Here is a 112001-nt window from a genome sequence, read left to right as displayed (position 1 = left end):
TCGTTGCCGTCGACCAGCTGGCGCACCATTTCACGCCAATCGGGGGCCTTGGTCAGGCCCGGCTCTTCGGCAATGGTCGAGAGCTTGATGAATTCGGCGTATGACCCCGGGGCGTTGTAGCCCAGGGCGCGGATGCGCTCGGCGGTTTCGTCCAGGGCATTCCACTGCTCGGTGTACTGGTCCATGAACATCGCGTGCAGCGAATTGAACATCGGGCCGGTCACGTTCCAGTGGAAGTTGTGGGTCTTCAGGTACAGCGTGAAGCTGTCGGACAGGAACTGCGCGAGATCCTGCGAGATCGTCTTGCGATCCTTGTCGGCGATCCCGATATCAACGCCTGGTGCCACCGAGCCCGCGGCCGGCGACGCAGCAGGCGATGTCTTGCGCGTGGCACTGCGCTTGGCGGTTTTGGTTTTTTCCTTGGTCTTGGCCATCACTGTGTCCTTGGTTGGTAGCGCGCGACAATGTGCGCGATAGGGAGAGGAAATGAAGCGGCCTGGAACTGCGAATCGTGCATGAATGAAATGGAGTCTAGCCCCCAGGATGCAAGCCCGGCGTCAACGCGCGCGGGGCGAAAGGCCGTGGATGGCGCACTGACGCGCGACCGCGGCCGCCTGCTTGGTTTGTGGCGGCGATGGGAGCAGGCGCGCGGTGACGAAGCCCGTCGAAAGGCGTTCCAGGATGCGCTTGCACGTTCACTGGCGCAGCGCGAGGCGCGTGCCGCGAACCTGCCGCGCGCCGAAGTCGACCCGTCCCTGCCGATTGCCGGCGAGGCCGATCGCATCGTCGAGCTCCTGCGCACCCACCAGGTCGTGGTGGTGGCCGGCGAGACCGGCTCCGGCAAGACCACGCAGCTGCCGAAGCTGTGCCTGGCGGCCGGTCGTGGCGCGGCCGGAATGATCGGCTGCACGCAGCCGCGGCGCATCGCTGCGCGGGCGGTGGCGCGCCGGGTGGCCGAGGAGCTGCAGGTCCCGCTGGGCGGCGCAGTGGGCTACCAGGTCCGCTTCACCGAGAACGTCGGCGAGCAGACCGCGATCAAGTTCATGACCGACGGCATCCTGCTGGCCGAGATCCAGTCCGACCGCTGGCTGTCGCGTTACGACACCCTGATCATCGACGAGGCGCACGAACGCAGCCTCAACATCGACTTCCTGCTGGGCTACCTGAAGCAGTTGCTGGTGCGCCGCCCGGATCTCAAGCTCGTGGTGACCTCGGCGACCATCGACACGGCGCGCTTCGCCGCGCATTTCGGCGATGCACCGGTAGTCGACGTCGAGGGCCGCGGCTATCCGGTGGACTTGCGCTACCTGCCGCTGGACGCCGGCCTGTCTTCGCCGGCCGCGGCGGCGACCGCGAAGCCGCGCGGTGGTGAACGCGACGCCGACGCCGGTTCGCGTGACATGTCGGTCACCGACGGCATCGTCGCCGCCTGCGACGAGATCCTCCGCGGCGGCCAGGGCATGGGCGGCGACGTCCTGGTCTTCCTGCCCGGCGAGCGCGAGATCCGCGACGCGCACCGCGCCCTGGAAGGCCGCAAGTACCGCCACACCGAAGTGCTGCCGCTGTACGCACGGCTGTCGGTGCGCGACCAGGACCGGGTGTTCAACCCCGGTTCGCAGCGGCGCATCGTGCTGGCGACCAACGTCGCCGAGACCTCGCTGACCGTGCCGCGGATCCACTACGTGGTCGATCCGGGCCTGGCGCGCGTGAAGCGCTACAGCCCGCGGCAGAAGCTCGACCGCCTGCACATCGAACCCATCAGCCAGGCCAGCGCAAACCAGCGCGCCGGCCGCTGCGGGCGCATCGCGCCGGGCACCTGTTACCGCCTGTATGACGAGGCGGACTTCGCCGCGCGGCCGCGGTTCACCGACCCCGAGATCCATCGCGCGGCGCTGGCCGGCGTGATCCTGCGGATGCTGTCGCTGGGCCTGGGTGCGATCGAGGATTTCCCGTTCCTGGAGCCGCCCGATGCGCGTGCGATCGCCGACGGCTGGCAGCAGCTCGCCGAGCTCGGCGCGGTGGACGCTGCGCGCAGCCTGACCGCGCAGGGCAAGGTGATGGCCAGGCTGCCGGTGGACGTGAAGCTGGCGCGCATGCTGGTGGCCGCCAACGGGCACCGCTGCCTGCGCGAGATGCTGGTGATCGCCGCCTTCCTCGGCATCCAGGACCCGCGCGAACGCCCGTCCGACCAGCGCGCCGCGGCCGACGCCGCCCACGCCGCCTTCCAGGATCCGAAGTCGGAGTTCGTCGCCATCCTGCGCCTGTGGGAGGCCTATCGGGTGGCCCACGAGGACCTGACCCAGTCGCAGCTGCGCAAGTGGTGCGAGCGCAACTTCCTCGGCTTCCTGCGCATGCGCGAGTGGCGCGAGCTGCATCGCCAGCTGAAGCTGCAGTGCGCGGACCTCGGCTGGCGGGAAGAGGAGCGCGCCGGCGATGCGCTGTTCGCCACCGCTGCCGAAGGAGGAATCGCGCGCGGGAGCGACGCCGCCGCGGCCCCGGCCGGCCGTCGCCGGCGCCGCGGCAAGCACCCGGGGGCGGGGGCAGGTTCACCGCCGCCGCCCGCGGACGCGCCGACCCGGCGGGCACGGGACGCCGATCCCGCGCTGTCCGAAGAGGCCGCCGCGCGGGATCTGTATGTCCGCCTGCACCGTGCGCTGCTGGCCGGGCTGCCGACCCAGGTCGGGCATGCGCCGCCGACAACCGACAAGCGCCGGCAGGTCGCCTACGAAGGCCCGCGCGGGCGTCGTTTCCAGCTGTTTCCCGGCTCGACCCTGGCCTCGCGCCCGCCGCCGTGGATGCTCACCGCGACCCTGCTCGACACCGAGAAGGTGTGGGCGCTGACCAATGCCGCGATCGAGCCCGAATGGGTCGAGGCCGAATTGTCGCACCTGCTCTCGCGCCGCCACTTCGATCCGCGCTGGTCGCGCAAGCAGGGGCGCGTGATCGGCAGCGAACAGGTTGGCCTGTTCGGGCTGGTGCTGGCGGCGGCACGGGCGTTCCACTACGGCGGTCATTACCCGGAGGAGTCGCGCGAGCTGTTCCTGCGCGATGGCCTGGTCGCCGGCGAGATCAACCTGCGTGCCGACTTCGTCGCCCGCAACCGGCGCACGCTTGCACAGGCCGAGGAGGAAGAGGCCAAGCAGCGCCGCACCGGCCTGGTGGTCGACGATGACTGGATGCTGCGCTGGTACCGCGACCGGATGCCAGGTGACGTCATCAGCGCGCAGGCGCTCGACGCCTGGTTCGCGAAGCTGTCGAAAGAACAGCGGCGCGCCCTGCAGTGGACCCGCGACGACCTGCTGGTCGCCGACGGCAGCGATGCCGAGCGCTTCCCGGCGTACTTCGCGATCGGCGACGCGCGCCTGGCCGTGCACTACCGCTTCGAACCCGGAGCCGTTGACGACGGCATGACCGTGGTCGTGCCGCTGCACCTGCTCAACGCCCTGGATGCGCCGCGGCTGGGCTGGCTCGCGCCCGGCTTCGTGCAGGAAAAGGCCACGGCCCTGCTGCGCGGCCTGCCCAAGGCGCTGCGCCGCAACTTCGTGCCGGCGCCGGATTTCGCCCGTGCCTTCGCCGAGGCGCACGGAGCGGCCGATGCCGCCACCGACAGCATCACCGGCGCCCTGGCGCGGTTCCTCAAACGGCTGACGGGCGTCGAGATCGCCGCCACCGATTTCGATGCCGGGGCGCTGGAGCCTTACCTGCGCGCCAACCTGCGGCTGCTCGATGCCGACGGACGTCGCGTGCTCGCGGAATCCCGCGACCTGGACGAGCTGCGTGCGCGTTTCGGCGCGCATGCGGCGGACGCGTTTGCCGCGCATGCCTCGGAAGGGCTTGCGCGCGAGGCGCTGACCACGTTCCCCGCTACCGCCATCCCGCTTTCAGTCCCCGGCGCCGGTGGCGTGCCGGCCTATCCGGCGCTGCACGATGCCGGCGACAGCGCGTCGCTTGAAGTCCATGCCGATCGTGCCGAGGCCGAGCGCCAGCACCCGCGGGGCGTGCGCCGGCTGCTTGCGATCGCCATGGCCGACCCCGTCAAGCAGGCGCGCAAGCAGCTGCCGGCCCAGCCGAAGACCGGCCTGTTGTACGCCGCGATCGAATCCGTCGCGCCGCGTGCGTCGGGCGACGGCCGCCCGGCGGACACGCTGCGTGCGGACCTGGTCGACGGTGCGTTTGCCGCACTGGCCGCGGATGGCCTGGGCGACATCCGCGATCCCGCGGAGTTCGAAGCCCGCAGCACCGAACTCGGCAAGGCCCTGTTCCCGGAGGCCATGCGCCGCCTGCAGCAGGCCGAGAAGATCCTCGCCCTGGTGGCCGAAGTGCGGGCCGCGCTGGACGGAAAGCTCATGGGCTGGGCGCGCGCCAACCTCGACGACATGCAGGCGCAGCTGGCGGCGCTGGTGCCGCCGGGCTTCCTGCGCGACGTGCCTGCGGCAGCGCTCGCCGAATACCCGCGCTATCTCAAGGCGCTGGCAACGCGCGCCGGCCGCGCGCTGAACGATCCGGTGCGCGACCAGCAGCGCATGCTCGAGCTCAAGCCGTTCGCCGATGCGCTGGAACGCGCCCGCGCGGCGGGGGTGGCCGACGCGCCCGGCTGGCAGGCGCTGCGCTGGGACCTGGAAGAACTGCGCGTCCAGCTGTTCGCGCAGGAGCTGGGCGCCAAGGGCGGGGTTTCGCCGAAAAAGCTGGCCGCGCGCCTGGCCGCGCTTACTTGACCCGCTCGACCTTGGTACGCGTGTTGTAGCCGTCGACTGCCATGTACCAGGCGTTGCCGACCACGCTTGGCGTGATCCGCACCTTCGGGCTGTCGCGACGGGCGCCGGGCAGCGTGGCGGTGTCGACCTGGCGCCAGACCTGGCCATTGTCGAGGGTGTACTCGCGGCCGCGGCCGAAGCCGCGGAACTCGCCGTTGATCTGGCCGATCACGGGTTCGGTGGAGCCGAAGCTCCGGAAACCGCGGCTCTCGTCCTCGACCCGCTTCTTGGCCGTGGCCGCAGCCTTCTCCGTTTCACCCTCGATGGTGAGGTCGAGCCATGCGTTGAGCCGCGAGAGCTCCTCCGCGCTGAGCTTGTCGAGGCCGGCGGCCGCGAACTCCGCGGGCGTCATCTGCGTTTCGAGACCCTGCTGCGCCACCGCCGGAGCGGCGACGAAGAGCAGGGCGGCAAGGACGAGGCTGCGGAGCGGCATGGCGTCTGTTCCCAAGGGCGAGGTCGGGCTAGTGTAGTCCCTCGCCTTTCCGTGGACTCCAGTTTGCCGTGGCCGATATCGTGGACATCGATGCCCTGCTGGCACTGCCGGCACTGGGGATGCTGCCCGATTCGGTCTCGGCGCGGCTGCGCGCGGCGGCGGCCGGTGGCCCCGCGCCGTGTATCGACCCACCGGGCGTGCTCGAGGACACCTTGCAGGCGCTGGCCCTGCTCGACGCCGACGACGAGGTGATGGCCGCGGCCATCCTGCACGTAGTGCCCGACTGGGCTGCGCGCCATGAGGCATCGAGCGCCGGAGTGCGCTCGGCGATTCCCGCGCTGCTGGACGGCCAGGCCGCGGCCGGCCAGGTCTGGACCCTGCACGCCGAGCAGGGCGCCGGCCGCAGCCACGAGGGTCTGCGCCGGTTGCTGCTGGCGATCGTCCGCGACCTGCGCGTGGTGCCGATCCTGCTGGCGCGGCAGCTGGCGCGGATGCGCGCCGCCGCCGCGCTGCCCGACGAAGCGCGGACGGCGCTGGCGCGGCTGACGCGTGACATCCACGCCCCGCTGGCCAACCGCCTGGGCATCTGGCAGCTGAAGTGGGAGCTGGAGGACCTCGCCTTCCGCCACCTGGAGCCCGACACCTACCGCCGCATCGCCAAGCTGCTCGACGACACCCGCGCCGGGCGCGAACGCTACATCGCCGACGTCACGCGCATCCTTGGCGACGCCCTGGCCGCGGCCGGCATCCACGGCGACATCGCCGGCCGCCCGAAGCACATCTACAGCATCTGGAAAAAGATGCAGAAGAAGGACGTTCCGATCGGCGAGCTCTACGACCTGCGCGCGGTGCGCGTGCTGGTCGACGACGTCCAGGCCTGCTACGCCGCGCTGGGCGCGGTGCACTCACTGTGGTCGCCGGTGCCGGGCGAGTTCGACGATTACATCGCGCGCCCCAAGAACAACGACTACCGCTCGCTGCACACCGCCGTGGTCGGCCCCGGCGGCAAGACCCTGGAAGTGCAGATCCGCACCCGCGAGATGCACGAGCAGGCCGAACGCGGCGTGGCCGCGCACTGGCGCTACAAGGAGTCCGGAGGCTCGCAGCGCTCGGCCGCGGGCGAGGCCGCGGTCAACCGCAAGATCGAGTGGATGCGCAACCTGCTCGATGCCACCGCGGAAACCGGCGACGGCGCGCTCGCCGGGGCCTTCGACACCGAGCTGGTCGAGGACAGGATCTACGCGCTGACCCCCAAGGGCGAGGTCATCGACCTGCCGCGAGGGGCGACGCCGCTGGACTTCGCCTACCGCGTGCACACCGAGGTCGGTCACCGCTGCCGCGGCGCCAAGGTCGACGGCCGCATCGTGCCGCTCGATTACGTGCTGCACTCCGGCGACCGCGTCGAGATCCTCACCGGCAAGGTGTCCGAGCCGCGCCGCGACTGGCTGATGGCCACCAACGGCTTCCTGGCAAGCGCGCGATCGCGGGAGAAGGTGCGCTCCTGGTTCCATCGCCTGGACCGGGCGCGCAACCTGGCCGACGGCCGCGAGTTGCTGGAGCGCGAGCTCAAGCGCGTGGGCCTGGCGCAGGCCGACCTGGCGCCGGTGCTGAAGCGCTTCAACGTCGACAGCGTTGACGAACTCCACGTCCATATCGCGCTGGGCGACGTCGGCCCGCACCAGGTCGCGCGTGCGGTGGCCGAGCATGAGCGCAGCCGGAACGAAGACGCCGAGGCCGAGGGCAATGGCGTGATCGCGCTGCGCGCACCCAGGCGCGTGCGCCGCGGCGGCAGCCAGGACTTCACGGTGGTCGGCGTCGACAACCTGCTGGCGCAGGTCGCGCGCTGCTGCCACCCGCTGCCGGGCGAGGCGGTGGCCGGCTACCTCACGCGGGCACGCGGCGTGAGCGTGCACCGCGCGGACTGTGCGGCGTTCGCGCGGCTGGCGGCGAAGGAGCCGCAGCGCGTGCTGCCGGTGGAGTGGGGCGGGACGGGTGGCGGCCACGAGGCCGCGGTCACCCTGGATGCCGTGGACCGCAAGCACCTGCTCAAGGACGTCACCAACCTGATCGCGCAGGAAGACGCGCACGTGCTGTCCATCGATGGCGGCGCCTCGCGCGGGCAGGGCCGGGTCCAGCTGCGGCTGGCGCTGCGGGTGGCCGACTTCGGGCAGCTCTCGCGCCTGCTGGGCCGGCTGGAGGCGCTGCCGGGCGTGGAGCGCGCGCATCGCGCCTGAGCGCAACGCGTTCATGTCCGGCCGACTATGCTTCGCGCGTGAATCCGCACCGGCAGGCCGACCCGTTTCCAGAACCGCCCGATGCCGGCACCATCGCGCGTTGGCTGGCCGCGCTTCCGGAACGCCTGGGCGTGTGGCGCCACTGGCGCTGGTGGCTGATCGGTTCGATGCTCGCGGTGGTGGCGCTGGCGGTGCTGCGCGCACCGATCGGCGCCCTGCTGTGGCCGCAGACGCGCGCGCAGGCCCTGCACGATGAGGCCGAGCAGGCGCTGGCCAGGGGCCTGTTGACCGCCGATGACGGCCGCGGCGCGCGCGAGCTCTTCGAAGCCGCGCTGGCGATGGATCCCGATCGCGGCGCGGCGCGCCAGGGGCTGGCACGGGTGGCGATCGCGGCGCTCGCGCAGGCCCGGGCGGCGCTGGCCGAGGACCGTTTCGATGACGCCCACCGCGAGCTTGCCCTGGCGCGTGCGCTGTCGGTGCCGCGCGCCGAGGCGGACGCACTGGCCGAGGCCCTGCGCCTGCGCGAGGCCGAGCATGCCGGCGTCGACGGCCTGTTCGCGCACGCCACGCAGGTGCATGCACAAGGACGCCTGGACGCCGGCGGCGGCAGTGCGCTGCCCCTGTATGCGCGCGTGCTGGCGCTGCAGCCGGGGCACGCCGGTGCGCTGCGCGGGCGCGAGGACGCCCTGGCCGAGCTGCTCGCGCAGGCGCGTGAATCGCTGCGTGCGGGCGACGTCGACGAGGCGGTGCGCCTGCTGGCGACCGTACGCGAATACGATCCCGTCCACGTCGACCTGGCCGACACCCAGGCGCGCCTGATGGAGGAGACGGGGCGCGCGGACGGCCAGGTGTTGCCCGGCCCGCCTGGCGAAGGCGCCGTCGCCCTGGTCGCGGAGGCGCGCACGTTGGATTCCACCGCACCCGGCGTGTCGGACGCCGCCGCGCAGCTGCTGCCCGAACTGCGTGAATGCCATGCGCACGCCCTGCGCGGCAATGCGCTCCGCCGCGCCGGTGAATGCCTGGACGCGCGCGCAGCGCTTGGCGACGATCCCGGCGACCTGGCCGCGGCGCAGCGGCAGCTCGCCGAGCGCTGGCTGGCGGTCGGCGACGAGCGCCTCGGTGCCGGCGAGATCGCACTTGCGCGCAGCGCGCTGGCCGGCGCGCGCAAGGCCGATCCGGCGGTGCCGGGGCTGGCCGACTTCGAGCTGCGGGTGCGCGCCGCCGCAGCCGCGCTCAGGTTCGACTGAGCAGGCGCGTCAGCCGAAAAACACCCGGCGCACGACCTCGCGCGCTGCGTCCGCGGAAAAATGCCGCGCAACGTTGTCCACGCCGTTGGCGGCGAGGCGCTCCCACAGGTCCCGGTCGCAATACGCACGGACCACCGCATCCGCGAAGGCGCCGGCGTGGTCGGCCACCAGCACGTCGCGGCCGTCGGCCAGGTGCATGCCCTCGACCGCGCAGGTGGTCGCCACCACCGGCTGGCCGTGGGCCATGCTCAGGTTGACCTTGCCCTTGACCCCCGCGCCGTAGCGCAGCGGCGCCAGCGCCAGCCGGCAGCCGTCCATGTACGGCGTGATGTCGGGCACGTGGCCATGCACGGTGACCCCCGGCGCGTCGGCCAGCGCGGCGATCTCGGGCGGCACATCGCCACCGATGCAGTGGAAGCGGACGTCGGGTAGCCGCTCGCGCACCCGCGGCAGGGCCTCGGTCACGAACCAGCGCACGGCATCGACGTTGGGCGGATGCCGGAAGCCGCCCACGAACACCAGGTCGTGGCGCTGCTCGAAGGGCAGGCCGGGGCCGGCCACGCTGTGCAGGTTGGACAGCACTTCCACGCGCGCATCGGGTGCATCGACCGAGAGCACCTCGCGCTCGGCGGCGCTGACCACCAGCGTGGTGTCCGTCGCGGCGATCACCGCCAGCTCCTGGCGGCGGGTGCGCGCGGCAGCCTGGGCCAGGCGTGCGTCACCGGTGACCTCGGCGCTGCGCGCCTCGCGCAGGTAGTGCAGGTCGATGCTGTCGAACACCACGCGCGCGCCGGGGGCATGGCGGCGCAGCAGCGGCAGGAACTCGCTGGCGACGTAGTGGCGGCAGACCACCACCACGTCGAAGCGCGGACCGTGCTCGGCCAGCCACGCCGGCGCGCGGGCGGCATGTGGCGCACACCAGGCCTCGACGCCCAACTCGCGCAGGGCGTCGGTATAGGCGCCGTCGTAGCGGCGGTTGGCGGGCAGGAACACCACGTGCGCGCCTTCCGCGCGCAGCAGCCGCATCAGGTTGACCAGGCGCAGGGAGCCGGAGTCGCGATCCGGCTGCGGCGTCAGCGCGTCGATCACCAGCACCTGGCGCTGGCCGCGGTGAAGGGTTTCCGGGGTCGGCTCCCGGCGCGCGCCGAAGCCGGCCAGCGCCTCGCGCCGGTGGGCCAGGAACACCGCCTGGTTCCGCACCTGGCCGGCCTTGGCGCCGGCCGAGGTGTCGGTACCCGAGGTCGCGCCTTCGTCATGCACCACGCGCGCGGCCGGCTGGTACAGCACCCGGCGGCCGGCGGCCCGCACCGTGAAGGCGAGGTCGGTGTCTTCGTAGTACGCCGGCGCGTAGCGGGTATCGAAGCCGCCAAGGTCGAGGAACAGCTGCCGCGGGATGGCGATCGCGGCGCCGCTGGCGTAGTCCGCATCGCGGACGTAGGCGTAGCGTGGATCGGCCGGATCGCCGAAGCGGCCGTAATTCCAGGCGCTGCCGTCGGCGAAGACCACGCCGCCGGCTTCCTGCAGGCGGCCGTCCGGGTACAGCAGCTGGGCGCCCACGAGGCCGGTGCCCGGGTGCGTGTCGAAGGTCGCCAGCAGCGCGTCCAGCCAGCCCGGCTGCGGCACGGTGTCGTTGTTGAGCAGCACCAGGACGTCGCCGCGGGCGAGCGCGGCGCCGTCGTTGCAGGCCGCGATGAAGCCGCCGTTGCCGGCGCGGCGGTGATAGCGCAGGCCGTCGATCCGCGGCAGCAGGTCCGGGGTCTCGTCGCCGGAGCCGTCATCGACCACGATCACTTCGAACGCGGCCGCGGGCGGGTGCGCCGCGAGCGCGCGCAGGCAGGCCAGGGTGTGCGCGAACTGGCCGTAGACCGGGATCACGATGCTCGCCACCGGCGGGTCGCTGGTGGCCAGGGCGAAGGGCGCGAACGGGGTCGCGGCCGGCAGGTACAGGCGGTCGCGCAGCGCTTGCGGTGGCGGCAGCAGCTGCGCGCGCAGCCGTTCCCAGCTGGACCGCAGGCCGCGGGTGCGCAGGCTCAGCAGCCCGCGATGGGCGAGGCCGGCGGCACGGGCGAGCAGGAAGCGCGCGTCGGCGATCGTGTAGGGCATCCAGCGACAACTCCGGCTGAAGAAAGAACGTGGGCGGCCGCAGGCCGCAGCAGGCGCTGGGCTAGACTCGGCACGAATCCGTGCATTCTCGCACTCCGCACCGCGCCGCAGCCCGGCGTCCCGCACCCACGGCCGCCGAGTCCACATGGCACGCATCGATTACGACGAAGACGACCACGACGACGATGGCAGCCCGCGCCGCGACTGGCGCCGCACGCTGCTGACCTGGGCACTGGCCGCCGTCGGCCTGGGCCTGGGCTTCCTGGTGCCCTACATGCTGTACCTGAACAACCAGGTCGGCGAGCGTTTCGGCCAGCTGCAGTGGCAGGAGCCGACGCGGGTCTACGGGCGGCCGCTTGCGCTGGCCAAGGGGACGGCGATGAACGCGGACACCCTGAAGCTCGAACTTGATGCCGCCGGATATCGCGCGGGCGACGGCGCGCGCCCGGGTACTTACGTTGATGACGAGGGTCGCTGGACCATCGCCAGCCGCGGCTTCACCGACGTCGACCGCGCGGTGGCACCCAGCCGCGTTGAAGTGCGCCTGGCCAAGGGCGAGGTGGCCGCGATCCGCGACCTGGTCGGCGAGCGCGAGGCCGAGGCCGTGCGCCTGGATCCGGCCCGCATCGCCACTCTCTACGGAAAGCAGCAGGCCGAGCGCCGGCTGATCCGGGTCGAGGACGTGCCGCAGGAACTCACCGACGCGCTGCAGGCGGTGGAGGATCGCGACTTCGCCCACCACCACGGCATCGACATCCGCGGCATCGCACGCGCGGCCTGGGTCAACCTGAAGGCCGGCGAGGCGCGCCAGGGCGCGAGCACGCTGACCCAGCAGCTGGCGCGCAGCGGTCTGCTGGGCATCGGCCGCGAGCAGACCTGGAGCCGCAAGTTCAACGAGGTCCTGTACGCGCTGATCATCGAGGCGCGCTACGACAAGGGCCTGATCCTCGAGGCCTACCTCAACCAGGTCTACCTCGGGCAGCGCGGCAACCAGGCCATCCGCGGCGTGGCCGCTGGCGCCGAGTACTGGTTCGGGCGCCGGCTCGACGATCTGTCGACCGAGCATGTGGCGCTGATGGTCGGGATCATCCGCGGCCCCTCGCACTACGACCCGCGGCGGCAGCCCGAGCGCGCCAGGGTGCGTCGCGACTTCGTGCTCGGCGAGATGCTCGAGACCGGGCTCATCGACCAGGCCGAGCACGACCGCGCCGTGGCCGCGCCGCTGGGCGTGACCACCGCACCGGGCAGCATCGCCGCCAACCGCTTCCCGCCCTATGTCGACCTGGTGCGGCGCCACCTGGCCAGCGACTATTCGGCCGACGAGCTGCAGGGCGCGGGGCTGACGGTGATGACCAGCATGTCGCCCTCGGCCCAGGCCTATGCCGAAGGCGCGGTGGTCGGCACGTTGAAGGCGCTCGCCGACAAGGGGCGGCCGGCGCTGGAGGCCGGCGTGGTGGTGACCGACGTACACAGCGGCGAAGTGGTGGCGGTGGTCGGCAGCCGCGACGTCGACACACCCGGCTTCAACCGCGCCGTCGAGGCGCAGCGGCCGGTGGGCTCGCTGCTCAAACCCTTCGTCTACCTGCTGGCGCTGGCGCTGCCCGACCGCTGGTCGCTGGCGACCTGGGTCGACGACTCCCCGGTCACCGTCACCCTGCAGAACGGCAAGCGCTGGACGCCCGGCAATTCGGACGGCAAGAGCCACGGCAGCGTGCGCCTGATCGACGCCCTGGGGCGCTCGTACAACCAGGCCACGGTGCGCGTTGGCATGGCCGTGCGCCCCGAGCGCCTGGCGCACATCATCAAGCAGCTGGCCGGTATCGACGCGGTCGCGAACCCGGCGCTGATCCTGGGTTCGGTGGACCAGAGCCCGTACGCGATGGCTCAGCTGTACCAGTTCCTCGCCTCCGACGGCGAGATCCAGCCGCTGTACACCGTGCGCGGCGTGCTCGACCCGGACGGCCGCGTGCTCAAGCGCTACGACAAGGCGCCGCCGCAGCCCGATGACGGCGACCGCACCGCCGCGCGCCTGGTCACCCTGGCGCTGCAGCACGCGGTGTCATCCGGCACCGGCCGCCGGCTGGTCAACGACGGCCTGGGGCACCTGGACATCGCCGGCAAGACCGGCACCAGCAATGACGGCCGCGACAGCTGGTTCGCCGGCTGGACCGGCGACCACCTGGGCGTGGTCTGGGTCGGCAACGACCAGAACGAACAGACCGGCCTGTACGGCGCCACCGGCGCGATGCGGGTGTGGTCGGCCATGTTCAAGCAGCTCCCCACCGCAGCGCTGCGCGTCGGCGGGAAGGGTCTGGAGTGGAGCTGGGTCGTGTCCGGCAACAGCACCGACGCCGACTGCCCCGGCGCGCGCCGCTACGCGTTCGCCGAAGGCTTCGCGCCTCCCTGGCAGCCCTGCGTGCGCGAGCCGCCCCCGGAAGCGCCGTCCAGCGGCGGCTGGCGCGAATGGTTCGGCATCGGCCGCGGCGACGACCCCGCGACCGAACCGCAGCCCGCCGAACAGCCCCGATGACCGCGTCCGGCAGACGACCTGCCGGACCAGCCCGCCATGAAGACTCGACAGAAACGCATCCGATGATCCCCGACCGCAGTCTCCGCACACTTCGCCGCGCGCTGCGCACGCTTCCGCCGATCGCGCTGCTTGCGCTTGCCGCCTGCGCCTCCACGCCGCCGCCGCTGCCCGTGCAGTCGCTCACCGGGGCCACGCCGGAGCAGATGGTCGCCGGCATCCGTGCGGTCGCGGGGGACGGCGAGGGCGAGCTCAACGTGCAGCCGCTGCGCGACCCGGGGGTCGAGGACCTGCGGCTGGACGCGGAACGCCTGCAGCAGCAGGGCTACCACGCCGATGCGGCGGCCGCGCTGGACCAGGCGATCGCGTTGGTGGCCGACGACCCGGCGCTGCTCCAGGAGCGCGCGGAGGCGGCGCTGCTGATGTCCGATTTCACGCGTGCCGGCGAGCTGGCCGCGCAGGCGCAGGCCCTGGGGTCAGGGGTCGGGCCGCTGTGCCGCCGTCACTGGGCCACCCTGGAACAGGTGCGGCTGGTGCAGGGCGATGCCGAAGGCGCGGCCGCGGCCAAGGCCGCGATCGACGCCTGCCGGGTGGCGCCGCCCCAGCGCTGGTGAGCTTCAGCGCCAACCGGCAGCATCCCCGACGCCCGCGTCGGCTATCGGACGAACCCGCTGGCCGGTGTTTGCGGCGATCATGACGTCCTGATGAGCCTGCCCGACGACTCCAACGAAGCCACGCTTGCCGCCGTCGCCGGCGCTGCGGTCGACCCTGCCGCAGCCGTGGCGGCTGGATCGCCCGCTGGCGCGCGGAGCGAACCCGTGCTCGCCCGCGACAGCCGCGACGCGCTGTCCCCCGGCGGGCCGCTGGCCTCGGTGATTCCGGGCTTCCGCCCGCGCCAGGCGCAGCAGGACTTCTCGGCGGCGGTGGCCGCGGCCTTCGACGACCGCGCCGTGCTGCTGGCCGAGGCCGGCACCGGTACCGGCAAGACCTTCGCCTACCTGGTGCCGGCGCTGCTGTCGCGGCGCAAGACCATCATCTCCACCGGCACCCGCGCCCTGCAGGACCAGCTCTATCACCGCGACCTGCCGCGGGTGCGCGACGCGCTCGGGACCGGGCTGCGGACCTCGCTGCTGAAGGGCCGTGCCAACTACCTCTGCCGCCACCGGTTGGAGCGCGCGCGCGGCGAGAACCGCTTCCAGACGCCGACGCAGGCCGACCACTTCCAGCGCATCCTGGCCTGGAGCGGGCGCACGCGCATGGGTGACATGGCCGAACTCGAGTCGCTGCCCGACGACTCGCCGCTGCTGCCGCTTGTGACCTCCACCGCCGACAACTGCCTGGGCACCGAATGCCCGTTCTGGGGCGACTGCTTCGTGGTCCAGGCGCGGCAGCGCGCGCAGGAGGCCGACGTGGTGGTGGTCAACCACCACCTGTTGCTGGCCGACCTCGCGCTCAAGCAGGAGGGATTCGGCGAAATCCTGCCGGGCGCCGAAGCCTTCGTGGTCGACGAAGCCCACCAGCTCCCGGAGCTCGCCGCGCAGTTCTTCGGCGAGGGCCTGTCCGCGCGTCCCCTGGTTGAACTGGCGCGCGATGCGATCGCCGAGTCCCGCGACGTCGCCGGTGCGCTGGCGACGCTGCAGGAGCCAGCGCGGGCGCTGGAGCAGGCCACGCGCCTGCTGCGCGCCGCGATGGACGTGCTGCCTGCGCGCGGCACGCGGCCGCAGCTGCTGGCGGTGCCCGAGGTGGCGGATGCGCTGGACGCGCTCGATGCCGCGCTGCTGGCGCTGTCGGATGCGCTGGCGCCGCTGTGCGCCGCCGCGCCCGGCCTGGAGGCCTGCCAGCTGCGTGCGCGCGACCACCGTGGTCGGCTGGGGCGCTGGCGCGATATCGACGGGCCGGCGGAGGATGCCGACCTGGATCCCGGCACGGGCGAGGTCGTCGATCCGGTGTCGGGACGCAGGCTCGGGCTCGAGACGCCGCTGGCCGCGGCCATCGCGGATGCCGTCGCGGGGCCTGATCCGGATTCCACCAAAGCGGCCGTGCCGCGGCAGCCGGTGGTCCGCGACGACGACGTGCGCTGGTACGAGCTCTCGCCGCGCGGCTTCCGCCTGCAGCGCACGCCGCTGGATGTCTCCGGGCCGCTGCGCGCGCATCGCGAACAATCACGCGCCGCCTGGGTGTTCACCTCGGCGACGCTGACCGTGGAAGAACGCTTCGAGCACGTGTCACGGCGGCTGGGTCTTTACGAGCCGCGCACCCTGCTGGTGCCCAGCCCCTTCGACTGGGCCAGCCAGGCGCTGGCCTACCTGCCGCCGGGCCTGCCCGAGCCTTCGGCGCGCGACTACACCGCGGCGATCGTCGCCGCGGTCCGCCCGGTGCTGGAGGCGTCCGGCGGGCGCGCTTTCCTGCTGTTCGCTTCCCACCGCGCGCTGCGCGAAGCGGCCGAGGCGCTGCGCGGCGCGCCGTGGCCGCTGTTCGTGCAGGGTGAAGCGCCGCGGCACGTGCTGTTGCAGCGTTTCCGCGAGTCGGGCAACGGCGTGCTGCTCGGCTCGGCCAGCTTCCGCGAGGGGGTCGATGTCGCCGGTGGCGCGCTCAGCGTGGTGGTGATCGACAAACTGCCCTTCGCGTCGCCCGACGACCCGGTGTTCGAGGCGCGGCTGGAAGCGATCCGCCGCGCCGGTGGCAACCCCTTCCGCGACGAGCAGGTGCCACAGGCGGTGATCGCGCTCAAGCAGGGCGTGGGCCGCCTGATCCGCACCGAAACCGACCGCGGGGTGCTGGTGCTCTGTGACCCGCGGCTGCTGGGCAAAGGCTACGGGCGCCGCTTCCTGGATTCGCTGCCGCCGTTCCCGCGCACCCGCGACGTTGCCGACGCGGTGGCCTTCTTCGACGAAGACTGAGACCACCGCGGCCACGTGGGCCCGATGTCATTGTGGGAGCGGCCACGGCCGCGATCGCCGCTATAGCGGCTCCCACAACAGCCCTGGGCCCGGCAATTGCGGTAGCTCTTGTGGGAGCGGCCATGGCCGCGATCGCCGCTTTAGCTTGTCCCAGGCCGGTGGCGATTTGCCGACGCGGTAACCTGTTGCCCCCGTCGACTACCGCCCGCACATGCACCTGCTCGCCATCGAGACCTCCACCGAAGCCTGCTCCGTCGCCGTGATGGTCGACGGCGCGGTCAGCGAGCGCTTCGAGATCGCGCCGCGGCGGCATGCGGAGCTGGTGCTGCCCTGGGCCGAAGCCTTGCTGGCGGAAGCCGGGCTGCGGCGCGCGGACCTGGATGCCATTGCCGTCAGCCGCGGTCCGGGTGCGTTCACCGGCGTGCGCTTGGGCATCTCTATCGCCCAGGGCATCGCACTGGCGCTGGATCGCCCGCTGGTCCCGGTGTCGACGCTGGCGGTGCTGGGGCTGGGCGGGCTGCGGACGCGGCGGGAAGCCTGCCGGGATGCACTCGATCGCGCGGCAGTTGTCGATGCAGATACCGATGCCGATGTCCCCGACGTCGAAGCGTTGCCGGGTGGCTTCATCCTCGCCTCGATCGATGCGCGCATGGGCGAGGTCTATGCCGGTTCTTTCGTGCGCGACGGTGACGGCCTGCGCGCGCTGGATCGCGAGGTGGTGGCCGCGCCCGATGCCGTCGAGCTGCCGTCGGGTGGATCCTGGCTCGGCGTCGGCGTCGGCGTCGGCGTCGGCACCGGCTTCGCGGCGGCCGACGGCGCGCTGGCGCGCCGGCTTGGCGATCGCCTCGCGTCGATCGACGCAACGGCCCTTCCGCGCGCCGCCGACCTCGCACGCCTCGCCGCGCTGGCGCTTGCCGAAGGCGGCGGGATCGCGCCGGAGCTGGTCGAGCCGGCCTATCTCCGCGACAACGTCGCGCTCACCCTGGCCGAGCAGGTCGCCGCGCGCGAACGTCGCGGCTGACGCCTCAGTCGTCCACCAGCTCCCCGCCGGGCAGGAAGTTCCAGGTGCGGGTGACGTGCAGGACGTCGATCGCCTCGTCGGTCTGCGGCAGCGGCGGGTAGGGTTCGGCCAGGCGGGCGATGCGCAGCGCGGCGTCGTCAAGCAGGCGGACGCCGCTGGACTGGATCACCTCGGCGCGCTCCACCGATCCGTCGCGACGGATCGCCACGCTGATCACCAGCGTCCCGGACAGCTGCCGGCGCCGGGCTTCGTCGGGATAGTTGAGGTTGCCCACGCGCTCGACGCGGTCGACCCAGGCGCGCAGGTAGGTGGCGTAGACCCACTCCTGCGTGCTGGCGGAGACGAACTTGCGCTTGGGGCGCTTGGCGTAGCGCTCGGACTGGAGGTGGATCTCGGCGGCCAGGCGGGCCATCGCCAGGTCGTGGTCGATCTTCTCCGGGCCGCGCGGCAGCGGTAGTTCGTCACTGCGGGGCGTGGCCAGGGGCGCGGGCGCCGCGTCCTCGCCATGGCGGCTGGCAATGACGCGTGCCTCGGGCGGCGGCGCGAGGTCGGGCGACTGCGCGCGCACGGCACGCTGGGCGATGCCGGCCTCTTCGTTCGGCAACTGGCCTGCCTGTGGATCGCGCGGCCGCCGGCTGGCGTCGTCCTCGCCGCCACCCTGGTTGCTGGCCTGGGCCAGGAAATCCGCCTGGGCCTGGGTCAGCGGGCTGGTGGTGCGGGTCAGGATGACGTCGAGGGTCGGCATCACCGGCGCCGCATCCTCGAGCGCGAAGCCGATCCCGAGCACGAGCATCCCGTGCACCAGCAGTGACAGCACCAGCGTCGCGCCCAGGCGTTCGCGCTCGCCGACGCCGCCACCGCCGGGCGCCGCCATCGTGCTCACTGCGGCGCGCCGGCCCTGGCCGGCATCAGGCGTCGGCGCGCGGCTGGCCGCGCTCGATGGCGTCGAACAGCAGGCCGGCGATGTTGAGGCCGAACTCGGCGTCGAGCTCGCGGATGCAGGTGGGGCTGGTGACGTTGACCTCGGTCAGCCAGTCGCCGATCACGTCCAGGCCGACGAAGCGCATGCCGCGGCGGACCATCTCCGGACCCACCTGCGCTGCGATCCAGCGGTCGCGCTCGCTCAGCGGGCGGCCTTCGCCGCGGCCACCGGCGGCGAGGTTGCCGCGGAACTCGTCGCCCTGCGGGATGCGCGCCAGGCAATAGTCCACCGGTACGCCGTCGATCAGCAGGATGCGTTTGTCGCCCTCGGTGATTTCCGGCAGGTAGCGCTGGGCCATCGCCAGCTGGCGGCCGCCGTCGGTGAGGGTCTCGAGGATGACGTTGAGATTGGATTCGCCGGCGGCCGCGCGGAAGATCGAGCGCCCGCCCATGCCGTCCAGCGGCTTGAGCACGGCCTGGCCGTGTTCGCCGACGAAGGCCTTGAGCGCCGCGGCTTCGCGGCTGACCAGGGTCGGCGGGCAGCATTGCGGGAACAGCAGTGCGGCGAGCTTCTCGTTGAGGTCGCGCAGCCCGCGGGGATCGTTGACCACGTTGGCGCCGGCCAGGCGCGCGATGTCCAGGATCTGGGTGTCGTGGATGTAGTTGGCGTCGACCGGTGGGTCGGTGCGCACCAGCACCACGTCGCCGTCGCCGAAGCCGCGATGTGACGCGGCTCCCAGTTCGAACCAGTCCGAAGGATCGTCGCGCACCGTGAGCGGTGCCGCGAGCGCGCGCGCGTGCCCTCCATCCATCGACAGCCCGCCCGGAAGCACGTAATGCAGCCGATGGCCGCGCCGCTGGGCCTCGAGGAGCATGGCGAAGGTTGAATCCTTGGCGACCTGGATCGATCCGATCGGGTCCATCACGACAACGACATCTAAAGGCATGGTGGCCATCCGCGGCAGTTACTGACAAATGTTATCAGCTGCGCGGGCGCTGCCACGGGCATAAGCTCGATGCCCGTGGCAGTCCGTGGATTTCGCGCTTGACACTGCTGCGGTGTACTGGAAGATTGGTCGTTCGCAGTGGCGCCTGGCAATCGGCCGCCATGCACCGGGGAGACACGATGACGCAGGACCAAAACCGCGCCGGCAGCCTCGACGGCCTGCGCGTGATGGTGATCGATGACTCGAAGACCATCCGCCGCACCGCGGAGACGCTGCTGCGCCGGGAGGGCGCCGACGTCGTGACCGCGACCGACGGCTTCGAAGCGCTGGCCAAGATCGCCGACCAGCGGCCACAGATCATCTTCGTCGACATCATGATGCCGCGCCTGGATGGCTACCAGACCTGCGCGCTGATCAAGAACAACCAGCTGCTCAAGCACACGCCCGTGATCATGCTGTCATCGAAGGACGGCCTGTTCGACAAGGCGCGCGGCCGCATCGTCGGCTCCGAGCAGTACGTCACCAAACCTTTCACGCGCGAGGAACTCCTCGACGCGATCCGAACGCACGTCAACACCTGACCGGGGGGACAGGTACACCATGGCAAAGATCCTGCTGATAGAGGACTCGCCGACAGACACCGCGGTCCTGACCCAGCTTCTCGAGCGCAACGGGCACGAAGTGCTTGCCTGCGGCAATGCCGAAGACGGCATCGAGGTCGCGCGGCGCGAGCTGCCGGCGCTGGTGCTGATGGACGTGGTCCTGCCGGGCATGAACGGCTTCCAGGCCACCCGCGCGCTGTCGCGCGACGAGGCCACCGCCGCCATCCCGGTGCTGATCGTCAGCACCAAGGGCATGGAGACCGACAAGGCCTGGGGCATGCGCCAGGGGGCCAAGGGCTACATCGTCAAGCCGCCGGTCGAAAGCGAGCTGGTCGAGCGCATCAACGCGCTGCTGGGCGGCTGACATGGCGCGTCGCGACGCCCGCCCGCACCAGGCCGAGCCCTTCGAGGTCCTTGCGGGCTTCGAGCGGCGCAGCCTGGCGCACCTGGTCGGCCTGCCTGAACAGCTCGATGCGCCGGGCCTCTGGCGCGGCGTCGGCTACCGCGTCGGGCCGCGCCTGCTGGCCTCGGGCTTCGACGAAGTGCTTGAGATCCTGCCGCTGCCGCAGCTTACGCCGGTGCCGGGCGCGCAGCCCTGGATGCTCGGCGTGGCCAACATCCGCGGCAACCTTCTGCCGGTAGTCGACCTGCGCCTGTTCCTCGAGGGCGAGCGCACGGTGCTGCACGAGGGCCAGCGCGTGCTGGTGGTGCGCCAGCCCGGCGGCAACGTCGCGGTGACCATCGACGAACTGTTCGGCCAGCGCAGCTTCCTGGAAGAACAGCAGTCGAACCACGAGGTCCTTGCCGAGGGCCGCTATTCCGGCTTCATCGATCGCGCCTACAAGGTGGGCGGCCATGCGTGGGGAGTGTTCAGCCTGGACAGGCTGTCCCGCACGCCCGAATTCAGACAAGCAGCGGCGTGATGCCGCATCAGACAGGCCAGGGGTAATTCCATGAGCAACGTGATCGACAACGAGACCGGCAAGGGTCGCAGCATCGGTGCCAGGGTCTGGATCTGGCTCCTGGTGGCCGCGCTGCTGGTATTCGCAGGCAACACCATTTATGCCATGACCAAGGCCTCGCGCCTGGGCGGCGCCAGCACCGCGGCGTCCAGCCTGCAGGTGAACTCGCAGCGCCTGGCCAACCAGGGCCGGGAAGCGGTCGACGGCAGCAGCGCCTCGTACACCGCGTTCAAGGCCACCAAGGCCGCGATCGACGGCGATATCCAGCAGCTGATCGGCAACTTCGGCGAGACGCCCGACGTCGCCGGCGAAATCCGCGCCGTGGCCGCCACCTGGGAGCCCCTGGCCGCCAACGCCGGGCAGGTCATCGCGAGCGAGGCCGCCGTGGTCGCCTTCGCCGGCAATGCCGAACGCTTCACCCAGGCCGTGCCGCAGCTGCAGGCGCAGCTCGACGAAGTGGTGCGCGCGATGTCGGCCAGCGGCTCGCCGTCCTCGCAGATCTACATCGCGCTGCGCGAAGTGGTGCTGGCCTCGACCATGGCCCGCCGCGTGACCGAGATCCAGGCTGGTGGCCCGGGTGCATCGCTGGCCGGCGACGCCCTGGCCCGCGACGCAGGCGTGTTCGAGCAGGTGCTGGCCGGCCTGCGTTCGAGCGACGAGGCGATGAACGTGCAGGCGCTGTCGAACGCCGCGGCCCTGGCCGCGCTCGACCAGGCGGCGTCGCAGTGGGAAGAGATGAAGAAGGACCTGGACGCGATCCTGTCCAGCTCGCAGAACCTGTTCAGCGCGCAGAACGCGGCCGCCTCGCTCACCACCGGCTCCGACAAGCTGCTCGACGACAGCGAGACCCTGTTCCAGTCGCTGACCACCTTCGGCTCGCTCAACGACACCTCGATCCTCGGCAACATCTGGATCTCGATCGCCTTCCTCGGCCTGGCCGCGCTGGCCCTGGTCGGCCTGATGCGCGAGCTCAGCCGCGACCGCCGCGAGCGCTACGAAACCACGATGGAGCTCAACAACCGCAACCAGGAGGCGATCATGCGCCTGCTGGACGAAATGGGTTCGCTCGCGGAAGGCGACCTGACGGTGAAGGCCACGGTGACCGAGGACATGACCGGCGCCATCGCCGACTCGATCAACTTCGCCGTCGAGCAGCTGCGCAGCCTGGTGCAGACGATCACCGACACCTCGGTGCAGGTCGCGTCCAGCGCGCAGGAAACGCAGGCCACCGCCATGCACCTGGCCGAGGCCGCCGAACACCAGGCGCAGGAGATCAACTCCGCGTCCGACCGCATCAACGAGATCGCGCTCAGCATCAACCAGGTGTCGCGCAACTCCGCCGAATCGGCCGACGTGGCGCAGCGCTCGGTGCAGATCGCGACCAAGGGCGCGGGCGTGGTGCGCGAGACGATCGCCGGCATGGACTCGATCCGCGACCAGATCCAGGAGACCTCCAAGCGCATCAAGCGGCTGGGCGAAAGTTCGCAGGAGATCGGCTCGATCGTCGAACTGATCAACGACATTTCCGAGCAGACCAACATCCTGGCGCTGAACGCGGCGATCCAGGCGGCGTCCGCCGGTGAAGCGGGCCGCGGCTTCGCGGTCGTGGCCGACGAAGTGCAGCGACTGGCCGAACGCGCCTCGAACGCGACCAAGCGCATCGAGACCTTGGTCGAGACCATCCAGTCCGACACCAACGAAGCCGTCAGCTCGATGGAGCAGACGACCTCCGAGGTGGTCGCCGGTGCGCGCCTGGCCGAGGACGCGGGCACGGCGCTGGGCGAGATCGAAAGCGTCTCGACCAGCCTGGCGGCGCTCATCGAAGGCATCTCCGGCGCGTCGCAGCAGCAGTCCGCGGCGGCGTCGAACATCACCGAGACGATGAACACCATCCAGTCGATCACCGCGCAGACCTCGCAGGGCGCCAACCAGACCGCGGAGTCGATCGGCAACCTGGCCCAGCTCGCGGCCGACCTGCGCCGCTCGGTCGCCGACTTCAAGCTGCCGGCCTGAAGCACAGACCGATGACCGCACTGCGCGACGCGATCGACTACACCACGCTCGGCTGGGTCAAGCCGGAGCTCGACGAGACCCTGCGCCAGGCGCGGATCGAAATCGAGGACTTCGCGGCCGATCCCACCGACACCAGCCGCATGCGCTTCTGCGCCGGCTACCTGCACCAGGTGCAGGGCACGCTGCGCATGGTCGAGCTGTATGCGCCGGCGATGGTGGCCGAGGAAATGGAGCGCCTGGCGCAGGCGCTGCAGGACGGCGCCGTGGCCGACCGCGACGCCGCCTGCGCGATGCTGATGCGTGGCGTCGTGCTGCTGCCCGACTACCTCGAGCGCCTGCAGAGCGGCCACAAGGACATCCCGATCGTCCTGTTGCCGCTGCTCAACGACCTGCGCGCGGCGCGCGGCGAGACCGGCCTGTCGGAAAGCGTGCTGTTCGCCCCGGACCTGCAGCGCCCGCTGCCGGGCGACCTGGCGCCGGTGGCCGTCGCCAACGATCCGGTGCCCGTGCGCAACGCGCGCGCCCAGCCGCTGCTGGCCGAGCTGCGGGCGGCGATGGTGGCGTGGCCGGAGGGCGGCGGCGCTGTAGGCGGGACGCTGGCAACGACGCTTGACGCCCTGCTTGGCCATGTCCAGGCCGAGCCTGCGCGACGCATGCTCTGGGTGGCGGCTTCCGTCGCCAGGGCCACCGCCGACGGCGCGCTGGAGGCGACCCCGGCGCTGCGCCAGGCCTTCGCCAGCGTCGAGCGCGAGTCGCGCCGCCTGTTCGAAGACGACGGCTTCGGCATCCCGCGCGCGGAAGCCTCGCTCGAGCCGACCCGCCAGCTGCTGTACCACGCCGCCCACGCGAGCGCCGACCACGCCGACCTGCGCGCGCTGCACGACACCTTCGAGCTGCAGGCGCAGCTCCCGACCGACTCCGAGATCAGCCACGCCCAGGGCAGCATGACCGGCCGCAACCGGGCCCTGCTCGACACCGTGGCCGCGGCGGTCAAGGAAGACCTGCTCCGGGTCAAGGACGCGCTCGACCTCCACCTCCGCACCGGCGAGACCGACCTCGAGCGCCTGGCGCCTCAGGTCGAAGCCCTCGGTCGCGTCGGCGACACGCTGGGCATGCTTGGGCTGGGCATCGCCCGCGGCGTGGTCGAACAGCAGCGCGAGGCAATGGCCGAGATCGCCGCGGGCCGGCGTCCGGCCGACGAGGGCGCGCTGCTCGACGTCGCCGGCGCGCTGCTCTACGTCGACGCCACCCTCGACGACCAGGTCGCGCGCCTCGGCGCCGGCGACCAGGACGCGCCGGTGCAGGGCGACCTCGCTGCGGGCGAGGCGGACAAGGTGCTCGACGTGCTTGCGCGCGAGGCGATCGCCAACTTCGCCGACGCCCGCCAGGCGTTCGTCGCCTTCATCGAGACCGGCTGGGACCACGGCGAGCTGGCCGAAGTGCCGCGCCTGCTGCGCGAGGTCGCCGGCGCTCTGGAGATGCTGGAACTGCCGCAGCCGGCGGCCTACCTGGCCGGCGTGCGCCGCTACATCGAAGACGAACTGATCGACAGCCGGCGCGTGCCCAACGGCCGCCAGCTCGACACCTTCGCCGACGCGCTTGCCAGCCTCGAGTACTACCTCGAGGCCCTGCGCGAGAACCGTTTCAACCGCGAGGAAATCCTCGACGTCAGCCGCCACAGCCTGGAGGCGCTCGGCTACTGGCCGCTGCCCGCCGAACGGACGCCGGAGCAGGCACTGCCGGAGCAGGCCGTGAGCGAGGGGCCGTTGGTGAGCGAAGCCGACATCGAACGCACGGTGGCGGCGCTGATCGATCGCGCCCCGGCACCGGCTGCGGCTGATGCATCGGCAGCGCCGGACCGCACCACACAGCCTTCCGCCACCGCGCCTGCGGCCGCGGGCAGCGGCGGCTTCGAAGCCACAGGCGACGAGATCGACGACGAGATCCGCGAAGTCTTCCTCGAGGAGTTCGCCGAGGAGATCGACAACCTCGACCAGCTGTTGCCGATGTGGCGGGCGCAGCCCGACGACCTCGAGCGGCTGCGCCCGATCCGCCGCGTCTTCCACACGCTCAAGGGCAGTGGCCGACTGGTCGGCGCGCGCACGCTGGGCGAGTTCAGCTGGAAGATCGAGAACATGCTCAACCGCGTGCTCGACGGCACGCGCGCGGCCAGCCCCGCCGTGGTGGCCATGGTCGACCAGGCGTTCTACACCCTTCCCGAACTGCAGGCGGCGCTGCGCGGCGACGCTGCGGTCCGGTCCGACCTCGCACGCATGCAGGCTTCGGCCGAGCGCATCGCCGCGGGCGACGAGGGCATGCCGGACGAAGCGACCGGCGCGGAGCAGTACAGGATTGCCGCGCCCGCGGCGGACGCGGCTCCCGAGCCCGCCGTACCGGCCCCGGTGGCCGATGCCGATGCCAATGCCGGTGAAGCCGGTGTTGTGGATGCCGACACCGCAGAGAGTGCCGCTGATGTGGAAGTCGACGCGGTCGACGGCGAAGCGGCGGTCGCGGACGGGTTCGAGATGGTTCCGGCTTCCGTCGACGCCCTCCTGCTCGAAATCCTCGATGCGGAGGTCGCCGGCCACCTGGTCACTGTCGATGCATGGGTGGCACGGGCATCGACGGAAGGCACGCCGGCGTCGGAGGGACTGTTGCGCGCGCTGCATACGATGAATGGCGCATTCGCGATGACCGAAGTGCCCACGGTGGCCCAGGCGCTGACTCCTGGCGAGGCCTATGTGCGCCGCCTGCTCGCAAGCGCCGCACCGGCACCTGCAGAGGGCGTTGCCGCGATCGGCGAGCTCGCCAACGTCGCCCGAGCGGCAATCGTCGGCCTGCAGTCCGCGCGCCCGGAAGTGCCGGTGGTCGTGGCGCTGGCCGCACGCCTCGCGGCGCTGCGCGATGGTTTGCCCGCACCGGCACCCATGGATGCCGGTGTGCTCGACGCAGGCGCGGACGCCGATGGCGACGCGCACGACCTCGCGGCGCCGACGCTGGTGGATGTCGACCTCAGCGCATACGCCGGTTTCACCGACTCCGCTGCTGAAGATGCGCAGCAGGATCGGAGTGCCGGGGACGCTGCAGCGGAGCGTGTCGAAGCGGAGCGTGTCGAGGCGGAGCGTCTCGAAGCGGAGCGTGTCGAAGCGGAGCGTGTCGAAGCGGAGCGTGTCGAAGCGGAGCGTGTCGAAGCGGAGCGTGTCGAAGCGGAGCGCCTCGAAGCGGAGCGCCTCGAAGCGGAGCGCATCGAAGCGGAGCGTGTCGAAGCGGAGCGCCTCGAAGCGGAGCGCCTCGAAGCGGAGCGCATCGAAGCGGAGCGCATCGAAGCGGAGCGCATCGAAGCGGAGCGTGTCGAAGCGGAGCGCACAGACGTCGAGCGCGCCGAGTCGGAGCGTGTCGAAGCGGAACGCATCGAGGTGGCGCGTCTCGAAGCCGAACTCGCCGAAGCCGAGCGTGCCGAAGCCGAGCGCATCGAGCTGGCAGAGCTTGAAGCGCAGATCCTGGAACTGGAGCGCATCGACGCCGAACGCGCGGAGGCCGAGCGCCTCGACGCGGAACACGACGATGCCGAACGCCGGGAAGCCGAACGTACCGAGGCAGAGCGTCTCGAGGCCGAGCGTCGCGAAGCAGAGCGTCTCGAGGCCGAGCGCGTTGAAGCCGAACGCCTCGAAGCCGAACGAGTTGAAGCTGAGCGCCACGAAGCCGAGCGCCTTGAGGCGGAACGCTTCGAAGCGGAGCGCGCTGAAGCCGAACGCCTCGAAGCCGAACGAGTTGAAGCTGAGCGCCTCGAAGCCGAGCGCCTTGAGGCGGAACGCCTCGAAGCGGAGCGCGCTGAAGCCGAGCGGCTTGAAGCCGAGCGTGTCGAAACAGAGCGCCTTGAAACAGAGCGCCTTGAAGCCGAGCGCCTCGAAGCCGATCGCGTCGGCGCGGCCGCGAGCACGGCGATGCTTGCCGCGATCCCGGACGAAGAGGATCCGGACGTCGAGTTCGACTTCAGTGGCCTGGACTCCGAGCTGGTCGACATCTTTGTCGAAGAAGGCCGCGACCTCCTTGACCACTCCGACGGCCTGCTGGCACGGCTGCGCGAAACCGCCGACGATCGTGAATCACTGGTCGGCCTGCAGCGCGACCTGCATACGCTCAAGGGCGGCGCGCGGATGGCCGGTGTATTCGCCATCGGCGAACTTGGCCACTCGATGGAATCGCTGCTGGAAGCGGTGTCTGAGCAGCGCTTCGACCTTGCACGCGGCGACGTACCGCTGCTCGAGCGCGGTTTCGACCGATTGCATGCGATGGTCAGCCGCGTTGGCGAGCGGCTGGCGATCAGCCCTTCGCAGGGCCTGATCGAGGCCTTCGATGCGCGTGCCCGAGGCGAGGACCTGGTGGGTGCTGGCGCGGCGCTTGGCGGACGTGCCGCCCCGCCGGTCGTGGTGCTGCCGCCGCTCACCCCGCCGGTCGTGGACACGCTCCATGCCGACGACGAAGACATCACCGTCCGCGCTCCGCAGGAGCAGGTGCGCATCCGCGCCGACCTGCTCGATCGCCTGGTCAACTACGCGGGCGAGGTGGCGATCTATCGCGCCCGCCTTGAGCAGCAGCTGGGCGCCTTCCGCGGCGCGATGGGCGAGATGGAGCAGACGAACATGCGTCTGCGCGACCAGCTCCGCCGCCTCGACATCGAGACCGAAGCGCAGATCATCGCCCGCTACCAGCGCGAGCAGGATTCGGCGGATCCGACCTTCGACCCGCTGGAGCTCGATCGCTTCTCCACCCTGCAGCAGCTGTCACGTGCGCTGGGCGAGTCCGCGGCCGACCTGTCGAGCCTGCAGGGCACGCTCGACGACCTGACGCGCCAGTACGAAACCCTGCTGCTGCAGCAGTCGCGCGTCAGCTCCGACCTGCAGGAAGGCCTCATGCGCACGCGCATGGTGCCCTTCGATTCGCTGGTTCCGCGCCTGCGCCGCGTGGTCCGCCAGGCCGCGACCGAAACCGGGAAGCATGCCCAGCTCAAGCTGGATGGCGCCCAGGGCGAACTCGACCGCAACGTCCTCGAGCGCATGACCGCGCCGCTGGAACACATGCTGCGCAACGCCGTTGCACACGGCCTCGAGAAGCCGCGCAAGCGTCGTGACGACGGCAAGCCCGACGAGGGCTCGGTGCGCATTTCGGTGCGCCGCGAGGGCTCTGAAGTCGTACTGGTGGTCGCCGACGACGGCGCGGGCCTCGACCGCGCCGCGATCCGCCGCCGCGGCGTCGAGCGCGGGCTGATCCGCGACGACGTGGCCCTGGTCGACGGCGACCTGGATGCGCTGATCTTCGAACCCGGCTTCTCCACCGTCGACGAGGTCAGTCGCCTGTCCGGTCGCGGCGTCGGCATGGACGTGGTCGCGAGCGAGGTCCGCCAGCTCGGCGGCGCGCTCGACATCGCCAGCGTGCCCGGCAAGGGCACCACGTTCACCATGCGCCTGCCGCAGACGCTGGCGGTGACCCAGGCGGTGTTCGTGAAGATCGGCGACACCAGCTTCGCCGTGCCGATTGCCTCGGTCCGGGGCGTCGGCCGCATCTCGCGCGAGGAGTTCGAGCAGCCGGGGGCGAGTTATGCCTACGGCGGCGAGGATTACACGGTGCACGACCTCGGCGGCCTGGTCGGCCATGCCGCGGCGCGCGCCGAAGGCCACTTGCAGATGCCGCTGCTGCTGATCCGTTCCGGTGAACTGCGCGTGGCGGTGGCCACCGACCAGATCCTCGGCAACCGCGAGATCGTGGTGAAGCCGGTTGGCCCGCAGGTCGCGTCGGTGCCGGGCATCTTCGGCGCCACGATCATGGGCGACGGCAGCGTGGTGGTGATCCTCGACATCGCGCCGCTGGTGCGTCGCCAGCAGGTGGCGCAGCCGCGCGACGTGATGCCGGTCGCTGCGGCCGGGCACCGTCGCGTGCCCCTGGTCATGGTGGTCGACGACTCGATCACGATGCGCAAAGTCACTGGCCGCGTGCTTGAGCGCAACAACTACGAAGTCGCCACGGCGAGGGACGGCATCGATGCGCTCGAGCGGATGGTCGAGCGCGTGCCCGACCTGATGCTGCTCGATATCGAGATGCCGCGGATGGACGGCTACGAGCTTGCGACGGCGATGAAGGCCGACCCGAGGCTGCGCAACGTGCCGATCATCATGATCACCTCGCGGACCGGCGAGAAGCATCGCCAGCGCGCATTCGAGATTGGCGTCGAGCGCTACCTCGGCAAGCCGTACCAGGAGAACGAATTGCTGCGCAATGTCCATGACCTGCTGGAGCTGCAGCGCGATGGCTGAGCAGGGCACGACGCCCGTGCGGGTACTGCTGCTTGCGCGCCCCGGCGAAGCCCGGCAACGCCTGGAGGCCGCGATCCGCGAAGCCGGCGCGGAGCTGGTCGCGGTCGTGGACCCGGCCGATGGCGACCCCGCCGCGACCCTCGCCCTGGCGCCGGCGGCAGTACTCGTGGCCCTGGAGCCCGCGATCGAGGAGTCGCTCGAGCACTTCGACGCGCTGCTGTCGGATCCCGCCGTATTGGTGATGTTCGACGAGGCCGAAGTGGCCGCGCAGCGCGATGGCTGGGATTCCGCACGCTGGGTGCGGCATCTCGCCGCCAAGCTCAACGGGCACGAGGACGTCTTGCCTCCGGGTGCGGGATCCGACGACGCCGTGCATCCCGCGCCTGGCCGGCTTCCGGAGCGGAGCTTCGATCCAGCCAGCGTGGACATCGACGCCCTCGCCGATACCGCCCTGGACCTCGCCGCCGACGTGCCGCGTGCCGAGGGATTCGAATCGCCACGGCCGGAAGCCGATGCGGGCGAGTCGAACGTTGCCGGTCTGGTCTCCGCCGAAGACATGGACTGGTCCTCGTCCTCCGATGCCTACGAGGCATCCCTTGCGGACGATCCCGACCTGGCCGAACTGCTGGCCGGGGCGGCCGCCACCGCTGCGGATCCCGAGGCCAGCAGGGATGAAGCCGCCGCGTCCCCGGGCGTGGACTCTGGCGACGCCGTTGCGGTTGATCCGCTCACGCTTGGCGACGGCCTCTCGCTGGCCGACGACGACGCGCCGATCGCGACGCGCGAAGAGGGCGAGCCGGCGGTCGATCCGCTTTCGCTCGGTGATGGCCTGTCACTGGCCGACGACGATGCGCCGATCGCGACGCGCGACAGTGGCGGCGACGCCATCGACATCGACGCGCTTGCCTTGCGCCTCGATGGTCTGTCGCTCGCCGACCCGGACAGCTACGGGCACGGCGTGCTGCGCGGCGCGGTCATGGTCGAAGCGGGCCTCGGCGGCCCGGACGCCGTTCGCCAGCTGTTGGGTGGCCTGGGCGAAGGATTCCCGCGCGCGGTGCTGATCCGGCTGCAGCTCGACGGCGGGCGCTACGAGCGCCTGGTGCAGCAGATGCAGCGTGCCACTGCGCTCCCGGTCGCGCTTGCCGAAGCCGGCGGCCCGGCAGAGCCCGGCACCGTGTACTTCCTGGCGCCGGACATGGCCGTGGTCAGCGATCGCGCACAGCTGCTTTTCGCGATCGCCGACAATGGCGCGCTGGACCACTACGGTTCCCTCGCGGCTGGCGACAGCGTCCTCGTATTCCTCAGTGGTGCCAACGTGGACCGCGTCGATGCCGCGATGGCCCTCGCCGGCGAGGGCGCCATGGTGCTCGTACAGGCACCAGCCAGCTGCTACGACGGCATCGCGGTCGAAACCCTGGTCGCCCGGGGCGCGCAGGCCGCCGAACCCGGCGAGCTGGCGCAGCTCCTGCTTGATCGTTGGCCCTGATGAGGATCCGTCCATGACTTCTCCCGCCATCCAGGACATCCGCGGCGTGCTGATGCAGGTGGAGGGCGCGCGCCTGCTGATGCCCAACGCCATGATCGCCGAGGTGCTGTCCTACGCCCCACCGGAGCCGGTGGCAGACGCGCCGGATTGGCTGCTGGGCCGCATCCGCTGGCGCGGCTGGCAGCTGCCGCTGGCCTCGTTCTCGCGCCTGGCCGGGATCGCCGATGATGTCGGCGGCCTGGGCAGCAAGGTCGTGGTGCTGAAGGCGCTGGGCGGCGACAGCCACCTGCCTTACGTGGCCCTGCTGACCAAGGGCTTCCCGCGCCTGGTGACGGTGTCGCGCGATGCGCTGGTGGCGGACGCCGGCGAGGGCGATGTCGACGGTGACGCGCCGCGATTGCCATTGGGCGTTCTGATGCGCGTGCTGCTCAACGACGAGCCGACGTTGCTGCCCGACGTCGATGCCATCGAAGGTGCCATCCGCGAGGCGCTGGCGGCCTGAGCGCCGCCCCCGACCTCAGCCAAGGTCCCCGAATGCCGCCTGCAGGGCGCTGATTGCGGCAATGCCCGCGGTTTCCGTGCGCAGGACCCTGGGTCCCAGGCGCAGCCCCTGGAATCCGGCCTCGGCAAGTACGGCGCGGTCGCGCGGCGACCAGCCGCCTTCAGGCCCGATGGCAACTACCACGGAGCCTTCGCCGGGATCGGCTAGGTCGCGCACAGTGTCGGCCGCCGTAGGATCAAGCGTGAGCCTGAGCGCCTCGCCCGGCAGCGTGTCGACCGCCCGCGCCAGTGCCAGCGGCGGTCCCACCGGCGGAACGGACGCGCGGCCGCTCTGGCCGCAGGCCGCGGCGACCACGCCCTGCCAGTGGGCCAGGCGCTTCGCCGCGCGCGCATCGTCCAGCCGCACCTCGGTGCGATCGCTGTTGACCGGCACGAATGCGGCGACGCCGAGCTCGGTCGCCTTCTGCAGGATCCAGTCCATCTTCTCGCCGCGGGCCACGCCCTGCAGCAGCGTGATCCGCAGTGGCGACTCGTTGTCCACCGCCTGCGCCGACAGCACTTCCACTTCGCCGCCGCGCTTGCCGGTGGCGGTGATGCGGCAGTCGTAGTCGAAGCCGTCGCCGTTGAACAGCACGCAGTCGTCGCCGACGCCGAGCCTCAGCACCCGCAACAGATGTGCGGCCGCGGCCTCGGGCAGCGCCACCCTCGTGCCGACCGTCAGTGTTTCGTCCACGTACTCGCGGTTCTGGCGCATGGAGGTCCTTTTTTGCCACGGATTTACGCGGATCAGTGCGGATTTGCACGGATAAAGCAAAAGCACTTGCATCTGTAGGAGAAGCTATCGCTGCGACTGCGGACAAGCAAAAGGCCAGGAGCATTTTTGCCACGGATGACGCGGATCTTGCCGGGGCAGCGTGAACCCGTGGCTGGAACACTTGGCTCCTGGCTTTGTCCTATCGCAGCTATAGCTGCTCCTACAAAAGCAAAGGCGTCTGCTTTATCCGCACTGATCCGAGTACATCCGTGGCTAAGCCTTCTGCGTCGCCTCAATGATCACAGCTTCGGTCGTCCCGGCCAGCAGCGCGAGCTGGTCGTCGTCGATGCAGTACGGCGGCATCCAGTAGAGGATGTCGCCCAGCGGGCGCAGCATGACGCCACGCTCGAGCGCGGCGCGGTAGGCGCGCAGGCCAATCCGCTCGGCGGGATCGAACGGCGTCGTGCGGTCGCCGTCGCGGGTCAGCTCGAAGGCGACCACCATCCCCGCCTGGCGGACCTGGGCCACGTGCGGCAGGCCGGCCAGCGATGCGGCGGCGTCGGCCATCTTCGCCGCGGTCACGCGGTTGCGGGCGATGACGTCGTCGGACTCGAAGATGTCCAGCGTCGCCAGGGCCGCGGCGCAGGCCAGCGGGTTGCCGGTGTAGCTGTGCGAATGCAGGAAGGCGCGCTCGCGGGAGTCGTCGAGGAAGCCGTCGTAGATCGACTGCGTGGCCAGCACCGCGGCCAGCGGCAGGAAGCCGCCGGTGAGCCCCTTGGACACGCACATCAGGTCGGGCATCACGCCCGCCTGCTCGAAGGCGAACATGGTGCCGGTGCGGCCGAAGCCGGTGGCGATCTCGTCGGCGATGAGGAACACGCCGTGCACGTCGCAGAGCTCGCGCGCACGCTTGAGGTACACCGGGTGGTGCATGCGCATGCCGCCGGCGCACTGCAGCCGCGGCTCCAGGATCAGCGCGCAGACTTCGCCGGGATGCTCGTCCAGCAGCCGGGCCAGGGCGTCGGCGGCCTCTTCGGCGCAGTCCTCGTCCGACTGTCCGGGGCGTGCGTTCCAGGCGTCGGGCGAGGGCGTGAACATCGCTTCGACCAGCAGCGGCGCATAGACCCGGCGGTACAGCGGGATGTCGCCGACCGAGAGCGCGCCGATGGTCTCGCCGTGGTAGCCGTTGGACAGCGCCACGAACCTGGTGCGCCGCGGTTCGTCGCCGCGGTTGCGATACCACTGGAAGGCCATCTTCAGCGCCACCTCGACGCCGGCCGAACCGTTGTCGGCGTAGAACACCTTGGCCAGCGGGTCGCGGCCGGGCTGGCGGGGGGCGATCGCGAGCAGGCGCTCGGCCAGTTCGACCGCGCCCTCGTGGGTGGCGCCGGCCAGGATCACGTGCTCGAGCCTGCGCGCCTGGCGCGCGATCGCCTCGGCGATGCGGGGTTCGGCGTGGCCGTGGATGTTGGTCCACCAGCTGCTGACCGCGTCCAGCGTGCGGCGGCCGTCGTGGCCGACCAGCCAGGCGCCGTCGCCGCGGGCAACGCTCAGCAGGGGCATCGTATCGGGATGTTCCCGCATCTGCGTGCAGGGATGCCAGACGACGGCGAGGTCGCGGGATCGCCAGTCGCCGCCCTCGGCTAGAATGGCGGAATCGTGCAAAGACTTGTCGGACATCGCTGCATTATCGCCCCTCGGCCCGCACGGGGGTGCCGATGACCCGCCGGCTGCCGATCATCCACGACATCACCGAGTCCGATGCCGGTCCCTACCGGCTGGAGCGGATGGACCTGGAGTTCTCCAACGGCGAGCGCCGGCGCTACGAGCGTTTGCATGGCCGCGGCCACGGCGCAGTGGTGGTGGTGCCGCTGCTCGACGACGACACCGTGCTGCTGGTGCGCGAGTACGCCGCCGGCGTGCACCGCTACGAACTGGGCCTGGTGAAGGGCCGCATCGACGCTGGTGAAACCCCGGCCGAGGCCGCCGACCGCGAGCTCAAGGAAGAGGCCGGCTATGGCGCTCGGCGCATCGACGTCCTGCGCAGCCTGACCCTGGCGCCGACGTATATGAGCCACTCCACGCACCTGGTGGTTGCGCGCGATCTTTACCCCGAGCGCCTGCCCGGCGACGAGCCGGAGGAATTGGAGGTGGTGCCGTGGAAACTGGACCGCCTGCACGAACTGATCCTGCGCGAGGACTTTTCCGAAGGCCGCTCGATCGCGGCCCTGTTCATCGCCCGTGACTGGCTGCAGCACCATGGCGGCGGCTGAGGGCGTGGCCGCGGCCGTGCGCGAAGGCGTGATCGCGATCGCCCGCGAGGCGGCGGCGGCGATCATGGCCGTGTACGGCGGCGAGGTCGCGGTGCGCGCCAAGGCCGACGACAGCCCGGTGACCGCCGCCGACCTCGCCGCGCACCGCTGCATCGTGGATGGACTGGCGCGACTGACGCCGGACATCCCGGTGCTGTCCGAGGAGTCGGCGCATATGGTGCCGCTGGAGTCGCGTCGCAGCTGGTCGCGCTTCTGGCTGGTCGATCCACTCGATGGCACCCGCGAGTTTCTCAAGGGCAATGGCGAGTTCACGGTCAACATCGCCCTGGTCGATGACGGCGTGCCGGTCTTCGGGGTGATCCAGGCGCCGGTGACGGGCGCCGTCTGGCACGGCGCGCCGGGGCAGGGCGCCTGCCGTCGCGACGGCGACGCGGAGCGCGCCATCGCCACCCGCCGCCCGGCGACCGCGCCGCTGCGCGTGGCCGCCAGCCGTTCGCACCTTGACGCGCGCACCGCGGCGATGCTCGGGCGCATCGGCGAGCACGAATCGATCGGCCTGGGCTCGTCACTCAAGTTCTGCCTGCTCGCCGAGGGCGGCATGGACGCCTACCCGCGCCTGGGCCCGACCAGCGAGTGGGACACCGCCGCCGGCCAGGCCATCCTCGAGGCCGCGGGCGGCTGCGTGCTGGACCTGCGCGGCCGCCCGTTCCGCTACAACCAGCGCGACACCGTGCTCAACGGCGACTTCGTGGCGCTGGGCGATCCCGCGCTGCCGTGGCGGGAGTGGGTTCAAGAGCCTTCTGCCACGGATTTACGCGGATAAGGGCGGATTTACGCGGATGACGCGGATTTGGCCGAGGCAAGGATGCCGGCAGAAGCACTTTCCAGGAAAAAGCAGGTGCAAAGCGTGCCGTCGGCACTGGCCTCAGCCAAATCCGCGTCATCCGCGCAAATCCGTGGCTGAAAAGCTTTTCTTCTGCTGTGTCCTATCGCAGCTATAGCTGCTCCTACAACAACGTGCGCGCGATAGCAGCTATAGCTGCTCCTACAATGCTTTTTTGTTCTATCCGTGTGAATTCGCCCGTATCCGCGTAAATCCGTGGCGAAAACGCTTCTCAGGAGTATCGAAGTGTCAGACCAGCTGCAGCGACTGTTGGCAATCATGGCGAAGCTGCGTGATCCCGACGGCGGCTGCCCCTGGGACCTGGCGCAGGATTTTTCGACGATTGCGCCGTATACGGTCGAGGAGGCCTACGAGGTCGCCGATGCGATCGACCGTGGCGACATGGACGGCCTGCGCGAGGAGCTGGGCGACCTGCTGCTGCAGGTGGCGTTCCATGCGCAGATGGCCAACGAGGCCGGTCACTTCGCCTTCGACGACGTCGCGCGGGCGATCTCCGACAAGATGGAGCGCCGCCACCCGCATGTGTTCGGCGATGCCGATGCGGCGGATGCCGATGCCGATGCCGCCCTTGCAAGCTGGGAAGGGATCAAGCGCGCCGAGCGCGCCGCGGCGGGCGAGGCCGACGCCTCGGCGCTCGCGGGCATCACCCGCGGCCTGCCGGAATGGCAACGTGCGGTGAAGCTGCAGGACCGCGCCGCGCGCACCGGATTCGACTGGCCCGGCCCGGCGCCGGTGATGGCGAAGCTGGAGGAAGAGCTGGAAGAAGTTCGCGCGGAATTCGACGCGGTCGCCGCCGCGCCGCACGATGCCGTTGCGCGCGAGCGCCTGGAAGCCGAACTCGGCGATCTCCTGTTCGTGGCCGCCAACCTCGCGCGCCATGCGAAGGTGGATGTCGGCACCGCGCTGCGCCGCGCCAACCACAAGTTCGAGCGCCGCTTCCGCGCCATGGAAGCCTTCGCCGCCGCCGACGGCACGCGCATGGCGGACCTGCCGCTGGACGCGCAGGACGCGTACTGGAACCGCGCCAAGGCAGTCGAGCGGTTCTCCGGCAGCTGAGGCATGATGGCCGGCAACCGGCAGGACAGGAGCCACGGCATGGCCCGCTTCGCGAGTTTCCGCGAGTTCTATCCGTTCTACCTCGACGAGCACCGCAACCGCACGTCGCGACGCCTGCACTTCCTCGGCAGCTGCGGCGCGCTGGGCTTCGTTGCCGCGGCAATCATCGGCGCCGATCCCCGGTGGCTGCTGGCAGCCCTGGCCTGCGGCTACGCCTTCGCCTGGGTCGGCCACTTCTTCTTCGAGCACAACCGCCCGGCCACGTTCCGCCACCCGCTCTATTCCTTCGTCGGCGACTGGGTGATGTTCAGGGACATCCTGACCGGCCGGATCCCGTTCTAGCGCGACCCGCGGCCGGGTCTTCACACCGTCTCGACTGGTTTCCCGGCAGCCTTTCACAAAGCTGAAGACGTCCGTTTGGAGGACACGCACATGCGCGGATCGCAGGAACCGGGTGGCCTGGTGTTGATCGTCGAGGACAACCGCAATATTTCGGAGATGGTGGGTGAATACCTGGAGAGCCGGGGGTTCGAGGTGGATTACGCCGCCGATGGCCTCGACGGCTACCGCCTGGCCAGCGAGAACAATTACGACGTGGTGGTGCTCGACCTGATGCTGCCGCGGCTGGATGGCATCGAGGTCTGCAGGCGCCTGCGCGAAGAAGCCCGCAAGTCGACGCCGGTGCTGATGCTGACCGCACGCGACACGCTGGACGAAAAGCTGGCCGGCCTGGGCGCGGGGGCCGACGACTATCTGGTCAAGCCCTTCGCCGTGGAGGAGCTTGAAGCGCGCCTGCGCGCACTGATCCGCCGCGAGCGCCGCCAGGTGGGCTCCGAAGTGCTGAAGGTCGCCGACCTGGTGCTTGATCCGGCCAGCCTGCGCGCCACCCGCTCCGGCACCGAGCTGCAGCTTTCGCCGATCGGCCTCAAGCTCCTGACCATCCTGATGCGCGAGTCGCCGCGGGTGGTCAACCGGCAGGAGATCGAGCGCGAGATCTGGGGCAACAGCCTGCCGGATTCGGACACTCTGCGCAGCCATCTGTACAACCTGCGCAAGACCATCGACAAGCCCTTCGACAAGCCGTTGCTGCACACCGTGCAGAGTGCCGGCTATCGCATCGCCGACATCGAGCAGCCGCCCGCCTGACGACAGCGGAGAAGGTCGATGCCACAGGGGCTGCCGCGCAAGCTGCGCCGCGTGTTCGTGCTGCAGGCGCTGCTGGCGATCATTGCGGTAGTGGCTTCGCTGTACGTGTCGACCGTGTTCGCGCGCGGTGTGTTGGCGACGCAGTGGGTCAAGACTGAAGCGTCCCGGTTCTGGGGCGAGGTGGCGGAGGATCCCGCCTACCCGCCGCCGTGGACGTCGTCGGTGAACGGCTACTTCGTCCACACCGGCACCGACCCGGTGGACGCCGGCGTGCCCGCCGAGTACATCGCGGCGGGCCCCGGCCTGCACCGGCTGAAAGCCCGGGGCACGTCGCAGCGGCTGCTGGTCGAGGACGGACCCGGTGGCCGCCTGTACCTGCAGATCGCATTCCGGCTGGTCGACGACGTCGGCCGCTGGTCCCTGCTGATCGCGTCGATCCTGACCACGCTCGCGATTGCGACGGTGAGCTGGCTCAGCTACCGGATCGCACGCAGGATGGTGCTGCCGGTGACCGCGATGGCGGCGGAGGTGGCGAACTGGGATCCGCTGCGTGTCGAACTCGAAGCCATTGATCCCGCCCGACTGCCCGGAGAGGTGGGGCGTGAAGTGCGCATGCTCGAGGGCGCGCTGCGCGGCCTGGCCGAACGCACCCAGGCCTTCACCCGTCGCGAGCGCGACTTCACCCGCGAAGCCAGCCACGAGCTGCGTACCCCGCTGACCGTGGTGCGGGTGGCCGTGGACATACTGCGTCGCGACCCCGATCTGCCGCCGCGGATGCATCGTTCGCTGGACCGCGTGCAGGTGGCTGCGCGCGACATGGAGGCGGTGGTGGACGCCCTGTTGATCCTGGCCCGTGAGGACGTGGCCTTGAACACCGAGCAATTCGATGCGCTGGAAGTGGCCGCCGAAGCGGTCGTGGCGGGCCAGGCGCTGATCGACGAGCCGGTCGTCGGCGTTTCGCTGGTCGAGCACAGTGCGCCCCGGCTGAGCGGTTCGCGGCGCGCGATGGCGGTGATCCTCGAGCAGCTGGTGCGCAATGCCTGCACCTTCACCCCGACGGGCAGCATCGAGGTCTGCGTGGAGCACGACCGCATCGAGGTCCGCGATACGGGTGTCGGCATGGCGCGCGACGTGCTTGAGCGCGTCTTCGAGCCCTTCTACCGCGCCGACCAGTACGTCGGCGGACGGGGCCTGGGCCTGGCCATCGTGCGTCGCCTGGCGGCACGCTACGGCTGGTCGGTGCATATCGAAAGCACGCTCGGCCAGGGCACCAACGTCATTCTCCGCTTTCCGGTGGCAGCGGACGACTGAGCAGGTCAACGCCGGCGATACTGGTGCGTTAGCCTTCACGACCCCAGCCGGATCACGCAGCGAAATGAGCCAACGACCCAAGCCTGCCAGGCGCCCCCGCAAGACCCTTGCCTTCATCGTCATCGCCGTCCTCGCGCTTGGTGCGGGCGCCTGGTATTTCAGCCAGCGCAGCGCTTCCGCCGACGCCGGGGCGTGGCGCACCGTGGAGGTCGAAGAGGGTGATATCCGCGTCGCGATCTCGGCCACCGGTACCCTGAGCGCGATCTCGACGGTCGTCGTGGGCAGCCAGATCTCGGGGCAGGTCACCGAGGTGCTGGTGGATTTCAACGACAAGGTCGAGCAGGGCCAGGTGCTGGCCCGCATCGACCCCAGCAGCTACCAGGCGCAGATCGAACAGGGCTCGGCGCAGATTGCCAGCGCCCGTGCCAGCCTCGCCCAGGCGCAGGCGACCCTGCGCAACGCCGAACTCGACCACCGTCGCAAGGCGGAGCTGGGCGAGCGCCAGCTGGTGGCGCGCAGCGACATCGACCTGTCCCGCGCGGCGCTCGACCAGGCCCGGGCCCAGGTGGCGTCGGCGCAGGCGCAGATCACGCAGCAGACGGCGTCCACCCAGACCACGCGCATCAACCTCCAGCGCACGGTGATCCGCTCGCCGGTGGATGGCGTGGTGCTGACCCGGACCATCGAGGCCGGCCAGACCGTGGCGGCCAGCCTGCAGGCACCGGAGCTGTTCACCATCGCCGAGGATCTGTCGCAGATGAAGATCGAGCTGGCCGTGGACGAAGCCGACATCGGCCAGGTGCAGGCCGGGCAGGGCGTGAGCTTCACCGCCGACGCCTTTGCCGACCGCCAGTTCCGCGGCGTGGTCGAACAGGTGCGCCTGAGCGCGACCAACACCAGCAACGTGGTGACCTATCCGGTGGTGGTGACCGTGGACAACAGCGACGGCACCCTGCTGCCGGGGCTGACGGTGAACGCCGAGATCGAGGTCAGCCGCCGCGACGGCGTACTGAAGGTGTCCAATGCCGCGCTGCGCTACAAGCCCACGGGTGCCGAAGGCGCCGCGCCGGCGATGGCGCAGGCAGGCACCCGCGGCGGCGTCACCGACGACCTTCGTCGCGAGGCAGTGGCGCTCGAGCTGTCAACGGAGCAGCAGATGGCATTCGACGAGGCCGTCACGGCGATCCAGGCGCGACAGACAGCACGGCAGGCCGCGCCGGCCGCACGCAATGGCGGCGGCGGAGGCTTCGGCCAATCGCGCGGCGGCGCGCCTTCGGGCGCGATGGCGTCGCAGATCCGCCAGCGCATGCTGCAGCGCTTCCGCGAGGACTTCGCCGGATTCCGCGACAGCCTCGACGCCGCGCAGGCGCAGCGTTGGGACGCAGCCGTGGCCAACCTGGTCGGCGCCACGCGGGCCACGGTCTACAAGCTGGCCAATGGCGGCCCGGAGCCGGTGATGGTCCGCATCGGCGCGACCGATGGCACCGCGACCGAAATCTCCGGGGCGCTGCAGCCCGGCGACCAGCTCATCACCGGCGAGCGCGCCGCGCGATGAGCACAGCCGTGCCGATCATCGAAACCCGCGCGCTGGGCAAGGTCTATTCCGCCGGCACCGAGGCCGAAGTCGTGGCGCTCAAGGGCGTCGACCTGCGCATCGAGCACGGTGCGTTCGTGGCGATCATGGGGCCGTCCGGTTCCGGAAAGTCGACGCTGATGAACCTGATAGGCGGCCTGGATACCCCGGGGTCCGGCAGTTATTTCTGCGACGGCGTGGATGTCTCCACGCTCGACGCCGAGGAGCTGGCGGTGCTGCGGCGCGAGAAGATCGGCTTCGTCTTCCAGGGCTTCCACCTGCTGCCGCGGATGACCGCGCTCGAGAACGTGGCGATGCCGCTGAGCTATGCCCGCGTGCCGCCGGCCGAGCGGCTGCGCATGGCCGAGGAGGTGCTGGACGCGGTGGGACTGGGCGGGCGCACGGGGCATCGTCCCAACGAGCTGTCCGGTGGCCAGCAGCAGCGCGTGGCGATCGCGCGCGCGCTGGTCAACAAGCCGCCGCTGCTGCTGGCCGACGAACCGACCGGCGCGCTGGACTCGAAGACCGGCGAAGAGATCCTGGCGCTGTTCAAGCGCCTGCGCGACGAAGGCCACACCGTGGTCCTGATCACCCACGACGCCGAGGTCGCCGCGCACGCCGATCGCACCTACGTGATGCGCGACGGCGAACTGCATCCCGAGCACCCGGAGACCGCGGCATGAAGTTCAGCGACGTCATCCGCACCGCGATCCATGCCCTGCGCGGCAACTGGATGCGCAGCGTACTCACCTCGCTGGGCGTGATCATCGGCATCGCCGCGGTGATCGTGATGGTCTCGGTGGGCCAGGGCACGCAGTCGGAGATCGACAAGATGGTCTCCGGCCTGGGGTCGCAGCGCCTGGACATCTCGCCCGGCTCGCGGCGCGGACCCGGCGGCGTGCGCCAGAGCGCGTCGAGCTATTACACGCTCACCGAGGGCGACGTCGAGGCGATCCGCAACGACATCCCCGAGGTGCAGTACGTGTCCGGCTCGCTCAGCGGCAGCATCCAGGTGGTGTATGCCGAGAACAATTGGTCCAGCCGCTGGCAGGGCGTGCAGCCGGACTACTTCGACATCAATGCCTGGACCCTGGTCGAGGGCGAGGCCTTCGACGCCCAGGACTACGGCGGCGCCGCCAAGGAAGTGATCGTGGGCGAAACCGTGCGCCGCGAACTGTTCGGCGACGAGCCGGCGATCGGGCAGACGGTGCGCCTGGGGCGGGTGCCGTTCGTGGTCGTGGGCGTGCTCGCGCCCAAGGGGCAGGGCGGCTGGGGCCAGGACCAGGACGACGTGATGATGGTGCCGATGCAGACCGCGCGGCGCCGACTGCTCGGGTCGATGGGCCTGCCGCCGGGCGCGGTGATGCAGGTCGCGCTGACGGTCACCGATGCCGATGACCTCGGCTACGTCCAGGGCGAGGTGGAATCGCTGCTGCGCCAGCGCCACCGCGTCGGCCCCGGCCAGGATGACGACTTCACCGTGCGCAACATCTCCGAGATCGTGGCCACCCGCACCGCGACCACGCGCCTGATGTCGCTGCTGCTGGGCGCGGTGGCGACGATCTCGCTGATCGTCGGCGGCATCGGGATCATGAACATCATGCTGGTCTCGGTCACCGAGCGCATCCGCGAGATCGGGCTGCGGATGGCGGTCGGTGCCGGGCCGTCGGACGTGCGCCGGCAGTTCCTGGCCGAGGCCATGCTGCTGTCGCTGGTCGGCGGCGCCCTCGGCATCATGATCGGAATCGCCGGCGCGCTGCTGGTGGGACGCTTCGGCGACCTGCCGGTGGTCCTGAATGGCCAGGTGGTGGCGCTGGCGGCCGGCTTCTCGGTGGCGACGGGGCTGTTCTTCGGCTATTACCCGGCGCGCAAGGCGTCCCAGCTCGATCCGATCGAGGCCTTGCGCCAGTAGGCAGGCCGCCCTCGGGTTGACCCTGTAGGGGCAGGCCCCGGGTTGGCGCCGGTTGGGCCGCGATGGAGACTGCGTCCATTGCCACGCACCGCGACACTGCGGAACGGAGTTGCGAAATGACCATCCACAACATCGCCTTTGGCGACACGCTTTCACAGATCGCGCAGCGCTTCGGCACCAGCATCAACGCGTTGATGGACGCCAATTCGCAGGTCAGGGACGCCGATCTGATCTATGCCGGTGACAGCCTGAACATCGGCGGCAGCTCGCGCGGCGGTGGCGCGGACGGATCGGGTGGCGTCTCCGGCACCGAAGGCGTATCGGGCGGCACGAAGGTCAGCGGCAACAACGCCGCCGCGATCGCAGAGCAATTCATCGGCCGCAACGCCGGCGAGCTCAAGTTCAGCGATGAACTTCCGATGGAGTCCTGGGTACCGAACAACGTCAACTGCGCCAACTTCGTTTCCGCCTGCCTGCAGAAGGCAGGGTTGATCGATGCGAGCCAGGCCAGCGCTTCGGTCGACAACCTGGGCAGCAACCTGAAGGCGGATGGCTGGCAGACCACCTCGCTGGCCAATGCCCAGCCTGGCGACGTGGTGCTGATGCAGCGCAACGGCCAGTCGCACGTGGTGCTGTTTGCCGGGATGGAGAACGGGCAGCCGAAGTTCATCGGCTCCAACAACGTCAACAGCGACGGCTCCCAGCGGATCAGCTGGGGCGGTGCTTCGGGCAACTACGAGATCATCACTCCGCCGCGCTGAACCATCGCGCGCGTTTCATGACAAAGGCCGGGCATTGCCCGGCCTTTGTCCGTGGGCATGGCGGGCCCGAGCCGGGCCGCTGCGCTTCAGAAGCCGAACAGCGCCCGCGGCGCGGCATGTTGCCGGGGCCAGTCAAGCCAAGCCACGTCACCGGGCCCGATCGCATGGTCGAGCAGGATCCAGCGGCCCCCCGGGGGGAATGCGGGGACGTCACCGGCAACGGTCGGATCGCCATCATCGGCATTCGTCGAATCGCCGGCATCGGCGCCGCCAACAGGCGCTCCCTCGTGCTTCAGGAGTGCGACGTAGACATCGGACATGGAACCCTGTTCCGCCGCCTCGGCGAAACGCGTGCCTGCGAAGTCCGGGCGGCCGCCACCGGGGGCGCGCATGTTGCCGAGGACGAAGGCCCAGCCGCCGATCCGGTCCATGCGTTCGACATCAAGCTCCACGCGCCCATCCAGCGCTTCGCGCAGTGGGCCGCTGGCTGCGTCCAGGACGATGTCGTAACCGGGTTCGCCCGGCTGCATGGCCACGGGCGCGGCCTGCGCGAACGAAGGATTCATGACGGCTCCCATGGCCAATGCGGCGATCGGTCCGAGGATAACAGCGGCTCGGTGCATGCGTGGACCCCGGCTTCGGATGCGTGATGGCTGCATCCTGCCAGCCGGGACCAGCGTTTGGAGTGAATCCGGGCCCCGGACGGCAGCTTGTGGCAAAATTGCCCGCTTCTGGTCGGACCCGGCAGCGAATTCGCATGCAGTTCCCATTCCGGCGGCGCCTTCGCGGCGGCCGCTCCCAAGCCGCCGCCGGTGCGAGCGCCCGGTCGGTGGCGCGGTCGCGCTGCAGTGGCGCCCGCTGAGCACATGCAACGCGATGGCTGACGAGACCGGACACCTGCCGCGCGGCCCGGCGCGCATGTTCAAGGCGGCCGTATGGTCGCTGCAGGGCCTGCGCGCGGGCTGGCTGTACGAGTCATCGTTCAGGCTCGAGGTCTATCTGTTCGTGGTGCTTGCGCCGCTGGGCTGGTGGCTGGGCAACGACGGCGTGGAACGAGCGCTGCTCGTGGGTTGCCTGGTGCTGGTACTGGCGGTGGAGTTGTTGAATTCCGCGATCGAGGCCGTCATCGGCCGCTACGGCGACGAACACCATGAGCTTGCCGGCCGTGCCAAGGACATGGGCTCGGCCGCGGTATTCCTGATGATGCTCAACGTGCTGCTGGTCTGGGGCGCGTTGCTCTGGCCCCGGCTGCCATGACGCCCGTGCGAAGCACGACAAGAGATTCCCAAAGGATCAGCACGCAATGCAAGCAATAATCGAATTCCTCTCCGACCCGCAGGTCTGGATCCTGTTGCTCACGCTGTCCACGATCGAGATCGTGCTCGGCATCGACAACCTGGTGTTCATCTCGATCGCGGTCAGCCGGCTGCCCGCCGAGCGCCGCGAGTTCGCGCGCAAGTTCGGCATCGCGGTGGCCTGCATCACCCGCCTCGGCCTCCTGCTGACGCTGGCGTGGCTCGCGGGACTGACCAGCGATCTGTTCACCATATTCGGCAAGGGCATCTCGGTGCGCGACCTGGTGCTGGTGCTGGGTGGCCTGTTCCTGGTGGTCAAGGGCGCGTTGGAAATCCGCTCGCTGGTCGTGGGCGAGCACGAGGAGCTGGATTCGGCGGGCAAGGCCGCGACTTCGTTCGGCATGGTGATCGGGCAGATCGCGGTGATCGACATCGTGTTCTCGCTCGACTCGGTGATCGCGGCGGTCGGCATGGCCGGCGACTACGTCCCGGTGATGGTGGCGGCGATCCTGGTCGCGGTCGGCGTGATGCTGCTGGCGGCGCAGCCGATGGGCAAGTTCATCGACAACAACCCGACGGTGAAGATGCTGGCGCTGGCCTTCATCGTGCTGATTGGCGTGTACCTGGTGGGCGAGGGCTTCGGCCTGCACATCCCGCGCGGCTACATCTACGGTTCGATGGCGTTCTCGGCCTTCGTCGAGGGGCTCAACCTGTGGGCCAAGCGACGCGCGCTGGTCGGCGTTGCGCGCGAGTAGCCCGGCATGAGCCTCCTGCACCTGGTCGACCCGGTCGCGCTGCAATCGCCGGCGTTCGAGCTGTTCGGCAGGAGTTTCGAGCCGGGGATCCACTGGTACGGGCTGATGTACGCGCTGGCCTTCCTCAGCGCGTGGCTGCTGGGGCGCTCGCGGATCCGCGCCGGGCGCCTGCCGGGGGTCGACGAGGCTGGCTTCGGCGACCTGATGTTCTACGGCATGCTGGGCGTCGTGCTGGGCGGGCGCATCGGCTACGTGCTGTTCTATTCCTTCGGCGACTTCCTCGCCAACCCGCTGATGCTGCTGCGGGTGTGGGAAGGCGGCATGAGCTTCCACGGCGGCCTGCTCGGCGTGCTGCTGGCAAGCTGGCTGTGGTCGCGCGCGCGCCGCCTGCACTTCTTCGACAGCATGGATTTCGTGGCGCCGCTGGTGCCGCTGGGCCTGGGCTTCGGCCGCATCGGCAACTGGATCGGCGGCGAGCTCTGGGGCAAGCCCACTGACCTCGCCTGGGGCACGGTGTTCCGCAACGCGCTGCCGCCGGACCTCGCCTTCCTGGACGATGCCGCGCTGCGCGCGCTGCACCAGGCCGGCCAGCTGGAGCCGTATGCGCGCCACCCCTCGCAGCTCTACCAGGCCTTCCTCGAGGGCGTGGTGTTGTTCGCGGCGCTGTGGTGGTTCTCGCGCCGGCCGCGGCCACGCTATGCGGTTTCGGGCATGTTCGCGCTGCTCTACGGCAGCTTCCGCTTCCTGGTCGAGTTCGTGCGCGAGCCCGACGCCCACATCGGCTACCTTGCATTCGGCTGGCTGACGATGGGCCAGGTGCTGAGCACGCCGCTGGTGCTGATCGGCCTGTACTGGCTGTGGCTGTCCCGCCGCAGCCCGACCCTTCAGCCCGCACCCGCGCCCGCAGCCCCGACCAGCGCTCCCCTGTAGGAGCAGCTGCAGCTGCGACCAGCGCCACCCGACACAGCACGGAGCAACAGCCATGCGCCAGTACCTCGACCTCCTCGGCCACGTCCTCGAACACGGCACCGAAAAGTCCGACCGCACCGGTACCGGCACCCGCAGCGTGTTCGGCTGGCAGATGCGCTTCGACCTGGCCGAAGGCTTCCCGCTGGTCACCACCAAGAAGCTCCACCTGCGCTCCATCATCCACGAGCTGCTGTGGTTCCTGAGGGGCGAGACCAGCGTCGCCTACCTGCGCGCCAACAAGGTCACGATCTGGGACGAATGGGCGGATTCCGACGGCGAGCTTGGTCCGGTCTACGGCAAGCAGTGGCGGCGCTGGGCCGATGGTCGCGGCAGCGAGATCGACCAGATCCGCTGGGTGATCGACGAAATCCGCCGCAACCCCGACTCCCGCCGCCTGGTGGTCAGCGCCTGGAACGTGGCCGACCTGCCGGCGATGAAGTTGCAGCCCTGCCACGCGCTGTTCCAGTTCTACGTGGTCGACGGCAAGCTCAGCTGCCAGCTCTACCAGCGCAGTGGCGACATCTTCCTGGGCGTGCCATTCAACATCGCAAGCTACGCGCTCCTGACCCACATGGTGGCGCAGGCGACCGGGCTCGGCGTGGGCGATTTCGTGCACACCCTGGGCGACGCACACCTGTATTCGAACCATTACGACCAGGCCCGCGAACAGCTGGCGCGTACGCCGCACGCGCTGCCGAAGCTTGCGCTCAACCCGGCGATCCGCGACATCTTCGACTTCAGCTACGAGGACATCGCCATCGAGGGCTACGATCCGCTGCCGCCGATCAAGGCGCCGGTGGCGGTCTGAGGGCGGCGTGGCCGGCGCGGGCGTGATGGCGCGGCGGGACGGGGACGTTCCGTCGATCGTCCTCGTGGCTGCAGTCGATCGCCGGTTCGCCATCGGCCGCGACAACGCGATGCCCTGGCACCTGCCGGACGACTTCCGCCATTTCAAGGCACTGACCCTCGGCAAGCCGATCCTGATGGGACGGAAGACGGCCGAGTCGCTCGGTCGCGCGCTGCCGGGGCGTCGCAACCTGGTTCTGACCCGCAGCGGACGCGTGCCGTTCCCCGGGATGGAGGCGGTGGCCTCGCTGGGGCAGGCCCGGACATGCGCCGACGGCGACGGCGCCACCACCCTGTGCGTGATCGGCGGTGGCGAGGTCTATGCGCTCGCGCTGCCGCAGGCGTCGGTGCTGCACCTGACCCACGTCGATACCGGGATCGAAGGTGCCGACGCTTTCTTCCCGGCGTTCGATGCGGACGCCTGGCGTGCGGTGTCGCGCGCGGTGCATCCGGCCGATGCGCGCCACGCCTTCGCGTTCGAGTTCGTCGAATACCGGCGTCGCTGAAACGACCTGGGCTGCGGAGCGTGGTCCGCGTGGCCACGCGCGCCGCTTCAGGGTCGAGGCGACGGCCTGCCCGGGACCTGGACCACCTGCAGTTCATCGCAATCCAGGCGCAGCGCGGTGAGCGTGCCACCCCAGACGGCGCCGGTGTCGATCGCGTGCACGCCGTGGCCGATGAACAGGCCCAGCGACGACCAGTGGCCACAGGCGAGCTTGAGCCCGCGCTCCACGCGCCCGGGCACCGCGTACCAGGGATAGAGCCCCGGCGGCTGCGTGCCCGGCGCGCCCTTTTCCTCGAACGCGATGCGGCCGCGCGGACTGCAGTAGCGCATGCGGGTGAAGATGTTGATGATCGCGCGCTGGCGGTCGGTGCCGCGCAGGCCCGACGACCAGGCCGGCCGGTCGCCGTACATGTTGCGCAGCAGGCCGAGGCGGTTGCGGCCCTGCAGCACCTGCTCGACTTCGGCGGACATCGCCAGCGCGTCGTCGGCGGTCCACTTCGGCGCCAGGCCGGCGTGGACCATCATCCAGCCGAGCTCGCGGTCGGCGTGCACCAGCGGCTGCGTGCGCAGCCAGTCGAGCAGCTCGTCGCGATCGGGCGCGAACAGCACGCGCTGCAGGTCGGGATTGACCTTGCGCTGGTCGGCTTCGCGGCGTTCGGCGATCGCCAATAGCGAGAGGTCGTGGTTGCCGAGCACGGTGACGGCGCTGTCGCGCAGCGAGTGCACCAGGCGCAGCGTCTCCAGCGATTCGCCGCCGCGGTTGACGAGGTCGCCGCAGAACCACAGCCGGTCGCGAGCAGGGTCGAAGCGGATGCGTTCGAGCAGCCGCTCAGTGGGCCCCAGGCATCCCTGGAGGTCGCCGATCGCCCAGACGGCCATGTCAGTGCAGGGTGCGCGGAACGGCGAGGGTGAACGGCGGGATCGGCGCGTCGAAGCGGGTGCCGTCGTCGCCGACCATGCCGTAGCTGCCTTCCATGCTGCCGACTGCGGTTTCAAGCACGGCGCCGGAGGTGTAGGTGAACTGGTCGCCGGGTTCGATCAGCGGCTGCTCGCCCACCACGCCGTCGCCGCGGACCTCTTCGACGTGGCCGTTGCCGTCGGTGATCACCCAGTGGCGATCAAGCAGCTGTGCGGCGCGACGGCCGAGGTTGCGGATGCGGATGGTGTAGGCGAAGACATAGCGATCGTCTTCGGGCGCGGATTCCTCGGCAAGGAAGCGCGTCGCGATCTGGATCTCCAGGGTGTAGTCGGGTGTGTCGTCCATCAGGCGAGTGTAAGCGCTTGGCGTGAATACTTGGGCTACGCAGCGGGCACGGCGTTGGCAAGCCGCACGAAATCCGCGACCTCGAGCTGCTCGGCGCGCTGTGAAGGATCGATGCCGGCGGCCACGATCGCCGAGCTGTCGCACTGTGTCTGCAGCGAGTTGCGCAGGGTCTTGCGGCGCTGGCCGAAGGCCGCGCGGACGATCGCCGCGAAGCGCGCGGGATCGTCGATGCCGATGGTTGCGGGGTCGCGTGGCACCAGGCGGACCACGGCCGAGTCCACCTTCGGCGGCGGCCTGAATGCGCCGGGTCCCACGGTGAACAGCGCGGTGACGTGGCACCAGGCCTGCAGCATCACGCTCAGGCGCCCATACACCTTGCTGCCGGGTCCGGCGGCCATGCGGTCGACCACTTCCTTCTGCAGCATGAAGTGCATGTCGCGCACGGCTGCGGCGTGGTCGAGGGCGTGGAACAGGATCGGCGAGGACAGGTTGTAAGGCAGGTTGCCGACCAGGCGCAGCGGCGTGCCATCGGCGAGCGCGGTGAAGTCGACGTCGAGCACGTTGGCGTGGATAAGCTCCAGCGCGCCGTGTTCGCGCGCGCGCACCGTGAGCGGCGCCAGCAGGTCGCGGTCGAACTCGATCGCAGTCAGGCTGCCGTGGCGGTCGAGCAGCGGGAAGGTCATCGCGCCCTGGCCGGGGCCGATCTCGACGATGCGCTCGCCCGGGCGCGGGTCGACCGCGAGGACGATGCGGTCGACGACCCCGCGCTCGTGCAGGAAGTGCTGGCCCAGTGATTTCTTGGCAGGCTGTCGGAAGCGGCCGTCGTGACCGTCTTGCGGGGCTGTCATGCGCTGCTCCGGGCGGCGCGCACCTGCGCCAGGCGGGTGCAGGTATCGATGGCGGCGAACAGGCTGGAGGGGTCGGCGCGGCCGCTGCCGGCCAGGTCCAGTGCGGTCCCGTGGTCGACCGCCACGCGCGGCCAGGGCAGGCCGAGGGTGATGTTGACCGCCTGCTCGAAGCCGCTGTGCTTCAGCACCGGCAGGCCCTGGTCGTGGTACATGGCCAGGACCGCGTCGAAGCCCTCCAGCTTCGCGGGCAGGAAGGCGGTGTCCGCCGGCAGTGGCCCTTCCAGGCGCATGCCCGTAGCGCGCAGGCGCTCCAGCAGCGGGATGATGGTGTCGAGTTCCTCGCGGCCAAGATGGCCGTCCTCGCCGGCGTGCGGATTCAGTCCCAACACCGCCACCACGGGCTCGGCGATGCCGAAGTCATCACGCAGCGCGGCATGCAGGACCCGCAGGCAGCCTTCCAGCCGGGCCGCGGTCAGTGCGTCGGGCACCGCGCGCAGCGGCATGTGCACCGTGGCCAGGGCCACGCGCATGGTCGGGTTGGCGAGCATCATCACCACCTCGCGATCGGTGTGCGCCGCCAGCAGGCCGGTGGTGCCGCTGTAGGCGATGCCGCCGTCATTGATCGAAGCCTTGTGCACCGGCCCGGTGACCATGCCCTGGCAGCGGCCGCCCAGGCAGGCGTCGGCTGCGGCGAGCAGTGCCGCCACTGTCGATGCCGCATTGGCCGCTTCCAGTACACCGGGCGTTGCGGCGACCGTGGCAGGGTGGTGGTGCAGCGTGAACTCGCCGCCGGGCGCCTGCAGGCGTTCGGGCGCGATGCGCGCCAAGGGCAGGCCGATGCGCTGCGCCGCGGCAACCAGCGCATCGCCATCGCCAAAGATTTCGAGTCGGGCGTCCCAGCGCTTCTGCAGCGCGCGTGCGCACAGCTCCGGCCCGACGCCGGCCGGTTCACCCGGGACCAGCGCGAGCCGCAGGCGCTGCATTTCAGCTGTCGCCGACGGCGCCGGAGGCGGGACGGATATCGATATAGGCTTCGCCGCGCATTTCACGCAGGAACCGGTTCCATTCATCCTCGAGCTTGCGCTGGCCGATGGTTTCACGGGCCTGGTTGCGACGGTTCTCATCGTCAACGCTGGCTTGGCGGCTGCCGACGCGCTGGATGATGTGCCAGCCAGCCTGGCTGCGGAACGGAGCGGAGACTTCGCCGTCCTGCAGCGCCGCGACCTGGTCGCCGAACTGCGGGCCGAACTCGTCGTGGGTGAACCAGCCAAGGTCACCGCCCGCCCCGCGGGTGACGGTGTCGTCGGAGGATTCGCTCGCGACCGAGGCGAACGAGGAGCCACCGGCGACTGCAGCGTGAAGGCTGTCGATGCGGGCCTTGGCGGCGGCGTCGTCGCCCCGGATCAGGATGTGGCTCGCCTGGTACTGGGTGACGGACTGTCCGGAGCTGGCCTGTACGCCGTCGCGGATGTCGACGAGCTGCAGCAGCTGGAAGCCGCTGGGACCGCGCGCAGGACCGAACATCTGGCCGGGCTGGAGGCCGCCGACGACCGCGCTGAAGGCCGACGGGATCTCGTCGATGCCGCGCCAGCCGAGATCGCCGCCCTCGAGTGCGTTGGGGCCGTCGGAGTAGCGCACTGCCGCCGCCGCGAAATCCATCTCGCCGCGTTCGAGCAGGCCCTGGACGCCTTCGATCTTCTCTTCGGCCATTGCGATCTGCTGTGGCGTGGCGCCGTTGGGCAGTGCGACCAGGATGTTGGCGAGCCGGTACTGGGTGCCGCTGGCCTGGCTGGCCAAGGCCGCGTCGACTTCGGCGTCGGTGACCATGATCGTGCTCTGCGCGAATCGCTGGCGCAGGCGCTGGATGGCGAGCTCGTCGCGCAACGAGCCGCGGAACTCGTCGTACGAGATGCCGTCGCCGGCCAGCTGCTGGCGGAGCTGGTCGGGCGTCATGTTGTTCTGCCGGGCGATCCCTGCGGCCGCGGCGTCAAGCTCTTCATCGGCCACGCGCACGCCGGTGGACTGGGCGCGTGCGGTCTGCAGCTGGACCAGGATCAGGCGCTCGAGCACCTGGCGACGCAGCACGGTTTCGGGCGGCAGCTGGTCGGCGCGGTTGCCGTACTGCGCCTTGATGTTGCGCACGGCGCGTTCGAGTTCGCTCTGCAGGATCACGTCTTCATCGACGATGGCGGCAATGCCGTCGATTGGCTGCACTTGCTGGGCGAGCGCCGGCGTGGCAATGGCCGCCAGGGCGAAAGCGAGGGATAGGAAGAGATTCTTCATGGGAAAACGTCGTCCGAGGGCGTGTCGCCGTCGTCGTTGCGGACATTGGGCGGAGGCACCAGGTACAGGTCCTCGCGGTGGTAGCCGAGAATAGCACGGCGCAGGCGGCTGGTTGTCTCGGGCCCGGCCGAGCCCAGGCCCTTGAATTCGATCTCGAGCTGGATCGCGTCGTTCAACTCGCCCTTGAAATTGCGGACGTAGCGGCGCGCCACCAGGCGGGCGGCCATGCAGCAGCTGTCCCACTGGACGCCGGCGATTCCTTCAAGCAGTTGCTTGTCCAGCAGTGAATAGTAATAGCGCCCGACCAGGCTCCAGGACGGATTGAGCGGGTACAGGAACGAGAAGTCGACCTGTTCCAGCAGATCCTCCTGGTTGCTGGCGCTGCGCCGGTAGCGGTAGGCCAGGTTGACCACGCCGTCGTCGCCGATCAGGTAGCGCGCACGCGCGCTGGCCAGGTCTTCCTGCTTGGTCGCGGGGTTCCAGTGGTAGGTGCCGCCCACGCTCCAGCGGTCGTTGATTTCGTAGCTGGCGTCGGCGATCCACGCCGACTTGCCCTTGCCGATCACCGGGGAGTTGCTGGTCAGGCCGACGCGCGAGTCCTCGAAGTAGCGGATCTGGCCGATGCTTGCCGAGAGCTTTTCACGACCACTCTCCTGGTCGATCAGGCGCGTGGTCAGGGCGAGCGTCAACTGGTTCGCATCGGCCTGGCGGTCGGCGCCGGTGAAGCGGTTGTCCCGGAACAGCTGGCCCCAGCTGTACGACATCGCCTCGGTGTCGAACCGGGGCAGCGCCGACTGGTCGCGGTAGGGTGTGTTCACGTAAAACAGCCGGGGCTCCAGGGTCTGCAGGTGCGACTTGCCGCGAAACAGCGTGGCGCGATCGAAATACACGCCGGCGTCGACCGTGCTGATGGGCAGGCTGCGGGAAGGCGAGGTGTCGGGCGCATTGCCTCCGGTGGCGAGCTGGCTCGCGAGCCTGTCCTCGAGTTCGTAACCGGTATAGCGCCAGGCGAGGGTTGGAGTCACGAACCAGGCCGCGCCCTGGAGCGGCATGGATACCCAGGGCTTGATGTCCAGGCGGCTGCCACCGGGCTTTGCGCGGGTGTCGGCGTGCTGGAAGCGGGTGAGCTCAGCCGACGCGCCGGCGACCAGCCAGCGTCCGAAGTCGTCCTCCCAGTTCACGAAGGCGCGCGGCAGGCGGTGGTACGGCAGGACCGCCTCCCGCTGGGTGTAGTCGCCGAGCTGCCAGTAATCGGCCATCACGCCGGCGTCCCAGGTGCGCGCGCGGCCGTAGATGCCGAGGTCGCTCTTGATCGAGAAGTTGGTGCGGCCGTTGAGGTTGCTGCTGGAGTCCTCGATGTAGCGCGGGTCGCTGGCCCAGGCCAGGTTCGTTCGCGCCTGCCAGTAGCGGTTGATGTTCTGCCTGCCATTGAAACGGAACAGGCCGCGGTCTTCCTTGCGCCGGTTTTCCTCGCGGATGTCGGGGTCGGCCAGCTCCTCGGCGCGGCCGTCGCGCGTCAGCTGGTCGGACGGCAGCAGCTCGATGTCGAACACGCCGCGGCCGCCGCTGGTGCGGTAGCGGAACTCGGTGCCGAGAAGCAGGCCGCGGTTGGTCATCAGCCGCGGCTCGAGGGTCATGTCGTAATTCGGAGCCAGGTTGAGGTAGATCGGCTGGCGCCAATCGAAACCGTTGCGGCTGGAATACGAAATGCTTGGATAGAGCAACCCGGTCTTGCGCCGGTTGTCGGTGGGGAAGGCGAAGATCGGGATATACAACACGGGAACCTTGCCCAGGCGCAGGGTGGCGTTGCGGGCGATGCCCTGGCCCTTGTCGTCGTCGATGTCGATGCGCTCGGCGCGCAGCTCCCACCAGCGGTCGTCGGGCGGGCAGGTGGAATAGGTCGAGCCGTAAAGCGCGCCCTGCGAGCCCTTCATCTCGATGCGCTCGGCGCCGCCGTTGCCGCGGCGCTCGGTGAGCTGGTAGGACACGTTGTCGACGCGGTGCGTGTCCGCTTCCTGGTCGCCCTCGAGTCGCTCGGCCATCAGTCGCATCGCCGAGTCCTGGTAGCGGACGCTGCCGGTGGCGACGTAGGTCGAGCTTTCGCTGCGGTATTCGATGTTGTCCGCGCCGAGGAACTGGTCGCCGCGACGCAGGGTCACGTTGCCCGAATACTCCAGGTTTTCGCCGTCGATGCCGGCCAGGTTGTCACCGGCGATATCGGTGGGCTGGGAGGCCCGGTCGTCGGGGCCGCCTTCGGCCGGCTGCGCATCGGGGAACTCGGGCACCGACGACACGATCGGGCACAGGCTCCAGTTCGGCTCGATGTCATCGTCGGCCAGCGCGGCCGGATGGGGTGCCGCCAGCGCGAAAGCGATGCAAAGCGACAGCGGGAGCAGGCGGGGGGCTGGGCGCACGCAGGATTCCGGCGGAAAAGAAGGGCGGCGGCTAGCTTGCCGCATCGCCCCGGCAGCGGCAATGCGCGGCCCGTGAACGGCGGGCGCTCAGGCCGCCTGCGTTCCCATGGCCAGTGCCCGGACGTGGGCGATGCTGCATTCGGCCAGCGCCGCGAGATCGTAACCACCCTCGAGCACGGAAACCATGCGGCCGCCGGCGTGGCGCGCGGCGATGTCGCCGAGTTCGCCGGTCAGCCAGGCGAAGTCATCGGCCTCGAGTTCAAGGTGGGCCACGGGGTCGGCGCGATGGCCATCGAAGCCGGCCGAGATCATCACCAGCTGTGGCTCGAAGCCGTCGATCGCCGGCAGCAGGCGTTCACGCCATGCTTCGCGGAAGCGATGGCTGCCGCTTCCGGCCTGCAGGGCGGCGTTGTGGATGTTGCCCGCGCCGCGGTCGCGGGGATGGCCGGTTTCCGGAAACAGGGGCATTTCGTGAGCGCTGGCGTAAAGCACCCGCGTCTCGTCGGCGAAGATCGCCTCGGTGCCGTTGCCATGGTGGACGTCGAAATCCACGATGGCGACCCGTGCGAGGCCGTGGCGGTCGAGCGCATGTGCCGTGCCCACGGCGATGTTGTTGAACAGGCAGAAGCCCATCGCGTGCGCGGGCATGGCGTGGTGGCCGGGCGGCCGCACCGCGCAGAAGGCCGCGTCCGACTCCCCGCCCAGGACCAGGTCCACGGCTGCGACCACCGCACCCGCCGCGCGCAGCGCCGCTTCCGCGGAACCCGGTGAGAGCACGGTGTCGGGGTCGAGCTGCTGCAGCCCTTCGGGGGGCGTGGCTTCGAGCACCGCGTGCAGCAACAGGGATTCATGCACGCGCAGCAGCTGGCCGCGGGTTGCACGCGGCGCTTCCAGCCATTCGATGCCGGGGACGTGGTCGCGAAGCGCGGTCACCACCGCGCCCAGACGGGCGGGGACTTCGACGTGCCCGGGACCGGTGTCGTGCGCGAAGCACGCTGCGTGGGTGAAGACCGGCAGCCTCTTCGCGTCCATGCCCTCAGGTCCGGCGGCGCTCGTGCTGCCAGATGACCTCGCCGTGGCCGCTTTCGCGTGCCAGCACCCGGCACAGCACGAACAGCAGGTCGGAGAGGCGGTTGAGATAGCGCACCGCCTGCGGCCGCACCTCTTCCTCGCGGGCCAGCGCCACCGCGCAGCGCTCGGCGCGGCGGACCACGGTGCGCGCGACGTGGCAGCGCGCCGAGGCTTCGCCGCCACCGGGGAGGATGAACTCCTTGAGCGCCGGCAGGTCGGCGTTGTAGTGGTCCAGGTGCTGCTCGAGCCGGGTGATGTCGTCGTCGTCGATCGCCGCGTGGCCCGGGATGCAGAGTTCGCCGCCGAGGTCGAACAACTGGTGCTGGACCGCGGTCAGCAGGGTGCGCACGGAGTCCGGAACCTCCGCCGCAAGCACCACGCCGATGGTCGAGTTGGCCTCGTCCACGGTGCCGTAGGCCTCGACCCGCAGCGAGTCCTTGCCGGTGCGGCTGCCGTCGCCCAGGCCGGTGCTGCCGTCATCGCCGGTGCGGGTGTAGATCTTCGAAAGCCGGTTGCCCATGCCTCAGCTCTGGCCGTGGCGCCGCGCGGCGCCGGCGTTGCGGACAACGGATTCGGACACTACCTGGGCGAGCGCGGCCGCGGCCACGAACATCGCGGTGGCGGCAAGGTAGGGCGCGAACCAGTGGCCGTAGTTGGCGGCCCAGCCGGCCAGGGTCGGCTCGGCGACCGCCGGCGACAGCCAGTAGAAGCCGCCCTGCGCGAACAGGTGGCAGGCCGCGGTGGACAGCACCACTACTGCGGCAAGGCGCGCCAGCGCGGCCGGACTCGCACCCGCGTAGTGCTGGCGCAGCCAGTGGCCACCGGCCCACATCGCCGCGTGCGCGGGCACCAGCATCCAGTAGCCGGGCGAGACGCAGTAGTGGGCGAAGAAGTCCAGGCCCTGGCCACGGATCACCAGGAAGTCGATCAGCACCGCCAGCGCCATCAGCGCCGGGAACGCCCAGCGTGCCCAGGCGCGCAGGTAGAAGCCGCCGATCAGGAACGCCGCCCAGGTCGCGTCGGGCACCGGGGTGAAGTGGGTGAAGACGTGGCTTCGCGTGGCCGCCATCAAAAGCATGAGCAGCGACAGGACGATGGCGCGTTGCAGGGTGGTGTTCATGGCGCTCTCGGCTCCGACGGCTGATGGCTGGATTCGCGCCATTCTAGCGAACTGCGGGCCGCGGCGGCCGTATCATGCCGCCATGACGACGACGCATGACGTGGTGATCATCGGCGGCGGGCTGGTCGGCGCCAGCCTGGCCATCGCGCTGGAAGGCAGCGGGCTGCAGGTGGCGATGGTCGAGGCCACGCCCGCGGCAGCGATGCCGGCGGTGTTCGACGAGCGCAACCTGAGCTTCGCCGAGGCCACGGTCAACGCGCTCACCTCGTTGGGCGTGATGCAGCTGCTGCGGGCACCCACCGGTGCGATCACCCGCATCCATGCCAGCCGCCGCGGCGACTTCGGCCGGGTGGTGCTGGACGCCGCGGACCATGGCCGCAGCGCATTCGGCCAGGTGGTGGTGGCGCGCGACTTCGGCGATGCGCTGGAGGCCCGGCTTGCCGGCCTCGCCGGGCTGGTGCGTCATCGTGCGACGCGCTTCACCGGTTTCGCAGCCGGGGAAGCCGGGCATCGCGTCCTCGAACTGGCAGGCGAAGGCCCGGCGCGCATCCGCGCCCGCCTGGTGGTGGCCGCCGACGGCATGCACAGCGGCGTGCGCGACGCGCTGGGCATCAGCGCGACCCGCCACGATTACGGCCAGGTGCTGATGGTGGCCAGGCTGCGCGCCGCGCGCGCCCCCGATGGCACGGCGTATGAACGCCTGGGCGACGACGGCCCGACCGCGCTGCTGCCGCGCGGCGACCGCGCCTGGGGCCTGGTCCACGGGGTTGCCCGCGCCGACGCCGAGGCGGTGCAGGCGCTGGACGAGGCCGGCTTCCTGGCGCGGGTCCAGGACGCCTTCGGCTGGCGCATCGGGCGCCTGCTTTCGGTGGGTCCGCGCAGCGCCTATCCGGCGGTGGCGGTGCGCGCCCGGGCGCTGGTGACCGCGCGCGCCGTGCTGGTCGGGAACGCCGCGCAGAGCATGCATCCGGTGGGCGCGCAGGGCTTCAACCTGGGCCTGCGCGATGCGATGACATTGGCCGCGCTGCTGCGCGCCTGCGCCAGCGCTGGCGGCGATCCGGGCGACGAGGAGCTGCTTGCCGGCCATGCCGCGCGCCGCGACGAGGATCGCGCGCGCACCCTGGAATTCTCCGATGGCCTGGCGCGCTTCACGGCCAACCCGACGCCCGGCGCTTCGCTGCTGCGCAGCGCCGGATTGCTGGCGCTGGCTGCTTTGCCCGGACTGCAGGCCGGCCTGGCCGGTGGCGCCATGGGGTACCGCGGCGACGTACCCGCGGCCTGTCGCCCGGAGGCGCTTCGATGAGCCGCGCGATGCGTGACGTGGCCGTCGTTGGCGGCGGCGTGGTCGGGGCCTCGGCGGCGCTGGCGCTGGCCCGGCTCGGCCTGTCGGTGGTGCTGGTGGAGGGGCGTGCGCCGGCGACCTGGTCGGAAACCAGGCCCGACCTGCGCGTGTTCGCCTTCGCGCACGACAATGCCGCGCTGCTCGATGACATCGGCGCCTGGGCCGGGATCGACGGCCGCGACGGCGCGCCCACGCGCCTGCAGCCTTATCGCCGGATGCGGGTCTGGGACGCGGCGGGTGGCGGCGAGCTCGCATTCGACGCCGACCGCCTGGGACGTCGCGAACTCGGCTGGATCGTCGAGAACGTACTGCTGGTCGACCGTTTGTGGGCCTGTCTTCCGGGTGCCGGCGTCGAGATTCGCTGCCCGGCGCGGGTGGAAGAGCTTGAGCAGGATGAGCGCGGGGTGCGCCTGCGCCTGGACGATGGCCGCAGGGTGGCGGCGCGCATCGCGCTGGCCGCCGACGGCGCTGGATCCACCCTGCGCCGGCTGGCCGGGGTGGAGGTCGATGGCCATGGTTACGGCCAATCGGGCGTGGTCGGCTTCGTGCGCACGGAGCAGGAACACGAGGCGACCGCCTGGCAGCGCTTCCTGCCTGGCGGCCCGCTGGCATTCCTGCCGTTCGCCGACGGCAGCTGTTCGATCGTGTGGTCGCTGCCGACCGCCGAGGCGGAGGCGGCGCTGGCGATGGACGATTCCACGTTCGGCGACGCGGTGGGACGGGCATTTGACCGTCGCCTTGGCCAGGTCGTGCCCTGCTCGGCCCGTGCCGCGTTCCCCCTGCGGTTGCAGCTCGCACGCAGCCACGCCGCGGGGCGCGTGCTGCTGGTGGGGGATGCGGCGCATGTGATGCATCCGCTGGCGGGGCAGGGCGTCAACGTCGGGCTGCGTGACGTGGCGGCGCTGCGCGACTCGGTATCGGTGGCGCTGTCGCGGCGCCAGCCCTGGGATACGCCGCAGCGGATCGAGCGCTGGGCGCGGGCGCGACGCAGTGAGTCGACGCTCGCGGCGCGCGCATTCGATGGCATCAACCGGGTCTATACCAGTGACTCGCCCGCCGCGGTGATGCTGCGCGGGCACGCGCTGGGACTCGCCGGGCGGCTGCCGGGCGTGGCGGGCGCGCTCTGGCGACGCGCGGCCGGCGCCTGACGCCGGCCGCCGGGTCGCGTGTCCGTCAGCGCATCCAGCCCTTCAGCTCGCCGGCATCCAGCGCGCCGTCATTGTTGTTGTCCACGGCGGCGAACTCGGCGCTGAGCGTGGCGTTGGCGCGTGCCTCGGTGCGGCTCAGGCGGCCGTCACCGTTGCGGTCCAGGGCCGCCATGTCGATCCGGTAGTCGCCGACCACCGAATCCGGGGGGCTCGACGTGAAGGTGACCAGCGGTTCGCTGGGGTAGGTGGCGTCGACGCGCGCGGGCGGCGGCGGGGCGGGCTCGGCGCTGGCGGCCGCGCGCGCGGTCTCGGCCGCGGTCGTGGCCTCTAGTGCGGCCTGCCGCGCGATCGCCGTGGCGGTACTGGCGTCGCGTGCGGCGGCTTGCGACTGCGCGACGATCTCGCGGGGACGGGCGGCCCCTCCCTCCGCCGCGGACGTGGCCGCGCCGGCATGGTCCGCGGCGCGCCGGGCCTCCACTGCCGCGAGTTCCGCACGACGCGATGCCTGGTCGGCTTGCCAGGCGCTGTATTCGGCCTGCGCCTGGCCACGCGGCGTGACCGCCCCGGCCCGGCGTTCGCTGGCGGCGGCCTGCGCGGCGGCACGCGCGGCCTCCGCCTCCCTGCTGGCGGCGCGCGAGTCGTCGTAGGCGGTCCGCGAATTGACTTCGGTGCGCGCCTGCACGCCGACGCTTTCCGCGGATTGCGCGAGCAGCGGGCCGCTGGCGACCAGGCTGCAGGCGAGCAGGGCAATGGCGAGGGGATGCATGGGCTGGGACGGGTTCATGGCGCGGCCTCGGTTGGGAACGGCGGCCACGCTAGACCTGTCGACATGAATCCGGGGTCAGGATCGGCCGGACAGGATCGGCCGGACGCGTGCTGGACGCCCGGCGCCGGTTCAGCCGTCCTTTGGCATGGCGAGGACGGTGATCTCCTCGCGGTCGTGGTAGAGCTGGCGCGCCCGCAGCTCCAGCGGCCGCTGCGCCTCGCGGCTGAACAGCTCCAGGCACAGCGAGGTCTCCAGCCAGCGCTTCTTCATCGGCAGCTTGAGGTTGAACACGGCCTGGCGGCACCAGCCTTCGCGGAACCAGGTGGCCATGCGCGAGGCCACGCGCCGCGGCTGTTCGACCATGTCGCAGACCATCCAGTCCAGCGGCCGCGGCGGCTGCCAGCGGAAGCCGTCCTCGCGCAGGTGTTCGACGCCGCCGCCGTCCAGGACGTGCTGGCGCAGCGGCCCGTTGTCGACCGCCGACACCTGCAGCCCCGCGCGCTGCAGCACCCAGGTCCAGCCGCCGGGGGCGGCGCCGAGGTCGGCTGCGGTCATCCCGGCGCGCAGCATGCGGTCGCGCTCGCGTTCGTCGAGCAGGGTGAGGAAGGCCTCCTCCAGCTTCAGCGCCGAGCGCGAGGGCGCGTCGCGATGCAGGCGCAGGCGCGGCACGCCCATCGGCCATGGCGACGCGTCGCTCGGATCGGCGGTGGCGAGCAGCAGGTGGTTGCCTGCCAGCAGGCAGACGTGTAGCGCGGGCCGGCGCGCATCGTCTTTCGCGGCGAGCAGCCCGGCCTTGCGCAGGGCGGGCCGCAGGGCGTTGCCGAGGGCGCGTGCCAGGCCGGCGAGCGGCCGGGCCTCGTCGCTGTCGGGATGTTCAACCACCAGCGTGCCGAATGCCGAACGCGGGCCGCCCCCGGACGCGTCCACGTGCCGCTGCAGGGCCGCGAGCACCGGCGTCACGCGGTCGGTCGTGTCCAGGGCGTCGAGCTCTGCGAGCAGCACCAGCTTCTGCCGCGCGAACACCAGCGAGCGCCAGGGCAGGGCCCGCGACAGCGCCCCGGCATCGCCGCCGGGCGCAAGGAAACGGACGAAGCCGCTGCCGCGTTCGGTGGCCGCGTAGCCGTGCTGGCCGGCGCTGGCCGCGCGCTCGCCAAGCTCGGCCGCAAGCTCGGGCTCGAAGCCGCCGCGGCAGTAGCAGAGCAGGCCGCTCATGCCGCGGCGCGTGCCTGGCGGGGCGGGGACGCGTGCATCAGTAGCGCGCGCCGCCACCGCTGCCGTACGTGGCCAGCACCTCGCGCGCGGCGTCGCGGGCGATGTCACGGACGACCTCGATGCCGCGGCGGGCGAGCTCGCCGGGCCAGTCCGCCGGCAGCGGGCCTTCGTCGAACTCGGTGAGCTCGTGCACGTCCTCGGCGCGGGCGCCGATCAGCAGGCGGTCGACGCCGGCCCAGACGGTGGCGCCAAAGCACTGGCAGCAGGGCTGGGCCGACGTGGCGAGGGTGTACGGGCCGCAGGCGCGGCCGTCGGCATCGAGGTTGATGCGGGCGCGGCCAAGGGACTGCTGGGCAAGCATGTAGGCCATGTTCTCGGCGTGCGCCAGCGAGGTCGCCTGCGGCACCACTACGTTGACCGCGGCGGCGACGATGCGATCGTCCGGGCCGAACAGGACCGCGCCGAAGGGTCCGCCGGTGCCTTCGGCGATGTTGCGGGCGGCGAGGGTGATCGCCAGCGCCACTTTGTCGGCGTCGCCGGCGTAGGCGCGGTCGCGGTCGACGGCGTCGTGGACCCAGTCCGGCAGGCGCAGGTCGACGCGCGCGGGCAGGCTCATCGGACCACCCCGCCGGACGCGGCCGGCTCGCAGCTGTTGGACACGCAGGCGCAGGCCTGGATGTCGCGGAAGCCGCAGACGCCGGCCCTTCCCGACTCGGCGCAGGCGGCCTGGACCGCCGCGGGGTCGGGTTCGGCGTCCTTGTTCACGCAGGAGGGGAAGTAGCCGCAGCAATTGCCGACGTTCTTCACCGCGCAGTCGCTGTCGACGCGGCAACTGCGGTCGAGGTCGGGCACGCCCGCGGGGATAGAAGGCACTGCGGGCGCGGGCTGCGCGACGGGCGTCGCCGGCAGCGGGTCGCTCATCGGCGGCGGCTTGACGCCGCCGTCGGGCTGGGCGGCCGTGCACGCCGCGAGGGCCAGCACGAACAGCAGGATGGATGCGGACTGGATGATCCGGCGCATGAAAGGTCTCCGTGTCGTGGACGACGCAGGCATGGTAGCGCTGCCGCGGCCGGGGGCCGCGGGGCAGCGCCGGGATGCCGGCGCGGGGGTGTCGGCTCAGGCTTTGGCGGCCCAGGTGTCGCGCAGAGTCACGCTGCGGTTGAATACCGGCGCGTCGGCGCGGTGGTCGCGGCGGTCGGCGACGAAGTAGCCGAGGCGCTCGAACTGCCAGGCATCCTCCGGCGCGGCCTCGGCCGCGGCGGGCTCGATGTAGCCGCGCACGGACGCCCGCGACTCCGGATTGATGTGGTCGCGATAGGTGCGGCCGTCACTTTCGTCGTCCGGGTCGGGCACCGAGAACAGGCGGTCGTAGAGCCGGACTTCGGCTTCGACCGCGCGCGCGGCGCCGACCCAGTGGATGGTGCCCTTGACCTTGCGGTTGGCGCCTTCCATGCCGGGGCGAGATTCCGGGTCGAGGGTCGCGCGCAGCTCGATGATGTCGCCCGCCTCGTCCTTGACCACGTCGTCGCAGCGCACGATGCCGGCGCCGCGCAGGCGGACCTCGCCGCCGGGCACCAGGCGCTTCCAGCCCTTGGGCGGGACTTCGGCGAAGTCGTCGCGTTCGATCCAGAGCTCGCGCGAGAACGGCACCTCGCGCTCGCCGAAGGATCCGTCCTTCGGATGGTTCGGGAAGCGCAGGGTTTCCTCGTGGCCTTCGGGCAGGTTGGCCAGCACCATCTTCAGCGGCGCGACCACGGCCATGCGCCGCGGCGCGCGCGCGTCCAGGTCCTCGCGCAGCGCGCCTTCCAGCACCGAGAAGTCGATCATCGAGTTCTGCTTGCTGATGCCGATGCGGTCGACGAACAGGCGCAGCGCGGCGGGCGTGTAGCCGCGCCGGCGCAGGCCCTGCAGGGTGTACATGCGCGGGTCGTCCCAGCCGTCCACCAGACCTTCGGCGACCAGCTGGGTCAGCTTGCGCTTGCTCATCACCGTGTAGTTGATGTTGAGGCGCGAGAACTCGATCTGGCGCGGCTTGGCGGCCTCGATCGGCAGACCACGGTCCGCCAGCGGCGCCAGCAGCTCCGGGTTGCCGGCCAGGTCCACGCGGTCCACGCACCAGTCGTACAGCGGCCGGTGGTCTTCGAATTCCAGCGTGCACAGCGAATGCGTGATGCCTTCGACCGCGTCGCCCAGGGCGTGCGCGAAGTCGTACATCGGGTAGATCGGCCAGGCGTCGCCGGTGTTCTGGTGCGGCACCTTCTTGATCCGATAGATGGCCGGGTCGCGCATGTTGATGTTGCCGCTTCCCATGTCGATCTTCGCGCGCAGGGTGCGCGCGCCGTCGGCGAACTCGCCCGCGCGCATGCGCCGGAACAGGTCCAGGTTCTCCTCGACGCCGCGGTTGCGGTACGGCGACTCGCGTCCGGGTTCGGTCAGGCTGCCGCGGTACTCGCGCACTTCCTCCGCCGACAGGTCGCAGACGAAGGCGTCGCCCTGGCGGACCAGCTTCTCGGCGGCGAGATAGAACACCTCGAAATAGTCCGAAGCATGGCGCAGGCTGTTCCACTCGAAGCCCAGCCAGCGCACGTCATCCTGGATCGCGGTGACGAACTCGGGATCTTCCTTCGCCGGATTGGTGTCGTCGAAGCGCAGGTTGCAGCGGCCGTCGAACTCCTCGGCGATGCCGAAGTCCAGGCAGATCGCCTTGGCGTGCCCGATGTGCAGGTAGCCGTTGGGCTCGGGCGGGAAGCGCGTGCGGATGGCGTCGTGCTTGCCGCTCGCAAGGTCCTGGCGGACGATCTGGCGGATGAAGTCCTGCTTCACGGCGGGCGCCGGCGCGGCGCCTGCCGCAGTGTCGTTGGGCTCGGTCATGGGGTCACGGGGAGGATGCCGGCGCGGGCCTGCGCCGTGGACCGGGCAGTGTAGCGGAGCCGCGCTGCGGCGGCTTGATAGCGACCGGCGGTGGGCGGATGATCATGCTTTGCCTGCCCGGAGTATCACCGTCATGAACCTGCCCAACGCCCACCATGTGCACGGTCGCCCGCTGCGCGGCGAATTCGCCGGCATGTCGGGGGTGGTGTTCGGGATGGGCTGCTTCTGGGGCGTGGAGCGCCTGTTCTGGTCATTGCCGGGCGTGGAGACCACGGCCGCGGGCTATGCCGGCGGCCACGCGTCCGCGCCGACCTACCGCCAGGTCTGCGGCGGGGATACCGGGCACGCCGAAGTGGTGCTGGTCGTGTACGACCCCGCCCGCATCGCCTTCGATGAGCTGCTCACGCGCTTCTGGGAGGGCCATGACCCGACCCAGGGCATGCGCCAGGGCAACGATGTCGGCAGCCAGTACCGCTCGGTGATCCATTGCCGGACGCAGGAGCAGTACGAGGCCGCGCTCGCCAGCCGCGATGCCTACCAGCAGCGGCTCGCCGACGCCGGGCATGGCGCCATCACCACTGAGATCGTGTTCCCCGCGCCGCCCTTCCACTACGCGGAAGAGGAGCACCAGCAATACCTGTCGAAGAATCCGGGCGGCTATTGCGGGATCGGCGGCACCGGCGTCAGCTGCCAGGTTGGCGTCGGCGCCTGAGGATCGGCACGTCAACGATGCCGCTGTCAGACGCGCGTGAACCTTTTTGGTTCTTCTACCGATTGAGGGGGCTTCCTGCTCCGTGAGGGAGCGCGCTGCCCGCCGTGGATGCAGGGGGGATGCCCAGCCGGATTATTCGCGTCCTGCTCCCAGATCCGGCCGCCGGCCATCCATGGCCGGCCCTGGGCATCCCCCCTGCATCCACGGCGGGCCCGGACCTTCTTCGCGGTCGGGGGAGGAAGGCGGCGACGCCGACGTCGAAACCCGGCGGATCGTCCTGGATCAAGCCGCCCGGCCACGCCACGCCCACGAGCGTGAGCGCGCCCGCTCTTGATCTCCGCCCCGAAGCCAAGAAACTCCACGGCCCGTCCCGTGCACAGGGGGTGTGCGCACAGCCGGCCATGGATGGCCGGCGGCCGGCAGTGGTAGCAGGACGCGGAGACTGCCGGGGGAGCACACCCCCTGTGCACGGGACGGGCAGCGCGGACTCCACGGAGAAATGCACGGAACGGGCAGCGCGGACCAGGACGGAGCAGCTCCCGGCGCAACACCGCTCCAACTGTCACGTCAACATCCCGGAGCATCGACAAGAACCAGCCACCCCGCCATGCCAGCCGTACGCCTCCCCCCTCGGGGGTAAGGGCGCACGCTTCGCGCTAGAGCCCCGGGGCGCCGGGGACGTGCATCGGCGCCGTGGTCTCGCGCAGCGTCGGCGATAGCAGGTCCGGCGGCAGTTGGCGCAGCACGCCGGCGAGCTCCTGCAGGAAGGGCGCCATCGCCGTGCTCCGGCGCCAGACCATCGCGATCCGGCGGCTGGGCGGCGGGTCGCGGAAGTCCACCAGCTCGATGCTGTCCGAGCGCGCCACCGGTGGCTTGACCGCAAGCGTCGGCAGCAGGGTGACGCCGACGTTCGCGGCCACCATCTGGCGCAGGGTTTCCAGGCTGGTCGCCTGGAACTCGCCCTTTTCGCTGGCGCCGGACAGATGGCAGACATCCAGCGCCTGGTCGCGCAGGCAGTGGCCGTCGGCAAGCAGCAGCAGGCGCTCGTCGGCGATGTCGGCGAGCGCGATCGGGCCGTGGCCGGCCAGCGGATGCGTTTCCGGCACCGCGAGCACGAAGGGCTCTTCGAACAGGAACTCGACGTGCAGCTGCTCGTCGTTGACCGGCAGCGCGAGCAGGGCCGCGTCGAGCCGGCCCTGCTGCAGGCGTTCAAGCAGGACGTCGCTCTTCTCCTCCACCAGCAGCAGTTCGAGTTCGGGGAAGCGGGCGCGGATCCCCGGCACCACGTGCGGCAGCAGGTAGGGCCCCAGCGTCGGGAACAGGCCCAGGGTGACCTTGCCGGCCTCCGGATCCTGGCTGCGGCGCGCGGCTTCGCGCATCTGTTCGACGTCGGCCATGACCCGGCGCGCACGCGCCGCCACCTCGTGCCCGGCGGGCGTGAGCATGACGTTGCGCGGCGCGCGTTCCACCAGGGCCACGCCCAACTCCTCCTCCAGCTTGCGGATCTGGGTGGAGAGCGTGGGCTGGCTGACGAAGCTCGCCGCCGCCGCGCGACCGAAGTGCAGGTGATCGGCGAGGGCGATGAAGTAGCCCAGGTCGCGGAGGTTCATGGCGGTGCCTCGCTGTGGTCGGGACGGCGGCGGCTTAGGCCGTCGCCGCCTCGACGTCGGCCGTCGCGGCCGGGCTGCTGCTGCGGATCAGGTGGTCGAAGGCGCTGAGCGATGCCTTGGCGCCTTCGCCCATGGCGATGACGATCTGCTTGTAGGGCACGGTGGTGGCGTCGCCGGCGGCGAACACGCCCGGAAGCGAGGTGCGGCCGGCGTTGTCGACCACGATCTCACCGCGCGGGCTGAGCTCTATCGCGCCCTTCAGCCACTCGGTATTGGGCAGCAGGCCGATCTGCACGAACACGCCCTCCAGCTCCACGCGGTGGGAGTCGCCGCCGGCGCGGTCGCGATAGACCAGTCCGTTGACGCGCTTGCCGTCGCCCAGCACCTCGGTGGTCTGCGCCGAGGTGATGATGCGGACGTTGGACAGGCTGCGCAGCTTGCGCTGCAGCACCTCGTCGGCGCGCAGCTTCGAATCGAACTCGACCAGGGTGACGTGGCTGACGATGCCGGCCAGGTCGATCGCGGCCTCGACGCCGGAGTTGCCGCCGCCGATCACCGCCACGCGCTTGCCCTTGAACAGGGGGCCGTCGCAGTGCGGGCAGTAGGCCACGCCCTTGTTGCGGTACTGGTCCTCGCCGGGCACGCCCATCTGCCGCCAGCGCGCGCCGGTGGCAAGCACCACGGTGCGGCCGCGAACGGTGGCGCCGCTCTCGAGCTCGATCGAAGTGATGCCCTTGTCGTCCTGGCTCAGCGCGCTGCCGCGTTGCAGGTTCATGATGTCGACGTCGTACTGGCGCACGTGGGCCTCGAGCTGGCCGGCAAAGCGCGGACCGTCGGTTTCAGGCACGGAAATGAAGTTCTCGATCGACATGGTGTCCAGCACCTGGCCGCCGAAGCGCTCCGACACCACGCCGGTGCGGATGCCCTTGCGCGCGGAGTAGATCGCGGCCGCGGCGCCCGCGGGGCCGCCGCCGACCACCAGCACGTCGAACACGTCCTTCTTCGCGATCGCCGCGGCGTCGCGCTTCGCGGCGCCGGTGTCGAGCCTGGCGACGATCTGCTCCAAGCTCATGCGGCCCTGGTCGAAGACCTCGCCATTGAGGAACACGGTCGGCACCGACATCACCTCGCGCGCCTCGACCTCGTCCTGGAACAGGGCGCCGTCGATGGCCACGTGGCTGATGCCGGGGTTCAGCACCGCGGCCAGGTTCAGCGCCTGGACCACGTCCGGGCAGTTCTGGCAGGACAGCGAGAAATAGGTTTCGAAGCGGTACTCCCCCTCGAGCCCGCGCACCTGCTCCAGCAGCTCCGGCGCGGACTTGGACGGATGGCCGCCGACCTGCAGCAGGGCCAGCACCAGCGAGGTGAACTCGTGGCCCATCGGCAGGCCCGCGAAGCGCAGGTCGATGTCGTGGCCGGGCGAGGTCACGGCGAAGGACGGCTTGCGGTGGGCATCGTCGCGCGACACCTCGACCGTCACCTTGTCCGACAGCGCGCGGATGTCTTCCAGCAGCTCGAGCATCTCGGTCGACCGGGTGCCGTCGTCGACGCTGGCCACGAGCACGATCGGGCGCTGCAGGCGCTCCAGATAGGCCTTGAGCTGGGTCTTGAGGTCGTCTTCGAGCATGGTGGAACTCCTTCGAAAGGCAAGGCGGGGGCCTGCGTCCCGTCGTTCGACGGGTCGCCACCGGCGTGGGGATGGACCGCAGGCCGCGCCGTGGCACGGACTCCGGTCCAGCCCCACCCCCACAGAAGCGGGGATGGAGTGGAGTGCTGTTGTTGTAGGAGCGGCTATAGCCGCGATCGCCGCCATGGCGGCTCCCACAAAGGCGCGTTGCTGCTTTAGATCTTGCCGACCAGGTCCAGCGACGGCTTCAGGGTCTTCTCGCCTTCCTTCCACTTGGCGGGGCAGACCTCGCCCGGGTGGGCGGCGACGTACTGGGCGGCCTTGACCTTGCGCAGGAGCTCCAGCGCGTCACGGCCGATGCCCTCGGCGGTGATCTCGATCGACTGGATTACGCCCTCCGGGTCGACGATGAAGGTGCCGCGGTCGGCCAGGCCGGACGGACGCAGGATTTCGAAATTCTTCGAAATCTCGTGGGTCGGGTCGCCGATCATCGGATACTGGATCTTGCCGATCGCGTCCGAGGTGTCGTGCCAGGCCTTGTGCGAGAAGTGGGTGTCGGTGGACACGCTGTAGATCTCCACGCCGAGCTTCTTGAACTCGTCATGGTTGATCGCAAGGTCCTCGAGCTCGGTCGGGCAGACGAAGGTGAAGTCGGCCGGGTAGAACACGAACACGGACCACTTGCCCTTCAGGTTGGCGCTGTCGATTTCGACGAACTCGCCGTTGTGGTAAGCGGTGGCCTGGAACGGCTTGATTTCGGTATTGATGACGGACATGGAATCCTCGCGATGGTGGGGAAGACACCGGCAGCTGCCGGACAACGGACATGTTAGGCGTGGCCTATCAATTCGTGAAGTTGATTATAATGATTCAATCGATAGGTGTGGCCTATGGAAACCGGACGCAGTGTTTCAGAATGCCTCGACGCAGCGCGCGTCCGGGTGGATCCAGCCGAGGCGACCCTGCTTTTGCAGGAAGTGCTGGGGCGCGGCGCGGCCTGGCTTTATGCCCATGGCGAAGCCACTTTGGCGCCCGGACAGGCTGCGCGCTTCCAGGCGCTGGTTGCGCGCCGCGCGGCCGGCGAGCCCGTGGCTTATCTGTTGGGCCGGCGCGGATTCTGGACCCTCGACCTTGCCGTGACGCCGGACACCCTGATCCCGCGGCCCGAGACCGAACTGCTGGTCGAGGAGGCCCTGGCACGGCTGGACCCCGCGGCGCCCCTGCGCGTGGCCGACCTGGGTACGGGCAGCGGCGCGATCGCGCTCTCGATCGCCAGCGAGCGCCCGCAGGCATGCGTGATCGCCACCGACCGCAGCGAGGCGGCGCTGGTGGTGGCGCGCGCCAACGCGGCCGGCAACGGTCTGGAGCACCGGGTCGAGTTCCGCAGCGGTGACTGGTTCGGGCCGTTGGCCGGCGAGCGATTCGACCTGATCGCGAGCAACCCGCCCTACATCGCCGAACACGATCCGCATCTGGAACAGGGTGACCTGCGCTACGAGCCGCCTTTGGCGCTGGCCTCCGGTGCAGACGGCCTGGACGCGATCCGGACCCTCACCGCGACGGCCCCTCGGCACCTTGCCGCCGGCGGCTGGCTGCTGCTTGAGCACGGCCATGACCAGGGTGCCGCAGTGCGTGCGCTGCTGGTCGCGGCCGGCTTCGAGCAGGTCGCTACGGTGGCCGACCTCGAAGGGCGCGATCGGGTCGGCGTGGGGCGCCGGCCGGCGGGCTGACCGGGCGGGATGCACGGGCCCGGCTGGTAGACTGGCCCGGTTATCCCGCACGAGGCCGCATCCGCATGCGCACGCTGTACCCCGAGATCGAACCTTTCGACACCGGCACCCTCCGCGTCGACGACCGCCACGTCCTCTATTACGAGCAGTGCGGCAATCCCGAAGGCAAGCCGGTGGTGCTGCTGCACGGCGGCCCGGGCGGCGGCTGCACCGACAAGATGCGCCGTTTCCACGATCCGGCGAAGTACCGCATCGTGCTGTTCGACCAGCGCGGCTCCGGGCGCTCCACCCCGCATGCCGACCTCGTCGACAACACCACCTGGCACCTGGTGGCCGACATCGAACTGCTGCGCGCGCAGCTCGGCATCGACCGCTGGCAGGTATTCGGCGGCTCCTGGGGCTCGACGCTCGCGCTGGCCTACGCGCAGAGCCATGCGAAGCAGGTCACCGAACTCGTGCTGCGCGGCATCTTCATGCTGCGCCGCTGGGAGCTGGAGTGGTTCTACCAGGAAGGTGCCTCGCGGCTGTTCCCGGAGGCTTGGCAGCACTACATCGGCGCCATCCCGGAAAGCGAGCGCGGCGACCTGATCGCGGCCTTCCACCGCCGCCTGACCTCCGACGACGAAGCCACCCGCCTGGCCGCGGCGCGCGCCTGGAGCGTGTGGGAGGCGGCGACCAGCTTCCTGCACATCGATCCCGGCTTCATGTCCGACCACGAGGACCCGCAGTTCGCGCTGGCCTTCGCCCGGATCGAGAACCACTATTTCACCAACGCCGGCTTCTTCGAGTGCGACGACCAGCTGCTGCGTGATGCCTACCGGATGGTCGACATCCCCGGCGTGATCGTGCACGGCCGCTACGACGTGGTCTGCCCGATCCAGAACGCCTGGGACCTGCACCAGGTGTGGCCCAAGGCCGAGCTGGTGGTCACCCCGGCGTCGGGGCATTCGGCCTTCGAGCCGGAGACCGTCGACGCCCTGGTGCAGGCGACCGATCGCTTCGCCTGACCCCGTTCCATTCCCCGCCCGCGTGGGCGGGGCCGGCACGCTCAGGCCTTCGAGCCGTCCGGGTTGTGTTCGATCATCCACAGCCCGGCCCACAGCTTGAGGTCCAGTTCGTAGCCCTCGGCATGCTTCTGCATCAGCCACGCGGGCGCGGTCGCGCGCGGAATGGCGTGGACGGTGATCTGCTCGTCGTCGACACCGCCGCCATCGCCGACCTTGCGCAGCTCGAGCGCGCGGGCAAAGGCGATGCGTTCATTGCTCATGCCAGATGAAGTCGGGCCGACCAGCAGCACGTCGATGCGCCCCGCGTCCCAGCCGGTTTCCTCGATCAGCTCACGGCGCGCGGCGGACTCCAGGGTGTCGCCCTCGTCGTCGTCGCCGACCAGCCCGGCCGGCATCTCGATCGTGCGTGCGCCGAGCGGCACCCGGTACTGCTCGACGAACAGCACGTCGTCGTCCGGCGTCACAGCGATCACCAGCACCGCCAGGCCGTCCTTGCCGTGCGTGCGCTCGCAGGACTCCCAGTGGCCGCGCTTGACCATGCGCAGCCATTCGCCCTTGTAGAGGATCTCGGGTTCGTCCGTGGCCGCCTGGCGGCTGTCGTTGTCCATGCCTTGATCCTAACCCCGTGGGGTGGCGGTGGTGGAGGTGTCGCCCACCGCATCCAGCCGTCGCCGCGTCATCGGTCCGAAGCCGAGCGCGTCGGCGAAGGCGGACACGGCGCCTGGATCGGGCAGCGTGCGTGCGAAGGGCGGCACGGCGTCGGCCAGGGGCGCATCGCAGGAGATCGTCGACAGCTGCCGGCAGAGCAGGGCCTGCTCGCGATGTTCGCGCAGACGCGCGGCCACCTGCGCTGCGCCGCGCAGGCGCAGGAATGCGACCTCGTCGATGCGTTCCAGGAGGATGTCCAGGCTGCCGAAATGCCCCAGCAGCACCGCCGCGGTCTTGCTGCCGATGCCGGGAACGCCCGGGATGTTGTCTACCGCATCGCCGCACAGCGCGAGGAAATCGGCGACCTGGTGGGCATGCACGCCCTGCCGCGCCTTGACCCCGCCCGCGCCCCAGCGCTGGCCGCGGGCGTAGTCCCACTGTTCGTCACCCTCTTCGAGCAGCTGCGACAGGTCCTTGTCCGCGGACACGATCACGCCCCGGTAACCGTCGCCGCGGGCCTGCACCAGGGCGCTGCCGATGAGGTCGTCGGCTTCGTATTCGCGGTGCGCAAGGATGGGCAGGCCGAGCGCTGCGCACAGCGACTTGCAGTAGGCGAACTGGCGCTTGAGTTCGGCCGGCGCCGGGGCGCGATTGGCCTTGTAGGCCGGGTACAGCGCGTTGCGGAAGCAGGAGTCCAGGGCCTCGTCGAAGGCGATTGCGATGTGCCGCGGGCGCTCGCGCTCCAGCAGGTCGAGCAGGAAGCGGGCGAAGCCGTGCACCGCGTTGGTCGGCCAGCCGTCGGCGTCGTGGAAACCGTCGGCCGGCATCGAGTGCCAGGCCCGGAACACGTACAGGCTGGCGTCGACCAGGTACAGCGGGGGCGCCGGCGTGCTCACGCCGGCGGGGTCCACTCTTGCAGCAGCGCGACCGGGTCCGGCCGCTCGCGCTCGCGCGCTTCGGACTGCGGGCTGCCGACGTGGATGAAGCCGGCGATGCGTTCGTCCCCGCCGAGCCCGAGCAGGGCACGCACTTCCGGGTCGTAGGCCGGCCAGCCGGTGAGCCAGGTGGCGCCGAAGCCCAGCCCCTGCGCGGCCTGCAGCAGGGCGAAGCAGGTGCAGCCGGCGGTGAGCAGGCGTTCCTGCTCCGGTATTGCGTCGTCGCCGGGATCCAGGACCGCAACCACCACGAGCACCAGCGGCGCGTGCGAAAAGCGGGCGCGATCCTTGGCGGCCGCGGCGTCGCCGGCAACGGGGCGCAAGCGCAGGCCACGGACGGCGACCGCTTCCCCCAGCGCATGGCGTGCGTCGCCTGTGATTGCCAGGAAACGGAACGGCACGCGCTTGCCGTGATCAGGCACGCGCACGGCCGAGGCGAGCATGCGCTGCAGCGTGGCGGCATCCGGGCCGGGCTCGGCGAGTTGCCTGGCGGGCACCGAGCGCCGTGCGTCCAGGGCCTGCAGGAAGAAAGGAGCGGGGCTATTTGAGATTGCAGTCACAGACTTGGAAGGCTCCATTCAGGGATGGTAGGTGTGGGTGCATCCCCCAGCACCGGCCGCATCCCCTGATGATCGCAGAAGAACCTTCCGCCTACCTGTCCAAGACGCGCCACGGCTCGCTGCGCGACCCCGTGCGCCTGTTCGACGCGCTCAGGCGCGAGTCGGTCACCGCGCTGGGCGGAGTGCTGTCGGGCTTCTGGGGCACGATCGAAGAGCAGGTGCGCCTCGAGGCGCTGGCCGGCCATGACTACAGCGGTGCGCAGGACGATCGCATGGCGGTCATGGCGCTCGGACACCGCGCGCTCGACCTGGCCACGCGCTACCGGGAGTCGCTGGAGCGCGAATTCGACGCCTGGCGCAAGCCGCCGGTCGAGCAGGGCGAGGACAAGTCGCTCAGCCTGATGTCGGAAGGCGAACTCGAGATCCACCTCGCCGGCCAGCACACCACCGAGCTTCTCGACCACCAGTTCCTGCATCCGCTGGAGCAGCTTGATGAGCGCCTGCAAGCCCTGGCTGCAGCGCTGGGCGTCGAGGGCAAGCGCGCCAGCCCGGTGCGGCCGACGGCGGCCGTGGCGGCCTTCGTCGGCCTGTTCGGTGCCGAAGACCTCACCCGTGGCCTGCGTCCGCTGGTGTTCAATCATTTCGACAAGCGCCTGCCCGAGGTGCTTGGCGAGCTTTATGAAAAGCTCAACGAGATGCTTGAGGATGCCGGCTTCGGCTTCCAGTCCCGCAGTGGTGCCGGCAGCTCCGGCCGTGGACGGGCGGAGGCCGGTTCGGGTGGTGGCTCCGGTGGTGGCTCCGTCGGTTCGCGCGCTGCCGTCGCAGGGCAGGCCGGGGCAAGGTCCCATGCGGGCGACCCCGGCGAAGGCTGGGTGCCGGATGGCGGCACGGTGGAACACATCGGCGGCGGCCGGGGCGGTAATGGTGGCGGCAACAACAGCCACGGGCAGGGCCACGGCCTCGGCCACGCCAGCAATGGTGCGACGGGCGGCGCAGGCAATGTCGGCAACGGCAACGGCAACGGCAACGGTGGCGTCGGCTCTTCGATCGCGGCCGCTGCACATGCCGCGCCCGCCGAAGGTCGTCCTCCGCGCTATCGCGACGTCGTCCGCGAGCAGTTGGCCAGCTGGCGGGCGGCAGGTGCCGCGGATATCGCAGGGGCCGTGGACGATGACGGGTCGCAGCCGGACCAGGCCGTGGACGACGGAGTCGAGGTCCTGCGCACCGAGGACCTGCTGAACGTGGCCCAGATCCTGCAGGGCGATGACACCGCACCCTACGCCAGGGCGCTGGCCGCCAGCGACGCCCGCGAACTGACCCGGGTCATGCGCGAAGCGATCCTCGGCGGCGTGCGCCAGCTGGGTTTCGACGCCGACGCCACCCACTTCAGCGTCGACGAAGAGGACGCGATCGACCTTGTCGGCATGCTCTTCAGCTCCATCAACGACGCCAATGACCTCGAAGACCGGGCGCGCGACTTCTTCGGGCGCCTTGTGGTGCCCTATCTCAAGGTCGCGCTTACCGACGATTCCATGTTCAACCGCCGCAGCCACCCGGCGCGGCGCCTGCTCGACGTGCTGACCGAGGCCTGCGACGGCAACGTCGGCGAAACGCCGCAGGACCGCGAGACCCTGGATCACGCAGAACGTGCGGTTGACCGGGTGGTCGACGAATACGACGACGACCAGGCGATCTTCGAACTCGCCGCCAGCGAGCTGCGCGACCAGCTCGAGCAGCAGCGCCGACGCACCGACCTGGCCGAGAAACGCGCAGGCGAGGCCATCCACGGCCGCGAACGGCTGCAGCAGGCGCGCGCGCACGCCGCCGACCTCGTCGCGTCGCGGCTGTCGGACCGCGCGCTGACCGCGCCGGTGGCACAGTTCCTCGACCGCCACTGGCGCCACCACCTCACCCAGTCCTGGCTGCGCGACGGCGCAGGCACCGCGCGCCACCACCAGGCCATCGCCCTTGGCGACGCCATGGTGCAGGTGGATGCCGACGCCTTCCACGCCCGCGGGCGCGTGGTTGCCGAGCAGCTGCTGGCGCTGCAGGTGCCACTGGGCGAGTGCTATTCCAACTGCGGCATGGACGCCACCGGGGCCCGTGACGCGATGGCGAGGATCATCTCGGCGCTGGGTCTGCCCGACGCGCCGCGCCAGGTCCATCATCCCGAAGCCGCAGTGGACGATGTCGATCCCGGTGCCGACGAGCCGGCGCTGGCCGGCCTGCAGCTCGCCGGTGGCACCGATACCCTTGAGTTCGATCCCGAGGTCGCTGCGCGCATGCGCCGGCTCCGGGTGGGGCAGGGCCTTCGGCTGGTGGACGAGGATGGCCATGAAACCGCGGGGCGGATCGCGTGGATCAGCCCGCTGACCGGACGTTTCCTGATCGTCAACCGCCGAGGTGCGCGCAGGATGGTGGTGTCGCCAGAGGAACTCACGGCACTGATCGCCGCGGGCCTGGTGGTGGTGCGTTCGACCGATGCGCCCTTCGACGAAGCCATGCGACAGGTCTGGCAACGCCTCAACCCGAAAAAGCAGGCCGTCGGCGGCAAATAGCCGCCGCGGCGGCTGACGGCAGCGGGTCCGCGTCGCCGCCGAATACGAACGTCTGTGCATCGCTCCGCTCACCGATGCCTATGCCTGGCTCAACGCCGCGCTCGCCAAGGGCGGGTACGCGATTGATGGCGCCAGCACGGGTGCGGCCCTGCTCGCACAGGGCGTGCGCATGGCTGGCGCCCCGGCCTGGCCCGGACACGAAGCGCTGGAGCCGGTGGCGTCCTCGTGGCGCCGGGGCGGAGGCAGCGACGCCGCGCATGGCGCCGGGTGCGGTCTGGTCCTGCGTCAGCGCATGGGCCGGCCGCTGGCCGATGCCGACGGCAGCGACCGGCCGCGCGCCTATGGCTACCACGAATTCATTTCGATGCTGTCGCTGGTGCAGGGCAGCGAGGGCCGCGGACGAACTGGATGCGGCCCTCGCTGCCGGGCACCTGCTGGCGAGGCCGGTGGAAGCCGTGCTGCGCGAACTGGCGGGCGCCGCGCAGCCGGACTGAAGGCGGTGCATCGCGCACGCCCGGGACATTCGCTAGGATGGGCCGGAGCGGACACCGGGGAGCGGGCATGGCAGTAGGCATTGGAGTTGCGCGCGAAACCGCGCCCGGTGAGCGAAGGGTCGCCTTGACCCCGGAAACCTGCAAAAAGCTGGTCGCCGCCGGCGCAACCGTCACCATCGAGCGCGGCCTCGGCGCGCTGGCGCATTTTCCCGACGCCGCCTATGCCGCCGCCGGCGCCACGCTGGTCGACGATACCGCGGCCGCCCTGTCCGGTGCCGACCTGGTGCTCTGCGTGCAGGCGCCGCCAACGGCGGTATTGGCGACGCTGCGCGAGGGCGCGGCGATCATCGGCCAGCTGCAGCCCGACGCCGACCAGCCGCGCGCCGACGCCATCCGCGCGCGGGGCCTGGTTGCTTTCCCGTTGGAACGGCTGCCGCGCACCACGCGCGCGCAGGCCATGGACATCCTCAGCTCGCAGGCCGGCATGGCCGGCTACAAGGCGGTGCTGATCGCCGCCCAGCTGGCGCCGCGCTTCTTCCCGATGCTCACTACCGCGGCCGGCACCATCCGTCCCTCGAAGCTGCTGGTGGTCGGCGCCGGCGTGGCCGGATTGCAGGCCGTGGCCACCGCGCGCCGGCTGGGTGCGCAGGTCGAGTGCTTCGACGTGCGCCCGGAGACGCGCGAGCAGATCGAATCGCTGGGCGGCCGCTTCCTCGACCTTGGCGTGAGTGCGGCGGGCGAGGGCGGCTACGCGCGTGCGCTGACCGATGAGGAACGCGCCGAGCAGCAGCGTCGCCTGGGCGAGCACCTGCGCAACATCGATGTCATCGTCTGCACCGCCGCGGTGCCCGGTCGCCCGGCACCGAAGATCATTACCGCGGACATGGTCGCGGGCATGGCGCCGGGCAGCGTGATCGTGGACCTCGCCGCCGAAACCGGCGGCAACTGCGAGCTGACCCGCCCGGGTGAAACCGTGGATGCCGGTGGCGTCACCGTGGCCGGGCCGCTGAACCTGGCCAGCAGCGGCGCGCTGCATGCCAGCGAGATGTTCGCGCGCAACGCGTACAACTTCGCCAGCCTGCTGGTGTCGGAAGGTGCGATGACGTTCGACTGGGACGACGAGCTGCTGGCCAAGACCGTCTGGCCACCCCGCGACGCCTGAACAACCGGCTTGTGTGCGCCGCCATTCGCGTGTGGGAGCGGCCATGGCCGCGACTCCATCCCGCGTGCAGCTACCCTGGTTTTCAGCGCTCCCGCGACCGCTCCGGTGGTGCCGGATTGATCTTCACCCAAGCTCGGCGCTGCTCCGGGCTCATCGCCTTCCACTGCGTGCGGAGCGCCTCGCGCTCGGCCTCGGGCAGGGCCTTCATGCGCGAGTAGAGCGCGCGCATCGCTTCGCGCTTTTCAGGTTCCATCTGCTGCCAGCGGTGGGCGCCGCGGCGTGCGCGCTCGCGCTGCCCGGGGTCCATCTCCTGCCAGCGCTCGGCATGGGACAGCATGTGGGCGCGCTTTTCGGGATGGTCGTTCCAGCGCTGGCGCATGGGCGCGACCAGGGTCTCGCGCTGGGCGGTCGTGAGTTCGTCCCAGGCGGGCAGCGCCGCGGCGGGCTGTGCCGGCTGCGCCACCGCCGGCAGGGCGGTGGCCAGGGCCAGGGCCAGCAGGGCAGCGGCGATCGATCGGGTGCGGAAGTTCGGCACGGTCATCACTCCATGGCCAGGATCAGGCTGTCCTGGGCTGCGAGCCACAGGTACAGGTCGGGGTCTTCGTCGAGCGTGGCGAAGCTTTCCTCGTAGTCCGCCGCCTGCACCGCCTCGGCAGCCGAGGCCAGCGCCGGAACGTCGCCGTCCGCGGGCAGGAACGAAGGCTCGGGCTGGCGCAGGCCGATGGCGAGTGCGAACACGGCGGTCGCCGTGGCGGCCGCGGCCAGCCACCAACCCCTGCTGCCACCGCGGCTGGCCGGCGCACGCGCCGCGGCCTCACGGCGGATGCGCAGCTGGTAAGTGGTGCGCGAGGGCACCTGTTCGACGGCGCGCGCGTGCAGCAGGCGCATCCTGCGGTCGAAATCGTCGTGGCGCGGGTCGTTCATCGGAAATCCTCCAATCGCTTCTGCAGCGCGATGCGTGCGCGTGACAGGTGTGTCTTGACCGAGCCTTCGCCGCAGCCCATGACGCGGGCGGTCGTCGCCACGTCGAGCTCCTCCAGCACGCGCAGGGTGAAGGCCTCGCGCTGGCGCCGGGGCAGGTCGCGCAGCGCCGCAACCAGTTCTCCGTAGGCCTCCTGGCCGTCGTGGCTGCGGGACGGGTCCGGTTCGTCGCCGGCCCATTCCACCCCTGCCTCCTGGCGCTCGTCGGCGGAGGTCATCCAGCCCAGGCGCAGCGTGCGCCGGCGCTGCGTGTCGACGATCCGGCTGCGCAGGATCGTCCAGAACAGCGGCGTCCATTCCTGCGCCGGGCGGTCGCGGTAGCCCAGCATCCTGATCATGGCGTCCTGCAGCGCATCCATCGCGTCCTCGCGGTGGCGCAGGCCGGCCTCGGCAAAGCGGAAGGCGCGCGCGGCGATGCCGTCGAGGAAGCCCTCGAGGGTCTCGGCATCGCCGGCCGCCTTGACGGGCGGCACGACGGCCGTGGCGGCGGCATCGGCAGGCATGCCGTCCAGCATAGCCACCCCGGTGCCGCTGCGATGCACTTGTACGCTGCCGTCCATCCACCTGCATCCAATGGGATCGGCATTGACAACGCACGTCGCGGCCCGTGGTTGACAACCGTGGCGGCGGCGGCCCGGACGGTTATGATCGGGACGGGCAGTTCCGGGGAGAGCACGCATGGCCGATGGATTCGTGGCGCTGTACATCTTCATGCTGGCGGCGATCGCCGGGCATGTGATCATTTCGCGCGTGCCGGTGATCCTGCATACGCCGCTGATGTCGGGTTCCAACTTCATCCACGGCATCGTGCTGATCGGCGCAATGGTCGTGCTGGGACACGCCGACACCACGTTGGAGAAGGCGATCGGATTCGTTGCGGTGATGATGGGTGCCGGCAATGCCGCCGGTGGCTACGTCGTCACCGAGCGCATGTTGGAGATGTTCAAGCCCAGCGGAAAGGGGAAGGCCGGCGGCAAGGGGGGCCGCGCATGAGCGGCCAGGAGATCTTGCTGCTGGTGATCAAGGCCAGCTACCTGGTCGCCGCCACGCTGTTCCTGCTTGGAATGCAGCGCATGGCCTCGCCGCGCACCGCGCGCAGCGGCATCCAGTGGGCTGGCGTCGGCATGGTGCTGGCGACCCTGGTCACCTTCTTCATCCCGGGGCTGCAAAATGTCGCGCTGATGGTGGTCGCGCTCCTGCTGGGCACGGTGCTGGCCTGGGTCTCGGGCAAGAAGGTCGCGATCACCGACATGCCGCAGATGGTGGCCATGTACAACGGCCTCGGCGGCGGCTCGGCGGCGGCGATCGGCGCGGTCGAGCTGCTGCGCTGGACGGACGCGGGCCAGGCACCCGGCGTGGTGGTGCCGGTGCTGGCGGTGCTGGGCGCGCTGATCGGCTCGGTGGCGCTGACGGGTTCGGTGGTCGCTTGGGCCAAGCTCGACGGGCGCATGGACAAGCGCTACAGCTTCCCTGGCATGCAGCTGTTCAACGCCGCGGTGTTCGTGGCCGCGCTTGTGCTTGGCGGCATGCTGGTGCATTCGCTGGGCGTGCCCCTGGTGGTGGCGTTCTTCGTCGCCGCGCTGGCGCTGGGCGTGTTGATGACGCTGCCCATCGGCGGTGCCGACATGCCGGTGGTGATTTCGCTGTACAACGCGCTGACCGGGCTGGCGGTGGCCTTCGAGGGCTACGTGCTCGGCAACGAGGCGCTGATCATCGCCGGCACCATGGTCGGTGCCGCCGGCATGCTGCTGACCCGGCTGATGGCCAAGGCCATGAACCGTTCGATCGGCAGCGTCCTGTTCTCGAGCTTCGGTGCGACCGGCGAAGCCGCGGAGATCACCGGCAGCCAGAAGCCGATCGAGGCCGCCGACGTCGCCGCGATGATGGCCTACGCCGAGCGCGTGGTGATCGTGCCCGGCTACGGCATGGCCGTGGCCCAGGCGCAGCACAAGATCTGGGAGCTGAGCCAGCGCCTGATCGAGCGCGGGGTGAAGGTGAAGTTCGCGATCCATCCGGTCGCGGGGCGCATGCCCGGGCACATGAACGTGCTGCTGGCCGAGGCCGGCGTGCCCTACGACCTGATCACCGACATGGACGACATCAACCCCGAGTTCAAGAACACCGACGTCAGTCTGGTGATCGGCGCCAATGACGTGGTCAACCCGGTGGCCAAGACCGACCCGGCCAGCCCCATCTACGGCATGCCGATACTCGACGTGGTCGATTCGAAGAACACCATCGTGATCAAGCGCGGGAAGGGCAAGGGCTTCGCGGGCATCGAAAACGCGCTGTTCTATGCGGACAACACGCGCATGCTTTACGGCGACGGCTCGGAGATGGCCAGCGCCCTGGTCAGCGAACTCAAGGCGCTCGACGGCGGCCACTGAGGACGCGGCGTCAAAAAGGCCGGTGTCGATGGGCCGCGGGAGCGGACACCGGGACCGCAGGTGGGTGGGCTGGGGCGCCGAGTGCCCCGGTCAGCGGCTTGCGACTGCGGCCACCACCATCCCCGCGGCCAGCCAGGCCAGCGCAACCGCATCGTTGGCCATCCGTGCCAGCAGCCAGGCGTGATCGAACCCGAGCTTGCCCATCGACGCCCACGGCGCCAGGCCAAGCATGCGCCCGACCTCGGTGGCGATGATCCCCCAGTTCGCGAGGACAATTGTCAGCGCCGTGGCCAGCACGCCCCAGAGTGCGCGGGCAAGGCCCGGGCGTTGCCGACCCATGCGCAGCAGCAGCGCGGCGTCCAGCGCCGCGACCACCGCCATCCAGCTGCACTGGCGGCCGGTGGCCTGGGCGACGAGCACCCAGGCCGCTGCGATGCCGATGCTTCCGGCCAGCGCCAGTGCCAGCGCCGCGACGGGCCGGGATCGGGGTGGGGGCATGGAACAGAGCGCCTTGCGGGGTGGTACAGGATAGCGCCCCGCGCGGCGGTAGAATGGTGGACCCGCACCGGAACGTCGCGAGCACCCACATGTATTCCCGCAACAGTGAACCCGTCCGCCTGGAGCGCGACTGCGCCGCAGTGCTCGTTCCGCAGGGCGACGAGGTCACCCTGCCCGCCGGCAGCGTGGGCTACATCACCCAGGCCTTGGGCGGCAGTTTCACGATCTTCGTCGAGGGCAACCTGTTCCGCATCGCCGGGGAGGACGCCGACGCCATCGGCAAGGAGCCGCCGCAGCCGCTGGAGCTGGAAGAGGGCGCCGACGACGCCGAGGTCGAGCGCCTGGTGTGGTCGCAGATGCGGACCTGCTTCGATCCGGAGATCCCGATCAACATCGTCGATCTTGGCCTGGTCTACGAGGCCAAGGTGACCCATCGCGACGACGGCCAGCGCCTGGTCGAGGTGAGCATGACCCTGACCGCGCCCGGCTGCGGCATGGGCGACATCCTGGTGGACGACGTCCGCAACAAGCTGGAGATGATCCCGACCGTTGTCGAGGCCGACGTCGAGCTGGTGTTCGACCCGCCGTGGACCCGGCACATGATGTCCGAGGCCGCGCGCCTGGAAACCGGAATGTTCTGATCCGGACGGCGAGCGCAAGGCCCGTCCCTCCTGTTTCCACATATAAATTCCTGAACTGTGACCGGTGGCGCATGTGGTGCTGCCGATTGCGTCCTGTTTCCGCTTGCGTGGCAGCGCGAGTGTCGCTTAGCGTCACTTTGCGGACGAAAAGCGTCAGTCCGTTTCGCGTCCGGCGGCTGCCACAACGGGGAGGGGATTCCCGGAACGGTGCCCTGCCGGCCTCCACGCCGCCAAGTGCGGCACGCCTACCGCTCCGGGAAAACCACTCATGACCGACGAAAAGCTCCGCCGCGCGCGTTTGCACGCCCTCGCGCTTGCAACGACCGTGGCCCTGGTCTCTCTGGCCGCCGCACCCGCACTTGCCACAGAGCGCATCAACCTCAGTGGTCTGCAGGCTTCGGAACAGCACGATCGCTTCATCATCAAATATGTCGACGGCAGCCCCGAGCAGGCCAGCGCGAAGCAACGCGATGCCGCCCTCAAGTCGGCCGCCGGCATGCTGCCCGCAGGCGCACGGGGCGCGCCGCTCATGCTGCGCCACGAGCGCCGCATGGCGGTGGGAGCCGAAGTCATCACCACCAGCCGCAAGCTCGACCGCGTCGAGGCCGAGAGCCTGATGCGCCAGGTCGCGGCCAATCCCAACGTTGAATATGTCGAGGTCGACAAGCTCAACAAGCTGGTCATGACCCCCAACGACACCCATTTCAGCCAGCAGTGGGGCTATGGCACCGGTTCCGGCGGCATCCGCGCCACCCAGGCCTGGGATACCACCAGCGGCGCGGGCGCCGTGGTTGCGGTGCTCGATACCGGCATCACCAACCACAGCGACCTCAACGCCAACGTGTTGCCCGGTTACGACTTCATCTCCTCGGCGTCGGTCGGCGGCGACGGCAACGGCCGTGACAACGACGCCAGCGATCCCGGCGACTACTCCGGCGGCTATGCGTCCAGCTGGCACGGCACCCACGTTGCCGGAACGGTGGCGGCGGTGACCAACAACGCCAAGGGCGTGGCCGGCACCGCGTACGGTGCCAAGATCGTCCCGGTGCGCGTGCTCGGTCGCGGCGGCGGTTACGACTCCGACATCGCCGATGCGGTGATCTGGGCCTCGGGCGGTTCGGTCAGCGGCGTGCCCGCCAATGCCAACCCGGCGGAAGCCATCAACCTCAGCCTCGGCGGCTCGGGCAGCTGCGGCAGCGCCATGCAGAGCGCCATCAACGGCGCGGTCGGCCGCGGCACCACCATCGTGATCGCGGCGGGCAACAGCAACGCCAACACCTCGGGCTTCTCGCCGGCCAACTGCAGCAACGTCATCGCCGTGGGCTCGATCACCAGCAGCGGCGCACGCTCGAGCTTCTCCAACTACGGCGCCATCGTCGACATCGCAGCGCCGGGCTCGAACATCTATTCCACGCTCAATACCGGCAGCCAGGGACCGGGCAGCGAGAGCTATGCCAGCTACGACGGTACCTCGATGGCGGCGCCACACGTGGCCGGCGTGGTCGCGCTGATCCAGTCGGTGTCCAACCCGGCCAAGACCCCGGCCCAGGTGGAGGCGTTGATCAAGAGCACGGCGAGGGCCTTCCCGAACACGCCGTCGCAGCCGATCGGTGCCGGCATCGTCAACGCCAAGGCGGCGGTGGACGCGGCGGCAGGCGGTGGTGGCGGGGATCCCGGTGGCCCGGGCGACAACGAGCTTGCGAACGGCACGCCGGTGACCGGGATTTCCGGTGGCTCCGGCAGCACCCAGTACTGGACGATCACGGTTCCCGCGGGCGCCACCAACCTCAACATCGCCACCAGCGGCGGCAGCGGTGACCTCGACCTCTACGTGCGCCGGGGCTCGCAGCCGACCACATCGACCTATGACTGCCGTCCCTACCGCTCCGGAAACGCCGAGAGCTGCAGCTTCGCCGCGCCGCAGGCAGGCACGTACCACGTGATGCTGCGTGGGTATTCGGCGTTCTCGGGCGTCACCCTCAGCGGCAGCTACAGCACCGGTGGCGGCGGTGGCGGCGGCAGCCAGCTGCAGAACGGCGTGCCGGTGACCGGCCTGTCGGGCGCGGCGAACAGCGAGCGCCGCTACACGATCCAGGTTCCGGCGGGCCGCAGCCAGCTGCGGGTGCAGACGTCCGGTGGCAGCGGTGATGTCGACCTGTACGTGCGCCAGGGCTCGGCGCCGACCACGTCGACCTACAGCTGCAGGCCGTATCGGGCGGGCAACGCCGAGACCTGCACCTTCAACAGTCCGGCGGCAGGCACATGGCACGTGCTGGTGCGCGGCTACAGCGCTTATTCGGGCGTGTCGGTGGTCGGTTCGTACTGAGCGGAGTGGTCCACTTTGCAGCGGCGGCGGGCGGGTGACCCGCCCGCCGCTTTTTTTTGGTTTTTCTCCCGATTTGCATAGGGCTTCCGGTTGATTGCTCCGGGAGGTGTGCGCCGCCCGCCGTGGACGCAGGGGGGATGCCCAGCCGGATTATTCGCGTCCTGCTCCCAGATCCGGCCGCCGGCCATCCATGGCCGGCTCTGGGCATCCCCCCTGCATCCACGGCGGGCCCGGACCTTTGTCGCGGTCGGGGGAAGAAGCGGCGACGCCGACGTTGAAACCCGGCGGCGTCACCGGATCAAGCACAGCCACGCCACAGCTACGCCCACGAGCGCGCCCGCTCCTGATCTCCGTCCCGAAGCCAAGAAACGCCACGGCCCGTCCCGTGCACAGGGGGTGTGCGTACAGCCGGCCATGGATGGCCGGCGGCCGGCCTTGGGAGCAGGACGCGGACAGGCCGGGGGAGCACACCCCCTGTGTGCGGGACGGGCAGCGCGCACCGGGACGGAGCAGCTCCCGGCCCCAACTGTCACGTCATCACCCGGAGCCTCGAGAAGAAACAGCCACTCCGCCGGGCCGGCCGTACGTCTCTCCTCAATCGGGAGAAGAACCTTTTCTTTTGCGTCCGTCGCAGGTGGGGGCGCCGGTCGGTCGTGACGTGCAATGATCGCGTTCAAGAGCATCGGCGACGGGGTGGACCATGAATACCGGGATTCTGGCGAAGACGGTTGCGGCCGCCGGCCTGCTGCTTGCGGCGACGTCCGTGCTGGCGCACGACCATGGAGCGTCGGTATTCGATCCGATGGCGCCGGTGCACGTGGTCGCCGAGCGCAGTACCTTCGAGGCCGCGCTGCGCGACTTCAGCGGGCAGGTCGCGCCGCGACGCGACGCGCTTGGTCGGCAACTGGTGCTGGCCACCCTGCGCGAACACCAGGTCGCGGACTTGAGCCGGCATGTGCACGAGGTCGAGCGTCGCTGCGGCGGCTTCTTCGCCTTCGCCACGCGCGCCGAGGCTGAAGCCTTCGTGGCCTCGGACGCCGCGCTGCGCAGCCAGCGGGCGGCGCTGCCGGAGTACACGATCGACCAGCAGCGCTTGATCGAGGGCTGGCTGCCGCAGGTGTCGGAGCCGGCGATCAGGGCCACCATCCAGCACCTGTCCACGGCCTGGCCCAACCGCTACTACGCCAGCTCGCACGGCCATGCCGCGCCGCTGTGGATCCGCGACCAGTGGCTGGCGCTGGCCGCCGGCCGCGACGATGTCAGCGCCGAGCTGTTCACCAGCTGCAACAACTGCGCGGGCCAGCCTTCCGTCATCCTCACCATCCAGGGCACCGACCTCGCCGACGAGATCGTGGTCCTGGGCGGCCACCTGGACTCGATTTCCTACGTCGGCTCCGGCGACGACATGGACGCGCCGGGCGCCGACGACGACGCGTCGGGCATCGCGACGCTCACCGAAGTACTGCGCATCGCCATGGCCAAGGGCTACCGGCCCCGGCGAACGGTGATGTTCATGGGCTACTCGGCTGAGGAAGTCGGGCTGCGCGGTTCGCGCGCCATCGCCCAGCACTTCGCGGCCGAGGGTCGCAACGTCGTCGGCGTGCTGCAGATGGACATGACCAACTACCGCGCGCCGGGCTCGACCAGCGACATCCGGGTGATGAGCGACAACTCGCACCCGCAGCTGGTGCAGTTCCTCAAGGACCTGTTCGACGTCTACCTGGCGCCGCTGGGCCATACCCGCAGCGACTCGAGCTGCGGCTATGCCTGCTCCGACCACGCGTCCTGGACGCAGGCCGGGTTCCCCGCGGCGATGTACGACGAGGGGCCGTTCTTCCCGCTCCTGCACACGCCGGACGACACCCTCGAGAACCTCGGCGGCGATGCAGTGCATGCCACCATCATCGCCCGCCTGGGCTTGGCCTTCATGGGTGAACTGGGCATGCAGACGCGGGTGCGGCGGACGCCGCAGCCGCCGGCCCGGCCACCTTCGGACGGACCGCCGCGCACCCGGCCCATGCCGCCGCGACCCTGATCGGAGCCTGCGTGGTACCGGCGCCGCGACAGGCCGCCGCCGCGTTGCTGCGTCAGGCTGCTTCGAACCGGTTGGCTGCGACGTTCTTGCGCACGGTGAGCGGGTCCCAGATGCGTCCGTTCATGGCGATGTAGACGCCAGCCGGCAGCGATTGCACGGCGCCCACGGCGGTGCCGATGTTGAACTCAGCGTCCGAGCCGCGGAAGCGCGCCGGGTTCAGCGCGCCGGTGAGGACGATGGTCCTGTCGTCGAGCGAGGACAGCGCCTTGGCGGTCTCGACCATGGTGTCGGTGCCGTGGGTGACCAGTACGTGGCGCGCCTGCTGCGCCGCGATGGTGGCGCGCAGCAGCTCGCGGTCGGCATCGTCGATGTGCAGCGAATCCTTGCGGATGATCGGGATCACCCGGAAGCGGAACGCCACCCCGAGCTCTTCGAGGATCCGCCCGATCTGCGGTTCGCCGACCTGGAAATCCGACTTGTCGTCGAAGTAGACCTTGTCGATCGTGCCGCCGGTGGTGACGATCAGGAGTTCTTCCATCGGGTGTTCCTCAAAGGCATGCGGCCGGGCCGGAGCAGCGCGTCGGCAGGTTGCGCATTCTAGTCGTTTCCCTTCCCCCGGCCCGGCCCGCCGAAGCGCGCGCTCAGGCCCGGCCAGTTCGCGGCAAACACGATGCCAAGCGCGAGCAGTACTTCGCCCAGCGCCCAGGCGCGGTCGCCGGGCCGCTCCCAGGCCAGCATCACGCCGTGGCAGAACCAGCCCAGGGCCAGCACCCCGGCCCAGAACGGGGCGGTACGCCGGCGTGCGAGCACGCCGATGCCGAGCAGCAGGGGCGGCAGCGTGAACACCGCGAGCGCCTGCAGGTAGCGTGCGTCATCGGCGAACCAGGCGGCGAACAGCGCCGCCAAGGCCAGCAGCAGGGCCCCGAGGACGCCCCGGGATGCCGGCAACGCCATCAGGAAAGCCTCGCTGCGAGACTGGCGATCCGCCGCCCCAGCGCACGTGCCAGTCGCGCCTCTTCGTCGCTGGGCGTCGGGTCGTTGTCGCCGCCGGCGACGTGGCTGGCGCCGTAGGGCGTGCCGCCGGTGCGCGTCGCCGACAGCCCCGGCTCGGTGAACGGGATGCCCGCGATCACGCAGCCGTGGTGCAGCAGCGGCAGCATCATCGTCAGCAGAGTGGATTCCTGGCCGCCGTGCATGGTGGCGGTCGAGGTGAACACCGCGGCCGGCTTGCCGACCAGGGTGCCGCTGGCCCACTCGCTGCCGAGGCCGTCGATGAAATGCTTCATCGGCGCGGCCATGTTGCCGAAGCGCGTGGGGCTGCCGAGCAGCAGCCCGGCGCACTCGTCGAGATCGCGGCTTTCGACATAGGGCGCGCCCTCCTCGGGCACCGGTGCGGTCGCGACCACGGTGACCGGCGCCACCGGCGGCACGGTGCGCAGGCGCGCGGACATGCCCTCGACCTCGCCGATGCCGCGCGCCACCTGGCGGGCAAGCGCGGCCACCGAGCCGCCGCGGCTGTAGTACAGGACAAGGATCTCGGCCATGGGTTCTCCTCCGGGGCCGGCAAGCATAGCCGCAGGCCGTCGCGTGCCGCGCGATCGGTTAACCTCGCGACGATGGAGCCACTGGATTCGCTCAACCGCTGGGGCGAGCGCCTGCGCGACCGCGCGCGCGCCACGACCTTCGCCCGCTTCCTGTGGCGGCGCTTCCTCGACGACCGCCTGTTCGAGGCCGCCGGCGCGCTGTCGTTCACCACCACGTTCGCCCTGGTGCCGCTGTCGATGGTGGTGTTCGGCGTGCTGTCGGCGTTCCCGGTGTTCGAGGAATGGCGCGACCTGCTGACCGGCTTCATCTTCGCCAACTTCGTGCCCAGCTCGGCCGAGGGCATCCGCGACTGGCTGCTGTCGTTCTCCGGGAACACCGGCAAGCTCACTGCCGTGGGCGTGATCGCACTGGTGGTTTCGGTGCTGGTGACGCTGTTCGGGATCGAATCCGCCTTCAACCGGATCTGGCGCGTCCATTCCGCAAGGCCGCAGTTTTCGCGCTTCCTGGTGTACTGGACGGTGCTGACCCTGGGTGCGCTGGTGGCCGCGGCCAGCCTGTCGGTGCTTGGCCGGATCTTCGCGCTGGAGGTGTTCAGCACCGGCGCCGGGCAATGGCTGCAGGACACCCTGTTGGGCGCCGCTCCGGTTGTCATCGAGCTGTTGGCGTTTGCCATGATCTACCGCGTGGTGCCGCACCGCACCGTGCAGTGGCGGCACGCCTTCGCCGGCGCGGTGGTGGCGGTGCTGCTGCTCGAGGCCGCCCGTCGCCTGATCGGCATCTACCTTGGCAGCTTCAACGGCTACCAGAACATCTATGGCGCGGTCGCCTTCGTGCCGATCTTCCTGCTGTGGCTGTACTTCGGCTGGGTGAGCGTGCTGCTGGGTGCCTCGTTCGCATCCTCGGTGTCGGCGTTCCGCTACCAGCCGGCACACATGCGCTTGCCGCAGGGCTACGAGATCTACGCCATGCTGCGCCTGCTCGCCCGCCTGCGGGAGGCGCGCGCGGAGGGCAGGGGGCTGCACAGCGACGAGATCCTCGACTGCGAGCCTGTGCTCACCGATGCACTGGTGCAGGAGACGCTCGGACAGCTGGAGTCGATCCGCGTGGTGCGCCGGGCGGAGGGCGGCGAATGGCTGCTGGCGCGCGACCTCGACGACCTCAGCCTGGCCGAACTCTACGAAGCCGGCCAGTTGCGCATCCCGATCTCCGAGGCACATTTGCCGGGCGCCGATGACGCCCGCGGCGCCGCGGTGATCGCCACCATCGACCAGCTGCGGCTGCCGCTGCGCGAGCTGCTCCGCCGCCGCGTCGGTGACTGCCTCGAACCACCGCCCGGATGACCGACATGCCACTGCGCCACGCCCTTGCCACCTGCCTCGCCCTTGCACTCCTTGTCGCCTGCCAGCGCGAGGATGCGCAAGGACCGGGCGCGTTGGAGGCGCCGCCCCCGGCCACGGCGCCTGATCCGAGACCGGGCGATGTGCGCAGCGGGGCACCCGGCAACGGCTCGGATGATGCGCCCGGGGCTGCGGCTGAAGGGGCCGACTCGGCCCCGGGTGCCGGAGGCGCCGGGTATCCGTCCCTCGTCGTGACCACCCTCGATGGCGACAGCTACGACCTGGCCGAGCGCCGCGGACGCTGGGTGGTGGTGAACTTCTGGGCGACCTGGTGTGCGCCCTGCATCAAGGAAATGCCCGAGCTGTCCGCGCTTGACGCGATGCGCGAGCACATCGAGGTGATCGGCCTGGCCTACGAGGACACCGATCCGGAGACCCTGCGCGCGTTCCTGCAGAAGCGCCCGGTGGTGTATCCGGTGGCGATCATCGACACCTACGATCCGCCGCGCGACTTCCCGACCCCGCGCGGCCTGCCGCTCACCTGCCTGGTCGCGCCGGACGGACGCCTGGTGAAGACGTTCCTCGGCCCGGTGACGGCCGCGGACTTGGAGCAGGCGATCGAAGCCGCCGGCGGCCCGGCACCCGGCCAAGGCAGCTGACCCGCGTTCCCCAGCTGCTCCTGCACGGGGCTTCAGTCGTCCGGAGGGGCTTCAGTCGTCGCCGGTGGCGTAGGGCGGGATCGGCTCGACCACCCCGTAGCGCTCCTTCAGCGGTTTGCCCGGCAGCGGCGGGAACTCCGGGTGGCACGCGGGCACGGTCACGTCGGGCAGGTGGTCGAGCAGGTTGCGGATCAGGGCCAGGCGCCCCGACTTCTGGTGGTTGTAGTCGACCAGGGTCCAGGGCGCGTGCGGGGTGTGGGTGGCGACCAGCATCGCTTCGCGGGCGCGGGTGTAGTCGTCGTAGCGCAGCCGCGCCTCGAGATCGATGGGTGACAGCTTCCAGGCCTTGAGCGGATCCTCGCGGCGTTCGGCGAAGCGCTCCTCCTGCTGCTCCTGGTCGCAGCACAGCCAGTACTTGAAAAGGCGGATGCCGTCGTCGACCAGCAGCTTCTCGAACACCGGAGCCTGCCGCAGGAACGCGTCGACCTGGTCCTGGCTGGCGAAGCCCATCACCTGCTCGACGCCGGCGCGGTTGTACCAGCTGCGGTCGAACAGCACGATCTCGCCGGCGGTGGGCAGGTGCGGGATGTAGCGCTGGAAGTACCACGCGCCCTGCTCGCGTTCGCTCGGTTTTGGTAGCGCGACCACGCGGTACTGGCGGGTGTCCAGGTGCTCGGTGATGGCCTTGGCGGTGCCGCCCTTGCCGGCGGTGTCGCGCCCTTCCAGCAGAACGACGATGCGTTCGCCGCGATGGCGCGCCCAGCGCGCCATCGCGACCAGTTCCAGCTGCAGCGCCTTGATCTCGCGCTTGTAATCCTTGCCACGGAATTCCCGGGTCACGAAGACTCCTCGTGCAGTTGGATGGGGCCCGGCGCCAGCCCGCGGCGGTGGCGGTCGGCCATGGCCCTGGCCATGGCTGCGAAGTCGCGCGCGAACCCGGCCATGTCGAACAGCCCGGACGACGCGCGAAGCTGTTCCAGCCGGACGCGGACATCGCGGAGCCGGGCCGGGTCCTTGCCCAGGGCGATGGCGAGCTCGACGAAGGCGCGGTCGTCGGCCACGTTGAGTTCGTCCATGCCGAGGTGGTGGTTGAGGCTGCCGGCCACGCGCGCGGCGAAGGTGCGTCCGGGGCGGGTCAGCACCGGGCAGCCGGCCCAGAGCGCGTCGGACGCGGTGGTGTGGGCGTTGTAGGGATTGCTGTCGAGGAAGAGGTCGGCGAGCTGCAGCCGCGCCAGGTAGGCCGCGTGGGGCTGCTTGGCCATGAATACCAGGCGCGCCGGGTCGAGGCCTGCCGAGGTCGCGGCGGCGCGCAGGCGATCGTCGCCACGCCCGGGACCGGAGAGCAGCCACAGCGTGCTGCCGGGTACGCCGCGGAGCACCGCCATCGCACGCATGAAGCTGGCCGGATTGGTCTTGTAGCTGTTGTTGAAGCAGCAGAACACCACGCCGGTGTCCGGGAGGCCGCATTCGGCGCGCGCAGGCGGCGTTGCCGGCGCGCGACGCGTATCGGAGGGCTGGAAGCAGCGCGGCAGCCGCGCGACGGCTTCGGAAAACCCCGCCTCCAGGGCCTGCGGCAGCACGAAGCCGTCGGCCAGCACGTAGTCGATCCAGGGCGCGCCTGACGTGCCGGGGTAGGCCAGCCAGTTGACCTGCACCGGCGCGGGCCGCATCGCGAGCACCGCGGGAGTGCCGCCGCCGCCCCAGCCGCGCAGGTCGTGGAGGATGTCGACGCCGGCCTCGCGGATCCGCAGCGCCACCGCGGCATGGGGCAGCCCGGACACGTCATGCAGCGTGGTCGCCGCTTCGAGCCGCTGGCGAACCAGGCTGCCGTCGCCGGGATTGAGCGCGAACAGGTGTACCTCGAGCCCGGGCTCGGCGCGCAGCGCCTCCAGCAAGGCGACCGTGAGCAGGCCGGTGGGGTGGGCGCCGAAACCGTTGGACAGCAGGCCGATGCGCAGCGGGCCGATGCGTAGCGCGCCGTCGCCGGCGGCATGCCCGCGCGGTGGCAGCGGTCGTACTGCGCGCGCGATGCCGGCGGCGTTGAGGCGCGCGCAGCGGAGCTGCTCCAGGGCGTCGCCGTCTTCGCTGAGGAAAGCGAACGGCTCCACCGCCGCCTCCCCGCGGGCAACCGCACCGCGCACCTGGGCCGACAGCGCGTCCAGGCCGCGCCAATCGCAGAGCCGCCTGCGCCAGGCAAGGAGATAGGCGGCGATCTGCGCCGAGCCGGGCGCAAGGGCGTGGGCGCGGGCATAGGCCTCCGACGCGGCTTCGGCCTCGCCGATATCCTCGAGGACATGGCCGAGCCACAGCGCGATGCCGGGGTGGCCAGGGGCCGCGCGGGCGGCCTGGCCGAGGCTGTCCACGGCCGCGCGATGCTGGCCGCGCAGCCACTGCGCGCGGCCCAGGCGTGCAAGCGCTTCGGGATGCCCTGGCGCCAGCGCCAGCGCGCGTCGGGCGGCGGCCTCGCCGGTGGCGCCGTCGCCGGCGTCCAGCTCGGCGTCGGCCAGTACGACCCAGGCGATGGGATTGCCGGGAGCGGCCGCCACTGCGCGTCGCGCTTCGTCGCGGGGGTCCCGCATCGCGTTCATGCGGGAACCCCGGGGTTCACGAGGCCTGCTCCGACAGGCGCGCCAGTTCGTCCACCTGGTGCTCGCGGGTGAGGCGGTCCACCAGTGCATCGAGCGCGCCGTCCATCACGTTGGGCAGGTCGTACAGGGTCAGGCCGTCAACGCGGTGGTCGGTGATCCGGCCCTGTGGATAGCTGTAGGTGCGGATGCGCTGGCTGCGGTCGCCGCTGCCGACCTGCAGCTTGCGGCTGGCGGCCGTCGCCGCGGCGCGGCGCTCGGCCTCGGCCTCGGCCAGCATCGCCCGCAGGCGCTTCATCGCCTTGTCGCGGTTGGCGTGCTGCGAGCGCTCGGTCTGCGACTCCACCACCACGCCGGAGGGGAGGTGGGTGATGCGGATCGCGGAGTCGGTCTTGTTGACGTGCTGGCCGCCGGCGCCCGACGAGCGGAAGGTGTCGACGCGCAGGTCGGCGGGGTTGATCTCGATCGGCTCGCCGTCCTCCGCGACCGGGATGATCGCGACCGTCGCCGCCGAGGTGTGGATGCGGCCCTGGGACTCGGTTTCCGGCACCCGCTGCACGCGATGGGTCCCTGATTCGAATTTCAACCGCGCGTATGCGCCGGCCCCTTCGACCCGGGCCACGACCTCGCGGAAGCCGCCGTGTTCGCCGCTGTTGGCGGATTCGACCTCGACCCGCCAGCCCTGGCGTTCGGCATAGCGCGTGTACATGCGCAGCAGGTCGCCGGCGAAGATCGCGGCCTCGTCGCCGCCGGTGCCGGCGCGGACTTCGAGGTAGATGCCACCGTCGTCGCGGCTGTCGCGCGGCACCAGCAGGGCCATCAGCACGTCGTCGAGTTCGGCCAGGCGCACGGTCGCCGCTTCGACTTCGTCTTCGGCCAGTTCGCGCAGTTCCGGATCGGCGCGCATCGCCTCGGCGGCCTCGAGGTCGGCGCGCGCGCGGCCTTCGTCGGCGAGGGCGGCAGCGAGCGGGTCGAGGCCGGCGAATTCGCGCGACAGGGCGCGGAATTTCGACTGGTCGGCAGCGACCGAAGGCTCGGCGAGCAGCCGCTCGAGTTCGTCGCGACGTTCGGCCAGGGCCTCGAGCTTACGGCGCAGGGTCGGCAGCATCGTCGGTGCCCGGGCGAGGGGTGGCGGCGGGTGGGGCGCCCGCATGACCGGGGGGCAGCATGCGCTCGACGGCCTCCAGCATGGTGGTGTCACCGGCGGCGGCGGCCTCGCGCAGCGCCGCGGTAGGCGCGTGCAGCAGGCGGTTGGTCAGCGTGTGCGCAAGGAATTCCAGGGTCGCCTCGGGCGACTGCCCGGCGGCCAGCTGCTGGCGCGCGCGTTCCAGGACCTCGCTGCGCGCCGCCTCGCCGTGGGCGCGCAGGCGCCGGATCGGGCCGCTGCGCGAGCCGGTGGCCCGCATCCGCTCGTAGCTCGCCACCTGCAGGTCGATGATCGACTCGGCGGCGTCGGCGGCCTCGCGGCGGTTGCGCCGGTTGTCCTCGACCGCGCGCTCGAGGTCGTCGACGGTATACAGGTAGACATCGCGCAGGCCGCCGACTTCGGGGTCGATGTCGCGCGGCACGGCAAGATCGAGCAGCAGCATCGGGCGATGGCGCCGCGCGAGCATCGCCGACTCCACGGCGGCCCGGTTGATGACCGGTTCGCGGCTGGCCGTGGCGGAAAACACGATGTCGGCCAGGTGCAGGTGGTGCTCGAGCTCGTCCAGCGGCAGGGCCATGCCGCCGTGCCGGTGCGCCAGCTCCTCGGCGTGGCGATAGGTGCGGTTGGCCACCATCAGCTGCTTGACCTTGGCCGCGGCCAGGTGGCGGGCGGCCAGCTCGATGGTTTCGCCGGCGCCGACCAGCAGGGCGACCGAATCCTCGGGCCGGGCAAAGCTGTCCTGCGCCAAGCGCACCGCCATCGACGCCATCGAGACCGGACTGGTGCCGATGCGGGTCTCGGTGCGCGCGCGCTTGGCGGTAACGAAGGCGTGTTGGAACAGGCGGTCCAGCTGCCCGCCCAGCGTGCCCGCGCCGCGCGCCATCGACCAGGCCTGCTTCACCTGGCCAAGGATCTGCGGCTCGCCCAGCACCATCGAATCAAGGCCCGTGGCGACGCGGAACAGATGGCGTGCGGCGTCGGCGTCGGCGTGCCGGTACAGATAGGCCTGCAGCGAACCGGCATCGCCCATCGGGTCTTCGGGGTGGGTGGCCAGCCAGTTCGCCAGCGCGCGGCCGCCGTCGTCGGCCACGGCATAGAGTTCGGTGCGATTGCAGGTCGACAGCAGCGCGACCTCGCGCACGCCGGGCAGGGTGCGCAGGTCCGCCAGCGCGTGGCGCAGCCGATCGTCGGCAAAGGCCACCCGTTCGCGCAGTTCGACGGGCGCGGTCTGGTGGTTGAGGCCGATGGCGACAAGGCTCATTCGTTCAGGTGCTTGCGATAAAGTGCCGGCATGACATGGCGACATTTTACGGTGCCCGCGCCTCGCGCGTCCCGCAGCGCCCGGAACGGGCGTTCCGCGCCCATTCGGGCGCTGGCCGCGCTGCTGGCCGCGGTCCTGTGCACGGCGGCGCCGGCGGCGGCCGGCGATGGCTCCGCGGAAGTTCCCCTGCGCGAGGTCATGGCGGCCGAGTTCGCGGTATCCGCCGGGCGCCTGGACGAAGCGGTGGACTGGTACCTCAAGGCTGCGCGGGCCGCGCCCGGGGATGCCGCGCTGGCCTCCCGGGCCACCCGCTACGCCTTGATGGGGCGCGATGACCGGGCGCTCGGCGAGGCGCTGGCGCTGTGGCGCGAGCGGGCCCCCGAGTCGCTCGGCATGCAGGGTGCGGACGCCACCCTGGCCCTGCGCACCGGCAAGGCGCGGGCCGCAAGGCGTGAGCTTGAAGCGATGTTGCGCGAAGGTGGCGCGCGCGGCTGGCTGGCCACCTTCGGAGTGCTCGGCACCGGCAGCCGCGACCCTGCGCTGTCCGCGCGCGTGCTCGGGCAGCTGTTCGATCGCGGCGCCCTGCCCACCGAGCCGATGCCGCTGTCGGCGGCGGGGCAGCTTGCGCTCGGCCTGGGCGACGACGAATTGTTCGGTCGCATCGACGCGGTGGCGCGTGAGCTGCATCCCGACGACCCCGCCATGGGCCTGCTGCGGGTCCAGCACTTGCACCGCACCGGCCATGGCGACGATGCCCGCGCGGTGCTGGATGCGCTGGCCGCCGGGGGCGCCCTCGCGGCGCCGCGGATCCGTGCGCGCGTGGCGCTGGCCTATGCCGGACTCGGTGATCCCGCGGCGGGCGCAGCCCTGCTTGCCGTCGCCCCGGGTGGCGATGACGACCTCGGCCAGGTGGCGCTGCGCGCGTCGCTGCTGGCCGACGCCGACGACAAGGTCGCGCTGGCCGCGCTCTACGACGACCTGGCCAAGGGTGCCGAGGTGCCCAATCCGGCGCGGCGGCTGCTGCTGGCCCAGGTCGCGGAATTCCTCGAACGGCCGGGCGAAGCCCTGGACTGGTATCGCAGCGTCCCTGGCGGCGAGCAGCGCGCCACCGCGCGCCTGCGCGCAACCAAGATGCTGCACGATCTCGAGCGCGGCGAAGAGGCCTACGAAGCGCTCCACGCCCTGCAGCAGGATGCCGGCGCCGACGACCGCCTGCGTCGCGATGCCTACCTGATGGAGTCGGAGCTGCGCCGCGAGGACGGCCACGCCGCCGCCGAGCTGGATGTCCTGGCGCGTGGCCTGGCCGCGTTTCCCGACGAATCCGCGCTGCTGTACTCGCGCGCGCTGATGTGGGAACGCCGCGACGACATTCCCCGCGCCGAGGCCGATCTGCGCCGCATCCTGGTGGCCGAGCCCGACAACAGCGCCGCGCTGAACGCGCTGGGCTATACCCTGGCCGACCGCACCGACCGCTACCGCGAAGCGCTGGAACTCATCGAGCGCGCGCGGGTGGCGGAGCCTACCAACGCCGCGATCATCGACAGCTATGGCTGGGTGCTGCACCGGCTGGGCCGCAATGAGGAGGCCCTGATCGAACTGCGCCGCGCCTTCGTGCTCGAGAAGGACGCCGAGATCGCCGCGCACGTCGGCACCGTGCTGTGGCAGCTGGGTCGTCGGGACGAGGCCATGGAATGGTTCGAGGATGCCCGCGGCATCGATCCCGACAATCGCTCGCTGCAGCGCGCGCTGGAGGATGTCGGCGCATGAGGTATCCGCGGATCCTGTTCGGGCTGGCCTGCGCCGGCGCGCTTGCCGCCTGCGCAACGCGGTCCCTGCCTCCAGCGACGCTGCCGGCGCTTGAAGCGGCCGCGTTGGAGCGTGCGGAAGCCATCCAGGCCGGGCGCGCGCAGGCACTCGCCGCGATGCCGGCCTGGCAGCTGGCCGGGCGCGCGGCAATCACCCGCGGCGCCAGGGGCGGCAGCGGACGCATTGAATGGCGCCAGGACGGCGCGGCCATCGAGATCGCGCTGGCGGCACCGGTGACCCGGCAAAGCTGGCGCTTGTCCGTGGACGCCGGCGGTGCACGTCTGGAGGGCATGGAGGGCGGCACGCGGACCGGTCCGGATGGCCAGCGACTGCTGCTCGAAGCCACCGGCCTCGACGTGCCCGTGGGCGCGCTGGGCGCGTGGCTGCGCGGCCTGCCGGCCGACGAAGCCGAGCATGGTCCCGCGCGCATGGACTTCGGCGCCGACCTGCTGCCCGCACGCCTGGAGCAGGCGGGTTGGACCATCGAGTTCCGCAGGTGGGGAGAAGCCGGTGGCGGGCATCCGGCGCTGCCGCTGCGCATCGATGCCGGGCGTGGCGACGCCGGCGTGCGCCTGGTCGTCGACGATTGGGGCGAGGCCGGGCCATGACCGCGCCCGGCTGGTCTGCGTGGCCGGCGCCGGCCAAGCTCAATCTGTTCCTGCACATCACCGGGCGCCGTGCCGACGGCTACCACGAGCTGCAAACGGTGTTCCGGATCCTCGACTGGGGCGATTCCGTGCACCTGCGCCCGCGCATCGATGGCCGCATCGTTCGCCACGGCGAGGATCTCGGAGCCGTTCCCGAAGCGCTGGACCTCAGTCTGCGCGCGGCAAAACTTCTGCAAAAATCGTTCAACGTCGCCCATGGTGCGGACATTTGCGTTGAAAAGCGCATTCCCGCGGGAGGTGGCTTCGGCGGTGGGTCCTCAGACGCGGCCACTGTCCTCTGCGCGCTGGACGCGCTCTGGAGCCTGGATGCCGGCAGCGACGCGCTTGCGGTGCTGGGTGCCCGCCTTGGCGCAGACGTGCCGGTATTCGTCCACGGCCGCAATGCCTGGGCCGAGGGCGTCGGCGAGGTGTTGGCCCCGATGGAGCTGCCGCCGGCCTGGTACGTGGTCGCCGACCCGGGTGTCCACGTCGCCACTGCGACCCTGTTCCAAGCCCCTGAATTGACGAGGGATGCCGCGCCCGCGACAATGTCCGACTTCGCTTCGGGTGCTCTGCTCGCCAATGCGTTCGAGCCGGTGCTGCGTGCCCTGGAACCTGCCGTCGAGGCCGCGTTCCAGGTGCTTTCGCGCATCGGTACGCCACGCTTGACCGGGACGGGCAGCGGCTGCTTCGTCGAGTTCGCCACGCGCGGGCACGCCGAAGCCGCGCTCGCCGCGCTGCCTGCCGGGTTTCGTGCCCGGGTGGTGGCCGGCGTGTCGCGCTCGCCGCTGCTGGATGCACTTGCGGCCTGGTCACCGCAGGGGCGTCGCCAAGTGGCCCAAGGCACCGGGTTTTGATCCCGGCATTCGCAGGTTCGAATCCTGCCGCCCCTGCCAATCACATCGTTGTTTGCAGCGTCCCCAGCGGAGTAGTCCCGTGAAAAAAGAAGATGGCAACCTGCTGATCTTCTCCGGCAATGCCAACCGCCCGCTCGCCCAGGCCGTGTGTCGGGAGCTCGGCGTGCGTCCCGGCAAGGCGCTGGTGTCCACGTTTTCCGACGGCGAGGTGCAGGTCGAGATCGAGGAGAACGTGCGCCGCCAGGACGTGTTCGTGGTGCAGTCCACCTGCGCCCCGACCGCCGAGAACCTGATGGAGGTGCTGGCCCTGATCGATGCGCTCAAGCGCGCCTCGGCGAGCAGCGTCACCGCGGTGGTGCCGTACTTCGGCTACGCCCGCCAGGACCGCCGCATGCGCTCCTCGCGGGTGCCGATCACGGCCAAGCTGGCTGCGCGGATGTTCACCGCGGCCGGGGCGGACGGCCTGCTGACCGTCGACCTGCACGCCGACCAGATCCAGGGCTTCTTCGACATCCCGCTGGACAACGTCTACGCCTCGCCGCTGCTGCTGGCCGACATCTGGCGCGCGCACGGCACCGACAACATGGTCGTGGTCAGCCCGGACGTGGGCGGCGTGGTCCGCGCCCGCGCGATCGCCAAGCGCCTGGACGATGCGGACCTCGCGATCATCGACAAGCGCCGTCCGAAGGCCAACGTGGCCACGGTGATGAACATCATCGGCGACGTGTCCGGCAAGACCTGCGTGCTGGTCGATGACATCGTCGATACCGCCGGCACCCTGTGCGCCGCCGCTGCGGCGCTGAAGGCGGAAGGGGCCACCAAGGTCGTCGCCTATTGCACCCATCCCGTGCTGTCGGGTGCCGCCATCGACAACGTGATGCGCTCCCAGCTCGACGAGCTGGTGGTGACTGATACCATTCCGCTTTCCGACGCGGCGCGCGCCTGTGGCCGCATCCGCCAGCTCAGCGTTGCCGAGCTCCTGGCCGAAACCATCCGCCGCATCGCCTTCGGCGAATCGGTGAGTTCGCTGTACGTGGACTGACGGCCCCGGCCGCATCCCGACCCGTTTCAACAGGCTCCCCTGGTCGCGGGGGAGTCACCATCCGCCGCGAGGCGATCAATCCAGAGCAAGTGAGCAAAACTGATGAACGAGAACAAGATCACGGCCTCCAGCCGCAAGGACGAAGGTAAGGGTGCGAGCCGCCGCCTGCGTCATGCCGGCAAGGTCCCCGCCATCGTTTACGGTGGCGAAGCCGCCCCGAAGAGCATCCAGCTCGACCAGGAAAAGACCTGGGTCGCCAGCCAGCACGAGTGGTTCTATTCGTCGATCCTCGACCTCGAGGTCGACGGCAAGGTCGAGCGGGTGCTCCTGCGCGACATGCAGCGCCACCCGTACCGCCAGCTGATCATGCACCTGGATTTCCAGCGCGTGAACGAGAACGAAGCCATCCGCGTCAACGTGCCGCTGCGCCTGGTGAACGCTGAAACCTCGCCTGCCGGCAAGGATGCGAGCGTGGTCCTGACCCAGGAGCTCAACGAGGTCGAAGTCATCTGCCTGCCTGGCAAGCTGCCGGAATCGATCGAGGTCGACCTGGGCAAGATGGAGCTCGGCGATACCGTGCACCTGTCCGACGTCGCGCTGCCCGAAGGCGTCGAGCTCGCGGTCAAGCTCGACGAAGAGCACAACCCCGCCGTCGCCGTGGCCCGCCACGCGCGCGTCGAGGCCGAGCCGGAAGCGGGTGAGGATGCGGCCGATGCCGAAGTCCCCACCAGCAAGCAGGACGACGCCCAGGAGAAGTAAGGCGTTTCGCGCCGGCGCCCCGATCCGGGCGCGCCGGCCGGCGTCGACCCGATGGACGGCCTTCGACTCATCGTCGGGCTGGGCAATCCCGGCACCGAGCACGCACGGACCCGGCACAATGCCGGGTTCCGTTTTGTCGACGCCCTTGCGGATCGCGAGGGCGAGCGCTTCAAGGTCGACGGCAAACTGTACGGCGAGACTGCGAAGGTCCGGATCGCGGGCCACGAGGCCTGGCTGCTCAAGCCGGCCACCTTCATGAACCTCAGCGGCAAGTCGGTGGTCGCCGCACTTCGCTTCTGGAAGATCGAGCCGGAACAGGCGCTGCTGGTCCACGACGAGCTGGACCTGTCGCCGGGTACCGCCCGGCTCAAGTTCGACGGCGGCCACGGCGGCCAGAACGGGCTGCGCGACACCATGCGCCTGCTCGGGCACGGCCGGTTCCACCGCCTGCGCGTCGGCATCGGCCATCCCGGGCACAAGGACCGGGTCACCGGCTGGGTGCTGGGGCGCCCGTCGCCCGACGACGACATTCTCATCGGACGCGCCATCGACGAGGCGTTCGACGTGCTGCCGCTGGCCATGGCCGGCGATTTCAACGAAGCCATGAAGCGGCTGCACACCAACAGGACCTGACAGAACAATGGGCATCACATGCGGCATCGTCGGCCTGCCGAACGTCGGCAAGTCGACCCTCTTCAACGCATTGACCAAGGCGGGCATCGCCGCGGCCAACTTCCCCTTCTGCACGATCGAGCCCAATGTCGGCGTGGTGCCGGTGCCGGACCCGCGCCTGAACGCGCTGGCGGAGATCATCAACCCGCAGAAGGTGATCCCGACCGCGGTCGAGTTCGTCGACATTGCCGGCCTGGTGGCCGGTGCGGCGAGCGGCGAGGGCCTGGGCAACAAGTTCCTGGCCCATATCCGCGAGGTCGACGCGATCTGCCACGTGGTGCGCTGCTTCGAGAACGACGACGTGATCCACGTCAACAACAAGGTCGACCCGATCGCCGACATCGAGACCATCGACACCGAGTTGGCGCTGGCCGACCTGGAGTCGGTCGAAAAGGCCCTGCAGCGCGCCGAGCGCTCGGCCAAGACCGGTGACAAGGACGCCAAGGCGCGCGTTGAGGTGCTGGCGCGGGTGCGTGCCGGCCTGGACGCCGGCAGGCCGGTGCGCGCGCTGGGCCTGTCGGAAGACGATCGTGCCGCGGTCCGCGACCTGTTCCTGTTGACCCTGAAGCCTGTGATGTACGTGGCCAACGTGCTCGAGGACGGGTTCGACGGCAATCCTCACCTGGACGTCGTCCGCGAGCGGGCGGCGGGCGAGGGCGCCGAAGTGGTGCCGGTCTCCGCCGCCATCGAAGAGGAACTCAGCGAACTTGACGACGCCGACCGCGATGTCTTCCTGGCCGACCTGGGCCTGGAGGAGCCGGGCCTGAACCGGGTCATCCGCGCGGCCTACAGCCTGCTGGGGCTGCAGACCTATTTCACCGCCGGCGTGAAGGAGGTCCGTGCGTGGACGGTCAAGGCCGGCTCCACCGCGCCGCAGGCGGCCGGGGTGATCCACACCGACTTCGAGAAGGGCTTCATCCGCGCCGAGACCATCGGTTACGACGACTTCCTGCGCTACCGGGGCGAATCCGGCGCGCGCGAGGCCGGGCGGCTGCGCCTTGAAGGCAAGGAGTACCGGGTGCAGGAAGGCGACGTCCTGCATTTCCGCTTCAACGTCTGAGCCGGCGGGCGTCGGCGCGGCGCCCCGGTGTCGCACGGCGTGCGGAAATGTGCCGCAGGCGTTGACAGCCTCGATCCGGCACGTCAAAATCGCGGGCTGATTTCAAAGGTTCCATGTGCTGGAGGGATACCCAAGCGGCCAACGGGGGCAGACTGTAAATCTGCTGGCTTACGCCTTCGGTGGTTCGAATCCACCTCCCTCCACCAGCTTCATCCCGGCGCGGGAGTAGTTCAACGGTAGAACCTCAGCCTTCCAAGCTGATGGTGCGGGTTCGATTCCCGTCTCCCGCTCCACCGCGGGGTATCATTGGAACCGCGGCGCCAGGGTACAACTCACGCTCACGTAGCTCAGTCGGTAGAGCACCTCCTTGGTAAGGAGGAGGTCACTGGTTCGATTCCAGTCGTGAGCACCATCTTCGTCCCGCAGCGGAAAGCGCGGGCCTCCATCCAACAGTTCAACGAGATACGCAATCATGGCCAAGGGTAAGTTCGAGCGCACCAAGCCCCACGTGAACGTGGGCACGATCGGTCACGTGGACCACGGCAAGACGACGCTGACGGCGGCGCTGACGAAGATCGGCGCGGAACGTTTCGGCGGCGAGTTCCATGCCTATGACGCGATCGACAAGGCGCCGGAAGAGAAGGCTCGCGGCATCACGATCTCGACTTCGCACGTCGAGTACGAATCGCCGACGCGCCACTACGCGCACGTCGACTGCCCGGGTCACGCGGACTACGTGAAGAACATGATCACGGGTGCCGCGCAGATGGACGGCGCGATCCTGGTGTGCTCGGCCGCCGACGGCCCGATGCCGCAGACGCGCGAGCACATCCTGCTGGCGCGCCAGGTCGGCGTGCCGTACATCGTGGTGTTCCTGAACAAGGCCGACATGGTCGACGACGCCGAGCTCCTTGAGCTGGTCGAGATGGAAGTGCGCGAGCTGCTGTCGAAGTACGATTTCCCGGGCGACGACACGCCGATCATCCATGGTTCGGCGCTGAAGGCGCTGGAAGGCGACCAGTCGGACATCGGCGTGCCGGCGATCATCAAGCTGGTGGACGCGCTGGACACCTGGATCCCGGAGCCGGAGCGTGACATCGACAAGACGTTCCTGATGCCGGTCGAGGACGTGTTCTCGATCTCGGGTCGCGGCACGGTGGTGACCGGTCGCATCGAGCGCGGCATCGTGAAGGTGGGCGAGGAAATCGAGATCGTGGGCATCCGCCCGACGGTCAAGACGACGGTCACCGGCGTCGAGATGTTCCGCAAGCTGCTGGACCAGGGCCAGGCGGGCGACAACGCGGGCCTGCTGCTGCGCGGCACCAAGCGTGACGACGTGGAGCGCGGCCAGGTGCTGTGCAAGCCGGGTTCGATCAAGCCGCACACGGAGTTCGAGGCCGAGGTGTACGTGCTGTCGAAGGACGAGGGTGGTCGCCACACGCCGTTCTTCAAGGGCTACCGCCCGCAGTTCTACTTCCGCACGACCGACATCACCGGTGCTTGCGAGCTGCCGGAAGGCGTCGAGATGGTGATGCCGGGCGACAACGTGAAGATGGTGGTGACGCTGATCAACCCGATCGCGATGGACGAGGGCCTGCGCTTCGCGATCCGCGAGGGTGGCCGTACGGTCGGCGCGGGCGTGGTTGCCAAGATCATCAAGTAAAGAGTCATATCCCGGCGGCCGTTGGCCGCCGCGATATGTGCTGACGTTGATCCGGCCTGCCAGCAGGCCGGATAACGCCAGCGGCCATCGGCTCACGCCGACGGCCTGTGGTAAACGCCGGGGCGAGTCGGGAGCGGCTCGCCGTTGGCGTCTAAGAGGTGCCAAATTTTTTTGTACACGCCAGTAGCTCAATTGGCAGAGCAGCGGTCTCCAAAACCGCAGGTTGGGGGTTCGAGTCCCTCCTGGCGTGCCATGCCGCAACGAAGGCGATAGCGACTTGAACAGCAGGGTCCAACACACGCAGAGCCAGACTTCGGCGGCCGACATTGCCAAGTACGTGGCTGCATCCCTCCTGCTGCTTGGCGGGCTGGTCGCGTTCTACTGGTTCGACGGCCAATGGCCGACGCCCCTGCGCGTGCTGGCCGTTGTTGCTGGCGTTGCCGCCGCGCTGGTGGTCTTCCTGACCAGCGCCAAGGGCCACCAGACCCGCGGATTCCTTTCCGAGGCCCGTTTCGAGCTGCGCAAGGTGGTTTGGCCGACGCGCCAGGAAGCGATGCGCATGAGCTGGGTCGTGATGCTGGTCGTTGTGATCATCAGCCTGCTGCTGGCCGGCTTCGACCTGGTCATCCAGTGGGTGATCCGCCTGCTGCTCGGCAACTGATGGAGATGTCTGAGTCGATGGAAAGCGAGATCATCAAGCGCTGGTACGTGGTTCATGCCTATTCCGGCTTCGAGAAGTCGGTGGCCCAGGCGCTGCGTGACCGCATCGTGCGCATGGAGATGGACGAGAAGTTCGGCGACGTCATGGTGCCGACCGAGGAAATCATCGAAATGCGCTCCGGCCAGAAGCGCCGTTCCGAGCGCAAGTTCTTCCCGGGTTATGTCCTGGTGCAGATCGCCACCCACGACGAGGGCGGGATTCCCCGCATCGACAGCGAAAGCTGGCACCTGGTCAAGGAAACCCCCAAGGTCATGGGCTTCATCGGCGGTACCGCCGCCCAGCCGCTGCCGATCCGGGACGAAGAGGCCGATGCCATCCTCGCCCGCGTCCAGGAAGGCGTGGAAAAGCCGCGTCCGAAGGTCCTGTTCGAAGCCGGCCAGATGGTCCGCGTCATCGACGGCCCCTTCAACGATTTCAACGGCGTGGTCGAGGAAGTCAATTACGAGAAGAGCCGCCTGCGCGTTGCCGTGCTCATCTTCGGCCGCTCGACCCCGGTCGAGCTGGAATTCGGGCAGGTCGAGAAGGCCTGATCCCGGCCGCTTGGCCGGGCGCCCCGGAGCTGCTATAGTTGGCGGCTTCCTGCCCGGAAATCGGGCAAATCGCAATGGCCGCCGCCCTGGCGGCCTTTGCGCGTGACGACGCGATACCGGGACGCGTGATTCCCGGCCCGATGGGGAGCCTGACAGGCGTTCGCACCCGGAGAGGACAATGGCAAAGAAAGTCATCGGTTACATCAAGCTGCAGGTCAAGGCCGGCCAGGCGAATCCGTCGCCGCCGGTGGGTCCTGCCCTCGGCCAGCGCGGCCTGAATATCATGGAGTTCTGCAAGGCGTTCAACGCCGCCACGCAGAAGCTCGAGCCGGGTCTTCCGACCCCGGTCATCATCACCGCGTACTCGGACCGCACCTTCACCTTCATCACCAAGTCGACCCCGGCTGCGGTGCTGCTGAAGAAGGCTGCCAACGTCCAGTCCGGTTCCAAGCGTCCGAACACCGAAAAGGTGGGCAAGGTCACACGCGCCCAGATCGAAGAGATCGCGAAGATGAAGGAAGCCGACCTGACGGCGGCCGACCTCGAAGCAGCAGTTCGCACCATCGAGGGCTCCGCCCGTTCGATGGGCCTGTCGGTGGAGGGCTGAGGACATGGCATTGACCAAGCGACAGAAGAGCAGCCAGGCCGCGGTCGTCCCGGGCAAGGCCTACGCCATTGACGACGCGCTGGCGATCGTCAAGGACAACAACAAGGCCAAGTTCGTCGAAGCCGTCGACGTGGCCGTGCGCCTGGGCGTCGATGCCCGCAAGTCGGACCAGCAGGTGCGCGGCTCGACCGTGCTGCCGCAGGGCACCGGCAAGTCGGTGCGCGTGGCGGTGTTCGCCCCGGCCGGCGCCAAGGCCGAAGAGGCCCTGGCCGCTGGCGCCGACATCGTCGGCATGGACGATCTGGCCGAGAAGATGCAGGGCGGCGACCTGAGCTACGACGTGGTGATCGCCACCCCGGACGCCATGCGCGTCGTCGGCAAGCTCGGCACGCTGCTGGGCCCGCGTGGCCTGATGCCGAACCCGAAGGTTGGCACCGTGTCGGCGAACCCGGGCGAGGCGGTCAAGAACGCCAAGGGCGGGCAGGTCCGCTACCGCACCGACAAGGCCGGCATCATCCACTGCACCATCGGCAAGGCCGACTTCGAGTCGGGCCGCCTGAAGGAAAACCTCGAGGCGCTGCTGATCGATCTGGTGAAGGCCAAGCCGGCCACCGCCAAGGGCCAGTACCTGCAGAAGATCTCGGTCAGTTCGACCATGGGCCCCGGCGTTGCCGTGGACCAGTCGACGCTGACGTTGAAGTAATCAGCAAGTTTTGAGGGCGTCGCCGAAGGCATGAAGCCGGAGGCGGGGCCGTCAAAGACCGCAGGCGCGGCCTGTGTGGCAACGACGACGGGCAGGGATGCTCGAACTGGCATGGATTCGCCGTCGTTGCTTCCGCAGGGCGCTTAATCCTCGAACCGCGCGAGCGGCGACGGGCCTGCGCAGATGGTTGCCGACCCTCCAGAAGATCATTGCTCCATCGATCCAAACGGAAAACGGCCACCACCGGGATGTCGCTTGCGGCGTCCCCGGCACCAAGGGACTGGTGCTGCCAAAGGACCAGCCCGGCGTGGACACGCCAGGCTGGATTGCGAAGTACGGAGGAAGTGCAATGGCTCTCAATCTGAACCAGAAGAAGGAAGTCGTTGCCGAACTGGCCGAGGTCGCCGCTACGGCGCACTCGCTGGTTGCCGCGGAGTACGTGGGCCTGACCGTCGAGCAGTTGACCAGCATGCGAAAGAAGGCGCGCGCCGAAGGCGTGTACCTGAAAGTCGCGAAGAACACGCTGGTCTCGCGTGCAGTCGAGGACACCGATTACGCCATCGTCAAGGATGAGCTGACCGGTCCCCTGCTGTATGCATTCTCGAAAGAAGACCCCGGCGCCGCCGGACGCCTGATCAAGGAGTTCGCCAAGGCGAACGACAAGCTGAAGCCGCGCCTCGTTGCGATCGGCGGGAAGAAGTACCCGGGCTCCCATGTGGATGTCCTGGCTTCGCTCCCGACCCGCGACGAAGCGCTGTCGATGCTGCTCAGCGTCATGGTCCAGCCCGCCACCATGCTGGTGCGCGTGCTGGCAGAGCCGGCCTCGCAGGTCGCCCGCGTCACGAGCGCGATTGGCCAGCAGAAGGCGGCTTGAGGCAACAGTTCGGTCGACAACCGACCACAGACGTTTTCCAACATTAGATAACCAGAGGTATCGAGATGTCCCTTTCCAACGAAGAGATCATCGAAGCGATCAGCAGCAAGACCCTCATCGAGGTGATGGAGCTGGTCAAGGCGATGGAAGAGAAGTTCGGCGTGTCCGCCGCCGCCCCGGTCGCCATGGCTGCCGGTCCGGCCGCCGCTGCCGCCCCGGTCGAAGAGCAGACCGAGTTCGACGTGATCCTGAAGTCGCCCGGCGACAAGAAGGTCGAGGTCATCAAGGTGGTCCGCGCGATCACCGGCCTGGGCCTGAAGGAAGCCAAGGACCTGACCGAAGCTGGTGGCACGGTCAAGGAAGGCGCTTCGAAGGAAGAAGCCGAGAAGGTCAAGAAGGACCTGGAAACGGCCGGCGCCACGGTCGAAGTCAAGTAAGCGTTGTCGCGTCGCCAGCGTGATCGGCGACCACCGGGGCTGGGGGCGTAAGCCCCCGGCCTTCGGCCGTTGAAGCGGCCGGATAGAACCGACACCGAGTCGGCAGTTGGAAGTGGCGGGAGAAGGCGTGCTGGTGCCGGCAATACCAGCGACTTCCAACTGGCGGTTCATTGTTCCCCCTGGGTCGCGCAGCGCGCGGCCCGCAGATGCCAAAGGCGGTAGCCCACCATGACGACGTCATATTCGTTCACCGAGAAGAAGCGCATCCGCAAGGACTTCGGCAAGCGCCGTTCGATCCTCGAAGTGCCGTTCCTGCTTGCCATCCAGGTCGACTCGTACCGCGAGTTCCTGCAGGCCGACAAGGACCCGGCGCGCCGCGACGACCGTGGCCTGCATGCCGCGCTCAAGTCCGTGTTCCCCATCACCAGCTACAACGGCTACGCAGCGCTGGAGTACGTCGGCTACAAGCTCGGCGACCCGGTGTTCGACGAGCGCGAGTGCCGCAATCGCGGCCTCAGCTACGGCGCACCGCTGCGCGTGACCGTGCGCCTGGTGATCTACGACCGCGAATCGTCGTCGAAAACCATCAAGTACGTGAAGGAGCAGGAGGTCTACATGGGCGAGATCCCGCTCATGACCGGTAACGGCACCTTCATCGTCAACGGCACCGAGCGCGTCATCGTGTCCCAGTTGCACCGCTCGCCGGGCGTGTTCTTCGACCACGACCGCGGCAAGAGCCACAGCTCGGGCAAGCTGCTGTACAGCGCCCGCATCATCCCGTACCGCGGCTCCTGGCTCGACTTCGAGTTCGATCCCAAGGACGCCCTGTTCACCCGCATCGACCGCCGCCGCAAGCTGCCGGTCAGCGTGCTGCTGCGCGCGCTGGGCTACAACAACGAAGAAATGCTCAACGAGTTCTTCGAGATCAACCATTTCCACATCGATCCCGAGGAAGGCGTGCAGCTGGCGCTGGTGCCCGAGCGCCTGCGCGGCGAGACCCTGGACTTCGACCTGGCCGATGGCGACCGCGTGATCGTCGAGGCGGGCAAGCGCATCACCGCGCGCCACGTCAAGCAGCTGGTCGATTCGGGCATCGAGGCCCTGGCTGTTCCGGACGTGTACCTGGTCGGCCGCATCCTGTCGCACGACGTCGTCGACGCCGCCACCGGCGAGCTCGTGGCTTCCGCCAATGACGAGATCACCGAGGAGATGCTGGAGGCGCTGCGCAAGGCCGGCATCGACCACGTCGGCACGATCTGGGTCAACGACCTGGATCGCGGCCCCTACCTGTCCAACACCCTGCGCATCGATCCCACCAAGACCCAGCTCGAGGCCCTGGTCGAGATCTACCGCATGATGCGTCCCGGCGAGCCGCCGACCAAGGATGCCGCGCAGAACCTGTTCCACAACCTGTTCTTCACCTTCGAGCGCTACGACCTCTCGGCCGTGGGCCGGATGAAGTTCAACCGCCGCATCGGCCGCAAGGAAACCACCGGCGCGCCGGTGCTGTACGACGCGCGCTACTTCGCCGAACGCAAGGACGATGACTCCGCGCGCCTGCGCGAAGCCAACGGCGACAGCTCCGACATCCTCGACGTGCTGAAGGTGCTGACCGAGATCCGCAACGGCCGCGGCGTGGTCGACGACATCGACCACCTCGGCAACCGTCGCGTGCGCTCGGTCGGTGAAATGGCCGAGAACGTGTTCCGCGTGGGCCTGGTCCGCGTCGAGCGCGCGGTGCGCGAGCGCCTGACCATGGCCGAGACCGATGGCCTGACCCCGCAGGAGCTCATCAACGCCAAGCCGGTCGCGGCGGCGGTGAAGGAGTTCTTCGGTTCGTCGCAGCTGTCGCAGTTCATGGACCAGAACAACCCGCTGTCCGAGGTCACCCACAAGCGCCGCGTGTCGGCACTTGGCCCGGGCGGCCTGACCCGCGAACGCGCCGGCTTCGAAGTGCGCGACGTGCACCCGACCCACTACGGCCGCGTCTGCACCATCGAGACCCCTGAAGGCCCGAACATCGGCCTGATCAACTCGCTGGCCGTGTTCGCGCGCACCAACCACTACGGCTTCCTCGAGACGCCGTACCGCAAGGTCGTGGACGGCAAAGTCACCGACGAGGTCGAGTTCCTCTCGGCGATCGAGGAGAACGAGTACGTCATCGCCCAGGTGAACGCGCCGCAGGATGCGAAGGGCAAGCTTGACGCACCCTTCATCGCCTGCCGTTTCCAGGGTGAGAACCTCCTCAAGCCGCCGAGCGAGATCCATTACATGGACGTCTCGCCGATGCAGACCGTATCGGTCGCGGCGGCGCTGGTCCCGTTCCTCGAGCATGACGATGCCAACCGCGCGCTGATGGGCGCGAACATGCAGCGCCAGGCCGTGCCGACGCTGAGGAGCGAAAAGCCGCTGGTGGGCACCGGCATCGAGCGCGCCGTGGCGCGTGACTCCGGCGTGACGGTGAACGCGAACCGGGGCGGCGTGGTCGAGCAGATCGACGCCGGCCGCATCGTGGTCAAGATCAACGAGGACGAGATTTCCGGCGAGACCGATGCCGGCGTCGACATCTACAACCTGATCAAGTACACGCGCTCCAACCAGAACACCTGCATCAACCAGACCCCGCTGGTCAGCGTGGGCGACGTGGTCGCGCGCGGCGACGTGCTGGCCGACGGTCCTTCGACCGACATCGGCGAGCTGGCCCTGGGCCAGAACATGCTGGTCGCGTTCATGCCGTGGAACGGCTACAACTTCGAGGACTCGATCCTCCTGTCCGAGCGCGTCGTCAAGGAAGACCGCTACACCACGATCCACATCGAAGAGCTCACCGCCGTCGCCCGCGACACCAAGCTCGGGCCGGAAGAGATCTCCGCCGACATCCCGAACGTCTCCGAGCAGGCGCTGAACCGCCTCGACGAGTCCGGCGTGGTGTACATCGGTGCCGAGGTGCGCGCAGGCGACATCCTGGTGGGCAAGGTCACGCCGAAGGGCGAGAGCCAGCTGACCCCGGAAGAGAAGCTGCTGCGCGCGATCTTCGGCGAGAAGGCGTCCGACGTTAAGGACAGCTCGCTGCGCGTGCCCCCGGGCATGGACGGCACGGTCATCGACGTGCAGGTCTTCACCCGCGACGGCATCGAGAAGGACAAGCGCGCCAAGCAGATCGAAGAGTCCGAGATCAAGCGCGTCAAGAAGGACTTCGACGACCAGTTCCGCATCCTCGAGGGCGCGATCTACAGCCGCCTGCGCGAGCAGCTGCTGGGCAAGGTCGCCAACGGTGGCCCCGGCGTGAAGAAGGGCGACACCGTGTCTTCGCTGGTGCTTGACGGCGTCAAGAAGTCCGACTGGCTGCAGCTGCGCATGAAGGACGACGACGCAGCCGATGCGATCGAGCGCGCGCAGAAGCAGCTCCAGGTCCACGAGGCGGAGTTCGAGCGCCGCTTCCAGGACAAGCGCGGCAAGATCACCCAGGGCGACGACCTCGCCCCGGGCGTGCTGAAGATGGTCAAGGTGTACCTGGCGGTCAAGCGCCGCATCCAGCCAGGCGACAAGATGGCCGGCCGCCATGGCAACAAGGGCGTGGTCTCGACCATCGTTCCCGTGCAGGACATGCCGCACATGGCCAACGGCGAGACCGTCGACATCGTGCTCAACCCGCTGGGCGTGCCGAGCCGCATGAACATCGGCCAGATCCTCGAGGTGCACCTGGGCTGGGCGGCAAAGGGTCTGGGCCAGAAGATCGACCGCATGCTGCAGGCGCAGGCCAAGATCGCCGACCTGCGGAAATTCCTCGACCAGATCTACAACCACGACGACAAGCTGCATGGGCAGCGCGTCGACCTCAAGCAGTTCTCCGACGAGGAGCTGCTGGTGCTGGCGAAGAACCTGACCGGCGGCGTGCCGATGGCGACCCCGGTGTTCGACGGCGCGGCGGAGGCCGAGATCAAGCACATGCTTGAACTCGCCGACCTGCCGATCAGCGGCCAGGCGCAGCTGTACGACGGCCGCACCGGCGATGCGTTCGAGCGCAAGGTGACCGTGGGCTACATGCACATGCTGAAGCTCAACCACCTGGTCGACGACAAGATGCACGCGCGTTCGACCGGCCCGTACTCGCTCGTCACCCAGCAGCCGCTGGGCGGCAAGGCGCAGTTCGGCGGCCAGCGCTTCGGTGAGATGGAAGTCTGGGCGCTGGAAGCCTACGGCGCGGCCTACACCCTGCAGGAAATGCTGACGGTGAAGTCCGACGACGTGCAGGGCCGCAACCAGATGTACAAGAACATCGTCGACGGCGAACACGAGATGGTCGCGGGCATGCCCGAGTCCTTCAACGTGCTGGTCAAGGAAATCCGTTCGCTCGCGATCAACATGGAGCTGGAAGAGAACTGAGGACGCAGCCCGGGGCAGGGCGCGCACGACGCGCCCGCCTCCGGTAAGCACCGCAGCCACGTCCTCGATTTCCGTTCCCGGAGAAACTCATGAAAGACCTTCTGAACCTGTTCAACCAGCAGCGCCCGGCGCTGGACTTCGACGCGATCAAGATCGCGCTCGCCTCCCCGGACCTGATCCGCTCGTGGTCCTTCGGCGAAGTGAAGAAGCCCGAGACCATCAATTACCGCACCTTCAAGCCCGAGCGCGACGGCCTGTTCTGCGCCGCCATCTTCGGGCCGGTGAAGGACTACGAGTGCCTGTGCGGCAAGTACAAGCGCATGAAGCACCGCGGCGTGGTCTGCGAAAAGTGCGGCACCGAGGTCACCCTGGCCAAGGTGCGCCGCGAGCGCATGGGCCACATCGACCTGGCCAGCCCGACCGCGCACATCTGGTTCCTCAAGTCGCTGCCGTCGCGCATCGGCCTGATGCTGGACATGACCCTGCGTGACATCGAGCGCATCCTGTACTTCGAAGCGTTCGTCGTCACCGAGCCGGGCCTGACGCCGATGGAGCGTGGCCAGCTGCTCAACGAAGAGCAGTACATGCAGATGCGCCAGGAGCACCAGGACGACTTCGACGCCGCCATGGGCGCCGAGGCCGTGTTCGACCTGCTGCGCACGATCGACCTGCAGGCCGAGCTGGTCCGCCTGAAGGAAGACATCGCCGCCACCGGTTCGGAGACCAAGCTCAAGCGCCTCACCAAGCGCATCAAGCTGGTCGAAGCCTTCCTCGAGTCGGGCAACCGCCCCGAGTGGATGGTCATGACCGTGCTGCCGGTGCTGCCGCCGGACCTGCGCCCGCTCGTCCCCCTGGACGGTGGCCGCTTCGCGACCTCCGACCTGAACGACCTCTACCGCCGCGTCATCAACCGCAACAACCGCCTGCGCCGCCTGCTCGAACTCAACGCGCCCGACATCATCGTGCGCAACGAGAAGCGCATGCTGCAGGAATCGGTTGACGCGCTGATGGACAACGGCCGCCGTGGCCGCGCCATCACCGGCACCAACAAGCGCCCGCTCAAGTCGCTGGCCGACATGATCAAGGGCAAGCAGGGCCGCTTCCGCCAGAACCTGCTCGGCAAGCGCGTCGACTACTCGGGCCGTTCGGTCATCGTGGTCGGCCCGACCCTGCGCCTGCACGAGTGCGGCCTGCCGAAGAAGATGGCGCTGGAGCTGTTCAAGCCCTTCATCTTCGCCAAGCTGCAGCGCCGTGGCCTGGCCACGACGATCAAGGCCGCGAAGAAGCTGGTCGAGCGCGAAGAGGCCGAGGTCTGGGACATCCTCGAAGAGGTGATCCGCGAGCACCCGGTGCTGCTCAACCGTGCGCCGACCCTGCATCGCCTCGGCATCCAGGCGTTCGAGCCGGTGCTGATCGAGGGCAAGGCCATCC

At 70.0% G+C, this 112001-nt stretch carries 98 protein-coding genes, 5 tRNA genes and 2 pseudogenes (2 of these 105 running past the window's edge); 65 read left to right on the top strand and 40 right to left on the bottom strand.

From position 1 onward, the window contains the following. Positions 1-434, bottom strand: partial view of a Dps family protein gene (locus ACW7GZ_RS07635; protein ID WP_457005602.1) — the 5' portion only. 136 nt of this gene lie to the left of the window's left edge; only the first 434 of its 570 coding nucleotides appear in the window; the start codon lies at positions 432-434; the stop codon falls past the left edge of the window. A gap of 90 nt (positions 435-524) precedes the next feature. Here ACW7GZ_RS07635 and hrpA point away from each other — a divergent pair, with 90 nt between their 5' ends. Continuing rightward, complete coding sequence (hrpA, locus tag ACW7GZ_RS07630) at positions 525-4715, top strand: ATP-dependent RNA helicase HrpA (RefSeq protein WP_457005600.1); 4191 nt, start codon at positions 525-527, stop codon at positions 4713-4715. Here the strand turns inward: hrpA and ACW7GZ_RS07625 are convergent. Continuing rightward, positions 4708-5187, bottom strand: coding sequence for a hypothetical protein (locus tag ACW7GZ_RS07625; protein ID WP_457008604.1), 480 nt, complete (start codon positions 5185-5187; stop codon positions 4708-4710). The two genes, hrpA and ACW7GZ_RS07625, sit on opposite strands and share 8 nt — an antisense overlap. Positions 5188-5306: 119 nt before the next feature. Here ACW7GZ_RS07625 and ACW7GZ_RS07620 point away from each other — a divergent pair, with 119 nt between their 5' ends. Together ACW7GZ_RS07620 and ACW7GZ_RS07615 are read left to right on the top strand one after the other, a co-directional pair. Next, complete coding sequence (locus ACW7GZ_RS07620) at positions 5307-7421, top strand: RelA/SpoT family protein (RefSeq protein WP_457008637.1); 2115 nt, start codon at positions 5307-5309, stop codon at positions 7419-7421. Positions 7422-7459: 38 nt separating this feature from the next. Beyond that, positions 7460-8668: a hypothetical protein gene (locus ACW7GZ_RS07615; protein WP_457008602.1), complete on the top strand. Its 1209-nt coding sequence runs from the start codon at positions 7460-7462 to the stop codon at positions 8666-8668. Between the two features lie 9 nt (positions 8669-8677). Here the strand turns inward: ACW7GZ_RS07615 and ACW7GZ_RS07610 are convergent, their stop codons facing one another. Continuing rightward, positions 8678-10771: a glycosyltransferase gene (locus ACW7GZ_RS07610; RefSeq protein WP_457008600.1), complete on the bottom strand. Its 2094-nt coding sequence runs from the start codon at positions 10769-10771 to the stop codon at positions 8678-8680. Between the two features lie 145 nt (positions 10772-10916). Here ACW7GZ_RS07610 and mrcB point away from each other — a divergent pair, with 145 nt between their 5' ends. From mrcB to tsaB, 4 genes are all read left to right on the top strand, one after another. After that, a complete protein-coding gene (gene mrcB, locus ACW7GZ_RS07605) occupies positions 10917-13301 on the top strand; it encodes a penicillin-binding protein 1B (protein WP_457005592.1) in 2385 nt (794 codons plus the stop codon). A 62-nt stretch (positions 13302-13363) separates the two neighbouring features. Beyond that, positions 13364-13912, top strand: coding sequence for a hypothetical protein (locus tag ACW7GZ_RS07600; RefSeq protein ID WP_457008598.1), 549 nt, complete (start codon positions 13364-13366; stop codon positions 13910-13912). A gap of 90 nt (positions 13913-14002) precedes the next feature. After that, positions 14003-16198 (top strand): ATP-dependent DNA helicase, encoded by a 2196-nt coding sequence (locus ACW7GZ_RS07595; protein ID WP_457008596.1) that lies wholly within the window; start codon positions 14003-14005, stop codon positions 16196-16198. Positions 16199-16409: 211 nt separating this feature from the next. Further along, the gene (tsaB, locus tag ACW7GZ_RS07590) at positions 16410-17219 is read left to right on the top strand and encodes a tRNA (adenosine(37)-N6)-threonylcarbamoyltransferase complex dimerization subunit type 1 TsaB (RefSeq protein ID WP_457008594.1); all 810 of its coding nucleotides are present in this window, start codon (positions 16410-16412) and stop codon (positions 17217-17219) included. Between the two features lie 4 nt (positions 17220-17223). On the opposite strand, the gene ACW7GZ_RS07585 is transcribed toward tsaB, so the two are convergent. After that, on the bottom strand, positions 17224-18093 hold the full coding sequence (locus ACW7GZ_RS07585) for an energy transducer TonB (RefSeq protein ID WP_457005626.1): 870 nt from the start codon (positions 18091-18093) through the stop codon (positions 17224-17226). A 34-nt stretch (positions 18094-18127) separates the two neighbouring features. Then, entirely contained in the window at positions 18128-19087 is a 960-nt protein-coding gene (gene gshB / locus ACW7GZ_RS07580) for a glutathione synthase (protein ID WP_457005585.1), read from the bottom strand. Between the two features lie 179 nt (positions 19088-19266). Between gshB and pilG the strand changes: the two genes are divergently transcribed. The 5 genes and pseudogenes from pilG to ACW7GZ_RS07555 all read left to right on the top strand — a co-directional run. Then, complete coding sequence (pilG, locus tag ACW7GZ_RS07575; protein WP_457005584.1) at positions 19267-19668, top strand: twitching motility response regulator PilG; 402 nt, start codon at positions 19267-19269, stop codon at positions 19666-19668. A gap of 19 nt (positions 19669-19687) precedes the next feature. Continuing rightward, positions 19688-20053 (top strand): response regulator transcription factor, encoded by a 366-nt coding sequence (locus ACW7GZ_RS07570; protein ID WP_457005583.1) that lies wholly within the window; start codon positions 19688-19690, stop codon positions 20051-20053. 1 nt (position 20054) lies between these two features. Then, positions 20055-20612 (top strand): chemotaxis protein CheW, encoded by a 558-nt coding sequence (locus ACW7GZ_RS07565; RefSeq protein ID WP_457005581.1) that lies wholly within the window; start codon positions 20055-20057, stop codon positions 20610-20612. 30 nt (positions 20613-20642) lie between these two features. Continuing rightward, positions 20643-22664 carry a methyl-accepting chemotaxis protein gene (locus ACW7GZ_RS07560; RefSeq protein ID WP_457005579.1) on the top strand — a complete coding sequence of 674 codons (2022 nt, stop codon included), beginning with the start codon at positions 20643-20645 and terminating at the stop codon, positions 22662-22664. Positions 22665-22675: 11 nt separating this feature from the next. Beyond that, positions 22676-24865, top strand: a pseudogene (locus ACW7GZ_RS07555) (Hpt domain-containing protein); the annotation flags it as partial. Between the two features lie 829 nt (positions 24866-25694). Here ACW7GZ_RS07555 and ACW7GZ_RS07550 read toward each other — a convergent pair. Continuing rightward, positions 25695-26534, bottom strand: coding sequence for a pentapeptide repeat-containing protein (locus tag ACW7GZ_RS07550; RefSeq protein ID WP_457008635.1), 840 nt, complete (start codon positions 26532-26534; stop codon positions 25695-25697). Positions 26535-26608: 74 nt separating this feature from the next. Here ACW7GZ_RS07550 and ACW7GZ_RS07545 point away from each other — a divergent pair, with 74 nt between their 5' ends. From ACW7GZ_RS07545 to ACW7GZ_RS07535, 3 genes are read left to right on the top strand one after another with little or no spacing between them, the layout of a single operon-like run. Further along, positions 26609-28975 (top strand): response regulator, encoded by a 2367-nt coding sequence (locus tag ACW7GZ_RS07545; RefSeq protein WP_457008633.1) that lies wholly within the window; start codon positions 26609-26611, stop codon positions 28973-28975. Beyond that, the gene (locus ACW7GZ_RS07540) at positions 28968-30461 is read left to right on the top strand and encodes a chemotaxis protein CheB (RefSeq protein WP_457008592.1); all 1494 of its coding nucleotides are present in this window, start codon (positions 28968-28970) and stop codon (positions 30459-30461) included. The genes ACW7GZ_RS07545 and ACW7GZ_RS07540 overlap by 8 nt, the downstream gene beginning before the upstream one ends. 13 nt (positions 30462-30474) lie before the next feature. Continuing rightward, complete coding sequence (locus tag ACW7GZ_RS07535; protein WP_457005575.1) at positions 30475-30963, top strand: chemotaxis protein CheW; 489 nt, start codon at positions 30475-30477, stop codon at positions 30961-30963. Between the two features lie 15 nt (positions 30964-30978). On the opposite strand, the gene ACW7GZ_RS07530 is transcribed toward ACW7GZ_RS07535, so the two are convergent. Both ACW7GZ_RS07530 and bioA read right to left on the bottom strand, forming a co-directional pair. Beyond that, positions 30979-31716, bottom strand: coding sequence for a 16S rRNA (uracil(1498)-N(3))-methyltransferase (locus ACW7GZ_RS07530; RefSeq protein ID WP_457005573.1), 738 nt, complete (start codon positions 31714-31716; stop codon positions 30979-30981). A 273-nt stretch (positions 31717-31989) separates the two neighbouring features. Beyond that, on the bottom strand, positions 31990-33396 hold the full coding sequence (gene bioA, locus ACW7GZ_RS07525) for an adenosylmethionine--8-amino-7-oxononanoate transaminase (protein WP_457005571.1): 1407 nt from the start codon (positions 33394-33396) through the stop codon (positions 31990-31992). Between the two features lie 38 nt (positions 33397-33434). On the opposite strand from bioA, the gene nudE reads away from it, so the two are divergent. From nudE to ACW7GZ_RS07475, 10 genes are all read left to right on the top strand, one after another. After that, positions 33435-33989 carry an ADP compounds hydrolase NudE gene (gene nudE / locus ACW7GZ_RS07520; RefSeq protein WP_457008590.1) on the top strand — a complete coding sequence of 185 codons (555 nt, stop codon included), beginning with the start codon at positions 33435-33437 and terminating at the stop codon, positions 33987-33989. Beyond that, a complete protein-coding gene (gene cysQ / locus ACW7GZ_RS07515; protein WP_457005567.1) occupies positions 33976-34812 on the top strand; it encodes a 3'(2'),5'-bisphosphate nucleotidase CysQ in 837 nt (278 codons plus the stop codon). The genes nudE and cysQ overlap by 14 nt, the downstream gene beginning before the upstream one ends. A gap of 300 nt (positions 34813-35112) precedes the next feature. Further along, entirely contained in the window at positions 35113-35949 is an 837-nt protein-coding gene (gene mazG / locus ACW7GZ_RS07510; protein WP_457005620.1) for a nucleoside triphosphate pyrophosphohydrolase, read from the top strand. A 39-nt stretch (positions 35950-35988) separates the two neighbouring features. Further along, positions 35989-36291 carry an Mpo1-like protein gene (locus ACW7GZ_RS07505; RefSeq protein ID WP_457005565.1) on the top strand — a complete coding sequence of 101 codons (303 nt, stop codon included), beginning with the start codon at positions 35989-35991 and terminating at the stop codon, positions 36289-36291. A 90-nt stretch (positions 36292-36381) separates the two neighbouring features. Further along, positions 36382-37095, top strand: a complete 714-nt coding sequence (locus ACW7GZ_RS07500) for a response regulator transcription factor (RefSeq protein WP_457008588.1) — start codon at positions 36382-36384, stop codon at positions 37093-37095. Between the two features lie 18 nt (positions 37096-37113). Beyond that, complete coding sequence (locus tag ACW7GZ_RS07495) at positions 37114-38406, top strand: sensor histidine kinase (protein WP_457008586.1); 1293 nt, start codon at positions 37114-37116, stop codon at positions 38404-38406. 64 nt (positions 38407-38470) lie between these two features. Then, entirely contained in the window at positions 38471-39961 is a 1491-nt protein-coding gene (locus tag ACW7GZ_RS07490; protein WP_457008584.1) for an efflux RND transporter periplasmic adaptor subunit, read from the top strand. Continuing rightward, positions 39958-40662 (top strand): ABC transporter ATP-binding protein, encoded by a 705-nt coding sequence (locus ACW7GZ_RS07485; protein WP_457005558.1) that lies wholly within the window; start codon positions 39958-39960, stop codon positions 40660-40662. The genes ACW7GZ_RS07490 and ACW7GZ_RS07485 overlap by 4 nt, the downstream gene beginning before the upstream one ends. Continuing rightward, a complete protein-coding gene (locus ACW7GZ_RS07480; RefSeq protein ID WP_457005557.1) occupies positions 40659-41891 on the top strand; it encodes an ABC transporter permease in 1233 nt (410 codons plus the stop codon). Before ACW7GZ_RS07485 ends, ACW7GZ_RS07480 begins: the two co-directional genes overlap by 4 nt. 116 nt (positions 41892-42007) lie before the next feature. After that, positions 42008-42652, top strand: coding sequence for a LysM peptidoglycan-binding domain-containing protein (locus ACW7GZ_RS07475; RefSeq protein WP_457008582.1), 645 nt, complete (start codon positions 42008-42010; stop codon positions 42650-42652). A gap of 86 nt (positions 42653-42738) precedes the next feature. Here ACW7GZ_RS07475 and ACW7GZ_RS07470 read toward each other — a convergent pair whose 3' ends face one another. Continuing rightward, entirely contained in the window at positions 42739-43218 is a 480-nt protein-coding gene (locus tag ACW7GZ_RS07470) for a hypothetical protein (protein WP_457008580.1), read from the bottom strand. A gap of 310 nt (positions 43219-43528) precedes the next feature. Here ACW7GZ_RS07470 and ACW7GZ_RS07465 point away from each other — a divergent pair, with 310 nt between their 5' ends. The 5 genes from ACW7GZ_RS07465 to ACW7GZ_RS07445 are packed head-to-tail and all read left to right on the top strand — an operon-like array spanning position 43529 to position 47023. Further along, positions 43529-43909 carry a diacylglycerol kinase gene (locus ACW7GZ_RS07465; protein WP_457005551.1) on the top strand — a complete coding sequence of 127 codons (381 nt, stop codon included), beginning with the start codon at positions 43529-43531 and terminating at the stop codon, positions 43907-43909. 46 nt (positions 43910-43955) lie between these two features. Beyond that, positions 43956-44702 (top strand): TerC family protein, encoded by a 747-nt coding sequence (locus ACW7GZ_RS07460; RefSeq protein WP_457005550.1) that lies wholly within the window; start codon positions 43956-43958, stop codon positions 44700-44702. A gap of 6 nt (positions 44703-44708) precedes the next feature. Further along, complete coding sequence (gene lgt, locus ACW7GZ_RS07455) at positions 44709-45632, top strand: prolipoprotein diacylglyceryl transferase (protein ID WP_457005548.1); 924 nt, start codon at positions 44709-44711, stop codon at positions 45630-45632. Between the two features lie 52 nt (positions 45633-45684). Beyond that, positions 45685-46479 (top strand): thymidylate synthase, encoded by a 795-nt coding sequence (locus ACW7GZ_RS07450; protein WP_457008578.1) that lies wholly within the window; start codon positions 45685-45687, stop codon positions 46477-46479. Positions 46480-46504: 25 nt separating this feature from the next. Beyond that, on the top strand, positions 46505-47023 hold the full coding sequence (locus tag ACW7GZ_RS07445) for a dihydrofolate reductase (protein WP_457005618.1): 519 nt from the start codon (positions 46505-46507) through the stop codon (positions 47021-47023). Positions 47024-47073: 50 nt separating this feature from the next. On the opposite strand, the pseudogene ACW7GZ_RS07440 reads toward ACW7GZ_RS07445, so the two are convergent. The 9 genes and pseudogenes from ACW7GZ_RS07440 to ACW7GZ_RS07400 all read right to left on the bottom strand — a co-directional run. Continuing rightward, a pseudogene (locus ACW7GZ_RS07440) lies at positions 47074-47901 on the bottom strand (symmetrical bis(5'-nucleosyl)-tetraphosphatase); the annotation flags it as partial. Position 47902: 1 nt separating this feature from the next. Next, complete coding sequence (gene apaG, locus ACW7GZ_RS07435; protein ID WP_343255487.1) at positions 47903-48286, bottom strand: Co2+/Mg2+ efflux protein ApaG; 384 nt, start codon at positions 48284-48286, stop codon at positions 47903-47905. Positions 48287-48321: 35 nt separating this feature from the next. After that, a complete protein-coding gene (gene rsmA / locus ACW7GZ_RS07430; RefSeq protein ID WP_457005544.1) occupies positions 48322-49134 on the bottom strand; it encodes a 16S rRNA (adenine(1518)-N(6)/adenine(1519)-N(6))-dimethyltransferase RsmA in 813 nt (270 codons plus the stop codon). Then, complete coding sequence (gene pdxA, locus ACW7GZ_RS07425; protein ID WP_457008576.1) at positions 49131-50117, bottom strand: 4-hydroxythreonine-4-phosphate dehydrogenase PdxA; 987 nt, start codon at positions 50115-50117, stop codon at positions 49131-49133. The genes rsmA and pdxA overlap by 4 nt, the downstream gene beginning before the upstream one ends. Position 50118: 1 nt before the next feature. After that, positions 50119-51417 (bottom strand): peptidylprolyl isomerase, encoded by a 1299-nt coding sequence (locus ACW7GZ_RS07420; protein WP_457008574.1) that lies wholly within the window; start codon positions 51415-51417, stop codon positions 50119-50121. After that, positions 51414-53831, bottom strand: a complete 2418-nt coding sequence (lptD, locus tag ACW7GZ_RS07415) for an LPS assembly protein LptD (protein ID WP_457008572.1) — start codon at positions 53829-53831, stop codon at positions 51414-51416. The genes ACW7GZ_RS07420 and lptD overlap by 4 nt, the downstream gene beginning before the upstream one ends. 87 nt (positions 53832-53918) lie before the next feature. Next, positions 53919-54848, bottom strand: a complete 930-nt coding sequence (locus ACW7GZ_RS07410; protein ID WP_457005616.1) for a histone deacetylase family protein — start codon at positions 54846-54848, stop codon at positions 53919-53921. Between the two features lie 19 nt (positions 54849-54867). Continuing rightward, a complete protein-coding gene (locus tag ACW7GZ_RS07405; RefSeq protein ID WP_457005537.1) occupies positions 54868-55422 on the bottom strand; it encodes a cob(I)yrinic acid a,c-diamide adenosyltransferase in 555 nt (184 codons plus the stop codon). A 3-nt stretch (positions 55423-55425) separates the two neighbouring features. Then, positions 55426-56022, bottom strand: a complete 597-nt coding sequence (locus tag ACW7GZ_RS07400) for a hypothetical protein (RefSeq protein ID WP_457005535.1) — start codon at positions 56020-56022, stop codon at positions 55426-55428. An 82-nt stretch (positions 56023-56104) separates the two neighbouring features. Between ACW7GZ_RS07400 and ubiH the strand changes: the two genes are divergently transcribed. After that, positions 56105-57325: a 2-octaprenyl-6-methoxyphenyl hydroxylase gene (ubiH, locus tag ACW7GZ_RS07395; RefSeq protein WP_457005533.1), complete on the top strand. Its 1221-nt coding sequence runs from the start codon at positions 56105-56107 to the stop codon at positions 57323-57325. Continuing rightward, positions 57322-58512 carry an FAD-dependent oxidoreductase gene (locus tag ACW7GZ_RS07390; RefSeq protein WP_457005531.1) on the top strand — a complete coding sequence of 397 codons (1191 nt, stop codon included), beginning with the start codon at positions 57322-57324 and terminating at the stop codon, positions 58510-58512. Before ubiH ends, ACW7GZ_RS07390 begins: the two co-directional genes overlap by 4 nt. A 25-nt stretch (positions 58513-58537) precedes the next feature. Here the strand turns inward: ACW7GZ_RS07390 and ACW7GZ_RS07385 are convergent, their stop codons facing one another. The 5 genes from ACW7GZ_RS07385 to ACW7GZ_RS07365 all read right to left on the bottom strand — a co-directional run bounded on the left by ACW7GZ_RS07385 (position 58538) and on the right by ACW7GZ_RS07365 (position 63361). Further along, positions 58538-59296: a hypothetical protein gene (locus tag ACW7GZ_RS07385; RefSeq protein WP_457008570.1), complete on the bottom strand. Its 759-nt coding sequence runs from the start codon at positions 59294-59296 to the stop codon at positions 58538-58540. A 111-nt stretch (positions 59297-59407) separates the two neighbouring features. Next, positions 59408-60490 carry a 23S rRNA (cytidine(2498)-2'-O)-methyltransferase RlmM gene (gene rlmM / locus ACW7GZ_RS07380; protein WP_457005528.1) on the bottom strand — a complete coding sequence of 361 codons (1083 nt, stop codon included), beginning with the start codon at positions 60488-60490 and terminating at the stop codon, positions 59408-59410. A gap of 37 nt (positions 60491-60527) precedes the next feature. Beyond that, positions 60528-61106 carry a nucleoside deaminase gene (locus ACW7GZ_RS07375; protein ID WP_457005526.1) on the bottom strand — a complete coding sequence of 193 codons (579 nt, stop codon included), beginning with the start codon at positions 61104-61106 and terminating at the stop codon, positions 60528-60530. Then, the gene (locus tag ACW7GZ_RS07370; protein ID WP_457008568.1) at positions 61103-61510 is read right to left on the bottom strand and encodes a hypothetical protein; all 408 of its coding nucleotides are present in this window, start codon (positions 61508-61510) and stop codon (positions 61103-61105) included. The genes ACW7GZ_RS07375 and ACW7GZ_RS07370 overlap by 4 nt, the downstream gene beginning before the upstream one ends. Positions 61511-61606: 96 nt before the next feature. After that, complete coding sequence (locus ACW7GZ_RS07365; RefSeq protein ID WP_457008566.1) at positions 61607-63361, bottom strand: glutamine--tRNA ligase/YqeY domain fusion protein; 1755 nt, start codon at positions 63359-63361, stop codon at positions 61607-61609. Between the two features lie 64 nt (positions 63362-63425). On the opposite strand from ACW7GZ_RS07365, the gene msrA reads away from it, so the two are divergent. Continuing rightward, entirely contained in the window at positions 63426-64073 is a 648-nt protein-coding gene (gene msrA, locus ACW7GZ_RS07360) for a peptide-methionine (S)-S-oxide reductase MsrA (protein ID WP_457005614.1), read from the top strand. 656 nt (positions 64074-64729) lie between these two features. Here msrA and ACW7GZ_RS07355 read toward each other — a convergent pair. From ACW7GZ_RS07355 to ahpC, 3 genes are all read right to left on the bottom strand, one after another. Next, entirely contained in the window at positions 64730-65683 is a 954-nt protein-coding gene (locus ACW7GZ_RS07355) for a LysR substrate-binding domain-containing protein (protein ID WP_457008564.1), read from the bottom strand. A gap of 34 nt (positions 65684-65717) precedes the next feature. Next, entirely contained in the window at positions 65718-67310 is a 1593-nt protein-coding gene (gene ahpF / locus ACW7GZ_RS07350; RefSeq protein ID WP_457008562.1) for an alkyl hydroperoxide reductase subunit F, read from the bottom strand. Between the two features lie 215 nt (positions 67311-67525). Then, the gene (gene ahpC, locus ACW7GZ_RS07345; protein ID WP_457005517.1) at positions 67526-68086 is read right to left on the bottom strand and encodes an alkyl hydroperoxide reductase subunit C; all 561 of its coding nucleotides are present in this window, start codon (positions 68084-68086) and stop codon (positions 67526-67528) included. A gap of 114 nt (positions 68087-68200) precedes the next feature. On the opposite strand from ahpC, the gene prmC reads away from it, so the two are divergent. After that, positions 68201-69040: a peptide chain release factor N(5)-glutamine methyltransferase gene (gene prmC, locus ACW7GZ_RS07340; RefSeq protein ID WP_457005515.1), complete on the top strand. Its 840-nt coding sequence runs from the start codon at positions 68201-68203 to the stop codon at positions 69038-69040. Positions 69041-69105: 65 nt separating this feature from the next. Further along, a complete protein-coding gene (gene pip, locus ACW7GZ_RS07335; protein WP_457005513.1) occupies positions 69106-70047 on the top strand; it encodes a prolyl aminopeptidase in 942 nt (313 codons plus the stop codon). 41 nt (positions 70048-70088) lie between these two features. Here the strand turns inward: pip and ACW7GZ_RS07330 are convergent, their stop codons facing one another. Genes ACW7GZ_RS07330 through ACW7GZ_RS07320 form a run of 3 tightly spaced genes read right to left on the bottom strand, consistent with a single transcriptional unit; the run spans position 70089 to position 72181 of the window. Beyond that, the gene (locus ACW7GZ_RS07330) at positions 70089-70655 is read right to left on the bottom strand and encodes an NUDIX hydrolase (protein WP_457005511.1); all 567 of its coding nucleotides are present in this window, start codon (positions 70653-70655) and stop codon (positions 70089-70091) included. A gap of 9 nt (positions 70656-70664) precedes the next feature. Further along, entirely contained in the window at positions 70665-71606 is a 942-nt protein-coding gene (locus ACW7GZ_RS07325; RefSeq protein ID WP_457005509.1) for a 5'-3' exonuclease, read from the bottom strand. Then, complete coding sequence (locus tag ACW7GZ_RS07320; RefSeq protein WP_457008631.1) at positions 71588-72181, bottom strand: nitroreductase family protein; 594 nt, start codon at positions 72179-72181, stop codon at positions 71588-71590. The genes ACW7GZ_RS07325 and ACW7GZ_RS07320 overlap by 19 nt, the downstream gene beginning before the upstream one ends. A gap of 77 nt (positions 72182-72258) precedes the next feature. On the opposite strand from ACW7GZ_RS07320, the gene ACW7GZ_RS07315 reads away from it, so the two are divergent. Both ACW7GZ_RS07315 and ACW7GZ_RS07310 read left to right on the top strand, forming a co-directional pair. Further along, complete coding sequence (locus tag ACW7GZ_RS07315) at positions 72259-74748, top strand: DUF1631 family protein (protein ID WP_457008561.1); 2490 nt, start codon at positions 72259-72261, stop codon at positions 74746-74748. 561 nt (positions 74749-75309) lie between these two features. After that, positions 75310-76404, top strand: a complete 1095-nt coding sequence (locus ACW7GZ_RS07310; RefSeq protein WP_457005504.1) for an NAD(P) transhydrogenase subunit alpha — start codon at positions 75310-75312, stop codon at positions 76402-76404. An 82-nt stretch (positions 76405-76486) separates the two neighbouring features. On the opposite strand, the gene ACW7GZ_RS07305 is transcribed toward ACW7GZ_RS07310, so the two are convergent. The 3 genes from ACW7GZ_RS07305 to ACW7GZ_RS07295 are packed head-to-tail and all read right to left on the bottom strand — an operon-like array spanning position 76487 to position 77900. Continuing rightward, positions 76487-76939 (bottom strand): DUF3106 domain-containing protein, encoded by a 453-nt coding sequence (locus ACW7GZ_RS07305; protein ID WP_457005502.1) that lies wholly within the window; start codon positions 76937-76939, stop codon positions 76487-76489. A 5-nt stretch (positions 76940-76944) separates the two neighbouring features. Next, on the bottom strand, positions 76945-77328 hold the full coding sequence (locus tag ACW7GZ_RS07300) for a hypothetical protein (protein ID WP_457005500.1): 384 nt from the start codon (positions 77326-77328) through the stop codon (positions 76945-76947). Beyond that, a complete protein-coding gene (locus ACW7GZ_RS07295) occupies positions 77325-77900 on the bottom strand; it encodes an RNA polymerase sigma factor (RefSeq protein ID WP_457005612.1) in 576 nt (191 codons plus the stop codon). The genes ACW7GZ_RS07300 and ACW7GZ_RS07295 overlap by 4 nt, the downstream gene beginning before the upstream one ends. A 163-nt stretch (positions 77901-78063) precedes the next feature. Between ACW7GZ_RS07295 and ACW7GZ_RS07290 the strand changes: the two genes are divergently transcribed. Then, positions 78064-78378: an NAD(P) transhydrogenase subunit alpha gene (locus ACW7GZ_RS07290; protein WP_457008559.1), complete on the top strand. Its 315-nt coding sequence runs from the start codon at positions 78064-78066 to the stop codon at positions 78376-78378. Next, positions 78375-79772, top strand: coding sequence for an NAD(P)(+) transhydrogenase (Re/Si-specific) subunit beta (locus ACW7GZ_RS07285; protein ID WP_457005496.1), 1398 nt, complete (start codon positions 78375-78377; stop codon positions 79770-79772). The genes ACW7GZ_RS07290 and ACW7GZ_RS07285 overlap by 4 nt, the downstream gene beginning before the upstream one ends. A gap of 90 nt (positions 79773-79862) precedes the next feature. Here ACW7GZ_RS07285 and ACW7GZ_RS07280 read toward each other — a convergent pair whose 3' ends face one another. Next, positions 79863-80270 carry a hypothetical protein gene (locus ACW7GZ_RS07280; protein WP_457005494.1) on the bottom strand — a complete coding sequence of 136 codons (408 nt, stop codon included), beginning with the start codon at positions 80268-80270 and terminating at the stop codon, positions 79863-79865. 89 nt (positions 80271-80359) lie between these two features. Between ACW7GZ_RS07280 and sufT the strand changes: the two genes are divergently transcribed. The 3 genes from sufT (at position 80360) to ACW7GZ_RS07265 (ending at position 85272) form a co-directional block, all read left to right on the top strand. Then, a complete protein-coding gene (gene sufT, locus ACW7GZ_RS07275) occupies positions 80360-80911 on the top strand; it encodes a putative Fe-S cluster assembly protein SufT (protein WP_457005492.1) in 552 nt (183 codons plus the stop codon). 268 nt (positions 80912-81179) lie between these two features. Continuing rightward, on the top strand, positions 81180-83237 hold the full coding sequence (locus ACW7GZ_RS07270; RefSeq protein ID WP_457008558.1) for a S8 family peptidase: 2058 nt from the start codon (positions 81180-81182) through the stop codon (positions 83235-83237). A 700-nt stretch (positions 83238-83937) separates the two neighbouring features. Continuing rightward, positions 83938-85272, top strand: a complete 1335-nt coding sequence (locus ACW7GZ_RS07265) for a M20/M25/M40 family metallo-hydrolase (RefSeq protein WP_457008556.1) — start codon at positions 83938-83940, stop codon at positions 85270-85272. 52 nt (positions 85273-85324) lie between these two features. On the opposite strand, the gene ACW7GZ_RS07260 is transcribed toward ACW7GZ_RS07265, so the two are convergent. Genes ACW7GZ_RS07260 through wrbA form a run of 3 tightly spaced genes read right to left on the bottom strand, consistent with a single transcriptional unit; the run spans position 85325 to position 86816 of the window. Then, positions 85325-85810: an asparaginase domain-containing protein gene (locus ACW7GZ_RS07260; protein WP_457005488.1), complete on the bottom strand. Its 486-nt coding sequence runs from the start codon at positions 85808-85810 to the stop codon at positions 85325-85327. A 59-nt stretch (positions 85811-85869) separates the two neighbouring features. After that, on the bottom strand, positions 85870-86226 hold the full coding sequence (locus tag ACW7GZ_RS07255) for a DUF2069 domain-containing protein (RefSeq protein WP_457005486.1): 357 nt from the start codon (positions 86224-86226) through the stop codon (positions 85870-85872). Next, a complete protein-coding gene (wrbA, locus tag ACW7GZ_RS07250) occupies positions 86226-86816 on the bottom strand; it encodes an NAD(P)H:quinone oxidoreductase (protein WP_457005484.1) in 591 nt (196 codons plus the stop codon). Before wrbA ends, ACW7GZ_RS07255 begins: the two co-directional genes overlap by 1 nt. A 72-nt stretch (positions 86817-86888) precedes the next feature. Between wrbA and ACW7GZ_RS07245 the strand changes: the two genes are divergently transcribed. Together ACW7GZ_RS07245 and ACW7GZ_RS07240 are read left to right on the top strand one after the other, a co-directional pair. Further along, the gene (locus ACW7GZ_RS07245; RefSeq protein ID WP_457008554.1) at positions 86889-88157 is read left to right on the top strand and encodes a YihY family inner membrane protein; all 1269 of its coding nucleotides are present in this window, start codon (positions 86889-86891) and stop codon (positions 88155-88157) included. Continuing rightward, a complete protein-coding gene (locus tag ACW7GZ_RS07240; RefSeq protein WP_457008552.1) occupies positions 88154-88813 on the top strand; it encodes a TlpA family protein disulfide reductase in 660 nt (219 codons plus the stop codon). Before ACW7GZ_RS07245 ends, ACW7GZ_RS07240 begins: the two co-directional genes overlap by 4 nt. A 51-nt stretch (positions 88814-88864) precedes the next feature. Here the strand turns inward: ACW7GZ_RS07240 and ppk2 are convergent, their stop codons facing one another. The 4 genes from ppk2 to hemA are packed head-to-tail and all read right to left on the bottom strand — an operon-like array spanning position 88865 to position 93806. Further along, entirely contained in the window at positions 88865-89653 is a 789-nt protein-coding gene (gene ppk2, locus ACW7GZ_RS07235; RefSeq protein ID WP_457005478.1) for a polyphosphate kinase 2, read from the bottom strand. Beyond that, the gene (locus tag ACW7GZ_RS07230) at positions 89650-91401 is read right to left on the bottom strand and encodes an O-linked N-acetylglucosamine transferase, SPINDLY family protein (protein ID WP_457008550.1); all 1752 of its coding nucleotides are present in this window, start codon (positions 91399-91401) and stop codon (positions 89650-89652) included. The genes ppk2 and ACW7GZ_RS07230 overlap by 4 nt, the downstream gene beginning before the upstream one ends. Positions 91402-91417: 16 nt before the next feature. Beyond that, a complete protein-coding gene (prfA, locus tag ACW7GZ_RS07225) occupies positions 91418-92506 on the bottom strand; it encodes a peptide chain release factor 1 (RefSeq protein ID WP_457008548.1) in 1089 nt (362 codons plus the stop codon). After that, positions 92484-93806, bottom strand: a complete 1323-nt coding sequence (hemA, locus tag ACW7GZ_RS07220; protein ID WP_457005472.1) for a glutamyl-tRNA reductase — start codon at positions 93804-93806, stop codon at positions 92484-92486. The genes prfA and hemA overlap by 23 nt, the downstream gene beginning before the upstream one ends. 51 nt (positions 93807-93857) lie before the next feature. Between hemA and ACW7GZ_RS07215 the strand changes: the two genes are divergently transcribed. From ACW7GZ_RS07215 to rpoC, 21 genes are all read left to right on the top strand, one after another. Continuing rightward, complete coding sequence (locus tag ACW7GZ_RS07215) at positions 93858-95573, top strand: tetratricopeptide repeat protein (RefSeq protein ID WP_457008546.1); 1716 nt, start codon at positions 93858-93860, stop codon at positions 95571-95573. Further along, the gene (lolB, locus tag ACW7GZ_RS07210; RefSeq protein ID WP_457005468.1) at positions 95570-96220 is read left to right on the top strand and encodes a lipoprotein insertase outer membrane protein LolB; all 651 of its coding nucleotides are present in this window, start codon (positions 95570-95572) and stop codon (positions 96218-96220) included. The genes ACW7GZ_RS07215 and lolB overlap by 4 nt, the downstream gene beginning before the upstream one ends. Beyond that, positions 96217-97116: a 4-(cytidine 5'-diphospho)-2-C-methyl-D-erythritol kinase gene (gene ispE / locus ACW7GZ_RS07205; RefSeq protein WP_457008544.1), complete on the top strand. Its 900-nt coding sequence runs from the start codon at positions 96217-96219 to the stop codon at positions 97114-97116. The genes lolB and ispE overlap by 4 nt, the downstream gene beginning before the upstream one ends. Then, positions 97079-97155 (top strand) — tRNA-Gln (locus tag ACW7GZ_RS07200). The genes ispE and ACW7GZ_RS07200 overlap by 38 nt, the downstream gene beginning before the upstream one ends. Positions 97156-97195: 40 nt before the next feature. Then, positions 97196-98158, top strand: a complete 963-nt coding sequence (locus ACW7GZ_RS07195; protein ID WP_343255931.1) for a ribose-phosphate diphosphokinase — start codon at positions 97196-97198, stop codon at positions 98156-98158. A 102-nt stretch (positions 98159-98260) separates the two neighbouring features. Then, positions 98261-98917: a 50S ribosomal protein L25/general stress protein Ctc gene (locus ACW7GZ_RS07190; RefSeq protein ID WP_457005464.1), complete on the top strand. Its 657-nt coding sequence runs from the start codon at positions 98261-98263 to the stop codon at positions 98915-98917. 51 nt (positions 98918-98968) lie between these two features. Beyond that, positions 98969-99550 (top strand): aminoacyl-tRNA hydrolase, encoded by a 582-nt coding sequence (pth, locus tag ACW7GZ_RS07185; protein WP_457005462.1) that lies wholly within the window; start codon positions 98969-98971, stop codon positions 99548-99550. A 7-nt stretch (positions 99551-99557) separates the two neighbouring features. Continuing rightward, positions 99558-100649: a redox-regulated ATPase YchF gene (ychF, locus tag ACW7GZ_RS07180; protein WP_457008542.1), complete on the top strand. Its 1092-nt coding sequence runs from the start codon at positions 99558-99560 to the stop codon at positions 100647-100649. Positions 100650-100769: 120 nt separating this feature from the next. Then, positions 100770-100855, top strand: a tRNA-Tyr gene (locus ACW7GZ_RS07175). Positions 100856-100868: 13 nt separating this feature from the next. Further along, positions 100869-100942 (top strand) — tRNA-Gly (locus ACW7GZ_RS07170). 43 nt (positions 100943-100985) lie between these two features. After that, a tRNA-Thr gene (locus ACW7GZ_RS07165) sits at positions 100986-101061 on the top strand. A 60-nt stretch (positions 101062-101121) separates the two neighbouring features. Beyond that, entirely contained in the window at positions 101122-102312 is a 1191-nt protein-coding gene (gene tuf, locus ACW7GZ_RS07160) for an elongation factor Tu (RefSeq protein WP_457008540.1), read from the top strand. A 177-nt stretch (positions 102313-102489) separates the two neighbouring features. Beyond that, positions 102490-102565, top strand: a tRNA-Trp gene (locus ACW7GZ_RS07155). A 24-nt stretch (positions 102566-102589) separates the two neighbouring features. Next, the gene (secE, locus tag ACW7GZ_RS07150; RefSeq protein WP_457008538.1) at positions 102590-102973 is read left to right on the top strand and encodes a preprotein translocase subunit SecE; all 384 of its coding nucleotides are present in this window, start codon (positions 102590-102592) and stop codon (positions 102971-102973) included. Between the two features lie 32 nt (positions 102974-103005). After that, on the top strand, positions 103006-103563 hold the full coding sequence (gene nusG / locus ACW7GZ_RS07145; protein ID WP_449280113.1) for a transcription termination/antitermination protein NusG: 558 nt from the start codon (positions 103006-103008) through the stop codon (positions 103561-103563). A 178-nt stretch (positions 103564-103741) separates the two neighbouring features. Continuing rightward, on the top strand, positions 103742-104170 hold the full coding sequence (gene rplK, locus ACW7GZ_RS07140; RefSeq protein ID WP_457005631.1) for a 50S ribosomal protein L11: 429 nt from the start codon (positions 103742-103744) through the stop codon (positions 104168-104170). Positions 104171-104174: 4 nt separating this feature from the next. Further along, positions 104175-104873 (top strand): 50S ribosomal protein L1, encoded by a 699-nt coding sequence (gene rplA, locus ACW7GZ_RS07135; RefSeq protein ID WP_457008537.1) that lies wholly within the window; start codon positions 104175-104177, stop codon positions 104871-104873. A 349-nt stretch (positions 104874-105222) separates the two neighbouring features. Beyond that, positions 105223-105747: a 50S ribosomal protein L10 gene (rplJ, locus tag ACW7GZ_RS07130; RefSeq protein WP_457005644.1), complete on the top strand. Its 525-nt coding sequence runs from the start codon at positions 105223-105225 to the stop codon at positions 105745-105747. A gap of 65 nt (positions 105748-105812) precedes the next feature. Further along, positions 105813-106184 carry a 50S ribosomal protein L7/L12 gene (rplL, locus tag ACW7GZ_RS07125; protein WP_457005635.1) on the top strand — a complete coding sequence of 124 codons (372 nt, stop codon included), beginning with the start codon at positions 105813-105815 and terminating at the stop codon, positions 106182-106184. Positions 106185-106412: 228 nt separating this feature from the next. After that, a complete protein-coding gene (rpoB, locus tag ACW7GZ_RS07120) occupies positions 106413-110570 on the top strand; it encodes a DNA-directed RNA polymerase subunit beta (protein WP_457005637.1) in 4158 nt (1385 codons plus the stop codon). 89 nt (positions 110571-110659) lie between these two features. Further along, on the top strand, positions 110660-112001 hold the 5' portion of the coding sequence (gene rpoC / locus ACW7GZ_RS07115; RefSeq protein WP_457008535.1) for a DNA-directed RNA polymerase subunit beta'. It continues 2903 nt past the right edge of the window; the window shows 1342 of its 4245 coding nt (coding positions 1-1342); its start codon is at positions 110660-110662; the stop codon falls past the right edge of the window.

This window comes from Luteimonas sp. A537 (genome assembly GCF_054052065.1).
Note: the sequence above shows the minus strand (reverse complement) of the source record. Positions and strands in the feature narration are given on the sequence as shown.

Bases quoted from the DNA above. Each gene is read 5' to 3' on its own strand.
- hrpA (WP_457005600.1), top strand. From the start codon at position 525: ATGGAGTCTAGCCCCCAGGATGCAAGCCCGGCGTCAACGCGCGCGGGG.
- ACW7GZ_RS07625 (WP_457008604.1), bottom strand. From the start codon at position 5,187: ATGCCGCTCCGCAGCCTCGTCCTTGCCGCCCTGCTCTTCGTCGCCGCT.
- ACW7GZ_RS07620 (WP_457008637.1), top strand. From the start codon at position 5,307: ATGCTGCCCGATTCGGTCTCGGCGCGGCTGCGCGCGGCGGCGGCCGGT.
- ACW7GZ_RS07610 (WP_457008600.1), bottom strand. From the start codon at position 10,771: ATGCCCTACACGATCGCCGACGCGCGCTTCCTGCTCGCCCGTGCCGCC.
- mrcB (WP_457005592.1), top strand. From the start codon at position 10,917: ATGGCACGCATCGATTACGACGAAGACGACCACGACGACGATGGCAGC.
- ACW7GZ_RS07600 (WP_457008598.1), top strand. From the start codon at position 13,364: ATGATCCCCGACCGCAGTCTCCGCACACTTCGCCGCGCGCTGCGCACG.
- ACW7GZ_RS07595 (WP_457008596.1), top strand. From the start codon at position 14,003: ATGAGCCTGCCCGACGACTCCAACGAAGCCACGCTTGCCGCCGTCGCC.
- tsaB (WP_457008594.1), top strand. From the start codon at position 16,410: ATGCACCTGCTCGCCATCGAGACCTCCACCGAAGCCTGCTCCGTCGCC.
- ACW7GZ_RS07585 (WP_457005626.1), bottom strand. From the start codon at position 18,093: ATGGCGGCGCCCGGCGGTGGCGGCGTCGGCGAGCGCGAACGCCTGGGC.
- gshB (WP_457005585.1), bottom strand. From the start codon at position 19,087: ATGCCTTTAGATGTCGTTGTCGTGATGGACCCGATCGGATCGATCCAG.
- pilG (WP_457005584.1), top strand. From the start codon at position 19,267: ATGACGCAGGACCAAAACCGCGCCGGCAGCCTCGACGGCCTGCGCGTG.
- ACW7GZ_RS07570 (WP_457005583.1), top strand. From the start codon at position 19,688: ATGGCAAAGATCCTGCTGATAGAGGACTCGCCGACAGACACCGCGGTC.
- ACW7GZ_RS07565 (WP_457005581.1), top strand. From the start codon at position 20,055: ATGGCGCGTCGCGACGCCCGCCCGCACCAGGCCGAGCCCTTCGAGGTC.
- ACW7GZ_RS07560 (WP_457005579.1), top strand. From the start codon at position 20,643: ATGAGCAACGTGATCGACAACGAGACCGGCAAGGGTCGCAGCATCGGT.
- ACW7GZ_RS07545 (WP_457008633.1), top strand. From the start codon at position 26,609: ATGCTTGCCGCGATCCCGGACGAAGAGGATCCGGACGTCGAGTTCGAC.
- ACW7GZ_RS07540 (WP_457008592.1), top strand. From the start codon at position 28,968: ATGGCTGAGCAGGGCACGACGCCCGTGCGGGTACTGCTGCTTGCGCGC.
- ACW7GZ_RS07535 (WP_457005575.1), top strand. From the start codon at position 30,475: ATGACTTCTCCCGCCATCCAGGACATCCGCGGCGTGCTGATGCAGGTG.
- ACW7GZ_RS07530 (WP_457005573.1), bottom strand. From the start codon at position 31,716: ATGCGCCAGAACCGCGAGTACGTGGACGAAACACTGACGGTCGGCACG.
- bioA (WP_457005571.1), bottom strand. From the start codon at position 33,396: ATGTCCGACAAGTCTTTGCACGATTCCGCCATTCTAGCCGAGGGCGGC.
- nudE (WP_457008590.1), top strand. From the start codon at position 33,435: ATGACCCGCCGGCTGCCGATCATCCACGACATCACCGAGTCCGATGCC.
- cysQ (WP_457005567.1), top strand. From the start codon at position 33,976: ATGGCGGCGGCTGAGGGCGTGGCCGCGGCCGTGCGCGAAGGCGTGATC.
- ACW7GZ_RS07505 (WP_457005565.1), top strand. From the start codon at position 35,989: ATGGCCCGCTTCGCGAGTTTCCGCGAGTTCTATCCGTTCTACCTCGAC.
- ACW7GZ_RS07500 (WP_457008588.1), top strand. From the start codon at position 36,382: ATGCGCGGATCGCAGGAACCGGGTGGCCTGGTGTTGATCGTCGAGGAC.
- ACW7GZ_RS07495 (WP_457008586.1), top strand. From the start codon at position 37,114: ATGCCACAGGGGCTGCCGCGCAAGCTGCGCCGCGTGTTCGTGCTGCAG.
- ACW7GZ_RS07490 (WP_457008584.1), top strand. From the start codon at position 38,471: ATGAGCCAACGACCCAAGCCTGCCAGGCGCCCCCGCAAGACCCTTGCC.
- ACW7GZ_RS07485 (WP_457005558.1), top strand. From the start codon at position 39,958: ATGAGCACAGCCGTGCCGATCATCGAAACCCGCGCGCTGGGCAAGGTC.
- ACW7GZ_RS07480 (WP_457005557.1), top strand. From the start codon at position 40,659: ATGAAGTTCAGCGACGTCATCCGCACCGCGATCCATGCCCTGCGCGGC.
- ACW7GZ_RS07475 (WP_457008582.1), top strand. From the start codon at position 42,008: ATGACCATCCACAACATCGCCTTTGGCGACACGCTTTCACAGATCGCG.
- ACW7GZ_RS07470 (WP_457008580.1), bottom strand. From the start codon at position 43,218: ATGAATCCTTCGTTCGCGCAGGCCGCGCCCGTGGCCATGCAGCCGGGC.
- ACW7GZ_RS07465 (WP_457005551.1), top strand. From the start codon at position 43,529: ATGGCTGACGAGACCGGACACCTGCCGCGCGGCCCGGCGCGCATGTTC.
- ACW7GZ_RS07460 (WP_457005550.1), top strand. From the start codon at position 43,956: ATGCAAGCAATAATCGAATTCCTCTCCGACCCGCAGGTCTGGATCCTG.
- lgt (WP_457005548.1), top strand. From the start codon at position 44,709: ATGAGCCTCCTGCACCTGGTCGACCCGGTCGCGCTGCAATCGCCGGCG.
- ACW7GZ_RS07450 (WP_457008578.1), top strand. From the start codon at position 45,685: ATGCGCCAGTACCTCGACCTCCTCGGCCACGTCCTCGAACACGGCACC.
- ACW7GZ_RS07445 (WP_457005618.1), top strand. From the start codon at position 46,505: ATGGCGCGGCGGGACGGGGACGTTCCGTCGATCGTCCTCGTGGCTGCA.
- apaG (WP_343255487.1), bottom strand. From the start codon at position 48,286: ATGGACGACACACCCGACTACACCCTGGAGATCCAGATCGCGACGCGC.
- rsmA (WP_457005544.1), bottom strand. From the start codon at position 49,134: ATGACAGCCCCGCAAGACGGTCACGACGGCCGCTTCCGACAGCCTGCC.
- pdxA (WP_457008576.1), bottom strand. From the start codon at position 50,117: ATGCAGCGCCTGCGGCTCGCGCTGGTCCCGGGTGAACCGGCCGGCGTC.
- ACW7GZ_RS07420 (WP_457008574.1), bottom strand. From the start codon at position 51,417: ATGAAGAATCTCTTCCTATCCCTCGCTTTCGCCCTGGCGGCCATTGCC.
- ACW7GZ_RS07405 (WP_457005537.1), bottom strand. From the start codon at position 55,422: ATGGGCAACCGGCTTTCGAAGATCTACACCCGCACCGGCGATGACGGC.
- ACW7GZ_RS07400 (WP_457005535.1), bottom strand. From the start codon at position 56,022: ATGAACACCACCCTGCAACGCGCCATCGTCCTGTCGCTGCTCATGCTT.
- ubiH (WP_457005533.1), top strand. From the start codon at position 56,105: ATGACGACGACGCATGACGTGGTGATCATCGGCGGCGGGCTGGTCGGC.
- ACW7GZ_RS07390 (WP_457005531.1), top strand. From the start codon at position 57,322: ATGAGCCGCGCGATGCGTGACGTGGCCGTCGTTGGCGGCGGCGTGGTC.
- ACW7GZ_RS07385 (WP_457008570.1), bottom strand. From the start codon at position 59,296: ATGAACCCGTCCCAGCCCATGCATCCCCTCGCCATTGCCCTGCTCGCC.
- rlmM (WP_457005528.1), bottom strand. From the start codon at position 60,490: ATGAGCGGCCTGCTCTGCTACTGCCGCGGCGGCTTCGAGCCCGAGCTT.
- ACW7GZ_RS07375 (WP_457005526.1), bottom strand. From the start codon at position 61,106: ATGAGCCTGCCCGCGCGCGTCGACCTGCGCCTGCCGGACTGGGTCCAC.
- ACW7GZ_RS07370 (WP_457008568.1), bottom strand. From the start codon at position 61,510: ATGCGCCGGATCATCCAGTCCGCATCCATCCTGCTGTTCGTGCTGGCC.
- ACW7GZ_RS07365 (WP_457008566.1), bottom strand. From the start codon at position 63,361: ATGACCGAGCCCAACGACACTGCGGCAGGCGCCGCGCCGGCGCCCGCC.
- ACW7GZ_RS07355 (WP_457008564.1), bottom strand. From the start codon at position 65,683: ATGAACCTCCGCGACCTGGGCTACTTCATCGCCCTCGCCGATCACCTG.
- ahpF (WP_457008562.1), bottom strand. From the start codon at position 67,310: ATGCTCGAAGACGACCTCAAGACCCAGCTCAAGGCCTATCTGGAGCGC.
- ahpC (WP_457005517.1), bottom strand. From the start codon at position 68,086: ATGTCCGTCATCAATACCGAAATCAAGCCGTTCCAGGCCACCGCTTAC.
- prmC (WP_457005515.1), top strand. From the start codon at position 68,201: ATGGAAACCGGACGCAGTGTTTCAGAATGCCTCGACGCAGCGCGCGTC.
- pip (WP_457005513.1), top strand. From the start codon at position 69,106: ATGCGCACGCTGTACCCCGAGATCGAACCTTTCGACACCGGCACCCTC.
- ACW7GZ_RS07330 (WP_457005511.1), bottom strand. From the start codon at position 70,655: ATGGACAACGACAGCCGCCAGGCGGCCACGGACGAACCCGAGATCCTC.
- ACW7GZ_RS07315 (WP_457008561.1), top strand. From the start codon at position 72,259: ATGATCGCAGAAGAACCTTCCGCCTACCTGTCCAAGACGCGCCACGGC.
- ACW7GZ_RS07310 (WP_457005504.1), top strand. From the start codon at position 75,310: ATGGCAGTAGGCATTGGAGTTGCGCGCGAAACCGCGCCCGGTGAGCGA.
- ACW7GZ_RS07300 (WP_457005500.1), bottom strand. From the start codon at position 77,328: ATGAACGACCCGCGCCACGACGATTTCGACCGCAGGATGCGCCTGCTG.
- ACW7GZ_RS07295 (WP_457005612.1), bottom strand. From the start codon at position 77,900: ATGCTGGACGGCATGCCTGCCGATGCCGCCGCCACGGCCGTCGTGCCG.
- ACW7GZ_RS07290 (WP_457008559.1), top strand. From the start codon at position 78,064: ATGGCCGATGGATTCGTGGCGCTGTACATCTTCATGCTGGCGGCGATC.
- ACW7GZ_RS07285 (WP_457005496.1), top strand. From the start codon at position 78,375: ATGAGCGGCCAGGAGATCTTGCTGCTGGTGATCAAGGCCAGCTACCTG.
- ACW7GZ_RS07280 (WP_457005494.1), bottom strand. From the start codon at position 80,270: ATGCCCCCACCCCGATCCCGGCCCGTCGCGGCGCTGGCACTGGCGCTG.
- sufT (WP_457005492.1), top strand. From the start codon at position 80,360: ATGTATTCCCGCAACAGTGAACCCGTCCGCCTGGAGCGCGACTGCGCC.
- ACW7GZ_RS07270 (WP_457008558.1), top strand. From the start codon at position 81,180: ATGACCGACGAAAAGCTCCGCCGCGCGCGTTTGCACGCCCTCGCGCTT.
- ACW7GZ_RS07265 (WP_457008556.1), top strand. From the start codon at position 83,938: ATGAATACCGGGATTCTGGCGAAGACGGTTGCGGCCGCCGGCCTGCTG.
- ACW7GZ_RS07260 (WP_457005488.1), bottom strand. From the start codon at position 85,810: ATGGAAGAACTCCTGATCGTCACCACCGGCGGCACGATCGACAAGGTC.
- ACW7GZ_RS07255 (WP_457005486.1), bottom strand. From the start codon at position 86,226: ATGGCGTTGCCGGCATCCCGGGGCGTCCTCGGGGCCCTGCTGCTGGCC.
- wrbA (WP_457005484.1), bottom strand. From the start codon at position 86,816: ATGGCCGAGATCCTTGTCCTGTACTACAGCCGCGGCGGCTCGGTGGCC.
- ACW7GZ_RS07245 (WP_457008554.1), top strand. From the start codon at position 86,889: ATGGAGCCACTGGATTCGCTCAACCGCTGGGGCGAGCGCCTGCGCGAC.
- ACW7GZ_RS07240 (WP_457008552.1), top strand. From the start codon at position 88,154: ATGACCGACATGCCACTGCGCCACGCCCTTGCCACCTGCCTCGCCCTT.
- ACW7GZ_RS07230 (WP_457008550.1), bottom strand. From the start codon at position 91,401: ATGAACGCGATGCGGGACCCCCGCGACGAAGCGCGACGCGCAGTGGCG.
- prfA (WP_457008548.1), bottom strand. From the start codon at position 92,506: ATGCTGCCGACCCTGCGCCGTAAGCTCGAGGCCCTGGCCGAACGTCGC.
- hemA (WP_457005472.1), bottom strand. From the start codon at position 93,806: ATGAGCCTTGTCGCCATCGGCCTCAACCACCAGACCGCGCCCGTCGAA.
- lolB (WP_457005468.1), top strand. From the start codon at position 95,570: ATGAGGTATCCGCGGATCCTGTTCGGGCTGGCCTGCGCCGGCGCGCTT.
- ispE (WP_457008544.1), top strand. From the start codon at position 96,217: ATGACCGCGCCCGGCTGGTCTGCGTGGCCGGCGCCGGCCAAGCTCAAT.
- ACW7GZ_RS07190 (WP_457005464.1), top strand. From the start codon at position 98,261: ATGAACGAGAACAAGATCACGGCCTCCAGCCGCAAGGACGAAGGTAAG.
- pth (WP_457005462.1), top strand. From the start codon at position 98,969: ATGGACGGCCTTCGACTCATCGTCGGGCTGGGCAATCCCGGCACCGAG.
- ychF (WP_457008542.1), top strand. From the start codon at position 99,558: ATGGGCATCACATGCGGCATCGTCGGCCTGCCGAACGTCGGCAAGTCG.
- tuf (WP_457008540.1), top strand. From the start codon at position 101,122: ATGGCCAAGGGTAAGTTCGAGCGCACCAAGCCCCACGTGAACGTGGGC.
- rplK (WP_457005631.1), top strand. From the start codon at position 103,742: ATGGCAAAGAAAGTCATCGGTTACATCAAGCTGCAGGTCAAGGCCGGC.
- rplA (WP_457008537.1), top strand. From the start codon at position 104,175: ATGGCATTGACCAAGCGACAGAAGAGCAGCCAGGCCGCGGTCGTCCCG.
- rplJ (WP_457005644.1), top strand. From the start codon at position 105,223: ATGGCTCTCAATCTGAACCAGAAGAAGGAAGTCGTTGCCGAACTGGCC.
- rplL (WP_457005635.1), top strand. From the start codon at position 105,813: ATGTCCCTTTCCAACGAAGAGATCATCGAAGCGATCAGCAGCAAGACC.
- rpoB (WP_457005637.1), top strand. From the start codon at position 106,413: ATGACGACGTCATATTCGTTCACCGAGAAGAAGCGCATCCGCAAGGAC.